The sequence below is a fragment of the Paraburkholderia sp. 2C genome, assembly GCF_054589215.1.
In genome coordinates, this window is sequence record NZ_BAAILL010000042.1 from 1 (window position 1) to 110885 (window position 110885).

The following is a 110885-nucleotide window of genomic DNA, read 5'->3' on the forward strand; positions in this document are numbered from 1 at the left end:
TGCGGAGCACGAGTTCAACGCATCGACGTTCACGGGCCGCGTGATCGCGGGCACGGGCTCGGACATGTATTCGGCGATCACCGGCGCGATCGGCGCGCTGCGCGGGCCGAAGCATGGCGGCGCAAACGAGGCCGCATTTGAAGTGCAGACGCGCTATCCGAATCCGGACGAAGCGGAAGCCGACATCCGCAGGCGCGTGGAAAACAGGGAAGTCGTGATCGGCTTCGGTCACCCGGTCTACACGACCGGCGACCCGCGCAACAAGGTGATCAGGGAAGTCGCGAAGAAGCTCTCGAAGGAAGCGGGCAACACGAAGCTGTTCGATATCGCCGAGCGGCTCGAGACGGTGATGTGGGACGCGAAGAAAATGTTCCCGAATCTCGACTGGTTCAGCGCGGTGTCGTATCACATGATGGGCGTGCCGACCGCGATGTTCACGCCGGTGTTCGTGATCTCGCGCACGAGCGGCTGGGGCGCGCACATCATCGAGCAGCGCATTGACAACAAGATCATCCGCCCGAGCGCGAATTACACCGGGCCGGAGAATTTGAAGTTCGTGCCGATCGGGAAACGAGGCTGAGCGAGCGTGGCGTGGTCGCGGAATCAAACGCCGCGGCCAGCGCCCCAAGCCTGCACGATCTCAACCCCGGCTATGCGGTAAATACGGCATCGGATCGATCGGCTTGCCGTCGCGCCGCAGCTCAAACCCGACCGAAACACGCGAGTTGTTTTCGCTGCCCATCTCCGCAATCTGCTGGCCCTTGCGGACGATGTCGCCCATCTTCACGAGCAGCTTGCGATTGTGCGAGTACGCGGTCAGAAAGTCCTTGTTGTGCTGGACGATGATCAGACTGCCGTATTCGTTGAGGCCCGTGCCCGCGTACACCACCTTGCCGTCCGCCGCTGCGCGCACCGGGTCGCCGGGTTTGCCGCCGATTTCGATACCGCGCGTTTCGCCAGGCTGGAACTGCTCGACGACGTTGCCCTGCGCGGGCCACGCGAGCGTCACGCCATTCGCGTGACGCGAGAGCGCCGTGTTGACCTGATGCACTTCCTCGGGCGTCATCGGCTCGGCGCTCGCAGCGGACGGTTGCTGCGATTGCGGCGTGCTCGCGGCAGCCGCGTCGGTAGTCGCACCGGCAGCCGGCGCGCTAGCCGGCGTCGACGCCGCAGCAGCCGCCGCGGTCGCATTGCGCGCCGCTTCCGGCGACGACACGATGAGCGTCTGCCCAGGCTTTACACGCGCCGAGGGTTTCATCCGGTTCCAGGCGGCCAGCTGTTTGACGGTGACGTTATGCTTCTGCGCGATCCGCTTCAGCGTATCGCCGCGTCGCACCTTGTACATCGCGGGCTTGACGGCTGCGGGCGGCGTCACCGCCTTCGCTGCGGCAGCAGGCGCCGCGGCATTCTGCGCAACCACCGCAGCGCTCGATGCCGCGACGGCCGGCGCCGATGCGGCCGATACACCTGACGCACCTGACGTACCTGACGTACCCGGTACCGCTGCGTCCGCGCCAGTCCCCTGCTGCTGGACATTCACACATCCGGAGAGCGCAATCACAAGCGCCAACCCGGCCAAGCCACCACTCGTGCTGCCGAAGCGACTCAGGCCACGGCGGTCAGCACGCCTGCCATCAGTCCTGTCGAAACAACGATTCGACATCTTTTACTCCATGTTCGTCGGCTGATGCGACGTCCGCGGCGATGCCAGCGTGACCATCGACATCCGCCGTGCTTGACGAAGCCGCGGCTCGAACGCAGCGATCCTTCATCAATAGGGCCAGATAGGCAATCGAAATTCAAGCAGAATTGTAAAGGCATCACGTCAGCAAAAGACGCCGCCCTACACTTCGATACAACTGTTTAACGGCTGTATTGAGCGTACGTCGTGCAATGCACAAGACGATGCGATCGCATGCGTCGGCACCCGCGCGCCGCGGCCTCATTTTTCTATCGGCAGATCGCCGCGAAACTTAAGCGGCAAGCGGGTTCGCGAGCGAATGAAGGTCTAGCCGGGCGACGCTGCCGCGGTCCGCGAGTGCGAACGAGGCGCGTGTTTTCGAAGGCGGGACGAAGCTGCTTCGCACAGCGTCGGTACCCGCCCTGAAGGAAGAATTTGCCGAAAGGGCAAGCGCGGCCGCGGGCCTGCGAGCCCGTCGGCGCGAACGTTGAGGTGGGGTTTAACCTGGCATCGACAACGACATCTCCATCGCACGTCTCATCCTTCAATGCGCAGCGGCATGATGCTGTTCGCTGTCGAGATGTTTCATGCCGATCTCGTTGTAGCGCGCTCCCGCAACCGCTTCGGCCGGCACCGCCGCTTCGATCTGCGCCAACTCGTCGGGACTCAATCGGACCTCGAGCGCGGCGAGCGCATCCTGCAGTTGCGGACGGCGGCGCGCCCCGATGAGCGGCACGATATCGTCGCCGCGCGTGAGGGCCCAGGCGAGCGCCAGTTGCGCCGGGTTGCCGCCGTGCACCGCCGCGACTTCGCGTAACTTGTCGACGAGCTTCAGATTGCGCTCGAGATTCTCGCCCTGGAAGCGTGGACTGATGCCGCGGAAATCGCGCTCGAGCCTGCGCTCCTTCGACCAGCTGCCGCTCAGAAGCCCGCGCGACAACACCCCGTAGGCCGTGATGCCGATGCCGAGCTCCCGGCACGTCTGCAGGATGCCGCGCTCGATGCCGCGCGACATCAGCGAATATTCGATCTGCAGGTCGCTAACGGGCGCAACGCTGTGCGCGCGCCGCAGCGTCTCTTCGCCGACCTCGGACAAGCCGACGTGCCGCACGTAACCCTGTTCGATCAGATCCGCAATCGCGCCGACCGTGTCCTCGACCGGGACCGACGGGTCGAGTCGCGCCGGGCGGTAAATGTCGATATAGTCCGTGCCGAGGCGCCTGAGCGTATAGGTGAGAAAATTGCGCACCGCCGCAGGCCGTGCGTCGTTGCCGAGCCAGTTGCCGCCCGGGTCGCGCAGCGCGCCGAACTTCACGCTGATCACGACGTTCTCGCGCTGGCGTCCGCGCAGCGCGTCGCGAATCAGCATCTCGTTGTCGCCCATGCCGTAGAAGTCGCCGGTGTCCAGCAGCGTGATGCCGGAATCGAGCGCGGCGCGCAACGTCGCGATGCCTTCGTCGCGATCGGCGGGGCCGTACATGTCGGACATGCCCATGCAGCCAAGGCCGATGGCGGATACTTGCGGGCCTTGCCGGCCCAGTCGACGGGTATTCATCATGTGCTCCGAAGGATGGCTAATGGTGTCGTTTCCGAAGCAAATTCTGCATCCCGTACGATCGGCGATAAACGCGGCGCTTTTGACCAGACTGGTCGAAACGCGCTAACAATCGGGTAGTCACAGGAGTTCCCGGATGGACCACTTGCAGGCGATGAGAGTGTTCGTACGCGTTGCGCAACTCGGCAGCTTCACGAAGGCCGCCGAACAGATGCAGTTGCCGCGCCCGACTGTCAGCAATGCGATCCAATATCTGGAAGCGCATCTGCGCGTGCGTCTGCTGCAGCGCACGACACGCCGCGTCGCGCTGACGACCGAAGGCGCCGCCTACCATGCGCGCTGCGTGCAGGCACTCGCCGATATCGACGACGCCGAATCGCTCTTCGCCGACGTGTCGGCGGGGCCGCGCGGCGCGGTGCGCGTGGACATGCCCGAGCGGCTCGCGCTGCATACGGTCATCCCGGCGTTGCCCGATTTCTTTGCGCGCTACCCCGATATCCGCATCGTGCTGTCCGCGACCGACCGCGTGGTCGACCTGATCGACGACGGCATCGACTGCGCGCTGCGCGTCGGCGTGCCGCGCGATCAGTCGCTCGTTGCGCGGCGCGTCGGCGAGTTCGAGCAGTTTCATTGCGCGTCGCCGGCTTACCTCGAGAAGCATGGCGTGCCGCATTCGCCCGACGATCTCGCGGACCACGTCGCGGTCGGTTTCTTTTCGAATCGCACGGGCCGCGACCTCGATTGGGAGTTCGAAGAAGATGGCGAACTGCGCACGCTCACGATGCGCAGCGCGGTGTCGATGAACAGTGCGCACGCATACGTGGCCTGCTGTATCGCGGGTCTCGGCCTGATACAGGCGCCGCGCGCGAGCATCGAACCGCTCGTGGCGTCAGGTCAACTGGTCGAGGTGCTGCAAGACTGGAAGGCGCCGCCGTTGCCCGCATCGATCGTGTTTCCGCAGCAACGTCATCTTGCACCACGCGTACGCATCGTCATCGACTGGATTGCGGAGTTGCTCGGCGCCGCGTATCCGCAAATGATCGATGTAAACGACGGGACAACCAAGCGACGCACCTGACGTATAAGCGTTCACGTTTCGAAAGAATGGTGGCATCGAAACCATTTATTTAGCATCGCTAAAGTGACTCGATCATTGACTCTCGTCAAACCATTCCGCTGTTCAGACTTTTCTCCGGATCAAATCGGAGTGGTCCTATATTCCCTCCGCGACATGTTCTCTATGCTTCCCCCCTCGACGCTGGGGAGCGAGTAGCGCGCAGCAAGACCCGCGAGCCGCCCGCCGACAGGCCACATTGCAAATGGGTGCGGCTTGACCAGCGGATCCGTTGCCACGTGGAGATGCTCCGAAGATGAGTTCGATCGACTATGTTTTTACGCCGTCAAGACGGCCACCGGGCACCGCGCCATGCTCTATCGGCATTGTGCTGTTCGATCGATTCTCGTTGTTGCAGGCAGTCGAAATCGCCGACGTCTTCGAAAGAGCGAACCGGCACAATGCCGGCGCATCGGCACCGCACTACAAGATCACCTTTCTTTCGGCAAGCGGCGGGCATGTGACCTGCTCGCTGCGCATCGCCGTTCTGACCCAGAAGCTTCCTGAACCTGCTGCCTCGCGGCGCGGCCTTCGCGCGCTGTTCGTCGCCGGCGGCGACGGCGCGAATGAAGCCGCCTGCGACCCGCGACTGGTCGCCTGGCTGCGCGAGGCGAGCGCAGCCGCCGAAACGGTCAGCGCGATCGGCGAAGGCTCCAGCATCCTGCGCGCCGCTTGCGCGCATCCGTCCGATGCGGTTCGGGGCGCATCGATGGTGTCAGCCGTGGAAACCGCGCTCGACCTGGTGCGCCGCGATCTCGGCGCCGACGCCGCGCGCGAAGTTGCGACGCAGTTGTCGTGGACAAGCCTGCCCAAACCCGTCTCCATTGCGCTGGATAGCCACGAGCCGATCAAGCGGAAGATCCGTGACAGCGCGCAATGGATCGCACGCAACTGCGACAAGCGCATTTCGATCACGACGGCCGCGCAGCACGCCGGCATGAGCGAGCGCTCGTATCTGCGGCATTTTCGCGCGGAGATGGGCATCAAGCCGTCCGAACATCTGCGCCGCACGCGCGTCGAACTCGCGTCGACCCTGCTCGCGCAAAGCGACCTGCCCGTCGACAAGATCGCGCGCCGCTGCGGCCTCACCAGTGGCGAATGCCTCGCGCGGCTGTTCCGGCAAGTCGTCCATCTGTCGCCGACCGAATACCGCAGCCGCGCGCGTCACGATCCGGCATGACGGTACGCACGCGCGGCTTGCAGCCGCCGCGGTGACGGCTTACGACCTTCCGTACGGCACCTCGCTACGATCCGGTCACATCGACCTTTTCTTCGCCTTCTGAACGCTTTTGGCTTCGCGTCCCATGTTTTCACTCGCTTTACAAATCGGCGATCTATTGATGATCGTGGCCGGCGCACTAGTCGCGCTTTCCCTCACTTACAGCGATATCGCGCCTTCGTATCCCGACGATCTGTTCGGCTTGCTGGGCGTCTTGCTGGCGTTGCTCGCGTTCCATCTGACCGGCGTCTACCGGTCATGCGGCAGTAACCGGGCAGCGGCGCGGTCGACCTCGCGCGCAATTTGCGGCTGGCTTGCCGCGCAACTCGCGGTCACGCTTATTTCGGATCACTATCCGGGCGCGGCGCAGCGTATGAGCTGGATGCTCTGCTGGACGGCGCTCAGCGCGGCGCTGCTGCTGCTCCATCGCTACACGCTGTACACCGCGGTGCGCGCGCTGCGCAGCCGCGGCTACGGACGCACGCCGGTTGCAATCGTCGCACGCGCCGAGCATGGCCGCGCAATCGCCACGCGGCTCGCCGCGAAACACGACGCCGCGTTTGCGCCCGAACTGATCTTCGACACCGCGCTCGAGCGCGATACGCTCGTGGCGGACATTCCTGCCGTGTGCCAGCTCGAATCGTTTACGCAACTGGTGCGCGCGCATCGCATCGGCGAACTGTGGATCGTCGAGGCGCGCGGCGAGACCGGTTGCGTCGAACGGATCGTCGACGCGTTCCGTGACGACTTCGTCAATATCCGCGTCGTGCCCGCGCTCGAAGGACGCACGCTGCCGGAGCCGGCCATCGTCGATTGCCTCGGCATGCCGGTGCTCAATGTGATTGCATCACCCGAACGCGGCCTGCGCGTGCTGCCCAAAGCGATCTTCGACCGGCTCTTCGCGCTGTGCGCGCTGCTGGCGCTCGCCCCGGTGCTGTCCGCGATCGCCGTGGCCGTGAAATGCTCGTCGCCGGGGCCGGTTTTCTTCCGGCAAAGCCGCAAAGGCATGAACGGCGAAGTGTTTTCGATCTACAAGTTCCGCACCATGTATCAAGGCGCCGACGGGCCCGGCACGGTCAGACAGGCGAGCCGCAACGACGCGCGCATTACGCGCATCGGCCGCTTTCTGCGTGGCACGAGCCTCGATGAATTGCCGCAGTTCATCAACGTGCTGAAGGGCGAGATGTCGGTGGTGGGACCGCGGCCGCACGCCGTCGAGCACGACGAGTACTACAAGAACCTTGTGCAGGACTATATGTACCGGTACCGGATCAAGCCGGGCATTACCGGCTGGGCGCAGGTCAACGGGTATCGCGGCGAGACGGAACGCGTCGAGAAGATGGCGGCGCGCGTGATGTTCGATATTCACTACATCCAGCATTGGACCATGGGGCTGGATCTGAAAATCGTCTGGTTGACGGTTTTGAAGGGGTTTGTGGGCAGCAACGCGTATTGATGCGTTACCGCCTTGCGCGCACCCGGCCGCGCTATCTGCGCACGATGCGCGCAGGCACACCCACGGCAGTCGCACCGGCCGGCACATCGGCCATCACCACCGCATTCGCGCCGATTTGCGCTCCGCGGCCGATCGTCACCGGTCCGAGCACGCAAGCGCCGGCACCGATCAGCACGTTATCCTCGATAAGCGGCGCGCCGGCCAGGCCGCCGCGCCCGCCGATCACGACATTCGGCGCGACGACCACATTGCTGCCGATCACCGCGTGCCGATGCACAACGATCCCGAGCCCCTGATAGCCGAACGTCACGTTGCGTCCAACCTCGACCGACGGCGGCAGCGAAACGGAAAAGAGCATCCGGTTAAGCACCTTGAGCAGCCACGGCAGGCAAGGCACGCGAAGACGGTACAACAGACGGGACAAACGGAAAACGTAGATCATAGGTCACTCACGCATCGATTCACGCACGGCGGGCCATCGATTTCAGATGGTCGAAGATCCTGATCGCGATCAGGAATAGCAGGAAGAACACGAAGTTGACGTCCCAGTAGCCCGAGTGAATCGACATCAGCACGAGGGTCAACAGATAGCAGAAGCTGAAACGCGCAAGCACGCCGTTTCTCAAGGCGTACGCATAAAGCCGCGCTACGCACAAAGCGATGCCGAAGAAGCCGGCGAACACGCCGATATAACCGAAGTCGACGAACAGCGCGCCTTGCAGCGTCGGCGTGATGCTCATCGGCCGACCCGCGATCCAGCGCGCACCGACCAGATCACCGACGATATTGCGCGCGCCCCAATGCTTGCCCGGCAGAAAGGTTTCGAAGTTGCTGAGCAGCAGGCCGCCATACAGATGCTCGCGCATCGAACTGCCGAGCGTGGCGATGGTGTTCTGGCTCGCGTCGAACATCGACAGCGCCGGCACGAAGGGCAACAGATAACGGTGCTCGCCGATAAAGCCGAAATCGATGTTGGTGAAAAAGCGTTCGACGTCGTAACTTTGCGCCACACGGAAGAGCGCCATCGTCGCGGCAAAGCCGATCAGCGCGCCTGCGGCGATCAGGCTCACCACGACCGCCTTGCGCCCGGACACCCTGAAGATCACGAAATACACGTAGCAAACCGTCACGAACGCCAGCACCGGCGAGCGGTAACCGAGCAACAGGATGCCCGCGAGATAGATCAGCGGTTGCACGAAATCGACCTTGCGGCCGCTTTCGAGATCCGAGATCGTGCGAATCATCAGCCAGAATCCATAGAGCGGCGCGAGGTTCGAGACGAGCGCCGAATTGCCGAAGCGCGATTCGCCCATCAGTAGCGGAATGCCGCGGTTCCCGACAATCTCGAACACGACGCAGCCCGCAAACAGCACGAAAAACACGCAGGTCAGCTGCTTCGACGTACGCGGCTGCAACGGCCGCGCCCGCGAAGGCGCACGGCCAGACGCGGCAATGCCCGAGACCGCATATCCGAGCACGAGGCCCAGCAACGCGATGCCGAACAGGGTCCAGCACAGACTTTTGTCGTACGCGTTTGCGATCGACCACGGCATGTCGATCAGGCCCGGCAGGTTGTACGCGATATAGACGCACAACACGAGCGTCCACGGATTCATATGCCGCAATGCCGAGCGACGCGTGCCGCTCGCGGGCCCATTCAACCAGCGTTCCATCCACCCTGCTCCGCTTATGCGCGCGGCGTAGTGAGCCACGCCTTGGCAAGCATCAGCGCAAAGCGGCTGTTCGTGCCCAGATAGCGCCGCCACATCCGCCGCGGCTCCTGCACGACGCGAAACAGCCACTCGAGGCCGCAACGCTGCATCCAGCGCGGCGCACGCCTGACTTTGCCAGCGATCACGTCGAAGGTGCCGCCGACGCCCATCACGAAGTCCACGCCCAGTTCGCGCCTCCAGCGGTTGATAAAATTTTCTTTCTTCGGCGACGTAATCGCGACAAATAAAAGACGCGCACGGGACGCGCGGATCGCACGCACCACGCTTTCCTCGTCGTCCCAGAAGTACCCGTGGTGAAAGCCGGCGATCTCGAGCCTCGCGTGACGCTCGCGGCAAACCTGTGCCGCACGCTCGACCACACCGTCGGTGCCGCCGAGCAGATACACCGGGTAGCCGTGCGTTGCCGCATGCGCGAGCAGCCGGTCGAACAGGTCGACGCCCGCCACGCGTTCGGGCACGTCGCAGCCGAGCAGGCGCGCGCCCCATACCACACCCATGCCGTCGATATTGACGATGTCGCATGCCCGCACCGACTCCGCCAGGTGCGCATCGCTTTGCATATGCACGAGCTTCGCCACGTTGACCACGACATGCTGCGTAAACTGCCGCGCCGCAATGCGCTGCCCGATCCAGTCGACGGTTTCATCCATCGTCGCCGCGTCCATCCGGCAACCGAAGAGTTTGATACGTTTCATAAGCATGTAAGCGAGATCGACGACGCAGACCGGGCAGTTCGAGCAGGTCGACCGTTCGTCGTGGGGCAACGGAATACGGCGCAATCAACGGCGCACGACGGAAACGGATAGCGGTCCGTAAAAAATGGTGCTCGTGGCGACGTCCGAGGGCGCCATGTCCCACTCCGGCTTGTAGAGCCCGAGTTTCAGATAGGCGTCGTTGACGGCCGGGTATGCATTCGGCGCACCGGGCGCCGCGAATACCCGCACACCGTCCTTATAGAGTTCGGTGACCGCGCGCTGCCCGGTTTCGTCCGGCACGTAACGGATGGCCCAACGCACCCAGCGCCCGCGATCCACGTCTGCGCAGCAGAGCCATTTGCCGGCGGAGACCTGGTCGTGCCGCACGCCGCCGTGTACCGATACCGCGTAGCGATCGCCGAGCAGCGCGAGTGCGAGCGTCGGCGCGCCGGTCCACTTGCCCTGGTTGACTTGCGTGATGATCATCAGCTGGCGCGCATCGAAGGCGAAGTCGGCGGGCAGCCACGTGCTCCAGCGAATCAGATAGTCGCGGTTCTGCTCGAAACGCACGGGTGTCGGGAATAGCAGTTCCGCGCGCGGCACGCCATTCGCGATGCCGGCATAGCGTTCGCTGCGGTCGATATGGGCGCGCAGCACCTTGCGCGCGGCGTGCTCAGCAGCCGCGGAATCGGCGGGATCGCCGACCAGCGCGATGCCGCCGGGGTTCGCCTGAATCCCGGCCCGCGGGTCGAGACCCTGCTGCCAGTCGGTTTCATACAGCGTGACGTACGCGGCGGAGTCCGCGAGCGCCGGCACGTCGGCCGCTTCCGTTGCATACGCCGGAGTCAGCCCGACGAAGGCCGCTGCTTTCATCGCAAGCGCAGCACGCACGCACCAACGGCTCGTCATCATGATTCGCCTCGCTGTGCGCGCGTCATCCCGCTCATCGACCGGTAGCAATCGACATATCGGGCGATAACGGCCTCGCACGAATAGCGCTGCTGCGCGCGCGCGAGCGCCGCGCGCCCCATCGATGCCGCCTTGTGTGCATCGCCCATCAGCAACTTGAGACGCAGCGCGAGCGCGTGCGGATCGGAGGGCTCGACCAGAAAACCGGAGACGCCCTCTTCGATCAGATCGAGAAAGCCGCCAACGCGCGTGCCGATCACCGGCACACCCGAAAACATCGCCTCGAGCGTGGCGATGCCGAACGACTCGTAATGGCTCGGCATGCAGAACACGCGTGCGTCGCGATAAAACGCGAGCTTCGCGTCGCCTTCGAGCCAGCCGACGAACTGCACGTAGTCGTCGATCCGGTAGTCGCGCGCGAGCCGCTGCCAGCGCGCGATGTCGCCGCCGCCTGCGAAGCGCACAGGCACGTAGTAGCCGTCGTCGGCAAGCAGTGCGATCGCGGTCAGCAGGTCGTCGATGCCCTTTTGCTCCGCCAACCGGCCGGCAAAAGCCACATACGGTTCCTGCGGCCCGGCATGCGGCACCTCCTGCTGCGCCGCATGCGCATGGGCAGCCGCCTGCGCATCGTGCGCGGAATTGCCTATCACATGCAGCGTGCGGCGCGCTGCGCCGAGCTGCCGCATCTCGCCGGCAATCGCACTGGACACCGCCACGGACGCGTTCGCATCGTGCAGAAACCACGCGATGGCCTTGCGTGTGAGCGGTCCGGCTTGCGTCGCGAACGGCAGGAAGTTGCCTGCATGCAGATGGAAAACCGTTTTCTTGCCGTGCAGCTTCGCGAGCATCCACAGCATCAGCTTGCGATAAAACGACCCGTGCACCGACACGTGAAAATGCACGATGTCGGTATGCCGCAGCGCGCCGAACGTGAAGCGCGGCAAATCGACGAACGCGAACGTGGCGAGTGCCGCAATGCTCCTGAAACCACGCGTTTCGAAGAATGACAGCCCGACGGCCGCATCCGCGAATCGCGCGCGCTGCGAAGCGAGTTCGGCGAGCACGGACGCAATGCCGCCGCGCTGGCCGCGCCCCGGGCCGACATGCAGCACGCGTATCGGGCGCCTCGCGTGGGTCGCGGGCGTGGCGCCGCGCATCGGCGTATTCATCGATGCCTCCCCCAACCGGTGAGATACGCACGACGCTGCCCGTCGGCGAAAATCGACCACAGATAAAGCGCAAGCAGCACCGCTTGCGCAAGCAGAAACGCCACTGCCGCGCCCAGCGCGCCGTGACGCGGCACGAGCACAAAGGCGACGGCGACATTGAGCAGCCCCGCGGCAAGAATCAGGCGCGACCGGTTGCGCCCCGCACCGAATGGCAGCAACACCTGTAGCCCCAGAAAATAGGCAAGATTGCCGAACAGCATCGACGCGCACAAAAGCGCAAGCACCGGGGCCGCACCGCTGAAAGCGCCGCCGAGCACGAGATGGGCAAGCGGCTCGGACCAGCCGATAAACACCACCGCGCACGCGCCCGACATGGCCACCGTCAGGACCGCGCCCGCCACGGTCAGCCGCGCGGCCGATGCGCGGTCACGCGCGAAAAGCGCCGCGATACGCGGATAAAGCACGGCGCAAAGCTGCGCGGGAGCGAGATTGCCGACCGTGCGCAGCTTGTCCGCCGCCGCATACAGGCCGGCCTCATAGAGCCCGGCTGAAGACTTCAGCAGAATCGTGTTGGCCGCGCCGAACAGGCTCACCGATGCGCTCGCAACGAACGCGTCGGCCGCTTCGGCGATCTGCCGGCGGATTGCGCGCCACGACCACTGCGGCGCGCGCAGCACGCTCATGTGCCATGCGATCGCCACCGACAGCAACGCGGCCACCACGGGCCCCGCCGCCTGGATCGCCGCGGCAAGCGCCACGTCCTGCGGGCCTTTCACGAGCCAGAAAGTCAGCGGCAGCGTGACGCCGCGGTTGATTGCCACCATCGCCGCAATCAGGCCGAAGCGCTCGGCTCCCTGAAAAAACCAGTAAAGCGTGAACACGTTGCCGAGCACGCCGAGCCACGACAGCAGAATCACATCGCGCGACGTCCGATCGTGCGGCGTGAACGCAAACAGCAGCGCCAGCGCGACGAACGAGCCGACGCACAGACACGCCTTCGCCGCCGTCACCGACCAGATCAGTTCATTGAGCGCCGCGGCGCGCCCCGCGCGTTCGACGACGGCTTTCGGGCCGGTCAGGCCGAAGCCCCATTCCGTGAGCAAGGTGCCATACGTCGCGAGCGCCATGCCGTACGCGAGCACGCCGAACTGCTCCGGTCCGAGCATGCGCGTCAGATAAGGAAACGTCGCAAACGACGCGAGATAGTTCGCCGCGAACGACACGATCATGATCGCGACGTTACGGCTCACCCGCGCGCCGGAATGCGTAGCGGCATTCCCGGCGCGCCCCGCGCCGCGTGTTGCGTCACTCATGCGACAGCAGCCCGCGCGTATCGATCACGACCTTGGCCTGCAAGCGCACCGGCTCGATCCGTTTGAACGGCGTGTGATCGACGAGAATCACGATCACGTCGGCCACCGCGATCGCATCGTGCAGCGCCCACAATTCGGCCTTGCCGACGAGCGAAGGCGGCAGCACAGCGATATTCGGCTCGACCGCCAGCACGCGGCCGACACCGCGTTCGGCGAGTTCACCGACGATGCCGAGCGCCGGGCTTTCGCGCAGATCGTCGATATCGGCCTTGAAAGCCAGCCCGAGGCACGCGATGACCGGCTCCTTGAAGCGCGTCGTCGCGCGCTCGATGCGCTCGAGCACGTGATGCGGCTTGTCGTCGTTGACGATTCGCGCGGTGCGGATCAGGCGCGCGGCTTCCGGCGCCGAATCGACGATGAACCACGGGTCGACCGCAATGCAATGACCGCCGACGCCCGGCCCCGGCTGCAGGATATTCACGCGCGGATGCCGGTTCGCGAGGCGGATCAGCTCCCATACGTTGATATCAAGCTGCTCGCAGATCAACGAAAGTTCGTTGGCGAACGCGATATTGACGTCGCGGAACGCGTTCTCGGTCAGCTTGCACATCTCCGCCGTGCGCGCGTCGGTCAGGATGCAGTTGCCGGTGACGAAGATCTGATAGAGCGCGCGCGCCGCTTCGCCGCAACGCCGCGTCATGCCGCCGATCACGCGATCGTTTTCGACGAGTTCGCGAATCACATGCCCCGGCAGCACGCGCTCCGGACAATGCGCGACACGAATATCGGACGCCTCGCCGGCCTGCTGCGGGAAACTGAGGTCGGGCCGCATGTCGGCCATCCAGCGCGCCACGAGCTCGGTCGCGCCGACCGGCGACGTCGATTCGAGCACGACGAGATCGCCTTTCTTCAGCACCGGCGCGATGGCGCGGCTCGCTGCTTCGATATAGGCGAGATCGGGCTTATGCCCTTCGGCGAACGGCGTCGGCACGGCGATCAGAAACGCGTCGGCCGGCTCCGGTGCGATCGTGGCGCGCAGGAATCCTTGCGACACCACCGCGTGCACCAGCATGTCGAGTTCGGGTTCGACGATATGAATCGCGCCGCGATTGATCGTATCGACCGCGTGCGGGTTCACGTCGACGCCGATCACGCGTTTGCGTCTGGCCGCAAATGCGGCGGCGGTCGGCAGACCAATGTAGCCGAGCCCGACTACGGAAATGGTTTCGAATTCCATACAATACCTTTCGTGTTTGACCTTGGTGACCGGCGGTAACGGCCGGCGGGAGCGTTGATCGTTTCCGATGCGGACCGGTTACGCCGCGCAGAGACTGGCGTCGCGCCGCCAGACCGCCTGCAGCGCAGCGACAATGCGCAGCGCCGCATGACCGTCGCCATAAGGGTTCGCCATGCGCGCCATGGCGGCGCAGGCGTGCGGGTCGTCGAGCAGCGCGAGCGTGCCCGCCACAATTGCGGCCGCGTCGGTGCCGACGAGCTTGACGACGCCGGCGTCGACCGCTTCCTGGCGCTCGGTCGTGTCGCGCATCACGAGCACGGGTTTGCCGAGCGACGGCGCCTCTTCCTGCACTCCTCCCGAATCGGTCAGAATCAGATCCGCGCGATCCATCAGCCGTACGAACGGCAGGTACTGCAGCGGTTCGATCAGATGCACGTTCGCGATGCCGCCGAGCAGGCGGTTCACCGGCTCGCGCACCGCCGGGTTCAGATGAACCGGATAGACGATATCGACGTCGGGCCGCGCGTGCGCGATATGCGCGAGCGCCGCGCATATCCGCTCGAAGCCCGCGCCGAAGCTTTCGCGCCGGTGCCCGGTAACGACGAGCGTGCGCCGGCCGTGCGCAAGCCGCGGCAGATCCGCATCGGCGGCAGCGGCGATCTCGGGCTCGTGCGCGAGCCGTTCACGCACCTCGAGCAGCGCATCGATCACGGTATTGCCGGTCACCACGATGTGCGTATCGTCGACGCCTTCCGCGAGCAGGTTTTGCCGCGCGCGTTCGGTCGGCGCGAAATGCAGCGCGGCAAGTGCGCCGGTCAGCTTGCGGTTCGCTTCCTCCGGCCACGGCGACAGCAGGTCGCCGGTGCGCAGCCCCGCTTCGACGTGCCCGACCGGCACGCGCTGATAGAAAGCCGCCAGCGACGAAGCAAGCGTCGTCGTCGTATCGCCGTGCACCAGCACGAGGTCCGGCCGGCAATCGCGAATCACATCGCGCATGCCATGCATGATCGACGCCGTGACGTCGTACAGATCCTGGCCGCGCTTCATCACGTTCAGATCGAAATGCGTGCGGATGCGAAACAGTTCGAGCACCTGATCGAGCATCTCGCGATGCTGTCCGGTCACGCAGACAAAACAGTCGACGCCGTCCGTCGCGGCCAGCCGCTTGACGAGCGGCGCCATCTTGATCGCTTCGGGCCGCGTACCGAAGGCCAGCAACACTCTCTTGTTCATATCCGCTCCACCGCGAATTCCACTGCAATTGACCGTCCGTTCATTGCGCCACGCTCTCGTACGGCGAGAAGCCGCCATACGTGCTCCCGCGCTGCGGCACATCGCACAGCACGATGCCGCTGACCGCCACGCCCGCGCTGCCGAGCAGTCGCATCGTGTGGCGCAGTTCGGCGCCCGAATGGCGGCCGTGACGCATCGCGAGCAAGGTGGTCCCCGCGTGCTTGCCGATCAGCATCGAATCGGTCACGGCGAGCACGGGCGGCGTATCGACGATCACGACGTCGTATCCGCGAGAAAACTGTTCGATTGCGGCGGTGAAGCGCTCGCCCATCAGCAGCTCCGCGGGCGTCGCCGTGCTCGTGCCGCGCGACAGCACGTCGAGCCCAGGCAGCACACCACGCTGCACAACGCTTGCGGCGGTGGTGCCGGCGAGAAGATCGGCAAGACCCGGCACACGCGTGACATCGACATACGATTCGATGCTGCCGCGCCGCAGGTCCGCGTCGATCAGCAGGACGCGCTTGCCCGCCGCGGCGAGCACCGCGGCGAGATTCACCGACAGGAACGATTTGCCCACGCCGGGCCGGGGGCCGGTAACCATCACGACGTTGTTGATGGCATCGGCGCTCATGCGGAACTGCAGCGCAGTGCGCAGGCTGCGCACGCCTTCGACGGCGACGTCTTGCGGCGCATCGACCGCGAGCACCGCCGACGCGCCGCGCGCGCCGTGCCGCATACGCTGCAATTTGGCCTGTCGCACGCTGTGCGAAATCGACGCATAGACCGGCACGCCCGACGCCTGCTCGATATCGAACGTATGTTCGAGCCCACGCGTCAGCGAACGCCGCACGAAGGCCGCGCTCACGCCGAGCGCAAGACCGATGAGCGCCGCCGCGCCGATCACGAGCGCCTTGCGCGGCTTGACCGGCTGCTCCGCGGTCACCGCGAAGTCGACGATGCGCGCATTGCCCTGCTGCCCTGCGCGCAACACGCGCAGTTGCTGCGCGCTGTCCATCAGCTTCGTATAAAGCTCGGTGTTCACTTCGACGTCGCGTTGCAAACCGAGCGCGACCTGCTGCGTATCCGGCAGCTTTTTCACCTGCTGTTCGAGCCGCTCCTGCTCGCGACGCAAACCGGCGAGTTGCGCATCGATCGCGGCGAGCGATGGATGGCCCGGTGCGAAACGCGGCGCCAGTTCGTCACGTTGCTGCGCAAGCGCGAGCATCTTTTCCTTGCCTTCGACGATCGAGCGCAGCAAAAGGCGCGTCTCTTCCGCGAGATCGACGGTGCCGTGCTCGTTACGGAACGCGTTGTAGCGCTGCTCCGCGCGGTCGAGGTCTGCGCGCAGGCGCGGCATCTGCAGGTCGAGAAAATCGAGCATCTGCTGCGCCTGCCCCGACTTCAGATCGACATTGCGCTGCACGTATCGCTGCGCGATCGTGTTGACGGTCTGCGCCGTGCGCTCGCTGTCTTTGCCTTCGAGCACGATCGAAATCACGCCGGACTGCCGCGCTTTTTCCTTGACGTCGAGCGCGGCTTGCAGCGCTTCGGTCGTCAGTTGCCGCGATGCGCGCGCGAGCGTGAACTCGGCGCCTTCACGCGCGACGAAGCTTTCGACGTAGAGACGCAGCGGTCCATCGTGCGTCTGCCCGTCGACATTGCGGCCGGTTTCGCCTTTCGCCACGACCAGACCGTCCGGATCGATCAGCGAGAACGAGCGGCCGGCGCCGACGCGCAGCGTGAAGCGCCGGTCGTACAGGCGCGGCGGCACGTCGAACTGCGTGACGTTGAGCACCTCGCCGCCCCACGCGAAACGCGCGAGTCCGAGCACCGGCGTGCCGGGCTGGCCCGGTGTGGCACGGCGCGCAATCCATGCGCCGACGAGCGGGAAATAGCGTGGCCGTGCATCGATATCCAGATGCAGCATGCGCACCGCGTAGTCGACCACCTGACGCGAGCGGATCAGTTCGATTTCGGCTTCGGTGGCCGCCTTGCCGTCGAACAGCGCGGCGAGGTCGCCGAGCTTGTCGTTGACGAGGCTCGTGCTGTCGTCGACCTGCACAATCGCGTCGGCACGATACTTCGGTGTCGCCATCAATGCGTAGCCGACGCCGAGCAGCAGCGCGAGAGCCGTGATCAGCGCGATCAGCACGGCGTTCTCGCGAACGACCGCCGCGACCATCGACAGATCGACTTCATCGGGTGCGCCGTGCGCATCCGAAACGTAATGGGTTTGCGTAGACATTGAATCAGCGGCACAGTTGGCCGATGGCGGGATGCCAGTCGGTGAGCCCTTGCTCGATCTGTGCGATCGCCAGCTCGAAGATGAATGGATCGCGCCGGTACGGGTCGACGACATCGAAGCCGCCGGTGTCGCCGAGGCGATAAACCTTGCCTTGCGCATGCGGCCACGCATCGATCAATGCGTCGCGCTGCTGGCGCGTCATGGTCAGGATCAATTCCGCATTGCGCACATGCCGGTCGGCAAGCGGCGTCGCGACATGCGCAGATAAATCCAGGCCGCGCTTGCCCATCAACCGAACAGCGAGCGCATCCGCGCCGCGGCCGTCGGACGCGGACAAACCGGCCGACGCCACCGCCACGCCCGGCATCCGGCTCGCGAGCAGCACCTGTGCGACGGGGCTGCGGCACAGGTTACCGGTGCACACCATCAGAACGCCGCTCATTTGCCTACCACCGCGGCGGTGAGGCCTGTGTTGATCATCGGCAGCAACTGGTTCAGCACGCGACTAAAGCGCGCGAGCCCGGTCGCGTCGACATAGACGACGTCCTTCGGCTGCAGCTCGAACTGATTGGCGAGCAGCATCGCGACCGGCGAACTCGCGTCGAGGTGATAGACACTCGGCGTGCCCGACAGCGCGCCGCGGATCACATACATCTGCGCGGCGTCCGCGGTCGTCTGGTTCAGGCTGCCGGCCTGCGACACCGCATCGCTCAAGGTGAGGCGGCCGCTTCGCATCGGCACGGCCGTCGCCGGATGGTTGATTTCACCCATCACGTAGACGCCGTTTTCGTCGCGCGACACGACGCGCAGCATGTCGCCCGGCTTCAGCACGATCTTCGCCGGGTTCTTCTGCTGCTCGAAAAGCTGCGACAGGTTCACCGGATACGAGCGTCCGTCGCGCACGAGCACCATGCGGCTCTGATCCGCATTGGCCGTGAAGCCCCCCGCGCGGCTGACCGCTTCGTAGAGCGTCATCGGAATGTCGTTGATCGGCTGCACGCCCGGTGCATGCACTTCGCCGTCGACGTAGATCTGCGCCGAGCGGAACGATGCCACGCGCACCGTGAGCTGCGGATTGCGGAAGACGTTTGCGAGGCGGCGGGCGAGCAGATCGCGTGCTTCCCCGGCCGTCAATCCGGCGACCCGCACGCTGCCCGCATACGGAAACTGGATGCAACCGGAGTCATCGACGACGAAGCCCGCGGGCGCATCGGCCGGCCGCACCTGCGTCTGGGATTGCGCGCCTTGCGCGGCCGCGAGTTCGGGGTGATCCCATACCGTGATCTGCAACACGTCGCCCACGCCGAGCGTGTACGAACGGTTTGCCGAAAACAGATCGGCCGCGCTCTCGCCCGCGGCGCCATCGCGCAGCTGCGCGAGCAGCGCAGCGTCGATTTCACGGATCGGCACGCCGTTCGCGCTGCCGGCATCGGCGTGCGTCGTGGCGTCAGCCGATCCCGCAGTCGATCCCGTAGTCGCTCCGCTCGCCGCGGCGCCGCTCGACGTGGTCGACGCGTCGCGCGCCATGCGCATGCCCGGCGCGACAGTGCACGCGCAAAGCACGACCGCGGTAGCCGCCAGCGTCAATGCCGTCATTGCGCCACGGCCCAAAGCCGTTGCGCGCGCACCTTTCGATATCCTGCACAACATGAAAATAAATTCAGCGGCCTTTCGCGGCCTGCGTGCCCATCCCATGGACGGATGCCGGCGTTTCACGACCGGCCAGCACACAGCGGAAAAACTGAAAACCTCGCTTTTGAAGAGCCGCCCATCGTAGAAGTGCTTGCCACGCGAGTTCGGCCAAACTTCGAACCGTTTTCGCCAGACGCCTATCTCTTTTTTCAACGATGTCGATGTCGACGCGCGCTCGAACGACGCGCCCCGCGACCGCCATGTAATGCCCCGAAACACTTTCCAACAATCGACGGCGTACGAAACAGGAACCCGCGGCATCGGCGTGCGGTCTGTCCAGGGGGCTGCCAATCGACCGTATCCATGCCAAAACCCACTCCCCGCCTTATCGAACTCGATTTCTTTCGCGGACTCGTTCTGCTTGTCATCGTCGTCGATCACATCGGCGGCAGCATCCTGTCGCGCTTCACGCTGCATGCGTATGCGATGTGCGATGCCGCCGAAGTGTTCGTCTTTCTCGGCGGCTTTGCGACGGCGACCGCGTATCGTTCGCTCGCCGCGCGGTACACCGAAGCGGTTGCGCAGCAACGCTTCCTGCGGCGCGCGCTCGAGTTGTATCGCGCGTTTCTGATTACCGCGGTGCTGATGCTTGCGGTCACGGCAGTGCTCACCGCGTTGCGCATCGATGCGCCGAATCTCGCGATCACCGATCTCGACGATCTGCTCGATACGCCCGCTCCCGTGCTCGGCGACCTTTTACTGTTCCGGCGTCAGCCGTATCTCGCGTCGGTGCTGCCGATGTACGCGCTCTTCGCGCTGTCGGTGCCGGTCGTGCTGCCGCTCGCGCGCAGCAGGCCGTGGCCGCTCCTCGCCGGCAGCGTCGCGCTATGGGCGGTCGCGCCGGCCGTCGCCGGCGTGCTGCCGATCGCCGACGGCACGCAGTGGGACTTCAATCCGTGCGCATGGCAATTGATGTTTGTGCTCGGCGTGCTGGCGCGTTGTCAGCCCGTCTATGAACGCATGAGCGCGCATCGCGATGGCTGGCTCGTCAGCGCGCTCGCGCTCACCATCGTCGTGGTCGGCGCGTATTACAAGCTGTTTATCGAAACCACGCCGATGGACGGCGGCCTCAAGCAGAATCTGTCGTGGCTGCGCGTGGCGAACTTCCTCGCGATCGCGTGGCTCACCGCGCATATGATTCGCGCGGGCTGGGCGAAGACACTCGCGCAGCGGCTGCCGTGGATCGGTCAGGTCGGACGCAAAGGGCTGCTATGCTTCGTCGCGGGCACCGTGATCTCCCTCGTCGTCGATTCGCTGCTGTACAAGGCGACCGAGGGTTATCTGAATGTGCCGCTCGGCCTCGTGGCAGACGCAGTGGCAATCGGTGCACTGATTGCGGTTGCGAAAGCGTCGGCGCCGATCTCGCGGGTCTTCGCACCGAAGCTCGGCAACCCGTCGTCGAGCTAGCGCGCGAGCCCTTCGTGTTTGCTGGCGGTGCCGCTTGCATCGCCGCTGCATCTCGTTTATCGCTCATGCGCAGACCGTTTCGACCATTACGCCGGTCAACCAGCGGGTTCCTGTCCTGTTTCGCGGCGCTCGCCGTAACGGCGAATGCCGCGGCCGCAGTGGACACCCGAATCAATGCAGCGCTCACCACGGCCGGAACATCGGCGCCGCTCGCCGCGGGCATGTCCGCACCAGGCGCGAGCACAGTCGAATCCCGCGCGTTCCATTCGCATGCGCTGCGACGCGACTGGTCCTATGTGGTCTACCTGCCGCCCGGCTATCGCGCCGACGGCCCGCGCTACCCGGTGCTGTATCTGCTGCACGGTAACGACGACGACGCGCATCACTGGATCACGCAAGGCCGTCTGCAAGCGGCCGCCGACGCGCTGATCGCGCACCGGGACATCCCGCCGGTCGTGATCGTGATGCCGCAAGGCGGCACCGACTGGTATGTCGATCGCAAGGAGAAGATGGAAACCGCGTTCTTCGGCGAGCTGCTGCCGTATATCGAATCGCACTACGCCGTATCGGCCGACCGGAAAAGCCGCGCGATCGGCGGCGTGTCGATGGGCGGCTTCGGTGCGTTGCGCTACGCGATGCTCGAACCCGATCGCTTTTGCGGCGTGCTGCTGCTCAGCCCCGCCATTTATGCGGGCGAGCCGCCGCCGCAATCGGCCGCGCGCCGCGTCCACGTATTCGGCGAGCGGCACTTCGACGCCGACGTCTGGCACGCGTTGAACTACCCCGCGCTCTGGCAGCGTTACATGAGCCAGCCCTACCGGCCACCGATGTTTATCGCGGCCGGCGACGACGACCTCGTGATCCAGGCCGAAGCGTCGCTGCTCTATACGCATCTGCGCGAAGCAGGCAACCCGGCCGCGTTGCGAATTATCGGCGGCGGACATAACTGGGACACGTGGGCTGCCTTGCTACCCGCTGCGCTCAAATATGGTTTGACATGCATAAAGTCGGCATGACGCGCGATAGCCGATGCTTCGCCGCGCCGACGCCGCCCCGGCGGCCTTCAGCCGTCAGCCGTCAGTCGGCTGACGGTACTGCAGCTTTCACCGAGGCACGATTCCCCTTAACGGAGCCTATCGGACGAAATCGGTCCACAGCACCATCAGCACCGTCATCAGCGCGGGCCCGATAAAAACGCCGAGCAGCCCGAACGTTTCCGCGCCGCCCAGTATGCCGAACAGCACGAGCAGGAACGGCAGCCGCGTCGAGTTGCCGATCAGCACGGGTCGCACAAAGTGCTCGGCGATAAACACGATCACAAAGCCGAACACGACAAGGCCAATCGCGCCCGCCGTGCCGCCTTGCAGGAAAAGCCACAGGCCCGCGCAACAGAACACGATCGGGGCGCAGAACGGCAGCATCGCGGCGATGGCGGTCACCACGCCGAGCAGCGTCGCATGCGCCACGCCGGTGACCGCATACGCGATACCGAGCAGCACGCCTTCGCCGATCCCGACCACGACCAGCCCCGACACCGTGCCGCGCACCGCGCCCGCCATACGCTCCGCAAGCTGGGCGCTTTCGTTGCCGAACGCGCGCCGCATGCCCTTCAGCACCGCGCCCGAGAGACTCGGGCCCGCCTGAAAGATCACGAACAGCGTGACGAGCGTGAAGCCGAACACCATTAAAGCGTGCGCGGCCCGTGCGCCGAAATGGCGGCCGAATGTGACGACTGCGTTACCGTGCAGTCCTTTCATCGCCGGCGAAGCTTTCAACGGCTGTCCTAAGTTCGTGTTCCACCAGTTCATCACCTGCTCGGAACCGAACGGCAGATGGGACACGAAGTCCGGCATCGGAATCCCGTTCTGCTCGACGTTGTGCAGCCACACGGTCACGTCGTGCGCCTCCGTGGCTGCCTGGGCGATGCCGACGGCGGCAGGCAACACGAACAGCAGCGCGACGAGCACGGTCAGGAACGTCGCAATGATCGTCGTGCGGCCGTTGAATGCGGATTGCCGCTCGATCCTGCGAAAGAGCGGCCACAGTGAGGTCGCGATCACGCAGGCCCACGCGACGGCGGGAATGAAATCCCGCACGACCCATAACGCCAGTAACACGAGCGCGGCATAAAGCGCCGCCGAAGCGACCCGCTGCATCCTGCGACGGCTTTGTGTATCGGCGCCGGGCGATACGCGCGGCGGGGGCCCCGAAGGAACAGTGGGGGGGCGTGGAATCATATGGCCTCTTCATGTGTTATTGGGGGGCGAGGATTGTTCGCCGCGCGCGCGAGAAGCGCGCTGCGGCGCACAGTGCGCCGGTCTGCACATCTTAAAGGACGGGGACGCCCCCCGGCCCGCCGGCCTGTGCGGGCCTTGCACGGGGTACAAAAGCTTGTTGCGGGAACAGGATCGATCGGGCACCGCGCGCGGGAAAGGCCGATATCGCCGTACTTCAAAAGCTTTCATCCCAATTATTGCGAATCAGGCAACAGTATTTCAACGCCCGCACAATGGCGCTGCCGCGCTGACGGGACTACATTCGGGCACACCCGAATTTACGGAGCCGACCATGACGACGTTAGAGTGCGTACCACTGCTCGGTGCCAACGGCTTGCGCATCGAGATTCTCGAGCGCTCCGAAAACACGCTGGTGATCCGCTGGGTCGAACCCGGCAAATGTCACTATGGCGAACAGCGTTGGCGCCGCCGCTCGGCACACACTTCAGGCACGTGCGCGGTATCGCGCCGCAAGATCCGGCGCGGCGACGCGGTGTTCAAGCCGGCCGAAAGGCCCGCGCCGCTCAATGCGGCCGCCATGATCGCGGCGGACATTCTCACCAGTCTGATCAACGGCATCTAGCCGCGGGGCCTGTCGCCCCTCCTCCATGCGGCCCCCTCCGTGCGGACCGCACGCCGCCGGCCCGCTATCGTCGATAGCCTGGGCAGCCTGAGAACACGCGCCGCGCGGCCGACGCTTTCGGGAAACGCATTCGTGTTTGGCGCTGGCACCGGCGGCCGGCATGCTGCCGCGGCGACGGTAGCGGCTTACCCGTTCGCCTCGTTCGCCTCGTTCGCCTGCTCCGCCTGTTCGGCGCCGCCTCCGCACCTTACGTGCACCACTTCGGCGCCTTCCACCTCGCCGACCTTGCGTCGCGCGATCACCCTCTCCGCACAGCCTGTCATTGTGTGCACACCCGCGCCAGCCCAGCGAATTTCGCCCCACACTGAATCGATTCGAGTCGATGAATTAGAATGATCGCGGCACAGCAGCGTTAAGCGGATTGTGTGGCTCCTTTTCACCATTCGAAAGGATCACAGAACGAATCCGATCCGATCCGCGGCGGCTGCGAGTACGTAGTGAAGACGAGTCCTGAAGCTGTTCACACTACAAACCGGCAGGATGCGGGAGGGTACCTTGTTAAAACAATGGATACACAACACGCATAGCATCTCGCGGCTCGCATTGACGGGCTCCCGGCTTTCCGCAGCCGAATTGCTGTCCCGCGCACGCGCCAGAACAGGGCTGCACGATTTCGGCGCCGAGCCGATCGAGGACGCGCTGGACCAACTGCAAACCGCCGTGTACGAGGAAGCGGACCTGAGCCTGTTCGGCCGCGTCTCGACGCACTGGGACAACCTGCGGCTGCTCACGAACCTGCTTATCCTGCGCGATCGGGAGCTCGCCGATCCTGGCATTCTCGAGCGGCCCATCACGCAGCCGGTCTTCGTGCTCGGCATGCCGCGCAGCGGCTCATCGTTTCTGCATGCGCTGCTCGCCGAAGACGACGCAAGCTTCGCGCCGCGCTGCTGGCAGGCCATCTATCCGTATCCCGATCATCCCGCCGCGGGGCGCCGCGCGGGGCCGCGCAAGGTTCAGCGGCAGTTCGATTTCTTCCATCGTCTCGCACCGGATCTGCGCAATGTCCACCCGTTCAATGCGCTGACGCCGCAGGAATGCACCGAATTCACCGCGCACAGTTTTCGCAGCCTGCGCTTCGAGACGATTTACCACGTGCCGTCGTACAAGCGTTGGGTACAACAGGCGGGCCACGTGCAGGGCTATCGCACGCACCGGCGCTTTCTGCAGCATCTGCAGGGGCCGCGCGCGACACGCTGCGTGCTGAAGTGCCCCGATCATGTGTTCGCGATGGAAGCATTGCGCGAGGTCTATCCCGATGCGCGCGTGATTTTCACGCATCGCGATCCGCTGAAGGTGCTGCCGTCGGTCGCACGGCTCACGGAAGTGTTGCGCAAGCCGTTTGCGCGGCACATCGACCAGAACGCCATCGGCCAGCAGATCAGTTCCGACTGGGCAAACGGCGCGCAACAGATCATCGCGGCCGACTCGCGCGGCCTCTGGCCGGACGCGCACGTATTTCACGTGCACTACAAGGCGCTCACCGCGGCGCCGCTCGAAACGATACGGCAGATCTACGAACACTTCGGGCTCGAGTTCACGGCGTCGTTTCACGATCGGCTGGAAGAGCAGATCGCGCGCAAGCCCACTGGCGGCTACGGCAAGAACGTCTACCGTTTCGCGGACTTCGGCTTGCGTGCCGAGGAAGAACGCGAACGCTATCGCGACTATATGGCGCACTTCGATGTGGCCGAGGAAGTCGCCGTTCAGTGATCGTGCTGAATGCGGACGGCAGGCCGCGGACTACGGGCCCAGCCGCGCTCCCGCGGGCGTGCGCGGCAACGAACAACTGACGCCTGAAACCTGTCGCCTGTCGCATGGTGCAAACCGCCTGTGCGAACGGATAGGTCGCCGGCCATGCCGCTATCCGAACGTATAACCGGCTAGCGCCGCCGTATCGCGTCTGCTCTCCCGCCTATTCCAACGTATCGGGAATCACGACGATCGTCACGCCTGGGCGGACGATCGTATCCCTTTACGCGCCCGCGCTCCAAAACTAAATTTCACCCATCGCAAGTGCATCAGCGCTGCTGGGCAAAACCGGAACGCACTTCCGATGCCGGATTGAATGACGTTGCGTGCCTGAAGCCGATTTCACGACCCGCTTTCCACCTCAAACTCACTCGTTAAGGAGTCCAACTGATGAACAAGATCACTGTTGCCGCCATGCTCGCCGCTACCCTCCTCGCCGGTCCGATCGTGGCCCACGCGCAAACCAGCGATCCGGTCACGCGCGCCGAAGTGCGCGCCGATCTGGTCCGCGTCGAACAGGCGGGATACAACCCGTCGACCGGCGAAGACGTGAATTACCCGGCCGATATCCAGGCCGCCGACGCGAAGCTTGCCGCCCGGCAGGACAGCTCGTACGGCGGCGTCGCGCAAGGCACGTCCGCATCGGGTTCGAAATGGCACAAGCATGCGTCGATGGGTTCGAGCTGTGTCGGGCCGGTCAGCTTTTGCAACATCTATTTCGGCAGCTAACCGGGCAAGCACGCATTCGACGTGACGGTTCTGCGCGATCGCGCACGGCACAGGACCGTCTGCCTTGCTGAGTCATCCCGTATTGGTAATCGTGCGCTCGCGCGTGGCCTTCGCGTCACGACCCGCGTCATCCCCCATTACCCCCAAGGAAACGGATCCACTCATGAAACTCTCCCCCCTCGCAACCCCGGTTCTCGCACTTTCGGCGATCCTTGCGGCGAGCCTCTTCGCCCCGGCGGCCGCTCTCGCACAAGACACGCAACCGGCCGCCACGCCCGTCAAGAACATCGTGCTTGTGCATGGCGCATGGGTCGACGGCTCGGGATGGAAGCCGGTCTACGACATCCTCACGAAAGACGGCTACCACGTGTCGCTGGTGCAGGAACCGCTGACCTCGCTCGCGGACGATGTGGCCGCAACGAAGCGCGTGCTCGATCTGCAGAACGGGCCGACGATTCTCGTCGGACACAGCTATGGCGGTTCGATCATTACCGAAGCCGGCGTGCATCCGAACGTGGTCGGCCTCGTGTATGTGGCCGCGCATGCGCCCGCCGTCGGCGAGGACGAAGGCGCGCTCGGCAAAGGCAAGCCGAGCTTCACCGCGCAGCAGCCCGGCGCGATCGAAAAGACGCCCGATGGCTACACCTACCTGAACCCCGCGGACTTCCCGAAAGACTTCGCAGCCGATCTGCCCATCGCGCAGGCCAGATTCGAAGCGCATTCGCAGATGCTGACGGCCGCACAGGTGTTCACGACGCCGCTGACCGCGGCTGCGTGGACGACGAAACCGAGCTGGGGTATCGTCGCCGGCGACGACAAGATCATCAACCCCGATCTCGAGCGCTGGTATTACGCGCGTGCGCATAGCCACACGACGGTAATTCCCGGCGCGAGCCATTCGGTCTACGAGTCGCGGCCGCAACCGGTGGCGGCCGTGATCGAGGAGGCGGCGAAGCACGCCCAGCAGTAGGGTCCGCATTGCCGTACATTGCAGTCCCTCGGCGTCTGCGTTAAGGTGGCTCTGATCGTGCCGTTGCGCACCGTGCGCAGCGGCGCCTGGAGACTGCCCATGGCCGACACCGACCACGAAATCCGCCCGCTCGACCACGCCATCGCGCCCCAACAGTTTTCGCTCGACGTCCTGCTCGAAAAGTACGCCAAAGGCGACGAGCGCAGCGCGGACGATGTCTATCGCCGCGTCGCGCGCGGCGTGGCAATGGCCGAACCCGAAGCGTTGCGCGCGCAGGTCGAAGCGCGTTTCGTCGACAACCTGCGGCACGGCGCGCTCGGCGCGGGCCGCATCATGAGCGCGGCGGGCGCGGGCATCGCGGCCACGCTGATCAACTGCTTCGTGCAACCGGTCGGCGACAGCATCCAGGGCGTCGACGAGGAAGGCCTGCCCGGCATCTACGTCGCATTGCTGCAGGCGGCCGAAACGATGCGGCGCGGCGGCGGCGTCGGCTACAACTTCTCGGCGATTCGTCCACGCGGCGCACGCGTGCATACGACGAGTTCGTCCGCGTCGGGCCCCTGCAGCTATATCGACGTATTCGACGCATCGTGCCGCACGGTCGAAAGCGCCGGCTCGCGGCGCGGCGCGCAGATGGCCGTGCTCGACTGTTCGCATCCGGACCTGCTCGAATTCATCGAAGCCAAGCATTCGAAGGGACGCTGGAACAACTTCAACGTGTCGGTGGCCGTCACCGACGCGTTTATGCAAGCCGTCGAAAGCGATCTGCCGTGGCAGCTCGTGCATCGCGCCGAACCGTCGCCATCATTGCGCGCGTCGGGCGATATGCGCCAGCGCGCCGACGGTCTCTGGGTTTATAGCGAGCGCCGCGCGCGCGACATCTGGGACAGGATCATGCGCTCGACCTACGATGTCGCCGAGCCCGGCATCGTATTCATCTCGCGCATGAACGACGACAACAATCTGCGCGCCATCGAATCGATCCGCGCGACGAACCCGTGCGGCGAACAGCCGCTGCCGCCATACGGCTGCTGCAATCTCGGGCCGCTCAATCTCACGCGCTTCGTCGTCGACCCGTTCGCGCAGATGCAGGGCCGCACACCGTCGTTCGACTGGGACGCGCTCGCCGAACGCACGCGCACGCAGGTGCGTTTTCTCGACGATGTGCTCGACGTCACGTTGTGGCCGCTCGAGGAACAATACGCCGAGTCGCGCGCGAAGCGCCGCATCGGCGTCGGTTTCACGGGTCTCGGCGATACGCTCGTGATGCTCGGCCTGCGCTATCACGCGGCGGAAGGCCGCGAGTTCGCCGCGAAAGCCGCGCGCCTGATGCGCGACGAAGCGTATCGCGCGTCCGTCGAACTCGCGCGCGAACGCGGCGCGTTCCCGCTCTTCAATGCCGCGCAATATCTCGAAGAAGGGACATTCGCATCGCGCCTGCCCGACGACGTGAAGGACGCGATCCGCAAACACGGCATTCGCAACAGCCATCTGCTGTCGATCGCGCCGACCGGCACTGTGAGCCTCGCGTTCGCGGACAACGCATCGAACGGCATCGAACCCGCGTTTTCGTGGACCTATACGCGAATGAAAGTCATGGCCGACGGCAGCCGCGCCTCGTTCGCCGTGGAAGACCACGCATACCGTCTCTATCGCGAACTCGGCGGCGACGTCGAGCGCCTGCCCGACTACTTCGTCAGCGCGCTCGAGATGTCCGCGCGCGATCACCTCGACATGATGGCCGCGGTGCAGCCGTATATCGACACGTCGATTTCCAAAACCGTCAACGTGCCGGCCGATTACCCGTTCGAAGCGTTCGAGAGCCTCTATTTCGATGCATGGAAAGGCGGCCTCAAGGGTCTCGCGACCTATCGCCCGAACGAGACGCTCGGCGCCGTGCTGTCCGTCGATACGCCGCAGCCTGCCGACGCGAGCGCCGACACCGACCTCGACCCGCTGCGGATCGCGATCGATCATCGGCCCAAGGGCGAGATGCCCGCCATCATCGAGAAGGTCGAATATCTGACGCAGGCGGGCAAGAAATCGCTGTACCTCGCCGTGTCGTTCATGGAAGTGACCGGACGCATCGGCGGCGCCGACGTGACGATCGAGCGGCCGATCGAATTCTTTATCCCGGCCGGACAACGCGACGAATCGCAGCAATGGATCACCGCCACCATGCGATCGCTGTCGCTCGCCGCGCGCGGCGGTTTCGTCGCGCGCAATCTGCAGGATCTGCGTAAGGTTTCGTGGGACCGCGGCCAGGTGCGCCTCGGCGACGTGCAGCGGCTCGACGGCACGCGCTCGCCACGCTGGCACGATTCGGAAGTCGCGGCGCTCGCCTACGCGTTGCAACAGATACTGCACCGGCGCGGCTTTCTCGACGCCGAAGGCAATCAGGTGCCGTCGCGGCTCCTCGCACGGCTGCCGCACACGCACGCGCTGCCTTTGCCGATCTCGGCGAATCTGAACGCGCAACAACAGCAGCAACAAGCGGCCGCGGCAGACGAAGCCCTGCAAGACGAGCCCGCCCTGCCCGCCTTGCACGTCCTGGGTTCGATGCACGGACGCAAATGTGGCATCTGCGGCGCGAACGCGGTGATCCGCAAGGACGGTTGCGACTTTTGCACCGCGTGCGGCGAAATCGGTGCATGCGGGTAATTGCTGACTCAACCCGGCGCTAACCAGCGCCGTTTCTAAGGGCGTCCCCCAAACGCAACGCCCGATGTTGCCGAACGTGCACATCGCGGCGTTGCCGTCAGCTTGCGCGGGTACAATACCGCGTCGTCTCCACTCAACGGACAGCATCCCGCCGCCGCCGCCGCGGGCCAAGCCTAGTCGTCAAGCGTCCATGTACGATCCGTCGAACTCCGCTGAGGGAAAATTCTCCGAGCTGCACGACGAGGCAAGCGTCAAGCGCAACCTCGCGCCGCGCCTCACGCTCGCCATTGCCGCGCTGTGCTGCCTCGGCGTCACAGTGGGCGCCGTGCTTTGGGGCGAGCACTATGCGGACCACGAAGTCTCAGCGCGCGAAAGCCTGATCGGCCACGATATGGTCGAATCGCTCGACCGCATGCTGACAAGCGTGCGCACCGGGCGCCGCGACGCCTTGCTCGAGCTGGTCGGCCAACGCTGCGCGAAAATCTCGCTGCAACTGTCCGAGCTCGAAACCTACGTCCAGTATGTGCGTTCAATCAACCTTGTCGATAACGACAGGCTTTACTGCTCGTCGTCGATCGGCCCGTTGAGCGTGCCGCTCTCTTCGTATGTGCCGCGCGGCACGCCCGACGCACATGGCGTGATCGTCAATCTTCTCGCCGGCACGCCCTTCCAGCCCGGCACGCCCGTTATTTCGATGTACGAACCCACGGGCGATGGCGAGGGCGTGCAGTATACGGTCGAAGGCGCCTATGTGGCCGATGCGCTCGCCCACGGCGTGCGCTACGGCGCGCAACAGGTGTTTCTGTCGATGCCCGGCTCGGGCGTGCTCAACGACAAAGGCGAATTCGTCCCGGCCATCAAAACACCGAGCGCAATCGGCACGCGCGTCTATTCGACGCAATGGCCGTTCTCGATCGCGGTGCTCGCCTCGGCGGCGCTCGCAACCGATATGCACTGGCGATACGGGCTGCTGTTCGGCGCGCTCGCGATTCTCTTCGACCTGCTGATCGCGGCCATCGCCCTGCTCGCGCTGGCGCCGCAACGCCAGTTGCTCGCCGCCGTAAGGCGCGGGCTGCGGCTCGGTCAACTGCATGTGGTTTACCAGCCGGTCGTCGAAATCGAGACGCGGCGTATCGTCGGCGTCGAAGCGCTGATTCGCTGGACGCATCCGCGCTGGGGCGCGGTCAGCCCGTCGGTATTTATGGCGCAGGTCGAACGCAGCCCGTTGCTTGCCCAGATCACGCGATTCGCGCTGCGCACCGCGGCCGCCGATATCGCGCAGAAAACCGACATCCGGCCGTTGCGCATCGCGGTGAACGTCGCGCCGATGGATCTGCAACGCAAGGACTTCGTGACCGATGTTCTCGCCATCAACGATGCGCTGCCGCCGGGCGTCACGCTGATCCTCGAACTGACCGAGCGCTTCCTGCTTGCGAGACAGCCGCGCACGCAGGCTATTTTCAACGTATTGAAGGCGCGCGGCGTGCTGTTCGCCATCGACGACTTCGGCACGCAGCACAGCAATCTCGATCTGCTCGGCCGCTTCCCTTTCGACTACGTGAAGATCGACGGCCAGTTCGTGCGGCAGATCGACAAGGGCGGAGCCGCGCTGATCAAGGCCATTGCCGCGGTCGCCAAGCACTTCGGCATGGAAGTCGTCGCGGAAGGCGTCGAGACCGAAGCGCAGCACGCGGCGCTGCGCGAGCTCGGCGTGCCGTTCGGTCAGGGCTTTCTCTATCAACGTCCGGTAAGCGCGGGCGAGCTTTCCGTCGAACCCGAGCCGGGGCTGGCCGCCACCGGCCATTGACGCGGCCTCCACCCGATCCGCTTCGAATCGCTTTCATGACGGGAACATATGATCCCGCACTCGCCGTACTGGCAAGATAAAAATCACAGCGGTTTCGCCTATAGTGACTGCGAGACCCGAAGCCTGTCACCACCATAACAACGCATTACAGAATGCTTCAGCCCCGAAAGAATTGAAGCAGGCGTCGCAGCACGCATCACAGAACTGTCACATCACTCATCTGAACACGGAGACTGTCAGATCATGGAATATCGTCAGCTTGGCCGCTCGGGCCTCATGGTGTCGACCATTACGCTCGGCACGATGACTATGGGCGGCAAAGGCAAATTCGCGCACGTCGGTAACGTCGGCCTCGACGAAGCGCGCCGGCAAATCGACATGTGCCTCGATGCAGGCGTCAATCTGATCGATACCGCCGATGTCTATTCCGACGGCGCGTCCGAGGAAATCGTCGGCGCCGCGCTCGGCGGCAAACGCAAGAACGGTGTGCTGATCGCGTCGAAGGCGCGCTTTGCGATGGGCGACGGCCCGAACGATCGCGGGCTGTCGCGCTATCACCTCGTGCGCGCGTGCGAAGCGAGCCTGAAGCGCCTGAACACGGACGTCATCGATCTTTACCAGGTGCACGAGTGGGATGGCATCACGCCGCTCGAAGAAACGCTCGAAGCGCTCGATCTGCTCGTGCGGCAAGGCAAGATCCGCTATGTGGGATGCTCGAACTATTCGGGCTGGCACCTCATGAAAGCGCTGCACATCAGTGAGCGCGACCGCTTGCCGCGCTTTATCAGCCAGCAGATCCACTACACGCTCGAAGCGCGCGAAGCCGAATACGAACTCGCGCCGATCGCGCAGGATCAGGGGCTTGGCATCCTCGTCTGGAGTCCGCTCGCGGGCGGGCTGCTGTCGGGCAAGCATCGCCGCGATACGACGCCCGAGGGCACGCGCCAGCTCGCAGGCTGGACCGAGCCGCCGATCCGCGACGCGGAGCGGCTGTGGAATATCGTCGATGTGCTCGTCGACGTTGCGGCCGAACACGATGTGTCCGGCGCACGGGTCGCGCTCGCGTGGCTGCTGGGGCGGCCGGCGGTCTCGTCGGTGGTCATCGGCGGGCGCAACGACAATCAGTTGCGCGACAACCTCGCCGCGGCGGACCTCAAGCTCACGCCCGAACAGCGCGCGCGTCTGGACGAAGTGAGCTTGCCGCCGCTCCTCTATCCGTACTGGCATCAGTCGTGGACCGCAAGCGAGCGCCTCGGCCCGGCCGATTTGTCGCTGATCGGCCCGCATCTGAAGAAGGCTTAGGGAACGCGAGCCACGCATCAGCCGGCCATGCGGGCGGTATCGGCCGGCCTGCATGAATCTCGCACGGGCCCGCATCGCGATTGACGATGCGGGCCCGTCCAGCGCATCGTACAGGTATGGCATTTGCGACGTTGCGCTCTCATGAAGCTCGCCACCTTCAATATCAACGGCATTCGCTCGCGGCTGCCGTCGCTCGTCAAATGGCTCGAGAAAGCGCAGCCCGATATTGCCTGCCTGCAGGAGCTGAAAGCCCCCGATAGCGCGTTTCCGGAAGCCGAGCTGCGCGATGCGGGCTATGGCGCGATCTGGCATGGCCAGACATCGTGGAACGGTGTCGCGATACTCGCAAAAGGTGCGAAGCCAACCGAAACGCGGCGCGGCCTGCCCGGCGGCGACGCCGATACGCACAGCCGCTATATCGAAGCGGCCGTCAACGGTTTGCTGGTCGGCTGCCTGTATCTGCCGAACGGCAACCCGCAGCCTGGGCCGAAGTTCGACTACAAGCTCGAATGGTTCGAACGCCTGATCGCTTACGCGCAGACGCTCTTCGATAGCGGCCATCCGGTCGTGCTGGCCGGCGACTATAACGTCGTGCCGACCGACTTCGATATCTACAACCCGCGCTCGTGGTTGAAAGACGCGCTATTGCAGCCCGAAAGCCGCGAATGCTACGCGCGGCTTCTCGAACAGGGTTGGACCGATGCGCTGCGCAAGCGCTACCCGGACGACAAGGTCTTCACGTTCTGGGATTATTTCCGGCGGCACTGGGAAACCAATTCGGGCCTGCGCATCGATCATCTGTTGCTGAGCGCGTCGCTGGCGCCGGCACTGCGCGATGCGGGCGTCGACAAGTGGGTGCGAGGCGAACCGCATGCGAGCGACCATGCGCCGACATGGGTCGAACTGAAACTCGACAAGCGCAAAACCGACGCCGATGCGGCGAAAACCGCGGCAAAGACAGCGGCAAAGACAGCGGCAGCCGGATCGATGCAGTCGCCGCCGCCCACCAGGACGTCGAAGGCGGCTGCAAAGACGGCGAAGTTGCCTGCAACAAAGCGCCGCAAGACTGCCGGGTAAGCACCCGACGCGAACTGCGCGAAGCGGTCAGGCGCGCGGTCGGCTCACCATGGTCACGATGCAAGAAAAGACCGCAAGGCGAGCGCCCAAGCGGTCTTTTTCTTCAACCTGCGCGTGCATCCAAAGCAAGCTTTGCGGAGCTTAAGGATGGTTGCTCGAGGTCGTCGCCTTCAACCAGTCGTTGCCGCCTGCGTCCGCCTGGGGCACCTGACCAGGCACCTGAGCGTGACCCGACTGCGACGTGCCGTTCGTGGCGGGACCATAACCGGTCGCTTGCGACGCGCCGTTTTGCGCGACCACTTGCGACTCGGCAGCCGCGAGTCCGTCCGGGTAATGCGCATCGCCGGTATTCCACAGCGTCGCGCCCCGTTCTGCCTTCTGCACCTGTGCGAGTTCCGCGCGCACCTGAGCACGCGTGACCGGCCCGTTCGACTGAGCGAACGACACCACCGGGGTAGCAAGCACCGCGGCAACCGCGATTGCGCTGATGAACGATTTCATGAAACACCTCCCAAAGCCGTTGACGAAGCCACGACATCTTGTCTGTGACTGTTGGGTACCAGTCTAGCGGCCGGAATCCCTAGGGAAAACCCTTATTACGAGAAAGGACCTTTGCGTTTTTCGAATGCAATTGTTTCGACGATTCGAACGTTTACGGCTGGTTCTCGATGCCTGCAGGGTCCCCGGCCACGCCGCGCGCCTGTTTCGATAGATACGAAAATTCTTTCCACGGGTGGCGAACAGGCACGCGTCCGGCCTCACGTCCGAGCCGCCTGATCGTTACCGGTCGCGAGCGCGCGCATGCGTCCACGCCAGGCCCATGCGTTATGCTGGCGCCTTTTGCGCGAGACCCGAACGATGTCCGACGAATACGAAGTCCATGGCCCGCATGACCATGCGGTCGAACACGCGGGCGGCCACGCCGCCGGTCCCAGCGCGTCGCGCATCGCGGTCATGACGGCAATCCTCGCGAGCGTCGGCGCGATCGCGTCGTACCAGAGCGGCGCGAATGAGAACCTCGCGCTCTTCTACAAGAACGAAGCGGCCATCCGCAAGACCGAAGCCTCGGACCAATGGGGGTACTACCAGGCCAAGGGCGAAAAGCAGAATCTCGCCGAACTCGGCGCCGCGCTGAGCGATCCTTCGTCGGCCGCGCACGCGAAATTCGTGGTCGACGAAAAGCGCTATGCGGCGGACAAGGAGCCGATTCGCGCGAAAGCCGAATCGCTCGAAGCCGAAGCGAAGCAGGACAACGATACGAGCGAGTCGCTGCAGCATCAGCATCATCGCTGGGCGCAAGCGACGACGCTGATCCAGATTTCGATCGCGCTGGCCGCGATCACGCTGCTGACAAAAAAGAAGTGGCTGCAGACCGTGACCGGCGCCGTCGCGTTGATTGGCCTCGGTTTTTTTGTCGCCGCATGGCTCGCGGTGTAAAGCGCCCCCTCGCGGTGTAAAGCGCCCCCCCTACGCCGCATGTAACGCCGCTTCACTGATCGGCACGCGCCGTTCTATTCGCGCGCCCTCATGCGCGCGCTATGGTTGCGGCGTTTCCTGCAAGCGATGCGTCGTTTGCGGCGCCGCCGCGGCCGACGCCGCCGCTTCCGATACGCCACGCGGCCCTTCCGGCACGTCGACGGGCCGCGTCGATCCCGCCGCGGCCGGAACCATCGCCATCAGCGTGCGCAGCACGCCGTTGGTCCAGCCGAAGCCGTCCTGCAGCGGATATTCACCGCCGCCCGCCGCGGTCGACCCGGCCTTCGCGTCGACATCGTATTTTTCGACGAGCTTGCCGGTGCGCTGGTAGTACGCGACGTTCGTCTGAATCCAGCGCGTCGCAATCTGGCCGGCCAGTGCGGACTGGCCATAGCGGCGCAAGCCGGCCACCGCGAGATATTGCAGCGGCGCCCAGCCGTTCGGCTCGTCCCATTGCTGGCCCGTTTGCGCGGTGGTTGTCGCGAGGCCGCCGGCGCGCAGCAGCTGCGCGCGCACCGTCGCCGCGACCGCGCTGGCCTGCGCCTTGTCCGCAATGCCGAAGTAAAGCGGATAAACGGTCGCTGCGCTGAGGCGGTGCGTGAGCCGCTGGGCGGCGAAGTCGTAATCGCCGAACGCATGCAGTTGCGGGTCCCACAACACGCGACGAATCGCCGCCGCGCGCGCGGACGCGCGCTTTTCGAAGCGCTCCGCTTGCGCTGCATCGCCCTTTAACCGATACGCGTGCGCAATCGTGCGTTCGAGATCGGTCAGCAGGCTGTTCAGATCGACGGGAACGAGGGACGTCACTTCGACCGTGCCGAGCGTCTTGCCGTCGGCGAACCAGCGCGAGCTGAAATCCCAGCCCGTTTCGCCGCCCGCGCGCAGATTGCGCCACAGGTCGGCCGCATCGCGCTGCGGCGTCTGCTGTGCCGTGACGACATCTTCGCGGTACGACTCGTCGCGCGGCGTATCGCGCGCGTCCCAATAGCGATTGAGCAAGGTGCCGTCGCGCAGCTTCACGAGATGCCGGTATGCGCCGCCGCGCGCCACATGATCCTCTCCGTCCATCCAGTAACGGTATTCGGCAAGCAGTTCGGGCAGGTAACGCGGATAGACGGCATCGCCTTCGCGCTCGGCCGTGAGCCGCACCATCTGTGCGAAAAACGGCGGTTGCGAGCGGCTCAGATAGTACGTGCGATTGCCGTTCGGGATGTGCCCGTATCGATCGATCAGCGTCGAGAAATTATTGAGTTCGTCGCCGAGCAGATCGGTACGGCCGCTTTGCCCGAGTCCGAGCATGATGAAAAACGAGTCCCAATAGTAGATCTCGTCGAAGCGGTCGCCGGGCACGATATACGGATACGGCAGCGGCAACAACGACGACCACGGGCTCGCGCTTTGATCCGGAGCGCGCCGCAGCACATTCCACAGCGTGTCGATATGTGCGGTGACGCTCTGGTTCGGATCGGACACGTAGCGCTTCGTTTCGCGTGCCGGCAACGTGAAGTGCGCATCGACGAACGGCTTGAGCTCGAAGCCCGGCTGCGATTTGCGCTGCGTGTAGTCGGCCACGATATGCGACGGCGTGTCGTTCGGGATCATGTCCGCGAACGTCTTGCTGTCGGGAAACAGATGCGCGAGTTCGACATCGCGATAGAGCGCGCCATAGAGTTCGGACGGCGGGACAGGCACGACCGGCGACGGCGTGGTTTTGCCTGCCGTGCCGGCAGCGGCCGAACCGGCCGCGTGGGTGTTTTCCTGAAGCTGAGGCTGAGGCGCCGCATTTTCCGTGGCGGCGAGCGCGCTGCCGCCAGCCAGTAGAAACGCTGAACAGTACAGGGAAGCGGCGGCAGTCCGCGCGCGGCGAGACAGGACTTGCGGCATCGATCGGGATCCTCGCGATGGTGATCGGGGTTGGGGTGTCGTCGGCTTGTTTCGATTCCTGCTGACGAAAGACGCACGGCAGCAAACAATGTTCCCCGGATAGCACGCGAATTCCGCCCATGCCATTTGCTGCCTGCCCATTTGCTGCCTGCGAAGCCGCATCGCGATGATCGCGACACGAAGAGCGAGATATCGATGGTGCCGCAAGCGGCGCGCGCCGCAGTTTTCATGCCGGGAACCTTCGCGCAGCGCCCAACACGCCGCCAGCTCTACCGCGCAGCCGGTTCGTTGCACGCCCCGCCGACATGCGGACATAATTTGCAGACGTCGCACGTCGAGGTGAGCGCCATGCAAGAGCCCGGTTCATCCGAATGCAGCAGCATCGTCCGCCCCGCCAATGAGGCCGCCGCGCGCGATCTCAGGCGCGTGCCGATCCATCCCGATCATTGGTATCCGCTTGCGTGGTCGAGCGAAGTCAAACGCGGCCGCACGCTTGGCGTGCGTTTTGCGGGCGAGCCGATCGTGCTCGTGCGCCCCGCATCGGGCACCCTGTTCGCGCTCGAAGACCGCTGCGCGCACCGGCAGATTCCGCTGCGCGACGGCGTCGTCGACGGCGAAGCGATTCGCTGCTGTTATCACGGCTGGACCTACGACTGCGCGGGCCACTGCGTGAACATTCCGTATCTGGGCCGCGAGCGCCTGCCCAACGGCGTGCGCGCGTATCCATGCCGCGAGCTCGAGGGCCTCGTGTTCGTGTTTCCAGGCAATCCGGCACGCGCCGACTCGACACCGTTGCCCTCGCTCGGCTCGATCGCAAATCATGCGTACAAGACGCGCCGTTATGCGCGCGACGTCGCCTGCCACTACTCGTTCATGCACGAGAACCTGATGGATATGAACCATCAGTTTCTGCATCGCCGCGTGATGGGACAGATGAGCGCGCGTTCGCTCGGACGCCGCCACGGCGAGACCTGGGTCGAGGTCGACTACACGCTCGAGCGCGAAGGCGGCAGCCGGCCGCTCGGCGAGGCCGTCGTGCTCGGACAGAGCGCGCCAGGCAAGCCGACCGACAACGACGTGATGACGGTGCGCACCGACTATCCGTACCAGACGCTGCAGATCCGCAATCCGAAGTCGGCCTTGATGCTCGACTTATGGGCGGTGTACGTGCCGCTCGATCGCGACCAACGCACCACGCGCGCGTTCGGCCTCGTGTCGATCAAACGGCCGCGCATGCGCGTGCTGCTCGATGTTGCCTGGCCGGTTCTGATCTGGTTCACCGAGCGCATCTTCAAGGAAGACCGCTGGGCCGTCGAACGCGAACAGCAGGCCCATGACGAACAGGGTGCCGACTGGAATCACGAGGTTTTTCCGGTTATCAACGAACTGCGCGATCTGCTGCGACGCTGCGGCGCGCAAGCGTCGAGGCGCGTGATTCCGATTGAAACGCCCGCGGCGCCGGCCGATTGACGGCGCCGTGTGCGCCGCAGGCCCCATGCGCGCCGGGGCCAGGCGCCCCCGGCCAGGCGCCCCCGGCCAGGCGCCCCCGGCTAGGCGCCCCCGGCTGTCACCACTTCATCACGCAGCCAGCAACCCGCGCTTGCGCAACATCGGCTCCGCCTGCGGCTCGTGCCCGCGAAATGCGCGAAACGCCGCGCGCTCATCGCGGCTGTCGCCCGCGCTGTACACGTAGCGTTTGAGCTTGTCCGCGAGCACCGGATCGAACGCATCGCCCGCTTCCTCGAACGCGTCGAACGCTTCCGCCTCGAGCACTTCGGCCCACATATACACGTAGTAGCCCGCCGCATAGTACGCACCGCTGAAGATATGCGAAAAATGCGGCAGCCGATGACGCATGCCCACTTCGCGCGGCACGCCCAGACGCGCGCGCTCGTCTTCCTCGAAGCGCGCGATATCGATATTCTCCGCATCTTTGCGCCGATGCAGCGCCATATCGATCAGCGCCGACGACGCGTACGACACCGTTTCGAAGCCCTGATTGAAGGTCTGCGACGCGCGGATGCGCTCGATCAGCGCCGCCGGGATCGGCTCGCCCGTTGCCACATGACGCGCATGTTTCTCGAGCACCTCGCGCACCGTCGCCCAGTTCTCCATCAGTTGCGACGGCAATTCCACGTAATCCTGCGGCACGCTCGTACCCGACAAACGGCCATACGTCACATCGGACAGCAGACCATGCATGGCGTGGCCGAATTCATGAAACAGCGTGCGCACGTCGTCGAAGCTCAGCAGGGTCGGTCCATCGCCATTGCGCGCAAAGTTGTTGTTGTTCACGACGATCGGCTGAACGTCGTCGCCATGACGGCCATTGCGCATCTGCCGGCGATAGATATGCATCCACGCGCCACCCTGCTTGTTCGGCCGCGCGTAGTTGTCGCCGAGAAACACGCCCATGCGCTCGCCGCCGCGCCGAACCTCCCACAGACGCACGTCCCGGTGATACAGCGCAATACCCGTCTGTTCGACGAACTGCACACCGAACAGTCGCCCCGCGCAATCGAACATCGCATTGAGCATCGCCTCGAGGCTGAAATACGGCTTGATTTCCGCATCGTCGAGTGCGTACCGGGAAGCGCGTACTTTTTCCGCGAGGTAGTACCAGTCCCACGGCTCGATATCGGTCGGCTCGCCGAGCGCGGCGGCCTGTTCGATCAGGGCCGCGCGTTCGCGTGCGGCGCTCGCCCTGGCGGGCTCCCACACCTGGCTGAACAGCTGATCGACGGCGCCCGCGTTGCCGGCCATCCGGTCCGAGAGCGCGTAGTCGGCAAAGCATTCGTAACCGAGCAGGCGCGCCTGCTCCGCGCGCAACGCGAGAATCTGCCGGGCCAGCGGACGGTTGTCGCGCCCCGGCGTTTCGCCGCGCGTCGTCCAGGCGCGCCATGCGGTTTCGCGCAAGTCGCGGCGCGTCGAAAACGTCAGGAACGGCTGCACGAGCGAACGCGCGAGCGTAATCACGTGGCCGTCCGCGCCGCGCTCGCGTGCCGCCCCGCGCGCGGCCGCGCGCAGGAAATCGGGCAACCCGGCGAGCTCCGCTTCGCCCGCGAGCGGCAGCTGATACGACGATTCATCCGCGAGCACATTCTGCGAAAACTGCGTTTGCAGATCGGCAAGCTGCACCGCAATCGCCGCAAACCGTTCGCGCGCCGTGCCTTCCAGCGCCGCGCCCGTGCGGATGAAATCGGTGTGGACGCGCTGCAGCAGCCGCTGCTGCTCTTCGCTCAGGCTCAACGACTGCGCCTGCCGGTACACTGCATCGAGCCTCGCGAAAAAAGCCGCATGCATCGCCACCTTGGTGTCGTGCGCGGCAAGACGCGGCGCCATCTCGCGCTCCACCGCCTGCAGTTCCGGCGGCGATTCCGACGCGCACAGATTGTCGAATGCAAGGCGTACGCGGTCGAGCTTCGCGCCGGCGGCATCGAATGCGGCGACCGTATTGTCGAAGGTAGGCGCCTCGGCGTTGGTTGCGATCGCATCGATTTCGCTCAGATGCCGATCGAACAGCACGGCAAACGCCGGTGCAAAGTGTTCACTGCGAATCTGCCCGAACGGCGGCAGCTGATAAGGTGTTTGCCACGGCTGCAGCAGCGGGTTGTCTTGCGCGGTCATATCGGATTGCCTCCTGGCTCGGCATGACGCCATGATAAGACAACCCTAGCGAATGAACGTACCCTGTTCATTCTCGTTGTAATACTCGAGCGTGACGCGATCGCTCAGGAAGCTCGCTTTCGAAATGGTGCCCGGCGCCGCGTTCTCGTTATACAAGGTGAACGTAAACACATCGCCGTCCCAATGCGTGAGCGGCAGCACCGTCGGCACCGGCCCGATCGCAAGCGACAGCGTCCCGTTCTGTTCGCTCACCTTTAGCGGCCCGAAATAGTCGTTGCGCCAGCTGCCCGTGTACGTCGACAGTACGCGCGGCGGCAGCGGCGATGCGGGCCGCGCGGCACCGACCAGCGAGCCTTCCGGTTTCATCATCGGCGCCAGCGCGTTTCCATAGAGCGTCGCCCAGTCCCGCCTGATGGCGCCGAACTGCACGAGATCGAAGAATTGCGCGGTGATCGTCTCCGGCACGCCCATCGGATAAGCATTGGTCAGCGCGACGATCGCCACGCCGGTGGACGGCACCACGACGAAGTTCGTCGCCGCGCCGACCGCGAACGCGCCCGAATGGCTGTAGCTCGGACGTCCCGCTTCGGTTACGCCCACATTGAAGCCGTAGCCGTAATAACTGGCCGGATGCCCGACGCCCGGCGGCGCGGACTGCACCTGTTGCGACACCGCGGCGTTCAGCGCTGCCGCATCGACGATGCGCCTGCCGTTGAACATGCCCTGCCCGAGCATCATCGCAAGCCACTTCGCCATATCGTTGACCGACGCGCTCGCGCCGCCCGCCGGCGACTGGGCGTCGGGCATGCTACCGGGTCCGACCACCCATCGGTCACCGCGCTTCACATGGCCGGCGGCGCGATTCGCGCGCGCGGCAAAATCGGCATGGCGCGAACTCGTGCTACTCATGCCGAGCGGCTTGTAGATGGCCGCTTCGGAAAGCGTCGCCCAATCGGTATTGGCCGCGGCGGCGACCGAGATCGCCGCCGCGGTCAGGCCAAAATTCGTATAGGCGTACGAGTTGCGAAATCCATGCAGCGGTAGATCGCGCAGCCGTTCCAGGATTTCGGTCTGACGATAACCCATATCTTCGAGGCGATCGCCCGCGTGGTCGGGCAGGCCCGAGCGGTGCGCATAGAGATCGGCGATCGTGACGGCTTCGCTCGCGTCGGCATCGGAAAGGGCGAACCACGGCAGGTGCTTGCGTACGGTGGTGTCCCACGTCACGCTGCCAAGACCGATTTGCCGCGCGACCACACTCGCGCCAAGCGGCTTCGATAGCGAGGCGAGCTGGAACACGGTATCCGCATCGACGGGCTGACCGGAGCCGACTTCGCGCGTGCCGAAGCCCTTTGCGTAGACGGTCCGCGTGCCGCGCACAACCGCGATCGCAAGTCCCGGGACGCCGGTGCGCATCATTTGCGCCGTGGCCAGCTGATCGAGTTGCGCGATCGCGCGGTCTATTTGCGCGGCGGGAATCGTCGGCGGTTTGTGCGTGGGCGCGCACGGCACGCTGTCGTTCGATGCGCCGCGCGCGGTTGATGAAAACGGTGCAAGAAACGCTGCACCCAGCGCTGTGCCAAGCAGTTGCCGCCGCTGTTCGAAGCGTGTCATCGTGGGTCTCCCGGCATCACGCGTGCCGATCTATCGTGTACCGGCTGGCTTAATGGCCGGCTTACCGCGCGCCGCTCGCGGCAATAACAACACGATAGTCTGACCACAACTCTTGCGCGCGCATAGTGCCGCGCCGCTCATAGGGCGGTAAATAGGCGGGCTTGCGGAAAGCGCGAGCGTATCCGCGCTGACGCGTGCTGGCACAACCTCAGGCGAGCTTGTATGTCAAAAACAGCGTCGTGCGCCGATACCCCGCGCGCTGATAAACGGGAAAGCCCGCCTGTGTCGCATGCAGCGTCGTGCGCGTCAAACCCGTAGCGTCGTGAGCCGCCTGCAGCGCATGGCACACGGTCGCGTATCCATACCCTTTGCGCTGCGCATGCGGCAGCGTCGCGACCAGCGCGAGATAAAGCTGCCCTTCGTTGACGATCGCCGCCGCGGTCGACACGGCCTGCCCCGCTTCATAGCCGATAAACGCATACGCCGTCGATTTCCAGAAGTCCGATCCGCGCAGCGCGTCCTGTCCAGCCTCGAGCGGAAAGCCATACCCTTGCGCGTTGATCTCGCCGTACACCTGCAGCGCGGCGTCGTCGGTCACGCGCCGGAATTCAAGCGGCGTGTCGGGCATCGGCCGGCTGCGCGGCACGTCACCGGCCATACCGATGACGTCGATCGCATATTCGAGGCCCGCTTGTTTCGCGAGACCATCGATGTGGCCGCGCAAGGTCGGGTTCAAAAAGTCTTCGCATACGTAGACAAGACCCGCTTGCCGCCGCGCACGCATATAGTCGGCGCCTTCGCGCAGGCGTGCGGAAAGATCGTCGGCATGGCCGATACGGTCGGTGATAAAAAGCGCGTTCCAGAACGGAAACGCGCTATCGGCCCAGCAAACCGACATGCCGGGAACGTCGACGAGGTCCACGCCCGGCCGGTCGCCGGACAACACTTTCCACATCGACACATACTGGAAATTCGATTCAACCGCGCCAGGATTCACCATGTCACATGCCTTGAAAGAACGGGACGTACAGCTGAGCAACGAAGGTTCGCGGCCGTCCGTCCGTTGACCCATCACACGTCGAGCCGTGCGTCCGGGTTGTTTCGCGATTTCAGCAGCAGGTAGTACGCAATTCCGATGCATAGCCATACCGCGCCGAGCAGCCACGTATGCGCGGACATCGAATAGAGCACGTAGAGCAGAATGGCCGCGCCGCAAATGGGCATCGCGAGATGCCGGACCAACGCGCGCGATCGCTTGCGCCCGAAGCAATGCGCGATAACGGTCACGTGCAGGATCACGAAGCCCGTCAGTGCACCGAAATTGACGAACTCGGCAAGCGTGTCGAGATGATCGAGAAAGCCGATTGCTATCGCGAGCGACACGACCGCGACGAACAGCAGGCTTTTGTGCGGGCTGCCGTAACGCGGGTGCAGATCGGCGAAAAACCGCGGCAGCTTGCGATCGCGCGCCATCGAAAACAGGAGCCGCGCGATCGCCGTCTGCGAGACGACCGAGCACGACACGCCGAACACGATCGCGGTGGTGCAATCGCACAGCAACGCAAGCGGCTGGCCGCCCGCGCGCCTTGCCACTTCGTAGAACGCGGTGTCGGCCGACGTGAAGGTCATGCCTTGCGCGAGATCGGTGGCGATCCATGTCTGCACCACGAAGATCGCGCCGGCCAGCACCAGTGCCGTAATCGTTGCGCGCCCAACCAGCGCCTTCCGGTCGCCGCGCACTTCCTCCGCGAGCGTCGAGATCGCGTCGAAGCCGAGAAACGACAGCGCGCAGATCGACACGGCGGAAAACACGAAATGCAGATCGACCGCTTCCGGTTTGAACAGCGGCGCAAGCGTGAGACGCCCCGCGCCCGCGCCGTGATAGAGCGCGTTAAGCCCCGCCGCGCAGAACACCGCGAGCACCAGCAGTTGCACGATGATAAACAGGCGGCTCAGGTTCGACATCGCCTGCACGCCGAGATAGTTCGTTGCGGTGCCGATCGCGAGAAACGCGAGCACCCAGATGGTGCGCGGCACGGCCGGCAGAAAGTCGTGCAACGCGGTCGCGCCCGCCACATACGTGAGCGCGGGAATCAGCAGGTAGTCGAGAATCAGCATCCAGCCCGCGACAAAGCCGATTGCTTCGCCAATGCCTCGCGTCGCGTACGCGTAGACCGAGCCGGCCAATGGAAAATCCGCGGACAGAAACTTGTAGCTGAACGCCGTGAGCAGCATCGCGGCCATGCCGACGAGGTAGGCGAGCACGACCATGCCCGACGAGGCGGCGAATACATAGCCGAAAATCACAAACGGCGCGACCGGAATCATGAACGCCACGCCGTAGATAACGAGGTCGGCGAACGATAGAACCCGTTTGAGCTCCTGAGCGTTTTGCACAGAACTGCTGGACATACGGCGCCTCCCTCGAAATCCGCACCGGCTGCAATCGTGCCGGCCTGCTCAGCAGAACATTCGAATCGCGCACTTATTCCATCTCGTCTGGATCGCCTCGACGGGAAGTATTTCCACCAGGTTTGACGCGAAGCAATAGTCAGCTACGCGAAACGATCATGCGAAAGCGCAGGGCCGATCCGCCTGGCGCCGCATTTGACGCATCAAGCATTTGCGCCTCGCGCTAAACTCGGCGGGTTGCATCGCGCGGGCCGCCCGATCGGCCGCACGCATGCAGACACTTCGCCTAACCCAAGCGCCAAGCGCAGGAAGACGACCTTGCACCTTCATATCTGGATCACTTACGCGCTCACGTGTTGCGCGATCGCGCTCTCGCCGGGCCCCGGCGCCGTGCTCTCGATGAGCCATGGACTGTCGTATGGCGGCAGAAAAACCACCGCCACGATCATCGGCCAGGAGCTTGGCCTTGCGTTCGTTCTGCTGGTCGCCGGGGCGGGCGTGGGCTCGCTGCTGCTCGCTTCGCTGTGGGCGTTCTCCGCGGTCAAGATTGGCGGCGCCGCCTATCTGATCTATCTGGGCATCGTGCAATGGCGTTCGAAGCATTCGCCTGCCGAAGCGGATTCGTCGGCCGCCCCCGCCGCCTCATGGCGCAAGCGCTTGATGACGGGCCTTTTAACGAACGCGACCAATCCCAAGGCGATCGTGATCATGGTCGCGGTGCTGCCGCAGTTTATCGACGCGCACGCACCGCTCGTGCCGCAACTGATTGCAATGACCGTCACAATGATGGTCGTCGACACGACCATCATGCATGCCTATGCGCACGGCGCGAGCGCGTTCAGGCGCATGCTGCGCAGCGAGCGCGCGATTCGCACGCAAAACCGTTTGTTCGGCGGAATTTTGATGGCGCTCGGCGCAGGGCTCTTTTTTGCGCGGCGCGCGCCGTCGGTCTGAGCGGCGGGCACCGCGTACACCGCGTGCGCGTGCTTAAGGCCGCTCCGTGATCGGCCCATCGACATCGATCTTTCCGACCGCGCCCGCCGGCCCTTTCACGGTCAGCGGCCCACGAACCTCGAGGTCGCCGCGCACGACGAGCGGGCCTTTCACGGTCAGCGGTCCGTAGAAGTTATTGTCGCCGGCGCGGCGCTCCGCCTCGTCCGGCTGCAACTGCGCGACGCGCTCGGCCGTGAGCGGACCATGCACCGCGAGATTTCCTCCGACCTTAAGCGGCCCTTCTACCGTGACGGGCCCGCGCACCACCGCCGAGCCGAGGATGTTAAGCGGTCCTGTCGTCACCGGCTCCGCCGCGGCCGGCAAAGACGCAACGATTGAAATGAAAGCGCAAGCGGCAACGCATACGAATGGAGCCGCAATCGCGCGCCGCGCGATACGGGCGATAGAGTCAGTCACGATGCCTCCCAGGCCTGAAGCCGCTCATCCCGCGCCGTGCCTTGAGCGGCCGGCGCGTATTGTGTTTCGTGCAGTTCAGTCTACCTGGGTGAAAGGCGAATGACAAACCGCCGCGCCGCGCATCCCGGTCACGAGGCGTTACCACCGCGCAACAAGCGACGTCACGCCGCGCAGATTGCCGCGCCGGTTCCAGCTCAGGTTGTCGAGCCCGGTCAGCTCGAGCCCCGGTAAGCGCGCAAGCAGCACGCTCAGCGCGGTCTCGAGCTGGACCAGCGCCATGCGGTGGCCGAGGCAGTGATGGATGCCGCCGCCGAAGGTCTGCAGGCGAACCTCGTTGCGTGCGAGATCGAGGCGCTCCGGGTTCGTGTACCGCGCGGGGTCGCGGTTCGCCGAACCGAACATCAGGAGCACCGAGGTTCCGCACGGCACTTCGACACCGGCGATTTCGACGTCTTCGAGCGCCGAGCGTATCGTCGATTGCGCGGAACTGTCGTAGCGCATGCACTCGAGCACCGCCTCGGACATGAGCGCCGGCCTCGCCTTCAACAATGCGAGTTGATCGGGATGCCGATGCAGCGCGATCAGCGCATTGCCGATCATGTTCGACGTCGTCTCGACGCCGGCCAGAAACAGCAGGATCGTGTTCGATACGATTTCGTCCTGCGACAGCGTCTCGCCGCCTTGCTCGACGGCAAGCAGCATCGAAATCAGATCGTTGCCGGGACGGCGGCGCCGCGCTTCGACCACGCAGTGGAAATAATGTTCGAGGTCTTCGTAGCCCGCGCACGCGCGTCCGAGATCGTCCGCATTCATCGGCGCCACGTCGATCACTTTGGCAACGGCGCTCACCGCCACGCCCAGTTGCGTCGCATCTTTATCAGGAATGTCGAGCATTTGCCCGATCATGCGCAGCGGCAGCGGAAACGCAAACTGCACCATGAGATTCGCCGTTCCTGCTTTTTCGAATGCGTCGATCAGCTCAAGGGCGACCTTGCGCGCCACGTCCTTCATTGCCTGCGCCTGGCGCGCATCGAATGCCTTGACGATCAGCGCGCGCTGGCGCGTGTGCGACGGCGGATTCATCAAGAGGAACATGCGGCTGAACCCCTGGAAAAGACCCATATGCATTGCGTCTTCGCCGTAGCGCATGCGGATGCTTTCGGGGTAGTTCTTGCCGAAGCGCCGATCGCCGAGGATCGATTCGATCACCTCGTAACGCCCCGAAATCACCGCCTTGGGACCGATGCGAACGAGCGGCCCCTCGGCACGCAGCCTTTCGTAGAACGGGTACGGGTTGTCGAGAAACTCGGGGGTGGTGAGATCAGCCAGTTTCATGGAGGCTTCCGCGACGCGGGACACACGGTAAAGACACCCTGGCTGAACGCTTTATTCCTGTCTTTTCATAGCCTGGTGCAACGGTATTTTGCCCTGCTTTGCGGCCAGCTCAAATCGGCGTCAACACCGCCTCACCGGCGAAATGACGTGTCGCGTTGTCGATAAAGTTGCGCACCGATGCGGCAATGGCCTCGGGCGATGTACCGGCCACATGCGGCGTCAGCACGACATTGCGCAAACCGATTAGTGCTTGCGGCGGCTCCGGCTCGCCTTCGTACACATCGAGGCCCGCACCGGCGATCGCTCCGCTCGCGAGCGCATCGGCCAGCGCGGCGGTATCGACCACGCTGCCGCGCGATACGTTGACGAGAAAACCGCGCGGCCCGAGCGCCTCGAGCACCGTGCGGCCGATCATATGCTGCGTGCCGGCGCCGCCCGGCGTCGCGATCACGAGGTAGTCGCACCAGCGTGCCAGTTCGACAACCCTGTCGAAATAGCGAAACGCCGCGTCGGCACGCGGCTTCCGGTTGTGATAACCGGTTTCGATATCGAAACCCGCCGCGCGGCGCGCGACCTTCATGCCGATATTGCCGAGACCTACGATACCGAGGCGCTTGCGCGATACGGTCGGGCTCATCGGCAATTGCGTGCGCCATACGCCTTCGCGTGTCGCGCGATCGCGATACGCAATATCGCGCACGGCGGCAAGCAGCAGCGCGAACGCATGATCGGCCACGCAATCGTCATTGGTGCCCGCGCCGTTGCATAACACCACGCCGCGCGCGCGTGCATGATCGATCGCGATGTTTTCGTAGCCGGCCCCGAGCGCGCTGACGAATTCCACTTGCGGCAGCCGGTCGAGCTCCGCCGCCGTGAGGCCGGTGGTGCCGTTCGTCAGCACCGCGCGAATCGCGGCGCCGTGCGTGTCGATCGCGGCGCTGCGCTCGGCCGGCGTGGCGGCATAGGCGATATCGAAGTGCGCGGCGACTTGCGAATAGCTGTCGTCATCGAGCGGAATCAGCACCAGCAGCGAGGGTTTATTCATGTTCTGGTTCGAGCTTGAGGGCGTAAATGAAGACGTCGATAAAGACGTAAAGCATGCAGCGGAAAAAAACAGCCTGCCAAACCAGTCAAAGGAAACAGGCAACGAACAGGCGCCGGATTTCCGGGCATGCTGAACACGCGAAGTGTAGCAGCGCACGCGCGAACGCCGCGTGTCGTCAAACGGCATGGCGAAAGCGCCGCGCAAGGCACCCGCGAACCCTGCTCAGGCGATTGACGGACACATAAGCGAGCCGCGGTCACACCGACGTCACTGTCGTAACAATTCGTCGCCAATCGATTCTCATAAACCAGCGCAATCGGGATATCGCCGCCGCGCGCCGTTGTCCAAACTTGCGTCGAAGCCTCGGGTATCGGCGTTGCGATCGATTTGCGATCCGTCCGCCGCTTCCCGATTCTGTCATTCGATTCATCATGGGTGTTCACATGACCGATCTCATCACCAACGCGGGCAATCCGCGTCGACGTCTGCGCGAACTGCTCGATCGTAGCCGGCCCCTGCTCGCGCCCGGCAGTCACGACGCGCTGTCGGCGCGCCTCGTCGAGCAGGCCGGATTCGACGCCGTCTATATGGGCGGTTTCGCGACCACCGCATCGCTGCTCGGCAGGCCCGATATCGGCCTGCCCGGCGAATCCGAAATGATCGACAACGCGCGCCGCATCGTGCAAACGGTCGGCTTGCCCGTGATCGCCGATGCGGATACCGGTTACGGCAATCCGCTGAACGTGATCCGCACCGTGCGCGATTATGAACAGGCCGGCGTCGCCGCGATTCATCTCGAAGACCAGGTGAGCCCGAAACGCTGCGGTCATATGTCGGGCAAAAGCGTGATTCCGGTTGAAGACATGGTGGCCAAACTGCATGCGGCCGTCGACGCGCGCACCGACCCCGACTTCGTGCTGATCGCGCGCACCGACGCGCTCGCGGTCGAAGGCGTCGACTCGGCCATCGAGCGCGCCCGGCGCTACGCGCAGGCCGGCGCGGACGTGCTGTGGATCGAAGCGCCCGACACCGAACAGGAAGTCGAGACAATCGCAACCGAACTCGACGGCCACACGCTGCTGTTGAACTGGCTCGAAGGCGGCCGCACGCCCGCGATCGATATCGACCGCATACGCAAGATGAAATTCGCGCTCGTGCTATTCCCGATCGGCTCGGTGCTCGCCATGGCGTCCGGCCTGCGTGAACATCTTGCGTACGTCAAGGCGCACGGCACGCCGGCAGGACGCCTCGACCAGCTGCCCAGCTTCGACGATTTCACCGACGCGACGGGCCTGCGCGAGGTCCATTCGCTCGAGCAGCGCTACCGCTAGCGGATCGTCGCGCGCGCGGCGCCGGGCGGCGGCCGGCAAGTCGCAGGCACAGGCACGCGCGATGCTGATTCGACGGACATCAATCGAATCAGGGGAGCGCGATGATTATTCTTCATTCGTTGAGGAACGCGGGCGCGGTTGCGTCGGCTCGTGTTCGCGGCTCGCGCGCGCGCACGGTCGCGGCGACGCTGACGGCTGCCGCGTGCGGCGCGCTTCTGATCGCGTCGACCCACGCCGATGCGCAGTCCTATGCCCAGCAACCGATGCCAAGCGGGCCGCACTCGCCGGAAAATCGCGCCGCGGCAGCGGACGCGGCACCGGACCCATCGGGTTCCACCGTGCATGAGTCGAACGCGCCGCAGTCCAAAGATGCGAAGGGAACGAAGAAAGGCGCAACCGCTGGTTCCAAAAGCAAACCGGAAGGCGCCGGCGGTTTCGACAACGGCCTTTACGGAACCGGCTCCGGCAGCAACAAATAAGGTGCATCGAACGCGCACTGTCGAAGTGCAGCGATCGGAACATTAGACGTCATGCGCCTGATCGATGCATGCTGCGCCGAACGCATGCTGCACGCGCGTTTGCGCGTGCCGTGTGCGTGATGCGGCGAGTCGTGCACCGAGCGCCGCGCTTCACAAGCGTGCATCGCGTGCATGCCGGCTACGCGCGCTTGCACCATCTTTTCCGGCCTCGCACAACAGCGGCGCTTTACAACTGCGCTTTGCCCTTTGTTTACGAAGCCTTTCAGCATTGCGCCAGGCACCTACAATCCAACCCGATTCTTTTTTTGACCAGCTTGCCCGGTTATTTTGGGCCGTGCATTGTCCGGTGTGCATCGCCACACGTCCCACATAGCGGATATGCGCTGCTGCGGCCGCCTGCGCGTGTGCGCTTGCGGAATCGAAGAACATTTTCGATGCCCGGATTTCAATGCCGATCAAAGCTTCTGCCACAAACACCGCCCGGCCCGCCGCGGCGCGCGACGCCAACGCGCCGCCCGCACGGCTCCATGTCGCCGACCTCACTCATACGTTCGAAGCCGAAGACGGCGCGGCCGTGCCGATCTTCGCCGGGCTCGACTTCACGGTCGGCAGCAGCGAGATCGTCTCGATCGTCGGCCGCAGCGGCGCGGGCAAGAGCACGCTGTTCAATCTGATCTCGGGGCTTCTGCCGCCGCAATCGGGCCGCGTCGAAATCGGCCCGCGCGCCGACGGATCGCCGGGACGCATCGCGTACATGCTGCAGAAAGACCTGCTGCTGCCGTGGCGTTCGGTGCTCGAAAACGCGGTGCTCGGCATCGAACTGTTTCGCAAGGTCACGCCGCACGATATCGAACGCGCGCGGCACATGCTCGCGCGCTACGGGCTCGGCACCGTCGCCGACGCCTATCCGCATTCGTTGTCGGGCGGCATGCGCCAGCGCGTTGCGCTGACGCGCACGCTGCTCGTCGACCCGACCCTCGTGCTGCTCGACGAACCGTTCTCGGCGCTCGACTACGAAACACGCCTCGCGCTCGAAGACGACGTGATGGCGCTGCGCGAGACGAACGGCACGAGCGTCGTGCTCGTCACGCACGACATCGAGGAAGCGATCGCGATGAGCGACCGCGTGATTATTCTCGGCGGCCGGCCCGCGCGCATCGAACAGGCGCTCGATATCGAACTGACCGTCGAGGGCGCGCGCAACGCGATCACCGCTCGCGAGGCGCCTGAGTTCCGTACGTGGCATGCGCGCATCTGGGGCGCGCTGCGCGGACAGGCGATCCATACGGCACAAGCGGTGACACAAGCGGCGCCACACGTGGCTCAACCGCGCGACGAGCGCAAAGGAATAGCAGCATGAGCGAAGTGATTCTTTCGAACGCGCCGGTACAGGTACGCGCAAAGCGCCGCAAGCCGCGCAACCTCACGAGCACCACCGCCGTCACCGCGATCATGGTGGCGCTCGTCGCGCTGTGGCAGATCGCGGCCGCACGCGGCTGGATCAACGGCCAGCTGTTCGGCTCGCCGGCCGGCATCTACAAGAATGCGCAACTGGGCCTCACGCAAGGCACGCTGGTATCGGACACGCTCGTCACGTTGTACGAAACAGTGATCGGCCTCGTGGTGGGCAGCGGGCTCGGCATCGGGCTCGGCCTGCTGCTGTGGTTCGTGCCGCGCGTATCCGGCGTTGCCGAAGGCTTCTCGGTGCTGCTCAACAGTATTCCGAAGATCGCGCTCGGCCCGCTGATCGTGATCTGGTTCGGCTCGGACATGACGTCGAAGGTGTGGCTCGCCGGCATCTCGACCTTCGCGGTCGCGATGATCTCGTCGTGCGCAGCGGCGCGCGAAGTGGACCGCGACCTGCTGAACCTGTTCCGCTCGTTCAACGCAAAACCGTCGATGATCTTCCGCAAGCTCATCGTGCCCGGCGCGCTGCCGTGGATCTTCTCGACGCTGCGCGTGAATATCGGCTTCGCGCTGATCGGCGCGGTGGTCGGCGAATACATTGCGTCGCAGGCAGGGCTCGGCCATGAAGTGTTTGTCGCCGGGTCGCTGTTCGACCTCAATACCGTCTGGCTCGGCATTATTGTGCTGACGCTGATGGCCACGCTGCTCACGTGGATCGTCCAATACGCTGAAAAGAGGATTGTTGCATGGAAAACAAAACGATGAAGCGGTTTATCCGCCTCGCTATTCCGCTCGCTACGGGGTTCGCGCTGGGTGCCACGTTTAACGCCGCGCACGCCGCGCCGCCTGAAAAGGTGGTTGTCTATCAGGCGTTCCAGTCGATTCAATATCTGCCGCTTTATGTGGCCATCGATAAGGGCCTCTTCGCGAAGCATGGCCTCGACGTACAGAAGGTGACGGCCGGCAGCGGCGCGGCCGGCGTCGCGGCCGTGATCGGCGGCCATGCCGATTTCTCATTGCAGGACCCGATGACGGCCAGCCTCGCGAATCTGAAGGGCGCCTCGCTCGTCAACGTCGCGAATGTGGTCGCGGGCGTGCCGGTATGGGTTATCGCGCCAGCCAATTCGCCGCTCAAAACGCAAGCCGATCTCGCGGGCAAGAATATTTCCACCGCACTACCGCCGACCACCAGCACGTATCTGCTGCAGCGTCTGATCAAACAGGAAAACATCAACGACGTGAAGCTCAATACCGTGCAGATCGGCACGGAGCTGTCGCCCGTCAGCGCGGGCCGCGCGGACGCCGCCACGCTTTACGAACCGCAAGTCGACGAAGGTCTCGCCGCCGGCTACAAGATCGTCTATGCGTTCCCGAAGGCGTATCCGGGCGGCTATGCGTTCTCGACACTCGACACGCTCGCGTCGACGATCAAGGACAAGCCGCAGATGGTCACGGCCTTCGTGAAAGCGATCGCCGATGCCGAAGCGCTGATCCAGTCGTCGCCGGACACCGCGAAGGAAGTCGCGCGTGCCGAGTTCCCGACGCTTTCGCAAACCGTGGTCGATAATGCGGTGGGACGCCTGATCGCCCAGAAGATCTACGCGCCAACCCCCGAGATTTCCGAGCAGGCGTTCCGTAATGCGCTCGACTTGCAGGAATATATCGGCAACATCAAGCCCGGCTCGGTGACGTACGCGAGCGCGGTCGACAATTCGTTTGCGAAGGCAGCCGCCGGAAAGTAGCACATGAACTTCGAATCCCAGCAGCCTTGGGTCGCCACGTTAATCGAGAGCCGTGGCGATGCACACGCGTGCGCGGCGCGGCTCGAGCGCGCGCGTGCGCGCGCCGACGAACGCGACCCGCAGTTGAAGGCCTTCACGTTTCGCCCTGAACATTACGACGGGATCGGTCCCGCCTCCGGCCGGCCGCTTGCCGGCATGCCGGTCGCGGTAAAGGATCTGATCGCCACCGCCGACATGCCGACCACGTACGGCTCGCCGGCCTACGCAAACCATCTGCCGACCGAAGACGCGGCTATCGTCACGCGCATTCGCGCGCAGGGCGGCATCGTATTCGGCAAGACCGTGACCACCGAATTCGCGTGGCGCCAGCCGGGTCCGACCGTCAATCCGTGGAATGCGCTGCACACGCCGGGCGGCTCGTCGAGCGGTTCGGCCGCCGCCGTCGGCGCGGGTATCGTGCCGCTCGCGGTCGGCACGCAGACGCTCGGCTCGGTGATCCGCCCGGCCGCGTACTGCGGCGTGGTCGGCTACAAGCCGACGCATGACCGCGTGCCGACGGCGGGCGCGCATCCGCTCTCGCAATCGCTCGACCATATCGGCTTCTTTGCCAATCATGTCGACGATATCGCGCTCGCGTATGCGATCCTCGTCGACGAAAAGCCCGAGGTAGTTCAAACGCCCGAGGCATGGCAACGCTATTTCACGCCGCGCCGGCCGCAATCGATCGGCGTGATCCGCACCTCGATGTGGTCGCGCGCCGGCAGCGAACAGCAGGCGAATTTCGAAGCATCGCTCGCGCGCCTGCAGGCAGACGGCGTCAAAACGGTCGACCTCGATTTGCACGTGGACCTGCCCGTCATCATCGAAGCGTTGCAGACCATCCTGCAGGTCGAGGCATATCGCAACATCGGACCGGTCGCGGCCGCGCATCCGGACAAGGTCAGCGAGAAGATGAAAACGCTGCTGGCGGACGGCGCCGCCGTGCCCGCCGCGAAGTATCAGGACGCGTGCAAGCTGCAAAAGGAACTGTCCGCGCAATCGGCGGCATTTCTCGGCGGCTGCGATCTCGTCGTATCGGTGCCGGCGACCGGCGGCGCGCCGCAAGGTCTCGACGACACCGGCGATGCGACGTTCTGCGCCGCGTGGAGTTTTCTCGGCATGCCGGCGGTAACCCTTCCCTCGGGGCGCGCCGCGAATGGCTTGCCGCTCGGTTTCCAGCTGATCGGCGAGCGCGATGCGGACCTGAAGGTGTTGCAGTTTGCCGCATGGGCGCAGGCCACATTGCCGGCGTTCAGATAGACGCAGCACCGGGGACATTGCACTGCGGCGCCCCCTGCTTTCGAGCTGGCTCAATCGGGCAGGATTTCTCCCGGCGCCTGCATCATGTCGAGTGTATAGCCCATGTTGAAATACCCGGCACGGGCATACATGGCAATGCGCTCGAGACGCTCGCACGCTTGCGGCGCGTCGGCCGCGGACTGCGCGGCGGCGCCGCGGGGCGCGAATCCGACCGGCTTGAGCAAGCCGAGCAACTTCGTTTTCGTCGAATGTGGCATAGCGCACTCCATCGCCGGCATCATTTCTATTGAATCTAGTCGCTATCCGGCAGGAATCCAAACAAGATTTTGTGCAATGCAATGCAGTGCACGCGCGGACCGCGATCGTCTAGCGCCGCACAAGCATCGCGAGCATGCGATGCGATTCGATCGAACTGACGTAGTCGGTCAACCGGCCGTCGAGGCGCCGCGTAACCGGAAACGTGGCGACCGTGGTGAGCGCCGCGGCATCGCCCGGCTGCGCGAGCGGCAGCGCCGGCGCGGCCTGCGTCGAGCAATATCCCCTCTGTCCGCGCGCGTTGTTGCATTCACGCACGAGGCCTTCCTCGATCAGTGCGCGAAGCGCATGACTCACCGCCTCCTGCGAGGCGCCGTGCAGCCGCGCGAGATTTGAAGGGGCGTACACGCGAGCGTGACGCATGGTGAACAACAGGCTTTTCGCTAGCGGATCCATATTTCCCCATAAGCTTGCCGCCTTCGCAGGCGCGCGTCCAAACCATGCCATGCTCGTCACCGCGATGACACGATCGATCGCATGTCGTGCTGGTTCAAACCGGCCGTCGATCACCATCCGCGTTCTCCATTGCAAGCATTGACATTCAAATCTAGCAGCGCCCCGCGCCCGCGCTAAGCAAGCGTTTTTCATTTCGATATGCGAAGCGCGCTCATACGATTTACACGCATATGCAACTGAGATTTGATTGGTTAGCGCTGCGTGCGAGCGGCGCTAACCTTGGCGCATTCCATCAACGGGGATACATTCAATGAATATCAAACGCGTCCTCAAAGGGTTGGCCGCCGGCGCGGCGCTCGCAGCGCTATTCGCCCATGGCCAGTCTTCAGCGCAGGCTGAGACCGTCAATATCGCGTACCAGTACGGCGCCGATCCGGCGAAACTCGCGCAGGCAAGCGCCGCTTACGAAAAAGCGACGGGCTGGACCATCAACTGGCGGCGCTTCGATACCGGCGCCGATATCGTTGCGGCACTCGCCTCGGGCGATATCCAGATCGGCGACGTCGGGTCGAGCCCGTTTGCGGCGGCGGTGAGCCGCGGTGTGCCGATCGAGGCCGTCGTGCTCAATGCGCTGACGGGCGGCTCGGAAGCGCTCGTCGTGCGCAACGGCGCGCATATCGACAAGCCGCAGGACCTGATCGGCAAAACGATTGCCACGCCCTACGTATCGACGAGCCACTACAGCCTGCTCGCCGCGCTCAAGCACTGGGGCATCAAGCCAAACCAGGTGAAGATCGTCAATCTCGGACCGACCGAAATCGTCGCGGCCTGGGCGCGCGGCGATATCGATGCCGCTTATACGTGGGACCCGGCGCTCGGCAAAGCGAAGCAAAGCGGTCACGTGCTCGTCGATTCGACGCAAGTCGGTCAATGGGGTTCGCCGACGTTCGATTTATGGGCCGTGCGCAAGGACTTCGCGCAGGCGCATCCGGAATTCGTCGGCAAGTTCGTGGCAGTCACGCTGAACGCGATTACCGACTATCGGCAGAATGGCAAGTCGTGGAATGGCGGATCGAGCCAGGTCGCGGCCATTTCGAAGCTGAGCGGCGCGAATGCGTCGGATGTGCCGGAACTGCTGGCGGGCAATGTGTACCCCAACGCGGCCGAACAATCGTCGCCGGAACTGCTCGGCGGCGGCACCGCGAAGGCCGTGGCGGCAACGGCGAATTTCCTGCAGGAACAGAAGAAGATCGACCACGTGCTGCCGGACTACGGCGCGTCGGTCACGCCGAAGTATGTCGCAGCCGCCGCCTCGAAGTGAAAGCGGGCGATATGACACAACTGAGGGCGGAACCAAGGGTAGAACCAAGGGCGGAACTGAGCGCGGAACTGAGCGCGCAGCACGTATCCGTCGTCTATCAAACTGCGCGCGGTCCGCTGACTGCGCTGCACGATGTTTCGGTATCCGTGAAAAGCGGCGAGATTGTCGTCGCGCTCGGCGCGTCCGGTTGCGGCAAGAGCACCTTGCTGGCGCTGCTCGCCGGTTTTCAGACGCCGACTTCGGGCCGCGTCACGATCGATGGTGTGCCCGTCGACGGCCCCGGCGCGAATCGCGGCGTCGTGTTCCAGGACGACGCGTTGATGCCGTGGCTCGACGTGATCGACAACGTCGGCTTCGGGCTGCGCATGCGCGGCGTCACACGTGCGGCGCGCGATGCGCGGGCGGCCGAGGTATTGCGCCTCGTCAAGCTCGCCGGCTTCGAACATCATGCGGTCAGCGAAATTTCGGGCGGCATGCGTCAACGTGTCGGGCTTGCGCGAGCGCTCGCCGCCGACCCGGCATTCCTGCTGATGGACGAGCCGCTTGGCGCACTCGATGCGCTGACGCGCGAGCATATGCAGACCTTGTTGCTCGACGTTTGGCGGGCAACAGGCAAAGGCGTGTTCCTGATTACGCACAGCATCGAAGAAGCCGTGCTGCTCGCCACCGAACTGCTGATCCTGTCGCCGCGCCCGGGGCGTGTCGTCGCGCGCCATCGGCTCGACTTCGCGCGGCGCTATGCGGCGGGCGAACCACTGCGCTCGATCCGCACCGATCCTGCGTTTACGTCGATCCATATGGAGCTGCTCGATCAGCTCGTCCGTGAAACCGAGGAGGCGAGCGATGCCGACCGCTAATCAGCAACACACTGGACCGTTGGCGGTGGCCAAAGCCGGTGCTCGCGACGGGTCTTCCGTTGCTGCGGTTGCTGACGGCGCGCGCCACGTCAGAAGCCCGCGCGTCGCATTGCCGCGTCTCGATGCCGCGCATGCGGCGACGCTCATCACCATTTTCGCGGTGCTCGCCGGCTGGTGGCTCGCGAGCCATTTGCAATGGGTGCCTGCTGTGCTGCTGCCGCCGCCGGAAACGGTGCTCAGCAAGCTCGTGCAACTGAGTACCGAAGGCTTCGATGACGCAACGTTAGGCCAGCATCTGTTCGCGAGCCTGTCGCGCATCGCGCTCGCGTTCGTACTCGCGCTCGTGACCGCGATTCCGGCCGGCCTCGTGATGGCGACGAACCGCATCGCGCGTGGCGTGCTCGATCCGGTCATCGAGTTCTATCGACCGATTCCGCCGCTCGCCTATTTGCCGTTGATGGTGATCTGGTTCGGCATTGGCGAGCTATCGAAAGTGCTGCTGATCTATCTGACGATATTCGCGCCGCTGACAATCGCAACCGCCGCCGGCGCGAGCCGCGCCGCGAAAAGCCGCTTGCTTGCCGCGGCTTCGCTTGGGGCGACGCGCTACAAGCTGTTGCGCTACGTCGTGCTGCCAGGCGCGCTGCCCGATATTCTGACGGGCCTGCGCATTGCGCTCGGCGCCGGCTGGTCGACGCTCGTCGCGGCGGAACTGATCGCAGCAACGCGCGGGCTTGGATTTATGGTGTATTCGGCGTCGCGCTTTCTTGTCACCGATGTCGTGATTGCCGGCATTCTCGTGATCGGCGCAATTGCGCTGATCCTGGAACTCGGGTTGCGGTGGCTGCAGCGGAAGTTGACGCCGTGGCATGCCGAGCGTTGAGCGTTGAGCGGCGAGCCGCCCCACCGCTGGCTCGCTCGCATTCGAGCGATTTCAAACATCAACCTCGTTCGCACACCGTTGCTGCAGGACAGCAGTGCATTTCTTACGTCCTACCAGAAACGATTACCGGAGATTCGCCAGGTGGTTGCGTCTCCAACCGTTCGGAACCCTACAAGTTGTCGTGCGGCTGACACACTTGCCAACGTCGAACCTCATTTAACCTGTCGGCTAGCATACGATAGGCGTCGCTGCTTCGAATCCGCGCGAGGTTGCGATGAAAAGCAAAGACCTGGTGTGCTTCGCTGCGTTGTCCGCACTGATCTATGCGCGGCCGACTGCCCTTCCGGTTGTCGCGGGCATCATCGCGGCCGGCGTGTGCGACTTCCAGCGCAGCCGGCAATTCGACGCGATCAGCTGGCGGCGTTACTTCCTCGGCAACGGCACGCTCACCTGGCTGCTGTCGCCGTTCAATCTGCTGATCGACATGCTGTGCCGGCGCAATCTGCGCGTCTACCGGCTATCCGATCTGCCCGCCGCGCATCGCGACGAAGTCAGCGTGGTGATCGCCGCGTTCCGCGCGAACTTCGCGCTCGTCGAATCGCTCGCTTGCCAGATGCCGGGCAAGAAGCGCGGCATGTGCTTTCTGCGCTGGTATGGCCGGCGCTTGCAGGGGGCGCTCTGTATACCGGGCCTCGATCGCGACTTCAAGTACGTGCAGACTATCGGCTGCTCGGTATTCAACCAGCGTCAGCGCACTTCCGTGCACTACGGGCCGCTGCGCCTGACGCTGCGCTGTCTCTACAATCTCGACCCCGACCAGCACGGCGAAGCGTTTATCGATATCGCCGGCAAACGGCACTACTGGCGGCATGACCCGCTGCTTATCTTCGACGACACGCTTGTGCATCAGTCCGTTAACGATTCGGATCGCTTACGTTATTGCGTGTTTCTCGATGTGCTGCGGCCAAGTCCGCTCACGCCGCTGTTGCGTGTGCTCGTGAAAAGCATCGGCGGCGGCATTCTGTTCGCGCGGCGCGTGTTTTATGCGAACTGGGACATGCTGCGGTAATCAGTAGGACGCTTCCCGTCCACCGATCGCCAGCGGTTCGCGCCACGCGTTACCGCCGGCCCAGCACGAAATAGTCCACCGATTGCCAATCGGACACGACGCTCACATGAGAAGCGATCGCGGCCATGGAACGCGGCATGCAGGGAAGCCGTTATCTCCCGCCGTTAGCCAACTTTTTCCTGGTGTGATCATCATGAGCAAATTTTCCGAAGACGAGCGCGTCGAAGAGCAGCAACTCCAGCATCGCGGTTATCTCGTGCGCGTCAGCGCCCATCGCGACGAACTGGGAAGCTTCAAGGCGCGGCTCGATATCCAGCGCGACGGGAGCCGCATCGATATCGACGAGCCGGAAAGCATCGGGCCTTACTGGACCACGCGGCAGGAAGCGATCCGTGCAGGCATCGAACGCGCGCGATATCTTCTCGATAGACGCGACGGCCTGCTGCAGGACCGCAACCCGGCGCGCAATCCGTGAGGAGAAGCCTATGCTGCTGACCGACGAAGAAATCGCGCGACTGCAAAGTGTTGTGCCCCTATTGCTCGGCGAAGCGAGCACCGCGCTGCAGCTTGCACCGCACTACGACTTCACGATGGAGCTCGAAACGCATCTGCAGCCGGGCCTGCGTATACGCGCGCCTGAAACGCCCCGCGCGCCTGAAACGCCCGAAACGCGCAGCGACCGCAATACGCCGCCGTATCCGCTCGACCTGTTCGTCGGTCTGCCGCTCGACGAGTTGCGTGCGCTCGCGAAAGCCGACGATGCGTCGCAGGCCGAACGTGTCGCGCATTTCGGCGCCACATTCGCGCCGCGGCTTCTTCGCGCGATCAACGCCCAAACGCCGCGCGAGATCGATCTTGAAGCCGGCGTGCAAAGCGAGGCGGGAACGCTGGCCGTGATGCTCGACGACGAGGCGAAGTAGCCCGTCGCATCGCGCGCTGGCGCACCCAGGCAAATCCGGCAGCCGTCTGCCCCACCCAGGCACGCCGATTGCGCAACGACTGGCGCCCTCCAACCCCATGGAAGAACGCCTGTGAAGACCATGACGCGCGACACGGCGCAGGCCATCGCCGCGGCCATGCCGCCTGACATGCCTGCGGGCTTGCGACATGCGGACGATACGCGGCCCGGCTACACACGCAAGAAGCTCGCGCGCGGGTTCGCCTATTTCGACACGCGCGGCAAACGCATCGATGACGAGGCGGTGATCGCGCGCATCAATGCGCTCGTGATTCCGCCCGCCTACACGAAGGTGTGGATCTGCCCCGACCCGCGCGGGCATATCCAGGCCACGGGCCGCGACGCGCGCGGCCGCAAACAGTACCGCTACCATCCGCAATGGCGCGAGACGCGCGACGCGGACAAGTTCAGCCGCATGGCCGCCTTCGGCCGCGCCTTGCCGAAAATCCGCGCGCGCGTGCAGCGCGACCTCGCGCGCAGCGGCATTCCGCGCGAGAAAGTGATCGCGGCGATCGTGCATTTGCTCGATCACACGCTGGTTCGCATCGGCAGCGTCGAATATGCGCGCGAAAATCAGTCGTACGGACTGACGACGCTGCGTAAGAAGCACGTGAAAATCCAGTCCGGTGAAGTGCGCTTCCGCTTCGCGGGCAAAGGCGGCGTCGAACACGACGTGCCGATCGGCAATCCGCGCGTCAAGCGCATCGTGCGCAAGTGCGCGGACCTGCCGGGCCACGACCTGTTTCAATATCTCGATGAAGACGGCACGCGCCGCACGGTCGGCTCGGCCGACATCAACGATTATCTGCGCAACGTCAGCGGCGCGGACTTTACCGCAAAGGACTACCGCACGTGGGCAGGCAGCGTCTTTGCGATGGCCGCGTTGCGCCAGCTGGTCTGTGAGAACGCCACCGATGCGAAGCGTCATATCGTGGCGACGGTGAAGGAAGTCGCCACGCTGCTGCGCAATACGCCGGCCGTCTGCCGGCGCTGCTATATCCATCCCGAGGTCATCGCCGCTTTCGACGCGGGAAAGCTGACGAACCTTCCGCCGCAGACGGCGAGGCGCCATATGAAAGTCGACGAGATCGCCTTTGCGGCGCTGCTCGCGCAAATCGAGAAGCGCACGAGAAAAACCGGCCATGGAGCGCGCCCGCCTGCCTGAGGGCACGTCGCTTGCGCGGCAACATCATGCCGATCCCCGAAAACGATCGGTCTACTGATCTACTGCCCAATGGAGGCTGTCATGCGCTATCTGGAAACTCAGGAAGGACTGCCGCGTGTGTCGTGGGGCGCCGTCTTCACCGGCGTCACGATTGCACTCGTCGCATACGTGTTTATGTGCGCGCTCGGTGCGGCAATCGGAGCGACACTGCTCAATCCGCTCGCCCAGCAGGACCCGCGGGCATTCGGTTTCGGGTCCGGTGTATGGCTGATCGTCACGACAGTCGTCGCCGTTTTTCTCGGAGGCTATTTCGCCGGCCGCTGTGCGCCGCTGCTCGGCTGGCTGCACGGCATGCTGGCGTGGGCGCTGATGGTGCTCTGCGTCGTGGTGGCGATGACGTCGATCGTGAGCGGCGCCGTCTCGCTCGCGGGGCGTGTCGCCGGCGCGGGTGCCGCGGCGACGATGCAGTCCGGCAACGCAGGCGATGCGGTCAACGCGCTTTCGCAGGAGGCGCAGAATGCGATCGCCTCGATGGCCAACGCGGCATCGGCACCGATGTCGGATCCGAACGTGCGGCAGGCCGCCGATACCGCCACGCAAGCCGTCGCACGCGCAAGCTGGTTTTCGGTGGCCGCGCTCTTTGTCGGCTTGGTGATCGCGGTCGGCGCGGGCAGCCTCGGGTTCCGGCATCAGCCGGTGGTCGAGACCGCGAGACGCGCGCCGGCCGTGCGTGCCGAACATGCACCCGGGCGTCCTTGAGGATGCCTGCTTAACCGTGCATGTTCAGTGATCCGGACGGCGAGCCCATCGACGAGCAGGAGATCCTGGTCATGAAAATCCGCGCGACGGTCGTATGCGTGAGGGATTCGGCGATCCTGCTCGTGTCGAAACCGCAGTCGAGATGGGCACTGCCGGGCGGCAGGATCAGGACGAACGAGCGGCCCGCCGATGCGGCGCGCCGCGAGGTTGCCGAAGAAACCGGCGTGATCGTCGACGCGACCGTTTATCTGTTTCAGTTCCGTGGGTTCAGCACGTTACATCATGTGTTCCGGGCCGCGCTCCCCGAAGGCGCGGTCCCGCGGCCCGGCGAGGAAATCACGCGTTGCGGATGGTTCGCGCAGGCGGACCTCGAAACGCTGCACATCAGTATCCCGACGCGCGAAATCGTGAGGCTCGCACTCAAGCCTCAGAACGCGCTTGCGACGCTGCGCGTCGCCTGACGGCTGCCGCGCTGCCTGCCGTGCCCGCTGCCGGTTGCGACGCTACGGACACTGCATACATCGTGCAGTTATTGCGTGTCGTCGTTCTGATAGAACGTGCGGCCCGAGCCTGTGAGCTTCGCCGTGGCCGCAATGGTGCTGTACGTACCCTCCGTTCTCATCGTGTCGAGGCGGTGCTGCGCCGCCTGAACATTCTCGGGATACGCGGTCGGGTCCGACGTCGACGGGTTATAACCGGCGATTTGCAAGGCGACCACATCCTCTCTCACTTGCGCGCGCGTCAACGGCGCGTTCGATTGCGCATAGGCGCCGAGCGGCAGCAGACAGATGGCGCAAAGCACCGAAGCTTTCGTGACTTTCATGGCGGTCTCCCGACGGGGGTTGTAGCGTAAACCCCTATTTTACCGCCGGAAAACGCGCACGGCACCCGCGCGCGTGTCAACCGCACGCGCGCTCGATGACAGCCGGTTACAGGACGCTTCGGTTGCGTCCGGTCCGATGTCGGTGATGCTGTTTCGTTAGCTCAGTGTCAGCTTGATCATCAATGAAACGTCCTTATTCGTCGAACGAAAGGTCGCTGCGAATCGAACTGTCACGGCGCGATCTCTTCGAGGCTGCGCTCGCGCGTTTCGGTCATTTTCAGCGCGCAAATCGCGCCGACCACCGCGACGAGCGCGAACATCGAAAAGACCGAGCCGATACCCTGCTGATGCAGGAGCAAGCCCGCGAGCGACGGACCGACCGCCGACGCGAGGCGCAGCCACGAGGTCGCGAGACCCGTGCTGGTCGCGCGCATCCGTGTCGGATAGACCTCGGGCGTGTACAGATACAGCACGGCCGCAATCGATCCGACGATGCCGTAGCTGACCGTCGCGAGCACCATCACGCTCCATACGTCGTGCGCGCCGAAAAACCTCAGGCATGCAAACAGAACCGCCGCGACGCAGAACGCGGCGACCGTCCAGTTGCGCCGGCCCACGCGATCGATCACATACGCACAGACCAGCAGCAGCGCGACCTGCGCGATATTGGTCAGCGACGCCGCGCGCAAGGCCGTTTGCAACGGCAAGTGGTAAACGGAGCGATACAGCGTGGGCAGCCAGTTGTTCAGGCTGTTCGCGATAAAGAATGCGCTGGCCCATAGCACCCAGACGATCAGCGTGCGGCTGCGGTAGAACGGCGACAGCAGTTCGCGCCAGCCGGCGCGCGCGTTTTTTGAAACATGGGAAGCGGCGTGCACCGACTGCTTCGGCGCCGCCGCTGCAATGCGCTTGTCGGTGCTCGCTTCCATTTCCCTCACGATCGCTTCCGCTTCCGCGAACCGGCCTTTCGCGATAAGCCACCGTGGCGATTCCGGCAGACGCGACACGAGCACGGCGATCAGCAGGCCCGGGACCGCACCGATCCAGAACATGATCTTCCAGCCGACCAGCGGCACAAGCCATGCGCCGATCTGCCCCGCGCCCATCAGCCCAAGCGGAAAGATCAGTTCGTAAAGCAGAAAGTACTTGCCACGGCCGTGCGCGTTCGACAACTCGCTGATATAAGTCGCGGCGACCGGCATTTCGCCGCCGACGCCGATGCCCTGGATAAAGCGGCACGCGAGCAGCATCGGAAAACTGCCGCTCAAGGCGCAGCCGAGGCTCATCACCGACATGATCGCAATGGAAATCGTCGCGCTGCGAATGCGTCCGCGACGCTCGGCGAACCAGCCGAATATCAGCGCGCCGATAAACTGCCCGACATAGCTCGCGCCGATCAGAATGCCGATCTGCAGCGGCTCGATATGCCACAAGCCGATCAGCACGGGCAGCACGAACGCGATCGACAACGCATCGAATGCGTCGAAGAACGTCGCGCTGCCGACGATAATGCGCGCCCGCCTGTGCCATCGCGAGAACGGCACGCTTTCTATTCTGTGCACGAGCGCCGCGCTCGCGGCATCCATCGCCGTCTGCGCCACATGCGCGTCGGCGTCGACGGACCTCACGGCGCGGTGCAGCGCGTTGCCCTCCTGCATGGTTGTCTCCAGGTTTTTTGCGGCACCCGTGCGTGCCCTTGTTGTTATCGATGCAATACGTACACCGCGATCAATGCGATAACGACCGCCGCGCCGAGTGCCCAGGCCCAGGCCTTGCCGCTCAGGCCCGAACTCGCGCTGCCCTGCGGACGACCGAGCGCAGCAGCGGCAGCACCGGCTCCCGCGCCGCCTTGCGGCATCGCCCGCTGCGACGCCGCGCCATTCGAACCCGACGCCGGCGGCGCAGCCGAACCCGACGCCAGATCGCCCGCGCCCTCTTCTTTCGGCCCAACCAGCGCAGCCGTGAAGCGCCCGAAAAACTCCTCGGCCATCCTGCGCGCCACGCCGTCGATCAACCTTCCGCCGACCTGCGCAAGCCGCCCGCCCACCTGCGCGTGCGACCGGTACACGAGCCGCGTCGCGCCGCTGCTCTCCGATACGAGGTCGACATGCGCGCCGCCTTTGCCGAAACCGGCCGCGCCGCCCGAACCTTCGAAGGTCAGCGAATACGACTGCGGCGGCTGCAGATCGGTCAGCACCATCTTGCCCTTGAAGCGTGCCTTGATCGGGCCGACGGTCGCGGCCATCACCATCTGAAACTGGTTGTCTTCGACACGTTCGAACGACTCGCACCCGGGCACCGATGCCTTGAGGATCTCGGGGTCGTTCAATGCGGCCCATACGCGTTCGCGCGGCAGCGGCAAAATCTGTTCGCCCGTCAGTTCCATTGATGTTTCTCCCTGGCCGGCCGGTCAGCCGAGTATGTGTTGCCACTTCGCACGCGTCTTCTGCTGCAATTCCCTGCTCGCTTCCGCGACTTCCGGAAATTCCTTCAGGAAGTCGAAAGGACGGCATGCGTCGATGATCGCCTTCGAGTTGAACGGCGCCTTATACGGATTGGCAATCGACATCGGGTCGTTTTTCGAACCCATGCCGCGTTTGACGATGTCGATATCGATATCCGGGTCGGTGCGGGTTGCGACGGCCCACATCACTTCCTGCAGGTTGGCGGGGTCGATATCGTCGTCGACGACGATCGAATAGCGCGACATGTAGGCACCGACGCCGCACTGGCTCAGCATATGCGCGGCCTGGCGCGCATGGCCCGCATAGCGCTGGCGGATCGACACGACGTTGAACATGCGCGCGCCGCCGATTTCATGCGCCCAGACGCCGGCCACATCGGGCACGCCCGCGGCCTGCAGCGCATCGACGAGCAGCGCCGAGCGCATCACGGCCTTCGAGTACGAATAGTCGTTGGGCGGTTTCGCGGGCGGGCTGCCCATGATGATCGGGTTGCTGCGATGGTAGATGCGCTCGATCGTCACGACCGGCGCCGTTTCGGCTTTGCCCGGGTAGTAGCCGTGAAACTCGCCGAACGGGCCTTCGATTTTCACGTCGCCCGGGTGCGCATAGCCTTCGATCACGATCTCCGATGCGCTCGGAAACGGCAGCCCCGTCAATTGCCCTTTGACCACCGACACGGGTTTCTTCAGGATCGCGCCGATATAGTTGTACTCGCACATGCCGAACGGCACCTCGATGCCTGAAATCAGGTAGCCGAGCGGATCGCAGCCGATCACGATCGCCACCGGAAACGGCTTGCCGGCCTGCATATGCTTGTCGTACTGAATCGCCCCGTGCTTGCCCGGAATCATGTCGAGACCGACGTGATTGCGGTCGTGAATCATCACGCGGTACGTGCCTACGTTGACCCACTCCGAGTCGAGATCTTTCGTCACGACCATGCAGCCGGTGCCGATGTAGCGGCCGCCATCTTTCTCATGCCATAGCGGCGCGGGAAACGAAAACAGATCGACGTCTTCGCCGGACTGAACGTGCTCGAACACGGGGCCGTTACCGACCGTCACCGGCTCGTATTCGGGCGCATGCGCCTGCCATTGCTTCGGTTTGCCGCGTAGCGTTTCGACGAGCCCACGATGCGACTCTTCATGTCCGACACGCAGAATGGACGACAGGCGCGTGGGGCTGGCGGTGCTGCACGTCAGCACGCGATGCCCTTTCGGATAGCCGGGAATATCGTCGAACAGCAGCGCGGCGGGCCGCGCCTTCTTCACATTCAGTTCGCTGATCGCGCCGAGTTCGAGATTCCAGTCGGCGCCCGCTACGTCCGTCAGTTCGCCCAGTCCGCGCGCTTCTTCAAGCCATGCGCGCAGATCGAGCGCATCGGCGGTCGAACCCGGGGACATGCCCGGGGTGAGATCTTGTGTCACGTCCTTCACGTCCTCACTCCTGTTTGTTGTCCCCAACATTGAAGCAACGCGCGCGCGCCCGCAAGCGACCATCGTTCATATCGGGGATGAGAAGGATTCATGCAGCGCGGGCCTCGCGTTGTGGCATCGGATCGCGGCATAACGTTCCCGCACGCGAGGCGAGATTAATCGAGTTCGCCGCGCGGCGCATTCAACGGCTCGCGCCGCCCATATCCGCCCGCGTACTTGAATGTGCCTTGCGCGGTCGCGATCAGCGTCGTCGCATCGATCCATGCTTCGCCGCGCGCGAAATAGATCGAGCGCCCTTTGCGTTCGAGAAAGCCTTTGCCAATTAACGTATCCCCGACACCCTTGTCCAGGAAGTTGAGCGTCAACGATAAAGTGACGCCATGTATCGGCCGCTGCGGATCGGCGCTGTATAGGCCCGCATAGCCGCATGCCGCATCGAGCAGCGTCGCGACAACCCCGCCTTGCAGCACACGCTGGCGGTTCAGCATGCCGGGCTGCAAGCGAAGACGGAACTCCGCATAACCGTCACGCCATGCAATGCGTGTCATGCCGAGGCTGGCGAGAAACGGATTTTCGAGCGCGTCGATCTCCACAAGCGTTCCTCCGCTCAACCACCAGACCGGCCAGTGAACCAATGGCTAAGCGGTTCAGGCCACCCGGCGGTTGCCGGCCGCGCCCGGCCGCGATTCTGCAAAACGCGCTGCAAGACATACCGCGCATTGCACCGAGCAGCCAGCCGCGCGTGCGCTTGACCTTGCCCGCGCGCGAAGCGCCGGGCGTTTTCTTTACCGGTCGTCATTGATTGTTCCGGGTTTGTAATGATTGATTCGCGCGCGCCGATCGACGACGCTTTGCTCGACCGGCCAAGAGTGCATGAGTGCTTTCATCGCGCGCAAACTAACTTTTCTCATGCCCGCATGAAAAAGTTTCATTTCCTCGGGGCCGGCAACGGGCCGATCATCGCAGCATCCGTTGCGATCCTGTTACGTTCCGGCCATTGTGAAACCCCGCTAGAATCCGCATCAGTGATCCTGCACTGCGCTGACTCATTGAATGAGACCCTACATTCCCTCTCTGCAGAGCTTGCTTGCGTTCGAAGCCGCATCGCGGCACCTGAGCTTTACGCGCGCGGCGCAGGAACTCGAACTGACCCAAACCGCGATCAGCCATCAGATCAAGACGCTTGAAGACCGGCTCGAAGTGAAGCTGTTCGTGCGGCGCCGTAACGTGCTCACGCTCACACCGGCCGCGCGCGAATATCTGAACTCCGTGCATGAGGCGATCAATCTGCTGTCCATCGCCACCGCTCACGCGCGCAAGAAAAAGCCGAGCACCGTGCTCACCGTCACGTGCCTGCCCACGTATGCGGTCAAATGCCTGATTCCCGCGCTGCCCGAATTTCAAAACGCGCATCCGGAAATCACCGTGCACGTCGCGACGAGTTCGACCTTCAACGAATTCGAGCGCAACAGCTATGACGTTGCGATTCGCTATGGTTCGGGCCGCTGGGCATCGACGCGTTCGGACCGGCTGCATGGCGAAGAATTCTTTCCCGTGTGCTCGCCCGCAGTGCTCGCCGAAGCCGGCAAGTTCGGCTCGATTGCCGAAGGCCTGTCGCGCATGCGGCAGATTCGCACCTACTTCTATTCGATGTATCAGGACGACTGGCCCGCGTGGCTCGAAGCCGCCGTGCACGGGAACGTCGAATTCGCGAGCGAATCGGTGTTCCACCTGCAGCTCACGTCGCTCGCCGCGGCGGTCGACGGCGTCGGCATCGCGATCGGCCGCACACCGCTCGTCAATGGCGATCTCGCGAGCGGCAAGCTCGTCGCGCCGTTCGATCTGCGTGTGCCGTCGAGTTCCGCGTATTTCGTCACTTCGCCGATCGACAAGGCGCGCACGAAGAAGGTCGAGCTGTTCCGCGAATGGGCGCTCGCGCGGCTCGGCGAGCATCGCGTGCAAGATCGCCGCAATGGGCATGATGGGCACGCGGGTCGCCCGGCGACGCACGCGTCGGCTGCCGTCGTCGCAGCCGACTCCCCTTGCTGAGTTCATGTCCAGCGACAGTCCACCGGTAGTCGATCCGCCCTGGCGTACCGTCGCGGCGCTGCTCGAGCGGCATAAGCGCGAAACCCCGGGGAAGGACGCGATCGTCGATGTCGAGCGGCGCACCCGCGTATCGTTCGAACAGCTTGCGATCCGGGTCGACGGAATTGCGCGGCAACTCGCGCGGCTCGGCGTCAGGAAAGGCACGCGTGTCGTGCTGGCGAACTGTGAAGCACCGGATAAGCTGATGCTGTGGCTCGGCACCTGGCGGCTCGGCGCGGTCGTGTGTCCGCTCGATGTTCCGTTCGTCGGCAACGAGACCGCGCGCAAGTTGCTCGAGACGCTCGCGCCGGGTCTTGTCGTGTGCCCCGATGACGGCGGCGACACGCTGTCCCGCATGACGACGGCGCCCGTCGTGCGCTTCGCGGCAGGCGGGCTGGAGAGCATTACGCCGGGCCACGCGGACACCCGCCGCCTGGGGCCGGCCATGATGACGCTTGCGGCGGACGCGGCACCCGGCGATACCACCCCGCCGCTGCCCGACCCCGAAAGCGTCTGCGCGATCGACGATATCGCATCGCTGTGCTACACATCGGGCACGACCGGCATTCCGAAGATCGTCGTCTACGATCACGCGTGCTACTGGCTCAACGGCCTCGACAGCATCGACCTGCTCGGTCTCGCTCGCGACGACCGCACGCTCGAATACCGCTCGTTCGACTGGTACTCGGCACAGATCCTGAGCCTGATGCCGTTCCTGCAGCTGGGCTCGACACTTTGCATCGCGCGCAAGTTTTCGCGCAGACAGTTCGGCAACTGGGTCCGTGAGAATCGCGTCACGGTCAGCGCAGGCGTGCCAACCGTGCTCAATCTGCTGCTCGAAGCGCCGCTCGATGCACCCGCCGGTACATTCGCGTCGCTGCGCGCGATGACATGCAGCACGGCGCCGCTCTCGCCCGTTCAATGGATGCGTTTCGAAAAGCAGTACGGCATTCGGATTCTCAATCTGTACGGCTCGTCGGAAGCGGGCTGGATGTGCGGCAGCCGCTCGCAGCGCCGCAAGGTCGGTACGGTCGGCTATCCGGCCGCGCATATCCGCTTCGATATCGTCGATTCCGACGGTGTGTCGTGCGCGCCGGACGTGGAAGGGCAAGTGGTTGTCGACGGTGCGAAGCTCGCGCTCGGCGTGCTGCAGGCGGATGGCTCGATGCTCGCGATACGCGGCGCGCCGCTTTTTACGCGCGATATCGCGGCGCGCGACGCCGAAGGCTTTGTGCGCATGTCGGGCCGCATGGACGATCTGATCATTCGCGGCGGTGTGAAGATCGTGCCGCAGGAAATCGAAGATGCCATGCGCACGCATCCGGAGGTTCAGGATGTTGCCGCGCTCGGCGTGCCGGACCCCGTCTATGGTCAGGAAACCGTATGTTTTGTGGTGGCGCAGCCCGGCGCATCGGTCGATCCGCAAGCGTTGCGCGCGCATTGCAAAGCCCGCCTTGCGCGCGAGAAGATGCCGAAAGACGTGTTCGTGGTCGCGTCGCTGCCGCGCAGCGCACGCGGCAAGCTTCTGCGCGATGCGCTGCGCCAGCAATGGTGGCGCAGCGTGAGTATGCCGCCGGATCTGTCGGAGCCCGAGTTCGAGTAGACCGGCGTTTTGACAGCGAAAATTTAACCCGGGATGTCGGCAACGCGCCGCCGCGCGACACTACGCCCTATGCCCTACGCCATGGCCTCGCTGGATCGCGCGGCCTTCAGCGCCTGCGTCCACCAGAGCAGTTCCTCGATCAGCGTGGTCGCCTTGTCGTTGAGCGCGGTCAATTCAGACGTGACGTCCTTTCCCTGGAAGTGCTGCCACAACGCGCTCGCGGGAATATGAACCGAGGCCTGTACCGGCGCCACCTGCAGTTCGACGAGCGTCGCGCGCAGATGCTCGACGCTGCGCGCGCCGCCTTCGGCGCCATAGCTCACGAAAGCCGCGGCCTTCCGGCGCCATTCCGGCTTGACCCAATCCATCGCGTTCTTGAGGACCGCCGGGCTCCCGTGGTTGTATTCCGGCGTGACGATGACAAATCCATCGGCGCGCGCGATCTCGGCAGTCCAGCGTTTCACGATCGGATGCTCGTAAGGCGGGCGTCCGGGCCACGAAGGCGGCACGGCTTGATCGAAAAACGGCATCGGAAAGTCGCGTAGATCGAGCCATTGCGCTTCAACATCATCGCGTGCATTCAGACGCTCGAAAATCCATCTTGCAGGCTGTTCCGAAAAGCGGTTCTCCCGCGTGCTTCCAGCAATGACGGCAATGGCGACCATAAAGAAGCTCCTTCGTAACTTGATGAACTGAAAGGATGGCGATGCACCCGTTGATGTTGCCGGGCTTTTTCAGGCAGACCGCATCCCGTTGCGAATGGCGGAGGCCGGCAACGAAGCCGGAAAGTTAAGATCTACTTTTAATAGCTGTTATAAATATCTTTATAAGTTAAGGATGTAACCGGAGAACACCGTTTTACCAAAAACGGGAAAACGCAAAACTGCTTTCTCCGCAGGATCGGAATATTCAACGACGCCCCGTTGTTTTGAGTGCAAGTACTGTCACCGACGTTGAAGTCCCGTTATGCTTGCACGCCTAAGAAAATCGCTTTACCGGTCTGGAGAAGTCCTGTCCAGAGCATGCAGCTCCCTGTGCCGTGCGCTGCTTACGGCGGAGGCTTCGGTCACGCTTTTCCCGTCTATCCCGCCCGAGTATCAGCAGACGCGCGACTCGAAGCGGCCTCATGTGCGCATACGCGGGCAGCGCATCTATTCCGTGTTCCACGATGGCGAGACCAGAACGCTCGAGGTGCGTTACAGCGATGGCGACCTACGCTGGTATGCCGACGTCTCCGAGCGTGCGTATGAGGCGCTGTTGTGCGCGGACCGGCCCGACGAGGCGTTGACCCGGGAAGTCTTTTTGCAGGGTCGTCGGGATCGATCGGCGTGCTCGCGCATCCCGGAGGAAGGACAGCGATGACGCGCCGGCAGCGCGTCGATCAGTTCGGCTCTGCGAACACCGCGCACGGCTGCGGCCGTTCCTCTGCGGCCTTCGCTTGCGCAACACTGAGCGAGCGCGGCAGCTTCACGCCATGCTTTGCCGTGCGCTTCGCGCTCCTGCCACGGCAGGTTCGCGCTATGCCGTGCTGGACGCGCTACACCACGCCACGCGCGCTACGCCGTTCGATAGGCCACCATCTGCAACTCGACGAGAAAGCCATGATGCAGTTCCGGCACCGGCACCACCGCGCGCGCGGGCTTATGCGTGCCGAAATGCTCCGCATACAGGCGATTGAATTCCGGCCAGTTGTTCACATCGACGATATAAGCCGTGCATTGCACGACATCGGTCAGCTTGCAGCCCGCCTCTTCGAGCACGCGTTCGCAGTGCTGCAGCGTCGCCCGCACCTGGCGCGCAAAATTGTCGGGGCCGTCGACCGCCACACCCGGCCCCGGCAACATGCCGGAAACGAAGGTGAAACCGCCCGCCTGCACGGCTTGCGAATAATGACCGCCGGGCGCCGGCACCTTGTCGGTAAAAATAAAGTTCACGGTTCAAACCTCTTCGGGTAAGCGCTGCCCTCGCGTTTCCGGCAACCACGGCGCCAGCACGAGACCAACGAGATAAATAAAACCGACCGTCACGGCCGCATGGCCGTAACCGCCGAAACGGGCGATCAGCGTACCGGCGATAAGCGGCCCGGTCCACGCCAGAAAGCGCGGCACATTGAAACACAACGCGATGGCCGTGCCGCGCACGCGCGTCGGGTACAGCTCGGGCAGCCAGGTCGGCATCCACGTATATTGCCCGAGGCTGAAAAAGCCGGTCACGCAGGCAATGACGAGCATCAGCGCGATATCGTGCGTCCACATGAAAAGCACCGGCGTCAACACGAACGCCATCGCAAAGAACAGGAACGTGATGCGCTTGCGGCCATAGGCGTCGGCGAGAAAACCCAGACCGATATAGCCGGCAATCGCGCCCACGTTATAAGCCATGCCCGCGAAGCTTGCCCACGTCGCGGCATGCATGCCCGCGCGCGCGGCCACCGATCCGATATACGGCGGCACCCATGTCGAAATGCCCCACCATCCGAGTGTCGTCGAAAGCGACATCAGCACGGCAATGCAGGTGCGGCGACGCAGTTTCGGATCGCTGAGCAGATCGACCAGCGTGAAGCGGGCGAGCGCCTGCTCGCGTTGGTCGAGTGTCGCGCCCGCGCGCTTGCGCGCAAGTGTCGCCTTGCGATGTGCGTTGACGCGCTCCCACTGTTCGGATTCCGGAATGCCGGCACGCATCCACAGGGTCGCGAGCCCCGGCAGCACGCCGATCACGTACATGTAGCGCCATGCATGCTCGCCTGCGCCGCTCATAAAGAGCCATACCAGCGACGCGACGAAAAAGCCGGTGCCGAGCCCGCATTGCATCAGACCCGCGCCTTTGCCGCGATGCCGGTCGGGCCAGATTTCGGCGGTCATCGCCGTGCCGGTCGCCCATTCGGAACCCATCGCCAGGCCGACGATAAAGCGCAGCACGGCAAACGACGCCCAGTTCCACGACAATGCGCTCAAGCCCGTGGTGAGCGAGTACGCGAGTATCGCAAGCATCATCATTCGCTTGCGGCCGATATAGTCGGTCAGCACGCCGCCGATCAACCCGCCGATGCCCCAGCCGAGCAGCGTCAAGGCGATCACGAGGCCCGCATAGAACGGAATCTGGCCGCGCAACGACGGCTCGAGCAATTGCCCAAGCGCACTGCCTACCGTCAGGATCAGCGCATAGGTTTCGTAGCCGTCGAAAAACCAGCCGAGATTCGATGCGGCAAGCGCGCGCCACTGCTGCCCGCTGATCGACCGGTACCAGACGACGTTCGCGGCCGCGTCGTTTGCCGCATGCAGCGGCGCGCCGCCGGCATCCGGCCGCTCCAGAGGTTGATGCATCGACCTGTCTCCTTCGTTATTGTTCTGCGCCGTGCGCGGCTTGCGCGTGGCCGGCTCGCGCAAGCCGTCGCTAGGCGGCCACCGCCTTCGACTTGCGCATCTGCGCCGCGAGCTGCACGGCTTCGATAATCTCGGGGTAAGCCGCGCAGCGGCACAGATTGCCCGACAGGAAATGGCGGATTTCCGCTTCGGTCGGGTCGGGGTTGCGATCGAGCAGTTGCTTGCTCATCAGAATGAAGCCGGACGTGCAAAAGCCGCATTGAAACGCGCCGCATTCGATAAACGCCTGCTGCACGATATCGAGCTCGCCATTCGCATCGAGCGCTTCGACTGTGCTGACGTCGCCGCCGTCGGCCATCGCGGCGAGATAGAGGCAGCCCGATACGCTCTCGCCATTCACAATCACCGTGCAGCATCCGCACAGCCCTTGCCCGCAGCTTTCGCGCGCGCCATACAGCGCGAACTGCTGCCGCAGCACTTCGAGAATGGTTCGATGCGGTTCGATCTCGGCGCTGACCGGTTCGCCGTTGAGCGTGAAATGGATCAGGACGGAAGTAGCGCTCATCGTTATTCCTCTGCAAGCGGTTCGTTGCGCGCGGCGCACAGCGCGCGATAGACACTCTCGGGCGTCAGCGGCAGCGACTTCAGACGCACGCCGACCGCGTCTTCGATCGCTTCGGCAATTGCGGACGCGACGCCGAACGTCGCGCTCTCGCCGACGCCTTTCGCGCCGAAGGGCCCGTTGTTCTGTACGGATTCGACCGTTTCGCGGCCGATTTTCGCGGGGATATCGTGGATGCCCGGAATCTTGTATTCGGCGAACGAAGCATTACGCAGCTGGCCCACTTCGTCGAACTCCATGCGTTCGAAGAGCGTGATACCGAGCTGCATGATCGCGGCGCCGGAAATTTGCGTATCGACCACTTTCGGATTGATCGGCGTGCCGCAATCGACGACATTCTCGAACCGCAGCAGCCTGAAATGACCGGTTTCGGTATCCACCTCCACTTCGACGCCGCATCCGCCCACCATCCAGTTCGGCGTGATGTTTTCCGACTGACCCGTCTCGTGCGACGGCGACGCGTAGCCCGGAATAAAGCTGCCGATCCCGACGATATTGCCAGCCTGCATCTTGTACTTGCGGTGCAGCAGTTCACCGGCGCGCATCGCCGGCACGGTCGGCACGCCAAGTTCTTCGGCCAGCTGCGCGATCTTGCGGTTCACGTCCTCGGCCGCGAGGCGCACCGCGTGGCCCATATGGAAGGTCGAGCGCGAACCGAGCGTCGCCATGTCGTAAGGCGTCACATCGGTGTCGGGACGCATCACCTTGATGCGTTCGGCCGGAATGCCGAGCACGTCGCCGGCCATCAGCGCGATCGCCGTTTCCGACGCCTGGCCCATATCGACCGTGCTCGAATAGACCGTGCAGCTGCCGTCGCCGGCGAGGCTGATCATCGCCATCGAGGTGGTCGGCGCCACCAGCGCCTTGAAGCCGATGCCGATGCCGCGGCCGCGCCGCAGCGTGCCGGTGCCGCGCTCGAACGGCGCATTCCAGTTCATCCGCTCGACGACGCGTTCGAGTACGAGGTCGATCGCCGCATCGTGCATCGTCGTGCCGGTCGGATGCATGCCCCCTTCGTGCAGGATGTTGCGGCGCCGGAACTCGACCGGATCGACCTTCAAGGCGCGCGCGATCATATCGGCATGGCTCTCGTAGGCCCATACCATCTGCGGGATGCCGAAGCCGCGGAATGCGCCCGCGGGCGGCAGGTTCGTGTACACCTGATACGAATCGATCCAGACGTTTTCGATGTCGTAAGGCCCCGTTGCGGTGAAGCCCGACTTCTGCGTCACGCGCGGGCCGATATCGGCATACGCGCCGCCGTTCCACCACACTTCGCATTTGCGCCCGGTAATGCGTCCGTCGGCGGACACGGCGGTTTTCATGCGGAAGGTCGTCGCGTGCTTGGTGATCGTGAAGAACTGCTCTTCCATCGTCAGCGACACTTTCACGGGCCGCTTCGCCAGCAGCGCGAGCGCGACGACCAGCGCTTCGAGCTTGATATACAGCTTCGCGCCGAAGCCGCCGCCGAGCAGCGCCGATTTCACGCGCACGCGGTTTTCGTCCCAACCGAGCAGACGCGCGATTTCAATGCGCACGAACGACGGGCTTTGCGACGCCGTGTGCACGGTCAGCGTGCCCATGCCCGTATCGGGCTCGGCCACCGACACCATCGGCTCGAGCGGCGTATGCATGACCTGCTGCGTCTTGAAGGTATCTTCGAACACGTGCGCGGCGCTCGCGAAGGCCGCCTCCACGTCGCCGCGCCGCAGCCTGAAATCGAGCGCGACGTTGGTGCCCTTGCGGCCGGCCAGATGCTTGAGGTCGGGAAACGTGCCCGCGGGCCGCAAAAACGCGTGAACCAGCACGTCGTCCGATTGCGCGGCCTGGACTTCGTCGAACACGGCCGGCCATTCCTCGTAGTCGACCATGATCAGGTGCGTCGCTTCCTCCGCGATATGCGGATCGGCCGCGAGCACCACGGCCACCGGCTCGCCGATATAGCGCACTTTTTCGAGCGCGAGAATCGGCTGATCGTGAAATGCAGGGCCGAAGTAAGGCTCCGGAATCACCTTGACGATATCCTGCGCGGTGTAGACGCCGAACACGCCCGGCAACGCGCACGCCGCGCTCGTATCGATGGCGGCGATTTTTCCGTGCGCAACCGTGCTGCGCAGAATCTTGCCGTGCAGCATGCGCGGCAAGACGAGATTGTGAATATAGTCGGCGCGCCCGGTAACCTTCGAACGCGCCTCGAGCCGGTTCAGTGAGCGGCCTATCTGCTTCTGCGCCGGCTGTTCGTCCAGCTTCGTTTCAATCTTCATTTAGGCGTGGCCCTCGAATGCGGTACCGCGCGCGTTCGCGGCGGCAAGCGCCGTACGCACCGCGCGGCCCAGGTAGACCTTCAGCAACTGCTTCTTGTAACTCGCCGTGCCGTGCGAATCGCCGACGATATCGAGTTGCGCCGCGCCCGCTTCGCCCGCGTGGCGCAACGTTTTCTCGTCGCCAGGCTCGGCGCCGCGCAATAGCGTTTCGGCTTCGGTGAGGCGTGTCGGGCGGTCGGTCGCCGCGCCGACAATCACGCTCGCGTGTTTGATCGCCGCGCCCTCCATATCGAGCACGACGGCCACGCCCAGCGCGGGCCAATCGTGCGCTGCGCGCGTCGTCACCTTCATGTACGCCGCGGGACGGCCCGCTTGCGGCGGCACGATCACGCGCGCGATCAGCTCGTCGCGCGACAGCACCGTTTCGTAATAGCCAGTGCACAACTGTTCGACGGGCACCGTGCGCTCGCCGCGCGGGCCTTTAATGGTGACGCGCGCGCCGAGCGAACCGAGCACGGGCGGCATGTCCATGTGCGGATCCGCATGCGCGAGATTGCCGCCGAGCGTCGCGACATTGCGCACGCGCACATTCGACAGCGTGCGCAAGGTGCGCGCGAGCAGCGGCCAGCCTTCCTTCACGAGCGGAGAATGTTCGAGCGTGGCGAGCCGCGTCAGGCCGCCGATATGCAATTCGCCGTGCGTGCCGATGCCGACCTGCGCGTACTCGGGTTCGACATCGCGCAGACTCACGAGCCGCGTCGGCCGCAACACGCCCGCTTTCATCATCAGCATCACGGCTGTGCCGCCGCCCATCGGCCGGATATCCGGATCCTCCGGATCCAGCAGGGCGATCGCTTCGGCGAGCGACTGGGGCTTTGCGAGCTCAAACGGAATCATCTGGTGCGCTCCCTTTGTCTGTCTCGCGTTTATCGTGCGCAGCCGGCGCGATCGAGCAGCTTGTGCAGTTCGTTCGCGACGATGTCGGGCGTTTCGAGCGGCGTCAGATGGCGCGCCTTCGGAATCTCGACGAAGCTCGATCCGGCCACGCCCTGGTGCAACGCGCGCGCCATCGCGGGCGTCGCCGCGTAGTCTTCTTCGCCGACGATCACACACGCCGGCACCTTCACGTCCTTCATCAGCGCGCGGCCGTCGAACGCGCCGAGCATGCGGCCCGTCGCGGCGAACTGCGCGACGCCGTTGCGCAGGAACGTATCGACGCAGCGCTGCACAACTTCCGGGTTCGAAGCGCGGAAGGCATCGCTGAACCAGCGCGTGGTCTGGAACTCGACTTGCGGCGCCATGCCGACTGCTTCGGCCTTTTTCATGCGCTCGTCCCAGTCTTTCGGCGCGGTCTCGCCGTACCACGCAGTGGTGTCGATCAGGCCCGCGGCGATCGCGTCGGGATAGGTCGCGGCGAACTCGAGCGCGACGCAGCCGCCCATCGATGCGCCGGCGATCAGCACATTGCGAAAGCCGGTGCCGCACACGACGTCGTACACGTCTTCCGCGAACTGCGTCACCGTGTACGGTCCCGCGACCTTGTCGGACGAGCCGTGGCCGCGCGCATCGAGGGCGAGCACGGACGCGCGCGGCAGCAGTCGCTCGACGACCGGCGTCCAGAAGTAGCGGTCCATCGCAAGCGAATGGACGAGCACGACGCGCACCGTATTCTGCATTCCGCCATAGAGGCTGTAGCCGATGCGCGTGCCGTCCCGCACGCTGACGTGGGATGAAACGACATCGGGGCTGATCGGTTGATTCATTGCATTGCTCCGCTGGCCGAAGGGTGGAATCTGGACTGGCTCGATGCTTCGGGGGGTGGTTCAACCGGGTGTCAGGTCTGCTTCGAGCCGGTAAGCGGATATTGCGGGGCCGTTGCTGGCGCGGCAAACGACGATCATTCATGCCCCGTATGAAAACTATTCATTGCCTTGCGAAGAGGCGCATTGCGTGATTCAGGCGGGCTGCGCGCATGCTTCGCGCGCCCCTGCGGATGAATTTCTCTCATGTTCGGCATGAACAATTAGCGTTTGCCCACTGCCGGTCGCGCGGTCAATCTCTGTGGCAACCACTCATCACAGAGGTTGAATGCCGTGAACTTCACGAGGAAAATCCTGAATTCGCAGTGGGTCCGTCCTCTGCTCCTGATCGTCGTCGTCGTCGTCGCGTGGGATCTCGTGATCCGCGTGTTCAAGATTCCGCCGTACCTCGTGCCGACGCCCGAGGCGATCGGGCAGCAGATCGCCGCGCAATGGCCGATGCTGCTGCAGGAATCGCTGCCGACGCTCTATGCGACGCTCGGCGGCTTCGCGCTTTCGGTGCTGATCGGCGTGCCGATCGCGATGCTCGTGGCGGCGTCGCCGTTGATCGAAAGCTATCTGTATCCGCTCGTCGTGTTCTCGCAAAGCATCCCGAAAGTGGCCATTGCGCCGCTTTTTGTCGTCTGGTTCGGCTTCGGGCTCTTTCCGCGCATGCTCGTCGCGTTTCTGCTCGGGTTCTTTCCGGTCGTCGTTTCGACCGTGCTCGGCTTCAAGTCCGTGGAAAAGGATTTGATCGATCTCGCGAAATCGATGGGCAGCTCGCCGCTCAAGACCTTCTTCAAGATCAGCCTGCCGCACGCGCTGCCGTCGATTTTTTCGAGTATGAAAGTATCGATCACGCTGGCGGTGGTCGGCGCGGTGGTCGGCGAATTCGTCGGCGCGAATTCGGGGCTCGGCTTCGTGCTGCAGCGCGCGAACGGCAATTTCGATCAGCCGCTGATCTTTTCGGCGCTGGTCGTGCTTTCCGTGATCGGCGCACTGCTGTTCGTCGTGATCGACATGCTCGAGCGCATCGCGATTCCGTGGCATTCGTCGCATCGCGCGCGCCTGCTCGGCAAAACGTAACGCATTTCCGCGAAGCATGGCGGCAAGCACGGCGTGCAAAGCGCGGTGCGCGGTTCGAATTTCCACATCAGAAAAAGGCAGGAGACGATATGAAGCTTAAACGGCTATGGCGCGCGGCAGCGGCGCTCGGTTTCGCCGCGATCTGTTGCGCAAGCGGCAGCGCCTGCGCGAAAGACTCGTTGACCCTGATGCTCAATTACACGGTCACGGGCGCCGTTGCACCGTTCTATCTCGGCAAGGTGCGCGGTTACTACGACGCGGAGGGCATCGACCTGAAGCTGATTGAAGGTCACGGTTCGGGGCCCACCGTGCAGGCCGTCGCCACGCATAACGCCGATATCGGCTATGCCGATTTCAGCACGATGGTGAAGGTGGCTGCGATGGGCGCGCCCGTCAAGGCGATCGGCGTGCTGATGCAGGAAAATCCGACCTCGGTGGTCGGCCTCGCGGAAAAGAACATCAAGACGCCGCAGGACATCAAGGGCAAAACCGTGGCCGTCGCCCCCGGCGATGCATCGTCACAGATCTGGACGATGTTCATGAACAAGGTCGGCCTGAAAGACAGCGATTTCAAAACAATTACCGGCAACCCGCAAACGACGATCAATGCGGTGATTACCGGGCATGCCGATCTGCTGGTCGGCTTCGCGACGATTCCGCTGATCTCCGTCGAGGAAGCCACGAAAAAGCCTGCGCGTGCGATCCGCTTCGCCGACTACGACGTCAACGTCGCGACGCTCAGCATCATCGCGCGCAACGACATGATCAAGGACAACCCCGATCTGCTCAGGCGCTTCATGCGCGCGACGGCGAAATCGGTGAACGACGCGGAGAAAGACCCGGCCGCGGCCGTCGACGCACTGCTGAAAACGCTGCCCGCCGCCGGCTCGCGCGACACGATGATCCGCACGCTGCAAGCGACGATTCCGTTCTACCGGACGCCCGACACGGAAAAGCTGCCGATTTTCCACGTCAGCGCGAAGAACATCGACAGCTCGGTTGCGTCGGTCGTGCAGTACAGCAAGCTCGATGCGTCCGCGAATGCGCCGGCGAAGTACTACACGGGCGCGTTCGTGCCTTGAGCGCCCTCCGCCTGAGTCCCCTCCTCTTCCATCAAACCCGTTCCGCCATGACCACCGTACTGAAGCTCGACGAGACCCACTATCGAACGCCCGCCGCGTCGCCGGCACGGCCGCTGATCGAGTTGCGCAACGTGACCAAAAGTTATCGCAGCCGGCAAGGCACGATGCAGGCGCTGCGGCCGCTCGACTTCGAGATCCGCGAGCGCGAGTTCGTGTCGATTGTCGGCCCGTCGGGCTGCGGCAAAAGCACCCTGCTCAAAATGGTCGCGGGGCTCGAACCGATCTCGTCGGGATCGATGACGCTGTCGGGCCAGTCGATCAGCGGTCCGCAGAAAAATGTCGGCATCGTGTTCCAGAGCGCCGTGCTGCTGGCCTGGCGCACCGTGCTCGACAATATCCTGCTGCAAGCCGAAATGCGCCATATGCCGAAGCGCGACGCGCGTCAGAAGGCGCGCAAGCTCATCGAAATGGCGGGGCTGGTCGGCTTCGAGGAAAAGTACCCGTGGCAGTTGTCGGGCGGCATGCAGCAGCGTGTCTCGATCTGCCGCGCGCTGCTTCACGAGCCGTCGGTGCTGCTGATGGACGAACCGTTCGGCGCGCTCGATGCGATGACGCGCGAAAGCATGAATATGGAACTGCAGCGCATCTGGCTCGAGTCGAAGAAAACCGTGCTGCTGATCACGCACAGCATTCCTGAAGCGGTGTTTCTGTCGGACCGCGTGCTCGTGATGTCCGAGCGCCCCGGCGGCATCGCCGCGATCTACGATATCGACCTGCCGCGCCCGCGCCCGCTCGAAGTGATGGCCACGCCCGCGTTTCTGCACTACACGAAGACCATTCGCGCGCACTTCAATGCGCACGGGTCGCTCGACGATCATTGATTGCGTTGCATTGATAGCGCCGAGCACGCCGAGCACGCCGAGCAGGCGGTAAAAAATGGCAGAAATCGCGAGATTCCTGCCATTTTTGTTTTTGCTTCGGCTCGGCTTGACCGGCTGAAACCGAATAAAGCGGACGCTGCGCGCCCGCCTGAACCGCTAGAACCAGTGGTTGATACCGAACGAGATACCCGTCTGCTTTTCATGCCCTGACGCATTGAGCGTCGCATTCGTCACGTATACACCGGTGAAGTGTGTATAGTCGATGTCCGCATAGAGTTCGGTGCGCTTGGACAGCAGATAAACGATGCCAAGAATCGCCACGTCCTTGCGCCCATCGACGCCGCCCGTCTTGTTCCGGTTATCGTAATACGCGGCTGTCGCATTGAAGAACCGCGTGATCTGATAACGCACACCGCCCCACAGGTACTGGTTGCGCGTCTTGCTCTTCACGCCGACCGGCACGTCCTGCATATCGAGCGAGTAGCCGGCCATCATATCGACGGGGCCGACGGACAGCGTGCCGCCCGCCGTGTACTGGTCGTTGCTGAAGAACTGGTTCGACGTCGCCGAGAGCGGGTTCGAGCGGTGCGTATAGCCCGCGCCGAGCTTCACGGTCTCCGTACGGTAGTTGAGGCCGCCCGCGAGCACCGAGCCGTGCGAGACGCTGCCCGGCACGCCGCCCACCGCCACCTCGCCGCGCAGCACCCATGGCCCGAAATCGCCGTGATAGTTGATGTCGTTGTCGTCGCGGCCCGTGTTTCCGCCCGATACGGCCGTCGATTCCGTGATGCTCAGGTAATGGAAGTCGAACGGCTCGAAGTCCTTGGTCAGATAGTGCTGCAGCGTAAACTGCCGGCCGATGTCGACCTGCCCGAACGGTCCGCCGAAACCGACCGTCGACGTCCGCTGGAAAAGCTGGTTGTTCGTGTTGTTGTTCTGGCCTGTGGAAAGCACATAGCCTGCTTCGAGGTTGAAGCGCACGTAGTATCCGCCGCCCAGGTCCTCCTTGCCGATAAAGCCCCAACGGTTCGAGTTATACGTGCCGTTCGACGCCATCGAAAGCGCGGCGCCGCCCGCTTTGGTCCCGTTCACCAGATTGCGCAGGCCGCCGTCGAGCGAACCGTATAGCGTCACGCTGCTTTGCGCATGCGCGGTGCCGCCCGCTGTGCAGCCCATTCCTACCACCGTCATTGCCGCCAGCGATCGCGTCAACATCACGACGCGCGCAGCGCCAACCGCTCCTCCTTTTTTATGCATATCTCACCTGTTGATGTCGTTCTATTCGTGAGGCCGGACGTGCAATGCCTGAGCGCGAGCAAGGCCCGATGAGGAACGGCGCCGCGTGCGGCCGGCCGCTCGAAGCGCCGCTGTCTCCAGTCGACGGCGCTTCGATACACACACGGGGCGCGCTTTTCCTTCAGCCTGTCGCGCAGATAAGAAAAGGGCTTACATGTCGTTCTTTTTCGCGCTCTTTTGTTTGCTGTCCTGTTTGCTCATTTCCTCGCTCATTTCGTCAAAGTACCAGGCCGAGTCCTTGTTGATCCACTCGGGGCCTACGCGTTGACGCGTCTGCTCTTCGCCGGTCGTGAAGTAATCGCTCTTGACCGCGCGCTGGGCCATCGCTTCGTTGCGCTCGTCCCAGTCGCCCATCGACACGCCGTACCACGGCCATTCGGGACGCAGCGCGGGCAAACCGAGTTCCTCCCAGATCGCCTTGGCGTTTTCCATATACGGTTTGGTCGGCAGCGACATCGGCGGCAGCTTTTCCTTGAGCGTCGCGTTCATCAGGATCACGCCGTCCACCGCATCGTCGCCGCGTTGCGCGCCCGACGTGCGCGGGCCGTGGCCCGTATCGCGGCCGTGCAGGATCTGCACGTCCTTGACCGCGTTCATCCGGTAGCTCATCGACCAGAAAATCGCGTCGCTGTTTTCGGGGTTGATGTCGTTGCTGACCGCGACCACGAGCTTGCCGACCGCCGGCTGCAACGAGGCCGCACCCATCAGCGCGCGCCAGATTTCCGTTTCAGTGGCCTTTTCGTTGAACACAACGATCACGAGCTTGCGCAGGTTCGTGAGCGGCTCGTGCATGACCACCTTCTCGACGCTCGAAATACGCAGCGCGTTGCGCAGATGATCGAGAAACAGCGGCTCGAAGGCCACTTTCTTCACGAGCGAGCTTTCGCTCGGCGTGACCTGGCTGATGATCGAAACGAGGTGTGCGTTCTTGCGCCGCGTAATCGCGGTCACGTTCATATACGGGTTGAATTCCTGCAGGTTCACGTGGCCGTGCGATTCGCCGAACGGTCCTTCCGGCTCGAGCGAATCGGTCGGCACAAAACCTTCGATCACGATTTCCGCGTCGGCGGGCACGAGCAGATCGTTCGTCTTGCACTTCACGACGCGCAGCGGCTCGCCGAGAATCGCGCCGGCCACGCCGAGTTCGTCGACGTCGATCGGCAGCTTCTGCACCGAGCAGAACGACACGGCCGGGTGGCCGCCAATCACGAGCGCGGCCGGCATCGGCTGGCCCATCGCCTTGTACTTGACCCAGTGCTGATAGATGCCCTGTCCCATCTCGATCGACGGGTTGCAGCCGACGCGGCGCTTGCCTTTGATCTGTCCGCGATAGGTGCCCATATTCTGCACGCCGTTCTCCGGGTCGACGGAGATGTACTGCGAGCATGTCGTGTACGGCGCATTGTCGAAACCCGGCGTCGAAATCGGAATCGGCAGGTGCTCGAGGCCCTGGCCGTCCACATCGAGGTCGTCGCCGATAAAGCACACTTCCTGGCACGGCGCTTCGTTGACTACGACCGGCTTGACCGGGTTGCCCTTCGCCTGCTGCCACTTCTTGCCGATCTGATCGACGGGTACGCCCATCCCGATCGAGTACACCTCGCGGTTGATCGACAGCGCGCCCACCACCACCGGCAGTGCGTAGCGGCGGCCCTTGCTGTCGACGACGTTGTGGAACACGAACGCCTTGCGGTCCGATTCGGGAATGCCGCCGCGCAATTGCCAGCGCACCAGAGGATGCAGCTCGGTATCCTTGTTGATCTCTCGGTGCACGTGCACAACGAGCCCTTTTTCTTCGAGGGCTTGCAGATGTGTCTGGAATGAAGGGAAATTCTTCATGGTGATCCGGTTAGTGAACGGGGAAATATCAATCAGCGCAACGGCGGGTCATGGATTGCGTAGTACACCGACAGGTAACGGCCGCGCGGCGATCCTCGAAGTCCGGTCGCCGTGACGTGTGCCATTCCATGGGTTACATTGCGCGACGGGTCGCGCGGCAGTTCGCGCCAGACTGTCAGCGCAGACTGAGGCAGAACCGGTCACGTCGCAAACGGTGATTTCTCATATGCGGCATGAACGGATTTCATCCGATGTGACCCGTCCCAGCACGATGAATCGCGCTCATGCCTCGCATGAACAGATTTCGTTTGAACGGCATGACGTCCGTCATGCAACCTTCAAACTGGAGACGAGGACGTGCATCGCGTCAGGCGACGCGTGCCTCTGAAGCGGCCCCTGAAGCGGCCTCTGAAGCGGACCTCGACGCGGGATAACCGCTCAACAAAAGAACGATCGTGACAATCCGACGCAAACGTATCGTGGTGGGAATCAGCGGCGCCTCGGGCGTGATTTACGGCATCCGGCTGCTGGAAATGCTGCGCGAACTCGATATCGAGTCGCATCTCGTGATGACGCGCTCGGCGCAGATGACGCTCGCTTACGAAACGCAGTGGCGCTCGGCGGACGTGCAGGCGCTGGCGCACAAACACTATCCGAACGCCGATATCGGCGCGGCGATTTCGAGCGGTTCGTTTCCCGTCGACGGGATGATCGTGGCGCCGTGCTCGATGAAGACACTGGCCGAGATCGCGACCGGCAACACGGGTTCGCTGCTGTCCCGTGCCGCCGATGTGATGCTGAAGGAACGCCGCCGTGTAGTGCTGATGGTGCGCGAAACGCCGCTGCACCTCGGGCACCTGCGCAATATGACGGCCGTAACCGAGATCGGCGCGATCGTCTATCCGCCGGTGCCGGCGTTCTATGCGCGGCCCGATAGCCTCGAATCGATGATCGACCATACGCTCGGGCGCGTGCTCGATCTGTTCGATATCGATGCCGGCACCGTCAAGCGCTGGACCGGGCAATTCGACGTGGATGTCGCGCGGCTTGCGACGGTTTGAGCGGGCTGGCGCGGCGCAAACCTCGCCGTTACGCCCGCCTCGACTCCCGGTTCATGCCGACGCGACGCTGTTCCATCCCGCAAGATCGCCGGCATGCGCATGCCTGAGCATCGCTTCGACATCGCCGAGCGCAATCGGGCGCGGATTCGCCACCGGCGTGCGTAGCGCAAGCGCAGCGGCATCCGCGATGTGATTCGACGAAAAGCCCAGTGCTTCGAGCGAGCGCGGCGCGCCGTGCGCGATCGCGTATTCGGCGAGCCCCAGCCCGCCGGCTGCCGGCTGACCACGCGACTCACGCGCCGCGCCGCATAACCCGCCTCCCGCTCCAAACACACCTTTCTCTCCCTTCCCGACAAGGATGAACAACGTGAAGAAGATTGCATTGAGCGGCGCCGCCGGCCAGTTGGGCCGCGTACTGCGCCGCGCGCTGCTCGAGCGCGGCGTCGGTCTGCGCTCGGCCGCCGGCTCGAAACCGCTCGAAACCGCTCGAGCCGCTCGTAGCCGGCGAAGACGTCATGCACGGCGACCTGCGCGATCCGGCCGTCGTCGACAGGCTGCTCAAGGGCGTCGATGTGCTGATCCATATGGCGGGCACGAGCGTCGAGCGGCCGCCGCCCGAGATCATCGAGAACAATCTGCGCGGGCTCGTCGAAGTGTATGAAGGTGCGCGCCGCCATGGCGTGCGCCGCGTCGTGTTCGCAAGCTCGAATCACTCGATCGGCATGTATCCGGTCGAAGACAAGCTTGCGCTAGACTGCGAGTTCCGTCCGGACGGCTTCTATGGCTTGAGCAAGATGTGGGGCGAAGGCATCGCGCGCCTGTACTGGGACAAGCACGGCATCGAGAGCGTCTGCGTGCGTATCGGCAGCTGCATCGAGAAGCCGACCGAGTTCCGGCATCTGAGCAGGTGGCTCGGCTTCGACGATCTGCTGCAGCTGATCGAGCAATCGATCCAGGTGCCCGATATCGGCTATCAGGTGGTCTGGGGCGTGTCGGCGAATACGCGCAGCTATTGGGATAACGGCGGGGACACCGGCGGCGCCGAGCGCCTCGGTTACCGGCCGCGGCAGAATGCCGAGGATTGCGCCGCTGAAATCCTGGCGCGCCCGAATCCGCTCGATGCGGTCGCGCAGCGTTATCAGGGCGGCAGTTTCGCCAGCTTCGATTTCACGCCGCCGGAACAGCGCAAAGCAGCGCGTTAGCGAAGGGCGCTAACGAAGGGCGCTAACGAAGGGGCAAACTAAAGGCGCTATCGAAGGGGACACACCGTGTCGAGCGCCCCCTTCGAGTTCGTTCAACGTACGAGCAACGTCAGCAACGTCAGTTCAACCATTGCGGAGAACCCGTCATGCAGCTTGCCGAGAATCGTTTCAAACGCGCGATCGCCGCGCGACAGCAGCAGATCGGCCTATGGTCGAGTCTCGCCCATCACGGTTCGGTCGAACTGCTCGCGGGCACTGGTTTCGATTGGCTCGTGCTCGATATGGAGCACGCGCCGAACGAGCTGCATATGGTGCACGGCCAGTTGCAGGCGATGCTCGGCTCGCACACGCAACCTGTCGTGCGTCCGCCGTGGAACGAGATGGTGACGATCAAGCGTCTGCTCGACGTCGGCGTGCAGACCCTGCTGATCCCCTACGTCGAGACCGAGGACGATGCGCGCAATGCGGTCGCCTACACGCGCTATCCGCCCGAGGGCGTGCGCGGCTATGCTTCGGCGCCGCGCGCGTCGGGCTACGGGCGCATTGCGAACTACGTGAAAGACGCCGCGCACGAGCTTTGCGTGCTCGTGCAGGTGGAGAGCCGGCTCGGCCTCGAGAACCTCGAGCGCATTGCGGCCGTCGAGGGCGTCGACGGCGTGTTTATCGGTCCCGGCGATCTGTCCGCGGCGCTTGGTCATATCGGCAATCTCAAGCATCCGGACGTGGTCGATGCAATCGAAAAGACGCTGGCGCGCATTGTGGCGACCGGCAAGCCGGCCGGCATTCTGGCCAGCGACGAAACGCTGGCGCGGCGCTGCATCGAACTGGGCTGCACGTTCACGGCGGTCGGCTCGGATGTCGGCATTCTGACGCGCGGCGCGGAGCAACTGCTTGCGAAGTACAGGACGGCCGGCTAACGCAGCGAAGATCGGCAGCCCATATCGGCAGCGAACATCGAAAGCACCGGAAACGCAAAAGGGCCCTGGATTCAAGGCCCTTTCTGAATCTTCTTTCGCATCCTCCAAAGAACCTGAGCGTTCTTCAATACACCGGATGCCCCGCAATCAGGCTTGGCAGCCATGTCGAGAATGACGGGAAATACGTCACGATATTGATCGCGCTAAAAATCGCGAGGTAATACGGCCACGCCGTCTTCGACGTCTCCCCGATCGACACATCGCCTCGCGCAGCCGATAAACTGCACCGATCCGATCGGCGGATGCACGAGCCCGAGCGAGCAGTTGAGCAGAATCACGAACACGATCGCGTACTTGACGGCGATCAGCGTGCCGCTGTCGACGAGTCGCGCGAGCGTATCGCAAGCAACTCGCGATATTCGCTAACCGCGACGTGATAGGAATTCGCGTTGCCGCCGTACAGCAGCGTGCGCATGCCGCCCGCTTCGATATGGCGAATCAGGCGCTGGTTTGCGGCGACGTCGAGCGACAGGTCCGCATGGCGTGCGAGCGGCGGCACCGCCATCACGGTCGACGCGAATTCGCTTTCGGTAATCGGGGATACGTTCATGGCAACGCTCGTAGCTTGGGGAATGCTTCTGACGACGCGAACGATAGCACCGTCAATTTCTTGTTATCAAACAACTATTGCAAACTATGACTTTTGGTCAAATGTTTCGATGTATCGCCTGACAACTTAAGCTGTGAGCCAAATTAAACGGCCCGCACGGGCCGTGAGTAGGGGGCAAGGACGTGTTGCGGTGCTCAGGCGCCGAACGTGCGCGCCATCGCGTTGTCGAGAGGCTCGCGCCGCGCCGCTTGCATCGCAGCGCCGAATCGCCGCCGAATCAACGGCTACATGGCCGCCGCTCACTGCGAGGCGGGCGCGCTACCGAACGGCGAGTTATTGAACGACGAGCCTCCGGACGACTGTCGACCCGGCGAAAATCCGTTCGACGATCCGCCGCCGAACGGGCTGTTGCCGCCGAACGAGCCGCCGTTGGACGAACCATTGTTGAACGAACCGCTGCCGAACGACCCACCATTCGATGAACCGTTGCTAAACGAACTGCTGCCGAACGATCCGTCATTCGAGGAACCGTTGTTAAACGAACCGCTGCCGAACGATCCGTCATTCGACGATGCCCCGCCAGGCTGCGAGCCGCCGAGCGGCACACCGCCGCCATTTACCGCGCCCGGCGCATCGCCGTTCATCACCGGTCCGTCCGGCGGCCGCTGCCCTTGTGTGAGCGCCGGAAAGCGCGCGACGAACACCCAGTCCGTATAGCTCTTCCGGTTCGCGAAGCCCTGAAATGCCACGGGAAAATGCGAGATCTGGATCGGATGCGCATGCGATGCGCTATGAATGCCGACGATCGTCTGCCCGTCGGGCGACATCACGAGCACCCAATCGGCCTTGCCCGTCATCGGGTCTTCGTAGACCTTGCGAAGATGGCGCACCACATTCGGATAGCGCGGATCGCGCAACAACTCTTCGAGCGTGCGCGGCTGCGTCGGCTGGCCGATCGGCGTGGCCGACGAATAGCTTTGCAGCGCGCGCTGGAATTCCGCGCCGATCGCGAGCAGCTCTTTTTCCGCCATGCGCCGCTGATAGATCGCACCGAGCTGCGCCGAAGCGGCCGCCGCGATGCTGATGATCGCAAGCAGAATCAGCAGCGCAAGATACGTGTAGCCGCCTTGCGCTGCACGGCGCCGCGGCGCGCGCGGGGAAGCGCAAGCCCGGCCGCAAGTGCGGCTGCCGCAGACTCGCCGCCAAGCGCGACAGCAAGCGCGCTTGCATGGCCTCGCGCGGAAAAGCGCCTCGCCCATCACATCGCCCCGTAAGCCTTGCCCTCGACATCGGTCCCTTCGGCGCCGCTTTTGATGTCGTAGACATTGCCCGGAAACTGCTCGTCGGGCGCGACAATCTGCCAGGTCGCCGCGCTATCGGTTACGGGATCGAACGGCAGCGTGCGCAGATAGTGCTTGTCGACGAGTTCCTGCAGCGAATCCGGATAACGCCCCAGGTCGCCGTAGAACTGATCGATCGCCACGCGCGTGACATGCAGGTTCTGCATGAGCACCTTCTCCTTCGACGCGTCGATCGAATGAAAATACTCGGGCAATGCCAGCGTCAGCATCAACGCGATAATCGCGAGCACGATCAGCAGCTCGATCAGCGTAAAGCCCGCCGCAGCCTTCGCATGCCTGCGCCCTTGCATCGGTATCACCATTTTCGATAAGGAATGCCATCGAGTCCGATGCCGTTCGACGTCGAATAGACGTCGTACACGTCGTCGCCCTCTTGAGGATCTTCGGCGTCGCTCGCATAGGCGCGCTTGCCCCACGTTGCCGCGTCGGAAAGCTGCGGGTCGTTGTCGTTCATCGGGTCGCGCGGAATACGCCGCAGAAAGTACATCTTGTGTGCCTTCGGATCCTGCTGATCCGGCACACCCTGCACGAGCAGTTCGAGATTCGCCGGGTAGTCGGTCGCGCCCGCCTCTTTCTGGATGCGCCCATCCTTGCTCGCGGTGTGGTACGCATCGATCGCTTCGCGTATGTCGTGCAGTGCCGCGCGCAGTTGCTGTTCGCGTTCGCGCTGCCGCATCACCTGAGCGACGGGCACCGTCATGCACGCGAGCACGCCGAGAATCGCGAGCGTGACGAGCAGCTCGATCAGCGTAAAACCGCGCGCGCGCGCCCGTGTCATTTCGGGTTCACCGTCAAATCGTACGGCGTCGGCGGCAGCGCGGTTACCGGAATGCCGGTCAGACCGAGCAGCGTGCCCGGCTGCACCTGAACCGTGGTCTGCGACGACGGCGCGATCGCGCGGAACGACAGCACCGCGTAAGTGGCCGATGCGGTGGCGCCGGTCCCGCCCGATGCCGAATCCGACAGGCTCAACTGGCCGTTCTGCCCGACGCGGCTCGAGAAGTTCGTCTGCGCGCCGCCCTGCTTCAGGAAGTCGCCTTCCGTTACGCCCGTGAATTGCAGCTTCGAGCTGTCGTAGGTCACGTTCGCGGGCACGATCGTCAATGGCTGGTCCGCCTGCATGGTCAGCGTCACCGTGACCGAGTCGCCGACCTTCACCTGCTGCGGCCCTTGCACCGACATCTGCGCGGTGCCCGTGCTCGGCGCGCCGCCCGCGACGATCGGGTCGCCCTCGCCGCCCGCAAAGCCGCCGGCTCCGCCGCCGACCATTCCGCTGCCCGCACCGCCGTAGTTCGAGCCGAGCCCGTTTGTGCCATTCGTGCCCTGCGCGCCGGTATTGCCGACGCCCGACGATGCCGCCTTGGACGGCGATGCCGAGCTAGACGACGCACTGCTGGCCGACGAGAACGACGCGCTGCTGATGCCGTTCGACTGCATGAGGCCCTGCGAATTGGTCTCGGTGCCGGCCGTGAAATACGCCGAAGCCGCATCGGGCCGCTGGATGTTGCGGATCAGATGCGGCGTGATCGCCAGCACGATTTCGGTGTTCTTGTCGTCGTCGGTGGTCGCGCCGAACAGGCGCCCGAGCACCGGCAACTGGCCGAAGCCCGGAATCTTGTTGCCCGAGGTGCGCTCCTCGCTATCGATGAGGCCCGCCAGCACATCGGTTTCGCCGTTTTTCAGCTGCAGCACCGTGCTCGCCGTGCGTGTGCCGATTTCATACGCGGTCGTGCCCGAGTTGCCGCCCGACACGACATTGAGCAGGCTGCTCACTTCGAGCGCGACCTTGATGCCGACCGAGTTGTCGAGATAGATCGCCGGCTCGACGTTCAACGTCAGGCCGACGTCGATATAGTTGACCGACTGCGACACGAAGCCCGTCGACGTCGCCGTCGACGTGATGTTCGGCACGCGTTCGCCGATCAGGATCTTCGCCTTTTCATGATTGCGCACGCGAATGCGCGGGTTCGTCAGCAGCTTCGCATTCGAATCGACAAGGTTCGCCTGCGCCGTCGCCTGGATCTGCGACACACCGAGCGTCTTCGACGTCTGGTGGAACAGGTCGTTCAGCGACAGCGCCGGCGGGTTGCTGCCGCCCGTCGAGGGGATCCCGAACGATCCGCTGTTGAACGGGTTGCCGACGCCGCCTCCCGTATTGCTGCCCTGACCGGTATTCGAGATCACGCTGCCGACCGGCAGCGGCGTCACCGTAATCGAGTCGGGCCAATCGATACCGAGGTTTTGCGTGCTGTTGCGCTGCACTTCGAGCACTTCGACTTCGAGCATGACCTCGGGCTCCGGAACGTCTTCGAGCGCAACGAGCTTCTCGGCCATATGGATCACATCGGGCGTATCGCGCACGATCACGAGATTCAGCTTTTCGTCGATAACGATATCGTGCGCTTTCAGGATCGTTTTCAGCGTATTCGCGACCGTCTTCGCTTCGGCGTTCGACAGGAAGAAGGTGCGCACCGCGAGCTCCTGGTAGTCCTTGAGCTTCGCCGGCGTATTCGGGTAGATCAGCACGGTGTTTTCATCGAGCACCTGCTGTGCGAGCTGGTTGGTCGCGAGCACATAGCGCACCGCGGCCTCGATCGTGCTGTTTCTGAGGAAGATCGAGGTGTGCTGATCGGTGTGGACGTCCTTGTCGAACAGGAAATTCATGTTGGCGCTGCGCGAGATCACGTCGAATACCTGCTTGAGGGACGCGTCCTTGAAATCGATATGGATCGGCCGCCGGTAGGCCGCGGCGAGCGCCGCTTCGATGCGCGTCGCGCCGGAATCGAGCGTCAGCTTGCGCTGCAGCGCCAGCGCGCGCGGATACTCGGGCGCCTCGGTCAGCACCTGCTCGACAAGACGGCGCGCGCCGGCGGCGTTCTGCTTCGCCGCCATCGCTTCGGCCTGCGCAATGAGCGCATCGAGGCGCGCGGCCTGATCGAGCGCGGCGAGTCCCGCCAGTGCGCGCTCGTTCGCGGGGTCCAGCGTCAACGCATGCTGGTACGACTTGCGGGCGGCGTCGCGCGCGCCGTTGGCAGCGAGGCGGTCGCCCTGCTCGTTGTCACGCGACAGCGTGTTTTCGCGGACCGCGAGCCAGGTCGCGCGATATTGCGCGTCGTGCGGCTCCTGCGTCATCGCTTCCTGCATTTTCGCGAGCCCCTCGTCGACCTTGCCCTGTGCGACGAGATCTTCGCCCGCGCGATAGGCCTTCTCCGCCGCGCAGCCGGCCAGCAGCACCGGCAGGGCGATGGCGAGCGCGAGCGGCGCCAGGTGACGCAACGGCGGACGCGACCGCAGGCCGAAGCGCGGACCAAACCGCAGACCAAGCAGCGGATGCCACGGCCACCGCCCCCCGCGTGGTTTGGCGCGTGACGCGGTGCCGCCGCTCAGACCCCGACGTCCATCTTGTTTTAGTGATTGCGTATGCAACGACTTGCTTCCTATGAATGCTTTCTCGTATTGCATGTCAATCGGCGCTGCCGATATCGATGGTCTGGACCAGCTTGAGCGGCAAGTACATCAGCGTCAGAACCGGGGGCTTGATCGCGTCGACCCGATACGTCGCATCGATCATGGACTTGTCGTGCACGATCACGGTCTCGTCGCCGCGCGCGAGATAGACTTCCCACGCGCCGTCCGAGGCCTTTTTGCCGATGTAAGTGAACGGCAGGTTCGGCGCCATCGGCTCGGACGGCAGCGGCGGCACCTGCGCGCCGGCCGGCGCGACCGACGGCAGCGCCGGCGCCCACGTCTGGCTGCCGAACAGTTCGTGGTGCCCGTTGCCGGCCGCCCCGAACAGTTCGCTGCGCGAGCGCAGCGCGCCGATGCTGACCATCGATCCGTTGTCCGTGCTTGCGGCAGACGGCGCGCTCTCGCCACGGTCGGCCGCGCCGGCCTGGCCGGCGGCGCGGCCAGCCGCTCCCGCGCGCGGCGCGGCTTCGACCACCTGATCGGGCGAATCGTGGTTACCGAAAATCAGCAGGCCGCCGCAAACCACGAACGCGACCGCGAGCACCGCGTGCAGAGGTTTCATCGTGGCGCCTCGCCCGCTGCGACCAGCGCGGTGGTGGCAGCGCCCTTGCCCGGCGGCGCGGGGCGCAGGAAGACCGTGAACCGCAGGCTTGCCTCGACAGTCTGGTCGTTGGCGGAGCTGCGCTTGAAGCGCATGTCGTCGAGCGCCGCGTACGGCACCGTCATCAGCACTTTTTCGCAGAAGCGGCGCAGTTGCGCATAGTCGCCTTTGACGGGCAGCACGATCGTGTAGGTCTCGAAGCGTCCGGCCGTATCGCGCGCGGGCTTGTATTCGGTTTTGTCGAGCACGACGCCGGTTTCGCTCGCGGCGTCGAACAGATGCGTGACCACCTGCTCGGTGTGGCCTGCATCGCCGAGCGCCGCGTAGAACGCGTCGAGCCGCTGGGCCGCGAGCGCCTGCGGCGAGATCACCGGCGCGGGCGGCGGCGCCGAACGCGCGCGCACGACGGCCCGCGCTTCGTCGGCGATGCGAACGGTGAGGCCCGGCAGCAGCACCAACCACATCGCTCCCGCGCCGATTGCGAGCACGCCGGCCGCGAGCGCATCGAGTCCGGTGCGGCGCAGCGCGAGCTGCATCCACAACAGCGCGCGCGTCAGATTCGGCATCCTCATGACGCGCTCCTGCGCCACTGCGCTTCGATCTGGAAGCGGATCACGCCGTCCATATGGTCCTTCGACATCTCGTGCCGGACGAGATCGACGCGCTCGAAGAGCGGCTGCTGCTCGAGCGCCTTCAGGTAGCCGATCATCGCGTCGCTGCCGCTGCCCTCGGCTTCGATGCGCAACAGCGCGCGGCTCGCGTCGGGCGTGACAGACAGCACGGCGACTTTCGGCGGCGTGGCGGCTTCGACCGCGTCGAGGATGTCATCCCACGGCAGATTCAGGCGCGCGACCGCGGCGTTGACCGCGGCGCCCTGCTTCGCGTCGATCGGGCGGCTCGCGACGGTCGCGCGTGCGCGCGCCGATTGCGCGTTATGCGATGCGATGCGCTCCTCCTGACGTTCGAGCGTGTCGAGCCGGCCAAGCAGTTTGTGCGCGCGGATGCCGGCGGCCACGCACGCGATCAGCGCGGCGAGCGCGAGCACGCGCATGACCGGATGGCTGCGGTAAAGCTGGCGGCGCGCGCTGACCGGGGCGAGATCGATATGCAGGCGTTTCATCGCGCGGCGCTGCCCCGGCTGCTTGATACGAGTTGCGCGACGAGTTGCGCGGCGGCCGACCATGTTGCGTGCGCGCCTTCCGGCGCTGCGAACGCCGCTCGAGCGGCCGTGCATGCACGCACTTCGATCACGGTGTCGGCCGCGTTTACGGCGTTTACGGCGTTTGCGGCGTTCGCGCTTGCATGCGCGCCTGCGCTGCCGTTGCCCGCTGCGCCAGGGCGCTGCGCTTGCTGCCAGCTCCGCGGCAACTGGCCATACACGTGCAGCACCTTGGGCGCCCGCACGTTATCGAGCAGCGCCGTGCGCGCGAGTTGCTCATGCAGCCATGCGAGCGGCGGCGCTTCCTCGCTGAGCTTCAGCGTGCGTACCGCGGCAAGACGCGCACGCCGTCCGGCGCCGTCGATCACGCCGAGCGTCAGCGCGCCGTCGTGCAGCGTCGCGAGCCATGCATCGCCAGCCACGCGACGGCGCCAGCGGTTCCATGCGCCGACGAAATTCGGCAGCGTCGAGACGAGGCTACTGCGCCGCGCGCGCGCCGCGAGTTGCAGCGCCGCGTGCCACCGCAGCGGCACGGCGCACGCGAGGAAGGGGGCCGCCGCGTGCCAGTCGGCCACAAGGTGCCATGCGGCAACCGGTTCGCCATAAAGCATCTGGAAGCGCACTTCGGCGGCGGTACGCAGATCCTGAAGGCGCGTGCCGTTCGGCGGCGGCGTGACGATGAAGTAACGCACGAGCTCGTCGCCGAACGTCGCGTGAATCGGCAGTCCGGCGCCGCCGGCTTCGTCGAGTGCAGCGCCGATTGCCGCGGCAAGTTGCTCGGGCGTCGCTTCAGATGCGATACCGCGCAGCGAACGTTCCGCCAGGTTTGACGATAGTGCTGCCGCCTGGCGTAGGGCGATGGCGCCCGCGCCTGCACTCGCGGCGGAACCGGCGGTGCTCGACGCCATGCCCGCGCCAGAACTCGCGAGCGCGCGCGCGCCGTCGCCGCGCCCGCCATCCGTGCGCAGCACCGCGACGCCGTCGCGGCACAATGCGACCCGGCATTGCCCGCGCCTGAATCTCAGCGAAAACCGCGGCATCCCCTTGGGCGTTCCATTGGGCGTTGCCTTGGGCGTTCCCTTGCGCGCCCCCAAACGCATCCACGCCTCACGCATTGAGAGTCACCCGTTTCACTTCGGCAAGCGTCGTCTCGCCGCGCTTCACCTGTGCGAGCGCGACCTCGCGCAGATGGCGCGTGCCGTTGCGGCGCGCCACTTCCTTGATCAGGCGGATCGGCTGCTTCTCGACGACCATATCGCGGATCTCGTCATCGAGAATCAGAATTTCGGCGATCGCGCGGCGTCCTCGATACCCGGTGCCGCGGCAATCGCCGCATCCCGCGCCCTGGCGGAAATCGAAATCGGCGACGTCCGCGCGCGTCAGGCCCACGCGCGCGAGTTCCGCGTCGGTCGGCGTGTAAGGTGTCGCGCAGTGCGAGCAGTTCACGCGCAACAGCCGCTGCGCCCAGATGCCGTTCAACGCCGAAACGAACGCATACGGATCGATGCCCATATGGCTGAAGCGGCCGAACACGTCGAACACGTTGTTCGCGTGCACCGTGGTCAGCACAAGGTGGCCCGTCAGCGCGGACTGCACCGCAATCTCCGCGGTTTCGCGGTCGCGGATTTCGCCGACCATGATCTTGTCCGGATCGTGCCGCAGAATCGAGCGCAGACCGCGCGCAAAGGTCAAACCCTTCTTCTCGTTGACCGGAATCTGCAGGATGCCCGGCAGCTGATATTCGACCGGGTCTTCGATCGTGATGATCTTGTCGCGGCCATTATGAATTTCCGTGAGCGCTGCGTAGAGCGTCGTCGTCTTGCCCGAGCCCGTCGGGCCCGTGACGAGCAGCATGCCGTACGGTTCTTCCGCGAGGCGGCGCAGCGCTTCGAGCGATTCGCCATCGTAGCCGAGCGCTTCGAGCGTCAACGACCCGTACGCTTCGATCATCGCGCGCTTGTCGAGAATACGGATCACCGCGTCTTCGCCGTGAATGCTCGGCATGATCGACACGCGCAAATCGATGTCGCGCCCGCCGGCGGCGACCCGGAAACTGCCGTCCTGCGGCACGCGGCGCTCGGCGATATCGAGTTCCGCGAGCACCTTCAGACGCGAGATGACCTGCTCCGCGGTTTCGACGCCGTGTATCGTCGCGGCCGCATCGAGCACGCCGTCGACGCGATATTTCAACGCGAGGCCCGTCGCCGTGCTCTCCATATGGATATCGGATGCGCCCGCTTTGAGCGCATCATAGAGCGTCGAATTGACGAGCTTGACCGCGGGGCTCGCGGCCTCGCTGACGGTTTCGAACGACAGCACCTGCGCCGTGCGTCCATCGGCGCGCGCTTCGCCGCCGTCGGTCACGAGGCTGTCGACCGCGCGTGCCGACTCTTCCATGCGCGTGTGGTACGCCTGCAGATCGGACGGCAGCGTCACGCGGATCTCGATCGGGCCGCCTGCCTGGGCCGCGAGCCAGGTCTGCAGATCGAGGTCGAACGGGCTCGTGACGACGCCGATCAGCGCACCGCCGTGGTTCCTTGCGTGGTTACTTGCTTGGTTCGTGGCACGATCGCTCGCGTGGTCTGCCGCGTTGCCCGCCGCATCGTCCACCGCGCTTGTCACATCCCGCAGCAGCGCGCAGCGCCGCTGCATCGCGCGCGATAGCGGCACGCGGTCGAACGCGGCCTGCATCGCAAGCATGGCGGGCGTTTCGATCACCCGCATCGCGAGCTGCCGCGCGAGCGCTTGCAGCAGTTCGCGCGGCTCGCCGCCGGTCAGCGCCTCGAGCTCGACAATCAGATGCCGTTGCGTCGCCGACGCGGCCGCGCGCGCGCGCGCGAGCAGTTCGGCGTCGAGGCGCAATGCGGGCGGCGGCGCTTGCACCGGCTGCATGGATTGCACCGGTTGCGCGGACAACGATTCGATCGGTGCGTCCGTCAGTTCGGACGCGATCGGCAATACATTCGCGGGCACGCTCACGACAAACTCTCCGCCAGATCGAAAATCGGCATGTACAGCAAAATAACGATCGTCCCGACCACGAGGCCGATCGCCGACATCAGCAACGGTTCGAACAGACGCGTAAAGCGGTCGATCCAGCGGCTGATCTCGCCGTCGTAGAACGCCGCCGATTTGGTCAGCATGTCGCCGAGCTCGCCCGAGCGTTCGCCGACGCGCAGCATGCGCAGCGAGATCGGCGTGGTCAGGCCTTCCTTGTCGAAGGCGCTCGACAGATTGGTGCCGGACTGCACGGCGAGGCGCGCCTGCATCAACCGCTCGCGCAAGCCCGGCGAAATCGTGCCGCTCGCCGTTTCCATCGCCGGCACGATCGGAATGCCGCCTTCGAGCAGCATGCCGAGCGTCAGATACAAACGCGACAACTGATAGATGCGCAGATGCGGACCGATCACCGGAATGCGCGCCAGCAACGTCGGGAGGCCCGCCTTCGCGATCGCCGCGCGCAGCACCGTGCCGCCCGTCAAGGCGATAGCGACCGCCGCGCCCAGCAACGGCAAGCCATGCGCGGCGGCGAACTTGCCCCAGTCGAGCAAGACCTGCGACATCCATGGCAGCGAACGGCCTGTGCCTTCATAAATCGTCGCAAAGCGCGGCACGACATAGGCGATCAGAAACGTCGCGACGCCACCGCCGACAAACAGCAGAATGCTCGGATAGATCGCGGCACTGACGAGCTTGTTGCGCACGAGGTCGATACGCGACTGATAGTCGATAAAGCGTTGCAGCGAGCGCGGCAAGTCGCTCGTGCCTTCCGCGGCGCGCACGATGCCGATGTAAAGCGGTGGAAACACATCGGGCTGCTCGGCCAGCAGACTCGAAAAGCGTTTGCCTTCGCGCAGCCCCGAAAGCAGCCGTTCGAGCACGCCGCGCAGGCGTCCGCTGCCTTCGCGCTCGAGCAGCGCCTCGAGCCCTTCGACGATCGACAGGCCGGCCGTCAGCAGCGCCAGCAATTCCTCGCTGAACAGCACGAGCGACAGCGCGCCGCGCGACGCCGCCGGACGCCGCAGCGAGCGGCGCGGCGCGAGCCGCGTGGCATGCAGTCCGCGCGCTTCGACCTGACGCCGCGCATCGTTCTCGTCGTGCGCATCGATAACGAGCGCGACGATCTGATTGTCGGGCGCAAGCGCTCTGACTTCGTATTGCATGGTGTATCGCCAGGGTTTACAGACGATGCCGGTGGCCCATTTCGGGCGCACCGGCATCGCACGTTATGCTCAGTAGTCCGTTCGTCTATTCGCTGCTGATCTGCGCGCTTTCTCCGCTCGTGCCCGACTGGCTGTCGGGCCCGTTCGAGATGATCGCGTAGTCGCTTTTCGCACCGGGAATCTTGTAGATGTACGGATGCCCCCACGGGTCGAGCGGCACTTCCTTCTTCAGATACGGTCCCGCCCATTTGTCCGCGTTGGCCGGCTTGACGACGAGCGCGGTGAGCCCTTCCTGGGTGGTCGGATAACGGCCGACGTCGAGCCGGAAGTTGTCGACCGCTTTCGTGAACACGTCGATCTGCGCGCGCGCGACCGTCACCTGCGACTTGCCCAGCTGCGCGAAGTAGCGCGGCCCGACGAGCGCCGCGAGCATGCCGATAATCACGAGCACGACCAGCAATTCGAGCAGCGTGAAGCCATGCTGCCTGCGCTGCTGTTTCATGCGCCGCGCGACCCGTACCCGCTCGCCGCCGCTGTTCACCGTCGTGCTACTCATGCCGAACCGCCACATCGAAACTCTCCTCGATGCGCCCGCCGTACGCGGGCGCCTTGACTATTGCCGGGCCTCTACGACCGGTTACTGGCCGATACCCAACACCATATGCTCCGGCTGCGGCGCCTGAATCAACGTGCTCGCATCGGATGCGTCGTCATACGGGAAGCCGTAAGCGAGTCCGCTGATCGAGTGGTCGTGGAAGAACCGCGCGTACTCGTTGGACGGCGACGCTGCATACCATGCGGACGGCGTGGCCCACTTCGTGACGTCTTCCATCACGTGACGGTTGAACGCCGCGCAGATCTGCACTTCGATCGCAAGCTCCGTCGAATTGCCGGTCCCCAGCGCGCCCGTGCCTTGCAGGATGTCCTGCGTAGTCGGCTTGTTGACGACGTAGCTGCCGCCGACGAACGCGCCGTTGTTCAGGTTCACCTCGTTGAACACGAGCTGGTCGCCCTGCACCTTGCCGACAAACTGCCGGCTGTTGCTGAACATATTCAGCACGAGGCTGTTCGACGTGTAGTACTTCCAGACCTCATCCACGTAGGCGTCGAAGTAGTTGCCGTTCGGTTGCCCGGCGGCAAAGCTGCTCTTCCCCGGCGACATGATGCGCAGCTGCGACGGCGTCTGCGGCTGGAACGCGCTCGATACTTCGTTCGCGTACGCGGCGAACAGATCCGCGCGGTGCTGCGTGATGCCGTTGCGCTTGTGGAACGTGTGATTCGAGCCGTACACGTCTTCGGTCAGCGGGAAGCCGAACTCGTCGACCTGCGTCGTGTTGATCCACAGGCCCGAGTCGTTGTACGTGAACTCATACCAGTCGAACGGCACGTTCAGGTTCGGGTCGGTCGGGTTCTGCGGATTCGGCCCGGCGAAACCGATCTGGTTGTTCGCATCGTTCAGGATCTTCAGGAACACAGGGCTGCCGAGCGACACGTAGATGCGGCCCGAGAACAGCTGGGGCAGCTGCAGCGTCTTGCTCTGCGCGAGCGTGAACGCATAGTTCGCGTAGTTCTGTCCGTCCGGTCCCGTCAGATGGTTCTGCGCATCGTTGTCCGACACGGCCGACGCGACGATCGTGCCGTCCGGCTTCAGCCACGCGAACTGGCCCGTTGCCGGATCGCGTGCGATGACGAGCACATACACCTTGTCGTCCGAGTACGCGCCGTTCGTGTTGTTCGCGAGATCGACGCTAACGAAGCCCGGCTTCACCGTGTAGTTCGGGAACGAACTATCCACCGTCAGCGTCGCGTCGTTCGACGTCGCCGGACCGTTCGGACCGGTCACGACCACGCTGTACACCGCGCCGCTGTCGCCGGCCGCCGTAACCGGCGTGTCGTACGTGCGGCTCGTTGCGTTCGCGATCGGCGTGGCGTTACGGCGCCACTGGTACGTGAACGGACCGTTGCCCGACGGCAGCACCGCGAAATGGCCGTTCTGGCCGACCGGCACGGTCTGGCTCGCCGGCTGCTCGATAAAGGCCGAGACTGGTGCGCTCGTCGTCGCGCCGCTGTTGTACAGCTGGAACTCATACAGCGAGTCGCCGTACTGCGTGGAACGCTGCGTCGCGTACATCCGCACGTAGCGTGCCGTCACCGCGGCGAACTTCACGTCTTCGAGACCACCCTTGCTTTGGTTCTGCGTATAGGCCGGCGTCCAGTTCTGATTGTCGGTCGACGTCTGGATCTGATACGCGAGTGCGTGTGAGTTCTCCCACATCAACACAGCGCGATCGAAGGTCTGCGCCGTGCCGAGGTCGACTTCGAGCCACTGCGGATCGTCGAAGCCCGAGCCCCAGCGCGTCGTCGGATCGCCATCGACCGCCGCCGTCGCGGGCAGGTTGCCGTTTTCCACGCTGCTCGCCGTCGCCGTCTTGCGCAGCGCGAGGTTCACGCTGGCCGCTTGCGGCACGAAGCTGACACTGATGGTGTGCGAACCGGTCACATTCGTGAACGTGTAGGTGGACTGCACACCGACTTCCTGGCCGTCGACGAACATCGCACCGACACCGTAGCCTTGCGCCGGCACAGCCGTGAAGGTCTGCGTGGCGCCTGCGTCGATATTGACCGTGCCCGCCGGGCTCAGCGTACCGTTCGCGTCGCCGCTCGCGGTAATCGCCACCTTCGGCGTCGTCGCATTGTTATAGACCTCGAACTCAAACAGCGAGTACCCGTACTGCGACGCACGCTTCACGCCTTGCATGCGCACGTAGCGCGCGGTCGTGGACGGCACGGTCAGATCTTCGGTGCCGCCCTTGCCCGCGTTCTGCGTGAACACCGGGTTCCACGTCTTGCCGTCGTTCGACGCCTGCAGCTGATAAGCCGAGCCGTAGGCGTTCTCCCAACGCAGCACGATGCGGTTGAACAGCTGCGCCTGGCCCAGATCCACCTGAAGCCACGCGTTGTCGTCGAACTCCGACGACCAGCGCGAGCCGAGATCGCCATCGACCGCGGCGCTCGCAGGGTAGCCGTCACCCTGCGTGCCGCTCGCCGTCGCGACCTTGCCGAGCGCGAGATTGCCGTTCGCCGCTTGCACGGGGTTCGTGCTGTTGTTGCCGCCCGTGCTGCCGGTGTTGCCACCGGTATTGCCGGTATTGCCGCTATTGCTGCCGGTGTCGCCACCCGTGTTGCCCGTGTTGCCCGTGTTGCCGCCCGTGTTCCCACCGGCATCGCCGGCCGTCGGCATGTTGAACACTTCGAACTCGAACAGCGAGTTGCCGTAGTCGCTGCTGCGCTGCGTGCTGAACATCCGCACGTAGCGGGCCGTGACGGTGGTGAACGAAATGTCTTCGACACCGCCCTTGCCTGCATCCTGCGTGAACACCGGCGTCCAGTTGTTGCCGTCGTTCGACGTCTGGATCTGATACGCGATCGAGTGCGCGTTCTCCCAGAACAGCATCACACGGTTGAAGGTGCGCTGCGTGCCGAAGTCGAGCGTGATCCACGACGGGTCGACAAAGGACGACGACCAGCGCGTGTCCAGATTGCCGTCCACGGCGTTCGACGCCGGATAGCCGTCGTTTTCGAGCCCGCTCGAGGTTGCCTTCGCGCCGAGCGCGAGGTTCACCGCACCGGCGCTCGGGCCGAACGTCACGTTCACCGTATGCGTCATCAGCACATCGTCGAACGTGTAGCTGCTCACGAGACCCACGTTCTGGCCGTCGACCTGCACCGCCGTCACCGCGTTGCCGTCAGCCGGCGTGAACGTGTAGGTCACCGGACCGCCCTGCAGCACCTGCGTCGTGCCGGCCGGCGTAACCGTGCCGCTGCCCGTCGACGTCGCCGTGACGGCGTACTGCGGCGTATTCGCGGTGTTGTACACGCCGAACTCGAACAGCGAGTAGCCGAACTGCGTCGCGCGCTTCGTGCCGTGCATCCGCACGTAGCGAGCCGTGGTGGCCTTGAAGCGGATGTCTTCCGTGCCGCCCTTGCCGCCTGTTTCCGTGTACACCGGCGTCCAGCTCGAATCGTCGTCGCTGCCGTCGTTCGACACCTGAATCTGGTAGTCGACCGCGAACGAATCCTGCCAGCGCATCACGACACGATCGAATGTCTGCGCGGAGCCCAGATCGATCTTGATCCACTGCGGGTCGAGGAAGGACGACGACCAGCGCGTGCCGTCGTTGCCGTCCACCGCCTGTTGCGGCTGGTAGCCGTCGTTTTCGACGCCGCTCGCGGTGACCGTCTTGCCCAGCGCGAGGTTGGCCGACGGAACCGGGTTGCCTCCGTTACCGCCGTTTCCACCATTACCGCCATTACCACCGTCGCCACCATTACCGCCATTGCCACCGTCGCCACCATTACCGCCGTTACCGCCGTTCGCGGCTGGGGTGACAGTCAGCGTCGCGTTGCCGCTCGACGCGCTGCCGCCGCCATTGCTGACGATCACCGAGATCGTCGCACCGTTATCGGTTGCGGCCACTGTCGGCGCCGTGACGAAAGTCGGAATCGTCGTGATCGCCACGGCCTTGCCGTTCTCGAACCACTGGTAGCTGAACGGTCCAATGCTCTTCGGATCGAGGCCGACCGTGAACTGCGCGGACGTGCCTTCGGCGACCGACTGGTTCGCCGGCTGCGCGTTGATCACAGGCGCCGTGATCGACGGACCCGCCACGCACAGCGATGCCCCCGGCGTGTTGTTCTTGATGCCGAACGTCGCGTTGCCCTGCGAGTCGACGATAAACGCGTCGCCCGGCGTCGACTGCACGTCGGTCGTCGTCCACGTGGTCCACGGCAGCGGGAACGCGCACTGGGCGTAGTTCGCACGCGCGATGGTCAGCGCCTCGGCCTGGGTCGGCAGACGCATGCCGATCGAGTTGCAGTACTCGGCCGCGAGATCCTGCGTGAACTGCGCGCCCTGCTGGCGGAACGTCGTCGAGAACTGCTGCCACGTCTGGCCGCTCACGTTGTCGCGCACGGTCGGCACGAACGGGCCCGTCCCGAGTTGCGACAGATCCGACGGCGGCACGTACTGGCCCGACTTCGCCGGAATCGGCGTGAAGCGCTCGGTGTTGCTTTGCGCATCGCATTGCGGCACGTCGTAGACGCCGAACTCATACAGCGAATAGCCGTACTGCGTGTGACGATGCTCGCCGAGCAGGCGCACGAAGCGTGCCGACGTGCTGCGCAGCGGAATCGTCTCGGTGCCGCCCGTACCCGCGGTTTGCGTGTAGATCGACGTCCATTGCTTGTTGTCGCCGGTATCGTTCGATACCTGGATTTCGTACTGATCGCCGTACGCGTTTTCCCATGCGAGCACGATCTGGTCGAACGTGCGCACCGTGCCGAAGTCGAGCTGGATCCACTGCGGATCCACGCCCGCCATCGACGACCAGCGCGTGGCGAAGCTGCCGTCGTTGACGAACTTCGGTCCGAGACCGTCGTTTTCGACGCTGCTTGCCGTCGCCGTCGCACCGATCGCGAGGTTCGTCGCGCCGCCACCGCTCACACTGAGCGTGGCCGGACCGGCGGTCACGCTGCCGGCGCCGTTGCTGACGGTGACCGTATAGTCGCCGTTATCGGTATCGGTCGCCGACGTGATCACGAGATTCTTGCTGTTCGTGCCGACCACCGTGTCGCCGTGCTTCCACTGATACGTCAGCGGGTCCGAGCCGCTCGCGCTGACGCTGAAAGTCACGTTCTGGCCAAGCGTCACGGTCTGGCTGCGCGGCGGAATCAGGATGCTCGGGAACGTGCCCTGGCCAACCGTCAGCAGTGCGGAGTTCGACGGCACCTGGCCCGCGCTGTTCTTCACGAGCACGCTGTATTGCGTGTTGTTGTCGGCAAGCGTCGTGACCGGCGTGATGTAGGTCGGACGCGTTTCGCCGGGGATGGCGTTGCCGTTCTTCATCCATTGATAGCTGAGCACGGGCGAGCCGCTCGCGACCACGTCGAATTCCGCGGTCAGACCGACCGTGACCGCCTGCGGCGTCGGCTGCGTGACGATCTTCGGCGTCGACGGCTGCACCACCGAGAGCGTGGCCGAATTCGACGTCTGATTGTCGGTGCCGTTGCTCACCGCGACCGAATAGCTCGACTGGTCGTCGCCAATCTGCAGCGTCGGCGTCGTATAGCTGAAGCCGGTCGCGCCCGAAATCGGCGTGTTGTTCTTCATCCACTGGAAGTGCAGCGGCGTCGCGCTCGCGGCGAGCACGTTGAAGGTCGCCGTGAGACCCACCGTCGACTTCTGGTCGAGCGGCTGGTTGATGATCTGCAGTCCCGACGCCTGCTGCGCGCCGATGATCAGATCCTTGCCATCAAACGTTTGCGCACTGCCCGTCGGGGCAACGTCGAAACTGACCGTCCCGCTGCCCAGGTTTGGCGCGCTCGCCGTCACGGTGACCGTGCCCGGCGTGAACGTGCTCTTGACCACGATCTGCGTCAGGCCGCCTTCGGCGTAGAGGCTCGGCCAGCCCGGCGAGTGGAAATGCAGGTCCTGCCCGTCCGATACATAGTGGTCGCTGCCGCCGCGGTACTCGCCCGCGCCGCTCACCTGGAACGTGATTTCCTGGCTCGCGTCCGGCACGACGATGCCGTTCTTGTCGACCACGGCAACGTGAACGATCTCGGCGTCGGTGCCGTTCGCCTTCATCACGAATTGCGTGCCGTCCGGCTTCACAAGTTGCGGTTCGGCCGTCAGCACGATGTGGTCGGCGGCGCCCGCCGTCACGAGCTGATCCTGCGTGACGACTTCCTGGCGATCGTTCAGACACTGGGCCACGAGCGTGCCCGGCTGCCATTGCACATTGTCCCAGTGCACCTGGCCCGGCAGCAGCGTGGTGCTCTGCGTCAGATTCGCGCTCGAATCGGAAGACGTCGGGTTGGGCACCTGCGGCGCGCCGACCGGCTGGCCGTTGAGCAGCAGGCTGACCTGCGGGCAGTTGCTGAATGCGTTGACGGTCACGAGGCCCGAGCGGTTCCACGTATGCGCGAGCTTCACGACCGGCTTGCGGTCGAACGGTGTCCAGACCGCTTCGTAGATGTAGTAAAGCAGACGCGGCAGACGGTTCTGGTCCATCATCGAGGCGCCATTGCCGCGCACCTCGGCGTCCACCGTGCCGTCCACCTGCGCGACGATTTCGCCCGGCGTATCCGCGAGGTACCAGTGCGCGATACCCATCGACTGGATGCCCACGCTCTGCACCCAGTTGTTCACATACGGCGCGGCAAACGCCAGCTCGAAGTCGTACTTCGCGCGGCCCACGCCGTTGCCCCAGTACTCGGAGCCGACCGACGGCGTATCCGGGAAGTCGCGCTTCACGCCGATGTCGCAGCCGTCGCCGCTACAGCCGAGCAGGCCGCCGTTCGCGGGATTCGGCGTGCGGTCGGCCTGAACGCGCGTATTGATCGGTTCCCATGTCTGCGCGATCGCTTCGAGGTCCTGCGCAAGCGACGTGACCATGCCGCCGTTGTTCGCCTCCCAGGCGAGCACCGACGGGTGGTTGCGGTCATGGATGACCATGTCGCGGTGCAGTTCCTTTTTCAGCGTGACGTTGTTCGGCGTCGTGAGACACCCGTCCGCGACCTCGGTCTGGCACAGCGAACCGAAGCCGCCTTCGCCGTCGCCGCTCGGCTGCAGCATCATGATGCCGTAGGCGTCCGCGCCGTCGAGCCAGACCGGGCCTTGTGCCGAGTGACCGGGGCGGTACAGTGCGCCGCCCGCCTGCGCGAGCAGGTTCAGATCGCGCCATTGCAGTTCGGCCGGCACGGCCGAGCCGAGCGCCGGGAAATCGTAGCGGCCCGACGCGCCCCACAGATAGCGCGCGTGTCCGTTGAAGATCGGGAAATTCTTGTCCCACGTGAGCGTGCGGATGCCGAGCGGCGTTTCCTTCGCATCGACTACGGTGCCGTTCACGCTGACGGTATGAATCACGTGATACAGGTACGGGCCGCCGTTCGGGTCATTGTTCGGATACCAGAGCGTCGGGTTCGACACGGTCATGACCTGCGTGAACGTGGTCGGGCTCAGAACCGGCGGGTTCACAACCGGCGACACGTTGGCGGGCACGGTGTTGGTCTGCTCGTCGCGTGCCACGACCACCCCGTTCGCGTCGACGATCTGCGTCGTCAGCGTCACGGGCTGGTCGGTCGAATATTCGTTCACGACGTTGGTCTGCACCTGGATCGTCGCCGACGACGAACTGGCTGCCGTCGTCGCGACGTAGGTGCCCCACGTCTGCACCACCGAATAGATGTTCTCGGGAATATGCAGGCGGTCCGTGATGTGCATGATCACCGGACGGAACAAGCCGGAATCGCTCTGGCCGAAGCGGAACGCGCCGCCGAAGCTCGGCGACTCGAAGAACGCGTCGTTGCGCGCGACCTTCACGGCAATCACGTTGTCCGTGCCGTCGAAGTGCAGGTACGGCGTCGCATCGACCACGAACGGGATGAAACCCATCACGTGCGTCGCGTTCGGGTTGATCGCGCTGTTGCCGTGCATGAAGGTGCCGTTGATGTACACCTGTGCGCCGACGTGGGCGCCCTGGAACTCGATCAGCACCTTGCGGTTCGCATAGGACGAATCGAGCTTGATGTGCTTGCGGTACCAGGTGATGTTGCCCGTCAGTTCGCCCTCGCCGCCACCCGACTTTTCGTTGATGAACGTGTCGTCGTCGGAGGGCGACTGCGGCACGCCCTTGAAGGCCCAACTCGAGTCGTCAAACGTTTGCGTCGAATAGAGAGGATTGTCGTCCTGCTTGTTGTACCGCCAGGGGGTCTCGCCGAGATTGATGTCGAGACGGTTGGACGCCGGTACGACGACGCCCGCGACAGCGTGTGCCGTGGCGAATACCAGCAATAGCCAAAGAAGTACAAGCCGGCCCGTGAGCCCCGATAAATGCCCAATGCGATCGCGCATCGTGAATTCCCTTCTTCTCGTTTTACTACGCGTGGCTTTCTTTCGCCCCATTCGGCACTGCCAGCCGAAAGCGAACGTCGAAGTGATTGAGGTGCCATTGAGAGCGCTATTCCCCGGGGCGCTATGATCGGGCGTTAATTTCACCGTAAAGAAGCCGATGCGAAGATGCGAAGTAAAATACGAAGTAATTTTTGCTGGAGTCACTGTCCAGGTACACGTTATGCGGTAACCGGGGGCTCGCCGGAATATTGGAATGCGTCATGCGTTCGCGCGCAGATCCACGTCTGGCCTGGCTTTCAGGGTTTCCGGCCGGCGTGTGGCCGAGACACATGCATAACGCACATACAGGCCACACTCTATTTCGTTGCATTACCGGAATTGGGATAAATCTTACATTTCGTAGTTTTTTGATATGCTTTAGTAATAATTAGGAAAGAAATGTATTCATCCTGAAGCTGGGTTTGGGTCACCGTTTTGTCACAATTCTGTTTGCAGTTGTTATGCAATGGTCAAGCACAGGAAATGCGTCGACCTTATTCGATGCTTTAAATTACTTTCAAACTTTTTACGCGACGCAACGAGTCGTCAGGTAAAGGTTTTTTAAAGATCACTCGTATGTGGTAGCGGGACGCTCACCAAAACAGACTGACCGGTTTGTCCATTACCTCGCACATGCACGACGCATAACAATGGAGACGCGGCTCAAATCCGGCTGCGCCGCCGCGGCACGAACTCCGTCGTTCCGCGATCGCCGACATTTCGTTATCCGTATAAATGATGAACACAACACACTCTGCATCGCGTCCCTGGCTTACGATATCCGGTTATAACGACGCCCTGCCGAACAGCGGTGTCCCTCCGGATGGGCGCACCCATGGTTCTCAGGGCGGCGGTACGGTACAGCAGGCAAAGCGTGTCAAGCGCGACAATACCGGCGGACGCCCCGAAAGCTCGTCCGATGAGTTCGCCGACTACGTCGTCAATCTCGGTAACAAGACCCCGCTGACGGACGATCAATTGCGATCCTCGCGCCGTGGCATCCTCCAATCTGTCGAGTCGAGCCACACCTGGCTCGCGGACCGGCAGACGACCGACGCGATCGGCAACACCCTGCTCGGTGTCCTGGACCGGTCGCCGACTTTCCGCAATCTCGTCAGTTACAGCCTGAACCGCGACGGAGAAATGATCGAAGACATCTCGTACAGGAACAGGTACACGCGCGATCCCCGGTACGAGGGTCAACGGAAGAAGATTAGCGAAACGAGCCTCGCCGACCTTCAGGTGCTGCACGCGACAGATCCGCTGCCTATCACTGCCGTTCCGTTGACGGAGGCAGGCTACAGTGGCCCCCAGGAACCGTACGTAAGTATCGGCGCGGCACCGAACGCCGACAGCCCTGCCTATCCGCAGTGGCAGGAAGAGTTGATTCACGAAGTCGTCCACCACTTGACCGGCGCGGCAGATCCCCCCGAAAACATGCGAACGACCCATCTCGGACCGACCGAAATCCTTGCGCAACGTATAGGGCGCGAGATGGGCTGGACCCAACCGCAATATAACGCCTACCTGGAAGACGCTCGCGTCGCGCGAGCCTATGCGACCAATCGGACGGCGCTGCTCGACGCCGCGCAACGCAATGCCGGGCACGAGCGCGCGTTCTTTGAACGACTCGAAGGCGTCAGCGGCGGCAGGGGCGCCAGTGCCGATTTTCATGAACTCGATCCACCGGGTGCGGCCGGCGGCGCCGCTCATAACGCCTCAGTTGTGCCGACCAGTATGCAGCTCGCCGAACTCAGGCAATTACTCTTCCATGACGGCGAGGTATCGTTTTTCCCCTTCGCCGACAGCGCCCCTTTGGGCAAGCCCGAGGGATACCAGAGCGCGTACGCGGCCAGCAGCGCGGATTGGGACACGCAGGGCCGGTTCTTTCAGTATGGCGAACCGGTGGGCGGCAATCCGCACGTCCGGCAGTTCGATTTTACGGACGGCAGCAAGGCCGTCATTACCGCGCATCAGCCGGTACTGGCCAGCAGCGATCTGACCGGCTTCGAGAAGGCCATGACGGTCGGTGGTGCGACGGCCGCCGGCGCCGTCATCGGCTTTGTCGGCAGCGGCGCCAATCCGGCCGGCGCATACCTTGGCGGCACGGCCGGCGCCGCCGCCGGC

96 protein-coding genes and 2 pseudogenes are annotated in these 110885 nt (G+C 64.3%); 43 read left to right on the plus strand and 55 right to left on the minus strand.

Features of this window, described 5'->3' with window-relative positions:
- A partial coding sequence (locus ACYPXD_RS20040) for a citrate/2-methylcitrate synthase (protein ID WP_459714968.1) occupies positions 1-580 on the plus strand: 580 nt, incomplete at its 5' end.
- Positions 581-640: 60 nt separating this feature from the next.
- Here ACYPXD_RS20040 and ACYPXD_RS20045 read toward each other — a convergent pair.
- Positions 641-1579 (minus strand): peptidoglycan DD-metalloendopeptidase family protein, encoded by a 939-nt coding sequence (locus ACYPXD_RS20045; protein WP_459714970.1) that lies wholly within the window; start codon positions 1577-1579, stop codon positions 641-643.
- Between the two features lie 646 nt (positions 1580-2225).
- Positions 2226-3236 carry an aldo/keto reductase gene (locus tag ACYPXD_RS20050; RefSeq protein ID WP_459714973.1) on the minus strand — a complete coding sequence of 337 codons (1011 nt, stop codon included), beginning with the start codon at positions 3234-3236 and terminating at the stop codon, positions 2226-2228.
- A gap of 136 nt (positions 3237-3372) precedes the next feature.
- Here ACYPXD_RS20050 and ACYPXD_RS20055 point away from each other — a divergent pair, with 136 nt between their 5' ends.
- From ACYPXD_RS20055 to ACYPXD_RS20065, 3 genes are all read left to right on the plus strand, one after another.
- Complete coding sequence (locus ACYPXD_RS20055; RefSeq protein ID WP_459714976.1) at positions 3373-4314, plus strand: LysR family transcriptional regulator; 942 nt, start codon at positions 3373-3375, stop codon at positions 4312-4314.
- Between the two features lie 292 nt (positions 4315-4606).
- Positions 4607-5530 carry a GlxA family transcriptional regulator gene (locus tag ACYPXD_RS20060; protein WP_459714980.1) on the plus strand — a complete coding sequence of 308 codons (924 nt, stop codon included), beginning with the start codon at positions 4607-4609 and terminating at the stop codon, positions 5528-5530.
- Between the two features lie 124 nt (positions 5531-5654).
- A complete protein-coding gene (locus ACYPXD_RS20065; RefSeq protein WP_459714982.1) occupies positions 5655-7025 on the plus strand; it encodes an undecaprenyl-phosphate glucose phosphotransferase in 1371 nt (456 codons plus the stop codon).
- A gap of 31 nt (positions 7026-7056) precedes the next feature.
- Here ACYPXD_RS20065 and ACYPXD_RS20070 read toward each other — a convergent pair whose 3' ends face one another.
- The 11 genes from ACYPXD_RS20070 to ACYPXD_RS20120 all read right to left on the minus strand — a co-directional run bounded on the left by ACYPXD_RS20070 (position 7057) and on the right by ACYPXD_RS20120 (position 19155).
- Positions 7057-7467 carry a serine O-acetyltransferase gene (locus ACYPXD_RS20070; RefSeq protein WP_459714985.1) on the minus strand — a complete coding sequence of 137 codons (411 nt, stop codon included), beginning with the start codon at positions 7465-7467 and terminating at the stop codon, positions 7057-7059.
- A gap of 19 nt (positions 7468-7486) precedes the next feature.
- The gene (locus ACYPXD_RS20075; RefSeq protein WP_459714987.1) at positions 7487-8698 is read right to left on the minus strand and encodes an oligosaccharide repeat unit polymerase; all 1212 of its coding nucleotides are present in this window, start codon (positions 8696-8698) and stop codon (positions 7487-7489) included.
- 14 nt (positions 8699-8712) lie between these two features.
- On the minus strand, positions 8713-9453 hold the full coding sequence (locus ACYPXD_RS20080; protein WP_459714989.1) for a WecB/TagA/CpsF family glycosyltransferase: 741 nt from the start codon (positions 9451-9453) through the stop codon (positions 8713-8715).
- An 84-nt stretch (positions 9454-9537) separates the two neighbouring features.
- On the minus strand, positions 9538-10365 hold the full coding sequence (locus ACYPXD_RS20085) for a heparin lyase I family protein (RefSeq protein WP_459714992.1): 828 nt from the start codon (positions 10363-10365) through the stop codon (positions 9538-9540).
- The gene (locus tag ACYPXD_RS20090; RefSeq protein WP_459714994.1) at positions 10362-11531 is read right to left on the minus strand and encodes a glycosyltransferase family 4 protein; all 1170 of its coding nucleotides are present in this window, start codon (positions 11529-11531) and stop codon (positions 10362-10364) included. The genes ACYPXD_RS20085 and ACYPXD_RS20090 overlap by 4 nt, the downstream gene beginning before the upstream one ends.
- Positions 11528-12844, minus strand: coding sequence for a flippase (locus ACYPXD_RS20095; protein WP_459714997.1), 1317 nt, complete (start codon positions 12842-12844; stop codon positions 11528-11530). Before ACYPXD_RS20095 ends, ACYPXD_RS20090 begins: the two co-directional genes overlap by 4 nt.
- Positions 12837-14081 (minus strand): UDP-N-acetyl-D-mannosamine dehydrogenase, encoded by a 1245-nt coding sequence (gene wecC / locus ACYPXD_RS20100; protein WP_459715000.1) that lies wholly within the window; start codon positions 14079-14081, stop codon positions 12837-12839. The genes ACYPXD_RS20095 and wecC overlap by 8 nt, the downstream gene beginning before the upstream one ends.
- Before the next feature lie 78 nt (positions 14082-14159).
- Complete coding sequence (gene wecB / locus ACYPXD_RS20105; RefSeq protein ID WP_459715003.1) at positions 14160-15314, minus strand: non-hydrolyzing UDP-N-acetylglucosamine 2-epimerase; 1155 nt, start codon at positions 15312-15314, stop codon at positions 14160-14162.
- Positions 15315-15354: 40 nt separating this feature from the next.
- Positions 15355-17559: a polysaccharide biosynthesis tyrosine autokinase gene (locus ACYPXD_RS20110; protein WP_459715006.1), complete on the minus strand. Its 2205-nt coding sequence runs from the start codon at positions 17557-17559 to the stop codon at positions 15355-15357.
- Positions 17560-17563: 4 nt separating this feature from the next.
- On the minus strand, positions 17564-18001 hold the full coding sequence (locus tag ACYPXD_RS20115; protein WP_459715009.1) for a low molecular weight protein-tyrosine-phosphatase: 438 nt from the start codon (positions 17999-18001) through the stop codon (positions 17564-17566).
- A complete protein-coding gene (locus tag ACYPXD_RS20120; protein WP_459715011.1) occupies positions 17998-19155 on the minus strand; it encodes a polysaccharide biosynthesis/export family protein in 1158 nt (385 codons plus the stop codon). The genes ACYPXD_RS20115 and ACYPXD_RS20120 overlap by 4 nt, the downstream gene beginning before the upstream one ends.
- Before the next feature lie 399 nt (positions 19156-19554).
- Between ACYPXD_RS20120 and ACYPXD_RS20125 the strand changes: the two genes are divergently transcribed.
- Together ACYPXD_RS20125 and ACYPXD_RS20130 are read left to right on the plus strand one after the other, a co-directional pair.
- Positions 19555-20658 (plus strand): OpgC domain-containing protein, encoded by a 1104-nt coding sequence (locus ACYPXD_RS20125; protein WP_459715013.1) that lies wholly within the window; start codon positions 19555-19557, stop codon positions 20656-20658.
- 221 nt (positions 20659-20879) lie between these two features.
- Complete coding sequence (locus tag ACYPXD_RS20130; protein ID WP_459715779.1) at positions 20880-21674, plus strand: alpha/beta hydrolase; 795 nt, start codon at positions 20880-20882, stop codon at positions 21672-21674.
- 117 nt (positions 21675-21791) lie between these two features.
- Here the strand turns inward: ACYPXD_RS20130 and ACYPXD_RS20135 are convergent, their stop codons facing one another.
- Entirely contained in the window at positions 21792-22895 is a 1104-nt protein-coding gene (locus ACYPXD_RS20135; protein ID WP_459715015.1) for an AI-2E family transporter, read from the minus strand.
- A gap of 331 nt (positions 22896-23226) precedes the next feature.
- Here ACYPXD_RS20135 and ACYPXD_RS20140 point away from each other — a divergent pair, with 331 nt between their 5' ends.
- The 8 genes from ACYPXD_RS20140 (at position 23227) to ACYPXD_RS20175 (ending at position 33872) form a co-directional block, all read left to right on the plus strand.
- Complete coding sequence (locus ACYPXD_RS20140; RefSeq protein ID WP_459715017.1) at positions 23227-23517, plus strand: DUF3331 domain-containing protein; 291 nt, start codon at positions 23227-23229, stop codon at positions 23515-23517.
- A 555-nt stretch (positions 23518-24072) separates the two neighbouring features.
- Entirely contained in the window at positions 24073-25287 is a 1215-nt protein-coding gene (locus ACYPXD_RS20145) for a sulfotransferase family protein (protein WP_459715019.1), read from the plus strand.
- A gap of 429 nt (positions 25288-25716) precedes the next feature.
- Positions 25717-26055, plus strand: coding sequence for a DUF4148 domain-containing protein (locus tag ACYPXD_RS20150; protein ID WP_459715021.1), 339 nt, complete (start codon positions 25717-25719; stop codon positions 26053-26055).
- A gap of 163 nt (positions 26056-26218) precedes the next feature.
- Positions 26219-27025 (plus strand): alpha/beta hydrolase, encoded by an 807-nt coding sequence (locus ACYPXD_RS20155; protein ID WP_459715023.1) that lies wholly within the window; start codon positions 26219-26221, stop codon positions 27023-27025.
- 99 nt (positions 27026-27124) lie between these two features.
- The gene (locus ACYPXD_RS20160; RefSeq protein ID WP_459715026.1) at positions 27125-29686 is read left to right on the plus strand and encodes an adenosylcobalamin-dependent ribonucleoside-diphosphate reductase; all 2562 of its coding nucleotides are present in this window, start codon (positions 27125-27127) and stop codon (positions 29684-29686) included.
- Positions 29687-29876: 190 nt separating this feature from the next.
- Positions 29877-31493 (plus strand): EAL domain-containing protein, encoded by a 1617-nt coding sequence (locus tag ACYPXD_RS20165; RefSeq protein WP_459715028.1) that lies wholly within the window; start codon positions 29877-29879, stop codon positions 31491-31493.
- A gap of 243 nt (positions 31494-31736) precedes the next feature.
- Positions 31737-32795 (plus strand): aldo/keto reductase, encoded by a 1059-nt coding sequence (locus ACYPXD_RS20170; RefSeq protein ID WP_459715030.1) that lies wholly within the window; start codon positions 31737-31739, stop codon positions 32793-32795.
- Between the two features lie 141 nt (positions 32796-32936).
- A complete protein-coding gene (locus tag ACYPXD_RS20175; protein ID WP_459715033.1) occupies positions 32937-33872 on the plus strand; it encodes an exodeoxyribonuclease III in 936 nt (311 codons plus the stop codon).
- A gap of 141 nt (positions 33873-34013) precedes the next feature.
- On the opposite strand, the gene ACYPXD_RS20180 is transcribed toward ACYPXD_RS20175, so the two are convergent.
- Positions 34014-34373 carry a DUF4148 domain-containing protein gene (locus ACYPXD_RS20180; protein ID WP_459715036.1) on the minus strand — a complete coding sequence of 120 codons (360 nt, stop codon included), beginning with the start codon at positions 34371-34373 and terminating at the stop codon, positions 34014-34016.
- A gap of 357 nt (positions 34374-34730) precedes the next feature.
- On the opposite strand from ACYPXD_RS20180, the gene ACYPXD_RS20185 reads away from it, so the two are divergent.
- Positions 34731-35309, plus strand: coding sequence for a DUF4337 domain-containing protein (locus ACYPXD_RS20185; RefSeq protein WP_459715039.1), 579 nt, complete (start codon positions 34731-34733; stop codon positions 35307-35309).
- Between the two features lie 99 nt (positions 35310-35408).
- Here ACYPXD_RS20185 and treF read toward each other — a convergent pair whose 3' ends face one another.
- Complete coding sequence (gene treF, locus ACYPXD_RS20190) at positions 35409-37232, minus strand: alpha,alpha-trehalase TreF (protein ID WP_459715041.1); 1824 nt, start codon at positions 37230-37232, stop codon at positions 35409-35411.
- 348 nt (positions 37233-37580) lie between these two features.
- Between treF and ACYPXD_RS20195 the strand changes: the two genes are divergently transcribed.
- Positions 37581-38702, plus strand: a complete 1122-nt coding sequence (locus tag ACYPXD_RS20195; protein WP_459715043.1) for a Rieske 2Fe-2S domain-containing protein — start codon at positions 37581-37583, stop codon at positions 38700-38702.
- 108 nt (positions 38703-38810) lie between these two features.
- Here ACYPXD_RS20195 and ACYPXD_RS20200 read toward each other — a convergent pair whose 3' ends face one another.
- The 4 genes from ACYPXD_RS20200 to ACYPXD_RS20215 all read right to left on the minus strand — a co-directional run bounded on the left by ACYPXD_RS20200 (position 38811) and on the right by ACYPXD_RS20215 (position 44885).
- A complete protein-coding gene (locus ACYPXD_RS20200) occupies positions 38811-40859 on the minus strand; it encodes a M3 family metallopeptidase (protein WP_459715046.1) in 2049 nt (682 codons plus the stop codon).
- A gap of 45 nt (positions 40860-40904) precedes the next feature.
- The gene (locus tag ACYPXD_RS20205) at positions 40905-42473 is read right to left on the minus strand and encodes a serine hydrolase (RefSeq protein ID WP_459715048.1); all 1569 of its coding nucleotides are present in this window, start codon (positions 42471-42473) and stop codon (positions 40905-40907) included.
- A 208-nt stretch (positions 42474-42681) separates the two neighbouring features.
- Entirely contained in the window at positions 42682-43473 is a 792-nt protein-coding gene (locus tag ACYPXD_RS20210; protein ID WP_459715050.1) for a GNAT family N-acetyltransferase, read from the minus strand.
- 71 nt (positions 43474-43544) lie between these two features.
- Positions 43545-44885 (minus strand): APC family permease, encoded by a 1341-nt coding sequence (locus tag ACYPXD_RS20215; RefSeq protein WP_459715052.1) that lies wholly within the window; start codon positions 44883-44885, stop codon positions 43545-43547.
- A gap of 318 nt (positions 44886-45203) precedes the next feature.
- On the opposite strand from ACYPXD_RS20215, the gene ACYPXD_RS20220 reads away from it, so the two are divergent.
- A complete protein-coding gene (locus tag ACYPXD_RS20220; RefSeq protein ID WP_459715055.1) occupies positions 45204-45839 on the plus strand; it encodes a LysE family transporter in 636 nt (211 codons plus the stop codon).
- 33 nt (positions 45840-45872) lie between these two features.
- Here the strand turns inward: ACYPXD_RS20220 and ACYPXD_RS20225 are convergent, their stop codons facing one another.
- From ACYPXD_RS20225 to ACYPXD_RS20235, 3 genes are all read right to left on the minus strand, one after another.
- Positions 45873-46295 carry a hypothetical protein gene (locus ACYPXD_RS20225; RefSeq protein WP_459715058.1) on the minus strand — a complete coding sequence of 141 codons (423 nt, stop codon included), beginning with the start codon at positions 46293-46295 and terminating at the stop codon, positions 45873-45875.
- 138 nt (positions 46296-46433) lie between these two features.
- Positions 46434-47630, minus strand: a complete 1197-nt coding sequence (locus ACYPXD_RS20230) for a cytochrome P450 (protein WP_459715061.1) — start codon at positions 47628-47630, stop codon at positions 46434-46436.
- Positions 47631-47739: 109 nt separating this feature from the next.
- Positions 47740-48675, minus strand: coding sequence for a 2-hydroxyacid dehydrogenase (locus tag ACYPXD_RS20235; protein ID WP_459715063.1), 936 nt, complete (start codon positions 48673-48675; stop codon positions 47740-47742).
- On the opposite strand from ACYPXD_RS20235, the gene ACYPXD_RS20240 reads away from it, so the two are divergent.
- The 3 genes from ACYPXD_RS20240 (at position 48674) to ACYPXD_RS20250 (ending at position 50485) form a co-directional block, all read left to right on the plus strand.
- Complete coding sequence (locus ACYPXD_RS20240) at positions 48674-48808, plus strand: hypothetical protein (RefSeq protein ID WP_459715065.1); 135 nt, start codon at positions 48674-48676, stop codon at positions 48806-48808. The two genes, ACYPXD_RS20235 and ACYPXD_RS20240, sit on opposite strands and share 2 nt — an antisense overlap.
- 310 nt (positions 48809-49118) lie before the next feature.
- Positions 49119-50006, plus strand: a complete 888-nt coding sequence (locus ACYPXD_RS20245) for an isocitrate lyase/PEP mutase family protein (RefSeq protein ID WP_459715067.1) — start codon at positions 49119-49121, stop codon at positions 50004-50006.
- Positions 50007-50107: 101 nt separating this feature from the next.
- Positions 50108-50485 (plus strand): beta-xylosidase, encoded by a 378-nt coding sequence (locus ACYPXD_RS20250; protein WP_459715069.1) that lies wholly within the window; start codon positions 50108-50110, stop codon positions 50483-50485.
- 150 nt (positions 50486-50635) lie between these two features.
- Here ACYPXD_RS20250 and ACYPXD_RS20255 read toward each other — a convergent pair whose 3' ends face one another.
- Positions 50636-50956: a hypothetical protein gene (locus ACYPXD_RS20255; RefSeq protein ID WP_459715071.1), complete on the minus strand. Its 321-nt coding sequence runs from the start codon at positions 50954-50956 to the stop codon at positions 50636-50638.
- Here ACYPXD_RS20255 and ACYPXD_RS20260 point away from each other — a divergent pair.
- The 4 genes from ACYPXD_RS20260 to ACYPXD_RS20275 are packed head-to-tail and all read left to right on the plus strand — an operon-like array spanning position 50934 to position 54933.
- The gene (locus ACYPXD_RS20260) at positions 50934-51845 is read left to right on the plus strand and encodes an ABC transporter ATP-binding protein (RefSeq protein ID WP_459715073.1); all 912 of its coding nucleotides are present in this window, start codon (positions 50934-50936) and stop codon (positions 51843-51845) included. The two genes, ACYPXD_RS20255 and ACYPXD_RS20260, sit on opposite strands and share 23 nt — an antisense overlap.
- Complete coding sequence (locus ACYPXD_RS20265) at positions 51842-52657, plus strand: ABC transporter permease (RefSeq protein WP_459715075.1); 816 nt, start codon at positions 51842-51844, stop codon at positions 52655-52657. Before ACYPXD_RS20260 ends, ACYPXD_RS20265 begins: the two co-directional genes overlap by 4 nt.
- The gene (locus ACYPXD_RS20270) at positions 52639-53634 is read left to right on the plus strand and encodes an ABC transporter substrate-binding protein (RefSeq protein ID WP_459715077.1); all 996 of its coding nucleotides are present in this window, start codon (positions 52639-52641) and stop codon (positions 53632-53634) included. Before ACYPXD_RS20265 ends, ACYPXD_RS20270 begins: the two co-directional genes overlap by 19 nt.
- A 3-nt stretch (positions 53635-53637) precedes the next feature.
- Positions 53638-54933, plus strand: a complete 1296-nt coding sequence (locus ACYPXD_RS20275; protein WP_459715079.1) for an amidase — start codon at positions 53638-53640, stop codon at positions 54931-54933.
- A gap of 50 nt (positions 54934-54983) precedes the next feature.
- Here ACYPXD_RS20275 and ACYPXD_RS20280 read toward each other — a convergent pair whose 3' ends face one another.
- Together ACYPXD_RS20280 and ACYPXD_RS20285 are read right to left on the minus strand one after the other, a co-directional pair.
- The gene (locus ACYPXD_RS20280) at positions 54984-55190 is read right to left on the minus strand and encodes a hypothetical protein (protein WP_459715081.1); all 207 of its coding nucleotides are present in this window, start codon (positions 55188-55190) and stop codon (positions 54984-54986) included.
- A 109-nt stretch (positions 55191-55299) separates the two neighbouring features.
- Positions 55300-55596, minus strand: coding sequence for a hypothetical protein (locus ACYPXD_RS20285; protein WP_459715083.1), 297 nt, complete (start codon positions 55594-55596; stop codon positions 55300-55302).
- 358 nt (positions 55597-55954) lie between these two features.
- Between ACYPXD_RS20285 and tauA the strand changes: the two genes are divergently transcribed.
- The 9 genes from tauA (at position 55955) to ACYPXD_RS20330 (ending at position 63117) form a co-directional block, all read left to right on the plus strand.
- Positions 55955-56965, plus strand: a complete 1011-nt coding sequence (gene tauA / locus ACYPXD_RS20290; protein WP_459715087.1) for a taurine ABC transporter substrate-binding protein — start codon at positions 55955-55957, stop codon at positions 56963-56965.
- An 11-nt stretch (positions 56966-56976) separates the two neighbouring features.
- The gene (locus tag ACYPXD_RS20295; protein ID WP_459715089.1) at positions 56977-57822 is read left to right on the plus strand and encodes a taurine ABC transporter ATP-binding protein; all 846 of its coding nucleotides are present in this window, start codon (positions 56977-56979) and stop codon (positions 57820-57822) included.
- The gene (locus ACYPXD_RS20300) at positions 57809-58705 is read left to right on the plus strand and encodes an ABC transporter permease subunit (protein ID WP_459715091.1); all 897 of its coding nucleotides are present in this window, start codon (positions 57809-57811) and stop codon (positions 58703-58705) included. Before ACYPXD_RS20295 ends, ACYPXD_RS20300 begins: the two co-directional genes overlap by 14 nt.
- A 274-nt stretch (positions 58706-58979) precedes the next feature.
- A complete protein-coding gene (locus ACYPXD_RS20305) occupies positions 58980-59774 on the plus strand; it encodes an aspartyl/asparaginyl beta-hydroxylase domain-containing protein (RefSeq protein WP_459715093.1) in 795 nt (264 codons plus the stop codon).
- A gap of 193 nt (positions 59775-59967) precedes the next feature.
- Positions 59968-60249 (plus strand): DUF6566 family protein, encoded by a 282-nt coding sequence (locus tag ACYPXD_RS20310; protein WP_459715095.1) that lies wholly within the window; start codon positions 59968-59970, stop codon positions 60247-60249.
- Between the two features lie 10 nt (positions 60250-60259).
- Positions 60260-60694, plus strand: coding sequence for a hypothetical protein (locus ACYPXD_RS20315; protein WP_459715097.1), 435 nt, complete (start codon positions 60260-60262; stop codon positions 60692-60694).
- A 111-nt stretch (positions 60695-60805) separates the two neighbouring features.
- Entirely contained in the window at positions 60806-61897 is a 1092-nt protein-coding gene (locus ACYPXD_RS20320) for a DNA topoisomerase IB (protein ID WP_459715099.1), read from the plus strand.
- A gap of 81 nt (positions 61898-61978) precedes the next feature.
- Positions 61979-62656, plus strand: coding sequence for a YrzE family protein (locus ACYPXD_RS20325; RefSeq protein ID WP_459715102.1), 678 nt, complete (start codon positions 61979-61981; stop codon positions 62654-62656).
- A gap of 71 nt (positions 62657-62727) precedes the next feature.
- Entirely contained in the window at positions 62728-63117 is a 390-nt protein-coding gene (locus ACYPXD_RS20330) for an NUDIX hydrolase (protein WP_459715104.1), read from the plus strand.
- A gap of 68 nt (positions 63118-63185) precedes the next feature.
- On the opposite strand, the gene ACYPXD_RS20335 is transcribed toward ACYPXD_RS20330, so the two are convergent.
- The 5 genes from ACYPXD_RS20335 to ACYPXD_RS20355 form a co-directional block, all read right to left on the minus strand.
- Complete coding sequence (locus ACYPXD_RS20335) at positions 63186-63479, minus strand: DUF4148 domain-containing protein (protein WP_459715106.1); 294 nt, start codon at positions 63477-63479, stop codon at positions 63186-63188.
- 230 nt (positions 63480-63709) lie between these two features.
- Positions 63710-65137 carry an MFS transporter gene (locus tag ACYPXD_RS20340; protein ID WP_459715108.1) on the minus strand — a complete coding sequence of 476 codons (1428 nt, stop codon included), beginning with the start codon at positions 65135-65137 and terminating at the stop codon, positions 63710-63712.
- Positions 65138-65181: 44 nt separating this feature from the next.
- Entirely contained in the window at positions 65182-65865 is a 684-nt protein-coding gene (locus tag ACYPXD_RS20345) for a CoxG family protein (protein ID WP_459715110.1), read from the minus strand.
- 24 nt (positions 65866-65889) lie between these two features.
- A complete protein-coding gene (locus ACYPXD_RS20350) occupies positions 65890-67380 on the minus strand; it encodes a UbiD family decarboxylase (RefSeq protein ID WP_459715112.1) in 1491 nt (496 codons plus the stop codon).
- Positions 67381-67535: 155 nt separating this feature from the next.
- A complete protein-coding gene (locus ACYPXD_RS20355) occupies positions 67536-67973 on the minus strand; it encodes a PaaI family thioesterase (RefSeq protein ID WP_459715114.1) in 438 nt (145 codons plus the stop codon).
- Positions 67974-68433: 460 nt separating this feature from the next.
- On the opposite strand from ACYPXD_RS20355, the gene ACYPXD_RS20360 reads away from it, so the two are divergent.
- Both ACYPXD_RS20360 and ACYPXD_RS20365 read left to right on the plus strand, forming a co-directional pair.
- Entirely contained in the window at positions 68434-69429 is a 996-nt protein-coding gene (locus ACYPXD_RS20360; RefSeq protein WP_459715117.1) for a LysR substrate-binding domain-containing protein, read from the plus strand.
- 4 nt (positions 69430-69433) lie between these two features.
- Positions 69434-71071, plus strand: a complete 1638-nt coding sequence (locus tag ACYPXD_RS20365; protein WP_459715119.1) for a class I adenylate-forming enzyme family protein — start codon at positions 69434-69436, stop codon at positions 71069-71071.
- A gap of 74 nt (positions 71072-71145) precedes the next feature.
- Here ACYPXD_RS20365 and ACYPXD_RS20370 read toward each other — a convergent pair whose 3' ends face one another.
- Positions 71146-71736 carry an NADPH-dependent FMN reductase gene (locus tag ACYPXD_RS20370; RefSeq protein WP_459715121.1) on the minus strand — a complete coding sequence of 197 codons (591 nt, stop codon included), beginning with the start codon at positions 71734-71736 and terminating at the stop codon, positions 71146-71148.
- 301 nt (positions 71737-72037) lie between these two features.
- On the opposite strand from ACYPXD_RS20370, the gene ACYPXD_RS20375 reads away from it, so the two are divergent.
- A complete protein-coding gene (locus ACYPXD_RS20375; protein WP_459715123.1) occupies positions 72038-72433 on the plus strand; it encodes a KTSC domain-containing protein in 396 nt (131 codons plus the stop codon).
- Positions 72434-72627: 194 nt separating this feature from the next.
- On the opposite strand, the gene ACYPXD_RS20380 is transcribed toward ACYPXD_RS20375, so the two are convergent.
- From ACYPXD_RS20380 to ACYPXD_RS20405, 6 genes are all read right to left on the minus strand, one after another.
- Positions 72628-73005: a RidA family protein gene (locus ACYPXD_RS20380; RefSeq protein ID WP_459715125.1), complete on the minus strand. Its 378-nt coding sequence runs from the start codon at positions 73003-73005 to the stop codon at positions 72628-72630.
- A 3-nt stretch (positions 73006-73008) separates the two neighbouring features.
- On the minus strand, positions 73009-74394 hold the full coding sequence (locus tag ACYPXD_RS20385) for an MFS transporter (protein WP_459715127.1): 1386 nt from the start codon (positions 74392-74394) through the stop codon (positions 73009-73011).
- A 70-nt stretch (positions 74395-74464) separates the two neighbouring features.
- Positions 74465-74959, minus strand: a complete 495-nt coding sequence (locus ACYPXD_RS20390; protein WP_459715129.1) for a (2Fe-2S)-binding protein — start codon at positions 74957-74959, stop codon at positions 74465-74467.
- A 2-nt stretch (positions 74960-74961) separates the two neighbouring features.
- A complete protein-coding gene (locus ACYPXD_RS20395; protein ID WP_459715132.1) occupies positions 74962-77280 on the minus strand; it encodes a xanthine dehydrogenase family protein molybdopterin-binding subunit in 2319 nt (772 codons plus the stop codon).
- Complete coding sequence (locus ACYPXD_RS20400) at positions 77281-78177, minus strand: FAD binding domain-containing protein (protein ID WP_459715134.1); 897 nt, start codon at positions 78175-78177, stop codon at positions 77281-77283.
- 29 nt (positions 78178-78206) lie between these two features.
- Complete coding sequence (locus ACYPXD_RS20405; RefSeq protein ID WP_459715136.1) at positions 78207-79043, minus strand: alpha/beta fold hydrolase; 837 nt, start codon at positions 79041-79043, stop codon at positions 78207-78209.
- 330 nt (positions 79044-79373) lie between these two features.
- On the opposite strand from ACYPXD_RS20405, the gene ACYPXD_RS20410 reads away from it, so the two are divergent.
- The 3 genes from ACYPXD_RS20410 (at position 79374) to ACYPXD_RS20420 (ending at position 82128) form a co-directional block, all read left to right on the plus strand.
- Positions 79374-80165 (plus strand): ABC transporter permease, encoded by a 792-nt coding sequence (locus ACYPXD_RS20410; RefSeq protein ID WP_459715138.1) that lies wholly within the window; start codon positions 79374-79376, stop codon positions 80163-80165.
- An 89-nt stretch (positions 80166-80254) separates the two neighbouring features.
- Positions 80255-81247 carry an ABC transporter substrate-binding protein gene (locus ACYPXD_RS20415; RefSeq protein ID WP_459715140.1) on the plus strand — a complete coding sequence of 331 codons (993 nt, stop codon included), beginning with the start codon at positions 80255-80257 and terminating at the stop codon, positions 81245-81247.
- 47 nt (positions 81248-81294) lie between these two features.
- On the plus strand, positions 81295-82128 hold the full coding sequence (locus tag ACYPXD_RS20420; RefSeq protein ID WP_459715142.1) for an ABC transporter ATP-binding protein: 834 nt from the start codon (positions 81295-81297) through the stop codon (positions 82126-82128).
- A 156-nt stretch (positions 82129-82284) separates the two neighbouring features.
- On the opposite strand, the gene ACYPXD_RS20425 is transcribed toward ACYPXD_RS20420, so the two are convergent.
- A complete protein-coding gene (locus ACYPXD_RS20425; protein ID WP_459715144.1) occupies positions 82285-83319 on the minus strand; it encodes a porin in 1035 nt (344 codons plus the stop codon).
- Between the two features lie 255 nt (positions 83320-83574).
- Positions 83575-85263, minus strand: coding sequence for a UbiD family decarboxylase (locus tag ACYPXD_RS20430; protein ID WP_459715146.1), 1689 nt, complete (start codon positions 85261-85263; stop codon positions 83575-83577).
- Positions 85264-85718: 455 nt separating this feature from the next.
- On the opposite strand from ACYPXD_RS20430, the gene ACYPXD_RS20435 reads away from it, so the two are divergent.
- Positions 85719-86324, plus strand: coding sequence for a UbiX family flavin prenyltransferase (locus ACYPXD_RS20435; protein ID WP_459715149.1), 606 nt, complete (start codon positions 85719-85721; stop codon positions 86322-86324).
- Between the two features lie 51 nt (positions 86325-86375).
- Here the strand turns inward: ACYPXD_RS20435 and ACYPXD_RS20440 are convergent, their stop codons facing one another.
- Positions 86376-86657: a hypothetical protein gene (locus ACYPXD_RS20440; protein ID WP_459715151.1), complete on the minus strand. Its 282-nt coding sequence runs from the start codon at positions 86655-86657 to the stop codon at positions 86376-86378.
- A 182-nt stretch (positions 86658-86839) separates the two neighbouring features.
- Between ACYPXD_RS20440 and ACYPXD_RS20445 the strand changes: the two genes are divergently transcribed.
- Positions 86840-87526, plus strand: coding sequence for an NAD-dependent epimerase/dehydratase family protein (locus ACYPXD_RS20445; RefSeq protein WP_459715153.1), 687 nt, complete (start codon positions 86840-86842; stop codon positions 87524-87526).
- A gap of 146 nt (positions 87527-87672) precedes the next feature.
- On the plus strand, positions 87673-88443 hold the full coding sequence (locus ACYPXD_RS20450; protein ID WP_459715155.1) for an HpcH/HpaI aldolase family protein: 771 nt from the start codon (positions 87673-87675) through the stop codon (positions 88441-88443).
- Between the two features lie 124 nt (positions 88444-88567).
- On the opposite strand, the pseudogene ACYPXD_RS20455 reads toward ACYPXD_RS20450, so the two are convergent.
- The 14 genes and pseudogenes from ACYPXD_RS20455 to ACYPXD_RS20520 all read right to left on the minus strand — a co-directional run.
- Positions 88568-88781 (minus strand): annotated as a pseudogene (locus tag ACYPXD_RS20455) (TRAP transporter large permease subunit); the annotation flags it as partial.
- 29 nt (positions 88782-88810) lie between these two features.
- Positions 88811-89053 (minus strand): annotated as a pseudogene (locus ACYPXD_RS20460) (dihydrodipicolinate synthase family protein); the annotation flags it as partial.
- Between the two features lie 299 nt (positions 89054-89352).
- On the minus strand, positions 89353-90084 hold the full coding sequence (locus ACYPXD_RS20465; protein ID WP_459715157.1) for a hypothetical protein: 732 nt from the start codon (positions 90082-90084) through the stop codon (positions 89353-89355).
- Positions 90085-90311: 227 nt separating this feature from the next.
- The gene (locus tag ACYPXD_RS20470) at positions 90312-90704 is read right to left on the minus strand and encodes a type II secretion system protein (RefSeq protein ID WP_459715159.1); all 393 of its coding nucleotides are present in this window, start codon (positions 90702-90704) and stop codon (positions 90312-90314) included.
- Between the two features lie 5 nt (positions 90705-90709).
- A complete protein-coding gene (locus ACYPXD_RS20475) occupies positions 90710-91192 on the minus strand; it encodes a type II secretion system protein (protein ID WP_459715162.1) in 483 nt (160 codons plus the stop codon).
- Positions 91189-93690, minus strand: a complete 2502-nt coding sequence (locus ACYPXD_RS20480) for a secretin N-terminal domain-containing protein (RefSeq protein WP_459715164.1) — start codon at positions 93688-93690, stop codon at positions 91189-91191. The genes ACYPXD_RS20475 and ACYPXD_RS20480 overlap by 4 nt, the downstream gene beginning before the upstream one ends.
- Positions 93691-93877: 187 nt before the next feature.
- The gene (locus ACYPXD_RS20485; RefSeq protein WP_459715166.1) at positions 93878-94444 is read right to left on the minus strand and encodes a hypothetical protein; all 567 of its coding nucleotides are present in this window, start codon (positions 94442-94444) and stop codon (positions 93878-93880) included.
- Positions 94441-95055: a hypothetical protein gene (locus ACYPXD_RS20490; RefSeq protein ID WP_459715168.1), complete on the minus strand. Its 615-nt coding sequence runs from the start codon at positions 95053-95055 to the stop codon at positions 94441-94443. Before ACYPXD_RS20490 ends, ACYPXD_RS20485 begins: the two co-directional genes overlap by 4 nt.
- A complete protein-coding gene (locus tag ACYPXD_RS20495; protein ID WP_459715170.1) occupies positions 95052-95603 on the minus strand; it encodes a PilN domain-containing protein in 552 nt (183 codons plus the stop codon). The genes ACYPXD_RS20490 and ACYPXD_RS20495 overlap by 4 nt, the downstream gene beginning before the upstream one ends.
- Entirely contained in the window at positions 95600-96682 is a 1083-nt protein-coding gene (locus ACYPXD_RS20500; RefSeq protein ID WP_459715172.1) for a hypothetical protein, read from the minus strand. Before ACYPXD_RS20500 ends, ACYPXD_RS20495 begins: the two co-directional genes overlap by 4 nt.
- A 67-nt stretch (positions 96683-96749) precedes the next feature.
- Positions 96750-98534: a GspE/PulE family protein gene (locus ACYPXD_RS20505; RefSeq protein ID WP_459715782.1), complete on the minus strand. Its 1785-nt coding sequence runs from the start codon at positions 98532-98534 to the stop codon at positions 96750-96752.
- An 83-nt stretch (positions 98535-98617) separates the two neighbouring features.
- Positions 98618-99805 (minus strand): type II secretion system F family protein, encoded by a 1188-nt coding sequence (locus tag ACYPXD_RS20510; protein ID WP_459715175.1) that lies wholly within the window; start codon positions 99803-99805, stop codon positions 98618-98620.
- 85 nt (positions 99806-99890) lie between these two features.
- Positions 99891-100307, minus strand: coding sequence for a type II secretion system major pseudopilin GspG (gene gspG, locus ACYPXD_RS20515; protein WP_459715784.1), 417 nt, complete (start codon positions 100305-100307; stop codon positions 99891-99893).
- Positions 100308-100442: 135 nt separating this feature from the next.
- Positions 100443-108719: a discoidin domain-containing protein gene (locus tag ACYPXD_RS20520; RefSeq protein WP_459715177.1), complete on the minus strand. Its 8277-nt coding sequence runs from the start codon at positions 108717-108719 to the stop codon at positions 100443-100445.
- 777 nt (positions 108720-109496) lie between these two features.
- On the opposite strand from ACYPXD_RS20520, the gene ACYPXD_RS20525 reads away from it, so the two are divergent.
- Positions 109497-110885: M85 family metallopeptidase (locus ACYPXD_RS20525; protein ID WP_459715180.1), on the plus strand; the 1389-nt coding region annotated here is incomplete at its 3' end.

Coding starts and splice junctions, on each gene's coding strand:
- ACYPXD_RS20060 (WP_459714980.1), top strand. CDS start 4,607: ATGAGTTCGATCGACTATGTTTTTACGCCGTCAAGACGGCCACCGGGC.
- ACYPXD_RS20280 (WP_459715081.1), bottom strand. CDS start 55,190: ATGCCACATTCGACGAAAACGAAGTTGCTCGGCTTGCTCAAGCCGGTC.
- ACYPXD_RS20365 (WP_459715119.1), top strand. CDS start 69,434: ATGTCCAGCGACAGTCCACCGGTAGTCGATCCGCCCTGGCGTACCGTC.
- ACYPXD_RS20250 (WP_459715069.1), top strand. CDS start 50,108: ATGATTATTCTTCATTCGTTGAGGAACGCGGGCGCGGTTGCGTCGGCT.
- ACYPXD_RS20185 (WP_459715039.1), top strand. CDS start 34,731: ATGTCCGACGAATACGAAGTCCATGGCCCGCATGACCATGCGGTCGAA.
- ACYPXD_RS20200 (WP_459715046.1), bottom strand. CDS start 40,859: ATGACCGCGCAAGACAACCCGCTGCTGCAGCCGTGGCAAACACCTTAT.
- ACYPXD_RS20095 (WP_459714997.1), bottom strand. CDS start 12,844: ATGAGTGACGCAACACGCGGCGCGGGGCGCGCCGGGAATGCCGCTACG.
- ACYPXD_RS20360 (WP_459715117.1), top strand. CDS start 68,434: ATGAGACCCTACATTCCCTCTCTGCAGAGCTTGCTTGCGTTCGAAGCC.
- ACYPXD_RS20450 (WP_459715155.1), top strand. CDS start 87,673: ATGCAGCTTGCCGAGAATCGTTTCAAACGCGCGATCGCCGCGCGACAG.
- tauA (WP_459715087.1), top strand. CDS start 55,955: ATGAATATCAAACGCGTCCTCAAAGGGTTGGCCGCCGGCGCGGCGCTC.
- ACYPXD_RS20065 (WP_459714982.1), top strand. CDS start 5,655: ATGTTTTCACTCGCTTTACAAATCGGCGATCTATTGATGATCGTGGCC.
- ACYPXD_RS20345 (WP_459715110.1), bottom strand. CDS start 65,865: ATGGAACTGACGGGCGAACAGATTTTGCCGCTGCCGCGCGAACGCGTA.
- gspG (WP_459715784.1), bottom strand. CDS start 100,307: ATGAAACAGCAGCGCAGGCAGCATGGCTTCACGCTGCTCGAATTGCTG.
- ACYPXD_RS20110 (WP_459715006.1), bottom strand. CDS start 17,559: ATGTCTACGCAAACCCATTACGTTTCGGATGCGCACGGCGCACCCGAT.
- ACYPXD_RS20500 (WP_459715172.1), bottom strand. CDS start 96,682: ATGCCGCGGTTTTCGCTGAGATTCAGGCGCGGGCAATGCCGGGTCGCA.
- ACYPXD_RS20150 (WP_459715021.1), top strand. CDS start 25,717: ATGAACAAGATCACTGTTGCCGCCATGCTCGCCGCTACCCTCCTCGCC.
- ACYPXD_RS20115 (WP_459715009.1), bottom strand. CDS start 18,001: ATGAGCGGCGTTCTGATGGTGTGCACCGGTAACCTGTGCCGCAGCCCC.
- ACYPXD_RS20210 (WP_459715050.1), bottom strand. CDS start 43,473: ATGGTGAATCCTGGCGCGGTTGAATCGAATTTCCAGTATGTGTCGATG.
- ACYPXD_RS20340 (WP_459715108.1), bottom strand. CDS start 65,137: ATGCAGGAGGGCAACGCGCTGCACCGCGCCGTGAGGTCCGTCGACGCC.
- ACYPXD_RS20140 (WP_459715017.1), top strand. CDS start 23,227: ATGACGACGTTAGAGTGCGTACCACTGCTCGGTGCCAACGGCTTGCGC.
- ACYPXD_RS20270 (WP_459715077.1), top strand. CDS start 52,639: ATGGAAAACAAAACGATGAAGCGGTTTATCCGCCTCGCTATTCCGCTC.
- ACYPXD_RS20245 (WP_459715067.1), top strand. CDS start 49,119: ATGACCGATCTCATCACCAACGCGGGCAATCCGCGTCGACGTCTGCGC.
- wecC (WP_459715000.1), bottom strand. CDS start 14,081: ATGGAATTCGAAACCATTTCCGTAGTCGGGCTCGGCTACATTGGTCTG.
- ACYPXD_RS20420 (WP_459715142.1), top strand. CDS start 81,295: ATGACCACCGTACTGAAGCTCGACGAGACCCACTATCGAACGCCCGCC.
- ACYPXD_RS20050 (WP_459714973.1), bottom strand. CDS start 3,236: ATGAATACCCGTCGACTGGGCCGGCAAGGCCCGCAAGTATCCGCCATC.
- ACYPXD_RS20325 (WP_459715102.1), top strand. CDS start 61,979: ATGCGCTATCTGGAAACTCAGGAAGGACTGCCGCGTGTGTCGTGGGGC.
- ACYPXD_RS20395 (WP_459715132.1), bottom strand. CDS start 77,280: ATGAAGATTGAAACGAAGCTGGACGAACAGCCGGCGCAGAAGCAGATA.
- ACYPXD_RS20180 (WP_459715036.1), bottom strand. CDS start 34,373: ATGAAATCGTTCATCAGCGCAATCGCGGTTGCCGCGGTGCTTGCTACC.
- ACYPXD_RS20445 (WP_459715153.1), top strand. CDS start 86,840: ATGCACGGCGACCTGCGCGATCCGGCCGTCGTCGACAGGCTGCTCAAG.
- ACYPXD_RS20275 (WP_459715079.1), top strand. CDS start 53,638: ATGAACTTCGAATCCCAGCAGCCTTGGGTCGCCACGTTAATCGAGAGC.
- ACYPXD_RS20475 (WP_459715162.1), bottom strand. CDS start 91,192: ATGACACGGGCGCGCGCGCGCGGTTTTACGCTGATCGAGCTGCTCGTC.
- ACYPXD_RS20335 (WP_459715106.1), bottom strand. CDS start 63,479: ATGAAAGTCACGAAAGCTTCGGTGCTTTGCGCCATCTGTCTGCTGCCG.
- ACYPXD_RS20070 (WP_459714985.1), bottom strand. CDS start 7,467: ATGATCTACGTTTTCCGTTTGTCCCGTCTGTTGTACCGTCTTCGCGTG.
- ACYPXD_RS20510 (WP_459715175.1), bottom strand. CDS start 99,805: ATGCAATACGAAGTCAGAGCGCTTGCGCCCGACAATCAGATCGTCGCG.
- ACYPXD_RS20160 (WP_459715026.1), top strand. CDS start 27,125: ATGGCCGACACCGACCACGAAATCCGCCCGCTCGACCACGCCATCGCG.
- ACYPXD_RS20295 (WP_459715089.1), top strand. CDS start 56,977: ATGACACAACTGAGGGCGGAACCAAGGGTAGAACCAAGGGCGGAACTG.
- ACYPXD_RS20465 (WP_459715157.1), bottom strand. CDS start 90,084: ATGGCGGAAAAAGAGCTGCTCGCGATCGGCGCGGAATTCCAGCGCGCG.
- ACYPXD_RS20490 (WP_459715168.1), bottom strand. CDS start 95,055: ATGAGGATGCCGAATCTGACGCGCGCGCTGTTGTGGATGCAGCTCGCG.
- ACYPXD_RS20375 (WP_459715123.1), top strand. CDS start 72,038: ATGCTTGCACGCCTAAGAAAATCGCTTTACCGGTCTGGAGAAGTCCTG.
- ACYPXD_RS20385 (WP_459715127.1), bottom strand. CDS start 74,394: ATGCATCAACCTCTGGAGCGGCCGGATGCCGGCGGCGCGCCGCTGCAT.
- ACYPXD_RS20170 (WP_459715030.1), top strand. CDS start 31,737: ATGGAATATCGTCAGCTTGGCCGCTCGGGCCTCATGGTGTCGACCATT.
- ACYPXD_RS20175 (WP_459715033.1), top strand. CDS start 32,937: ATGAAGCTCGCCACCTTCAATATCAACGGCATTCGCTCGCGGCTGCCG.
- treF (WP_459715041.1), bottom strand. CDS start 37,232: ATGCCGCAAGTCCTGTCTCGCCGCGCGCGGACTGCCGCCGCTTCCCTG.
- ACYPXD_RS20330 (WP_459715104.1), top strand. CDS start 62,728: ATGAAAATCCGCGCGACGGTCGTATGCGTGAGGGATTCGGCGATCCTG.
- ACYPXD_RS20055 (WP_459714976.1), top strand. CDS start 3,373: ATGGACCACTTGCAGGCGATGAGAGTGTTCGTACGCGTTGCGCAACTC.
- ACYPXD_RS20505 (WP_459715782.1), bottom strand. CDS start 98,534: ATGCAGCCGGTGCAAGCGCCGCCGCCCGCATTGCGCCTCGACGCCGAA.
- ACYPXD_RS20085 (WP_459714992.1), bottom strand. CDS start 10,365: ATGATGACGAGCCGTTGGTGCGTGCGTGCTGCGCTTGCGATGAAAGCA.
- ACYPXD_RS20235 (WP_459715063.1), bottom strand. CDS start 48,675: ATGAATAAACCCTCGCTGCTGGTGCTGATTCCGCTCGATGACGACAGC.
- ACYPXD_RS20165 (WP_459715028.1), top strand. CDS start 29,877: ATGTACGATCCGTCGAACTCCGCTGAGGGAAAATTCTCCGAGCTGCAC.
- ACYPXD_RS20470 (WP_459715159.1), bottom strand. CDS start 90,704: ATGCAAGGGCGCAGGCATGCGAAGGCTGCGGCGGGCTTTACGCTGATC.
- ACYPXD_RS20120 (WP_459715011.1), bottom strand. CDS start 19,155: ATGACGGCATTGACGCTGGCGGCTACCGCGGTCGTGCTTTGCGCGTGC.
- ACYPXD_RS20240 (WP_459715065.1), top strand. CDS start 48,674: ATGTTCTGGTTCGAGCTTGAGGGCGTAAATGAAGACGTCGATAAAGAC.
- ACYPXD_RS20485 (WP_459715166.1), bottom strand. CDS start 94,444: ATGAAACCTCTGCACGCGGTGCTCGCGGTCGCGTTCGTGGTTTGCGGC.
- ACYPXD_RS20310 (WP_459715095.1), top strand. CDS start 59,968: ATGAGCAAATTTTCCGAAGACGAGCGCGTCGAAGAGCAGCAACTCCAG.
- ACYPXD_RS20495 (WP_459715170.1), bottom strand. CDS start 95,603: ATGAAACGCCTGCATATCGATCTCGCCCCGGTCAGCGCGCGCCGCCAG.
- ACYPXD_RS20300 (WP_459715091.1), top strand. CDS start 57,809: ATGCCGACCGCTAATCAGCAACACACTGGACCGTTGGCGGTGGCCAAA.
- ACYPXD_RS20075 (WP_459714987.1), bottom strand. CDS start 8,698: ATGGAACGCTGGTTGAATGGGCCCGCGAGCGGCACGCGTCGCTCGGCA.
- ACYPXD_RS20520 (WP_459715177.1), bottom strand. CDS start 108,719: ATGCGCGATCGCATTGGGCATTTATCGGGGCTCACGGGCCGGCTTGTA.
- ACYPXD_RS20260 (WP_459715073.1), top strand. CDS start 50,934: ATGCCGATCAAAGCTTCTGCCACAAACACCGCCCGGCCCGCCGCGGCG.
- ACYPXD_RS20125 (WP_459715013.1), top strand. CDS start 19,555: ATGCCAAAACCCACTCCCCGCCTTATCGAACTCGATTTCTTTCGCGGA.
- ACYPXD_RS20130 (WP_459715779.1), top strand. CDS start 20,880: ATGTCCGCACCAGGCGCGAGCACAGTCGAATCCCGCGCGTTCCATTCG.
- ACYPXD_RS20430 (WP_459715146.1), bottom strand. CDS start 85,263: ATGAAGAATTTCCCTTCATTCCAGACACATCTGCAAGCCCTCGAAGAA.
- ACYPXD_RS20370 (WP_459715121.1), bottom strand. CDS start 71,736: ATGGTCGCCATTGCCGTCATTGCTGGAAGCACGCGGGAGAACCGCTTT.
- ACYPXD_RS20400 (WP_459715134.1), bottom strand. CDS start 78,177: ATGATTCCGTTTGAGCTCGCAAAGCCCCAGTCGCTCGCCGAAGCGATC.
- wecB (WP_459715003.1), bottom strand. CDS start 15,314: ATGAACAAGAGAGTGTTGCTGGCCTTCGGTACGCGGCCCGAAGCGATC.
- ACYPXD_RS20155 (WP_459715023.1), top strand. CDS start 26,219: ATGAAACTCTCCCCCCTCGCAACCCCGGTTCTCGCACTTTCGGCGATC.
- ACYPXD_RS20135 (WP_459715015.1), bottom strand. CDS start 22,895: ATGATTCCACGCCCCCCCACTGTTCCTTCGGGGCCCCCGCCGCGCGTA.
- ACYPXD_RS20230 (WP_459715061.1), bottom strand. CDS start 47,630: ATGAAACTGGCTGATCTCACCACCCCCGAGTTTCTCGACAACCCGTAC.
- ACYPXD_RS20265 (WP_459715075.1), top strand. CDS start 51,842: ATGAGCGAAGTGATTCTTTCGAACGCGCCGGTACAGGTACGCGCAAAG.
- ACYPXD_RS20415 (WP_459715140.1), top strand. CDS start 80,255: ATGAAGCTTAAACGGCTATGGCGCGCGGCAGCGGCGCTCGGTTTCGCC.
- ACYPXD_RS20405 (WP_459715136.1), bottom strand. CDS start 79,043: ATGAATCAACCGATCAGCCCCGATGTCGTTTCATCCCACGTCAGCGTG.
- ACYPXD_RS20080 (WP_459714989.1), bottom strand. CDS start 9,453: ATGAAACGTATCAAACTCTTCGGTTGCCGGATGGACGCGGCGACGATG.
- ACYPXD_RS20305 (WP_459715093.1), top strand. CDS start 58,980: ATGAAAAGCAAAGACCTGGTGTGCTTCGCTGCGTTGTCCGCACTGATC.
- ACYPXD_RS20205 (WP_459715048.1), bottom strand. CDS start 42,473: ATGACACGCTTCGAACAGCGGCGGCAACTGCTTGGCACAGCGCTGGGT.
- ACYPXD_RS20090 (WP_459714994.1), bottom strand. CDS start 11,531: ATGAATACGCCGATGCGCGGCGCCACGCCCGCGACCCACGCGAGGCGC.
- ACYPXD_RS20425 (WP_459715144.1), bottom strand. CDS start 83,319: ATGACGGTGGTAGGAATGGGCTGCACAGCGGGCGGCACCGCGCATGCG.
- ACYPXD_RS20390 (WP_459715129.1), bottom strand. CDS start 74,959: ATGAGCGCTACTTCCGTCCTGATCCATTTCACGCTCAACGGCGAACCG.
- ACYPXD_RS20215 (WP_459715052.1), bottom strand. CDS start 44,885: ATGTCCAGCAGTTCTGTGCAAAACGCTCAGGAGCTCAAACGGGTTCTA.
- ACYPXD_RS20195 (WP_459715043.1), top strand. CDS start 37,581: ATGCAAGAGCCCGGTTCATCCGAATGCAGCAGCATCGTCCGCCCCGCC.
- ACYPXD_RS20315 (WP_459715097.1), top strand. CDS start 60,260: ATGCTGCTGACCGACGAAGAAATCGCGCGACTGCAAAGTGTTGTGCCC.